Raw genomic sequence first — 115,343 nt, 5'->3', positions numbered from 1 at the left:
TGACCGTTTTCTCGCTAAGCATCAGGGTGGCCGCGATGGTCTTGTTCAATGCGCCGCGCGCGAGGTGCTGCAGGACCACCAGTTCCCGATCCGACAGCTGTTCGATCAGTGCCGCTTCGCTCATGGCGGTGCCACGTTCGCCGCTGGGATGCAACGCAACGGTGGGAAAGTAGGTATTGCCCTGCAGCACTGCCTTGGCGGCGCTGACCAGCTCCTGCAGTTCCTTGCCCTTATACACAAAGCCCGAGGCGCCCGCGTGCAGGCAGCGGGCCGCGAGATGATCCGGGTTCTGGGCGGTCAGCACGACGATCCCGGGCTTGTGGTCGCGTCCGTCCGCGCGCAAGCGGCTGATCACCATCAGGCCGTCCATCTTGGGGATGCCGATATCCAGCACGATCAGGTCCGGGCGATGTTCGCGCGCGGCGCTCAATGCGTCGACACCGGTCGATACTTCGGCGACGACGTCCCAACCGCTCTGTTCCAGTATCGTCCTGACCGCGAAGCGGATCATGGGGTGATCGTCAACGATCACGACGCTTCCTACTCTTTGCACTTGAACCTCATCTTCGATCGCGGTAATCCCCGGGCCGCGCGCTGCCGCGGACGAACGCGGCGGGATCGTCAGGCCGTGCGGCATGCTCCCGTGCCGGCGAGGCGCGTTCCATGCTGCGTTGGGGCATCGCACGCGGCGCGGGCTGCGGCGTGGTGGACTTTCCCCAAGGGAAAGCGCGGCAAAGTATACGGAGGGAGGTGGCGTGGTGGCACGCAGGTCACACGAGCGTCGTTGCAGAAGGGCTACTTATTGCGACTAGTTGCAAAAGCCTGCGCATCGAAGATGAAAACGCCACGGCCGAAGCCGTGGCAAAACAAGCACGTGTGGTCGCCCGGTATTCCCGCGCACATGGCCCGGCAATGTCGGTCGACAGCGCACGGTATCACTGCTTGGCGAATCGGGCAGCGCGGGAATGTTTCCAAAGAAAACGAAAAATCATCGCCGCGTATACGCTTATTGCCCCCGCCATTGCTTGACAACGAAAGTGCGGCGACGGACGCTAGCGCACTCGCGGATGAAGGTACGAGGGCCTCGAGACATGTGGCGCACGCAAGTCAAGAGGGAGTTGCCGGGATACCTGGGGTTGGCGGGCGCGTGCTATAGAACTGCCTTTGCTGAAGGGGAGAATATGGAACTTTATATGACGATGGGCGAGGGATATCGCCTGACGCTCGATGTGGAGGAATCCACCGCGGGCTATGGCTGGTATATCTATCTCGCGCTGTCGAAAGAGCAGGGCAAAGGTACCCTGGTGGCCAGCGACGACGCCTGCGAATCGGCGTCCGAGGCCGCGGCGGCCGGCATGCGCGCGCTCGAGCGATACAAGCTGGAACAACCCATCTCGGTTGTGACACCGCCGGCTGTCGCGGTGTATTGACCGCTGTCCGGCGGGAACGACGTATTCATCTTTGCCGGCCTTCCACCGTCAGATTTTTCTGACGACGCGCTGAATCCGCGCGGCGTTACGAGGCGGCTCGTCCCGGCGCTCCCATGCGCCGTGTGCTGATGCGGTCATGGACGTGAACGCCAAGGGCCAGCAAGGCCAATCCCAATCCCAGCAAAGACACGGCGATCCATCCGCCGCGGTGCCATGCGACGCTGGCCGCGCCCGAGCCGAACGCGCCGCCGAAAAAGATGGAGGTGACATACACCGTGTTGATGCGGCTGCGCGCCTGGGCATCCAGGCCGAGTATCAGCGATTGATTCGATACCTGCGCCAGCGATACGCCCAGGTCCAGCAGTATGACGCCGACGACCAGGCCGGTCATCGAGGGAGCCAGGGCGAACACGACGAAGGAAAGCGCGCATGCGAGGATGCCGGCGCCGACGCCGTTGCGGGCGCCGTAGCGGTCCGCGAGCTTGCCGCCCCACGACGCGGCGCCCACGCCGATGAGGCCGACGATCCCGAACGCGCCGGCCACCGCCGATCCCATCCCGTAGGGCGGCTGGGCCAGCAGCAGCGCGAGTACCGACCAGAAGGCACTGAACAGGCCGAACAGGCACGCCTGCGTCGCGCAGGCCCGCCGCAGCGGCGCATGCGTGAACAACAGCCGCACCATCGAACCCAGCAGTTGCGTGTAGGGCAGGCGCGACTTCGGCGCGACGCGGGGCAGCAGCATGAACATCATGGCCCCCAGCGCCAGCGCGATGCCGGCGGCCACCCAGAACATGGCACGCCATCCCATAAGCTGGCCGACCGCGCCGCTGAGCGTGCGCGCCAGCAGGATGCCGGCCAGCAGGCCGCTGAACACGACGCCGACCGCCTGCCCGCGCGTGGCGTCGGGGGCCAGGTCGGCCGCGAAGGGAATGATCAATTGCGTGATGGTCGCCCCCACGCCCAGCATGATGGACGCGGCGATCAAGGCGCCGAAGGACGGGGCCACCGCGCATGCCGCGGCCGCGGCGATCAGCAGTACGCATTGCGACAGGATCAGGCGGCGGCGCTCCAGGCGGTCTCCCAGCGGCACGAGCAGCACCAGGCCGATGGTGTAGCCCAATTGCGTGCACATGGTGATAAGGCCGATTTCCTCGCCGGCTTGAAAGGTGTCGGCGATGAGGGCCAGCATGGGCTGGCTGTAGTACAGGTTCGCCACCGCGGCGCCCGCGGTGATCGCCAGGGCAAACAGCAATCCGCGCGTCAGCGGCGGTTGTGTGGACGGGAGCGGGGATACGTCGGAAGGGCGTTCTACTGTCATGGGGATAAGCGTAAAACAAAATCCGCCCGGTATCGGGCGGATCGGGAACGGAACGGGATGGCGCGATCAGTCGCGCGTGCCCTCCGTCAGCAGGCGGCGTCGCGCGTCGCCCTGGCGTTCGAGCATCCAGCCCGGATACTCGGCGGGCAGGGCGCTGACCTGGGCCAACGCGGCCAGTTCGTCATCGGCGAGCTCGATGGCCGCGGCACCGATGTTGTCCCGCAGTTGTTCGATGCGCTTGGCGCCAATGATGACCGTGGTGACCGCGGGCTGGTGCAGCAGCCAGGCCAGGGCGATCTGGGCGACCGATACCTTGCGCGCTTCGGCGATGGCGCGCATGGCGTCCACGCAGTCGAAGGCCCGTTCGCGATTCACCGGCGGGAAGTCGAAGGCGGTGCGGCGGTTGCCTTCCTCGCCCTGTTTGTCGCGCGCGAACTTGCCGCTCAGCAGGCCGCCCGCCAGGGGGCTCCATACCATCAGGCCCAGTCCTTCGCTGCGCAGCAAGGGCACGATCTCGCGTTCGAGGTCGCGTCCCGCGATCGTGTAGTAAGCCTGCAGCGATTCGAACCGGGCCAGGCCGTGCCGCTCGGAGATGCCCAGCGCCTTCATGATCTGCCACGCTGCCCAGTTGGAGACGCCGATATACCTGACGTGTCCATGCTGGACCAGCGTATCCAGTGCGCGCAGCGTCTCTTCGATGGGCGTGGCGGGGTCGAAGCCATGGACCTGGTACAGATCCAAATGGTCCAGATTCATGCGCTTGAGCGAGGCCTTCACGCTTTCCATGATGTGAAAGCGCGACAGGCCGCTCGAGTTCACGCCGCCGGTGCCCGTCTGGCCCATCACCTTGGACGCCACCACGATGTTCTCGCGCGGTACGTTCAGGTTGCGGATCGCCTGGCCGGTCAGGATTTCGGAACGGCCGCCGGAATAGACATTCGCGGTATCGATGAAGTTGATGCCCGCGTCCAGGGCGGCGCCGACCAGGCGGTCCACCTCGTCCTGCTCCAGGCTGCCGATCTGCCCCCAAAAAGTGCCGTTCTCGCCGCCGAAGGTCATCGTGCCCAGGCACAGTTCCGACACGAATAATCCTGTACTGCCCAATCTGTTGTAGCGCATGGCATGCTCCTGATTCGTCTACCGCTGCCGCGATGCGGAAGTATGCGCGCGCGGCCGGTTCCAGGTGTGCTCGATCCTGTTCGATTCCTGCCTGATCCTCCAGGGATCCCTATCGGCGGTGGGGTCGCGTCTCTCCTGACAGGAAACTGGCGCTATGCTTGCATTGCATAAAATTCCGCACGGGCGAACCATGGGCTTGAACGAGATACCCGATTCTTTCTTGCATCCCTCTCCCGCCGTGGACGGCGTCGACGCGATACTCGACGCGCCCCGGCGCGAACTGGTGTGGCGGCTGACCCGGCTGACGGGGACGCTGGAAGGCTCGATGGCGACCGCCGTGCCGGGGCTGTACCTGCATCGCGTCACTTGCCCGGGAGGTCCGCATCACGCCTTGCAGTTGCCGATCTTCGGCGTCATCGCGCAGGGTTCCAAGCGGCTCCTGGTAGGCGACCAGGTGTACGAGTACGATCCGTTGCACTACCTGGTGTCGTCCGTCGATCTTCCGGTCGCCGGCAAGGTCGCCGTCGGGAGTTCCAGCGAACCTTACCTTGGCCTGCGCCTGGACCTCGACGTCGAGGCCATAGGCGCGCTGATCCAGGACGTCGAACCGCTGCCCGCCGCGCAGGCCGAAGCGCCGCGCGGCCTGTACGTCAATCCCCTCAGCGACACGCTGCTGGATGGCGTATTGCGGCTGCTGCGCCTGCTCGATACCCCGGTCGATATCCCCGTGCTGGCGCCCATGGTCAAGCGCGAAATCTTCTACCGGCTGCTGATGAACGGGCAGGGGGCGGTACTGCGCCAATTGGTCCAGAAGGACAGTCATACCCAGCGCATCGCGCGTGCCATCCGCCTGCTGCGCGAACATTATGTGCGGCCGCTGCGTGTGGACGACCTGGCACGCCAGGCGCACATGAGCGCCTCTTCTTTCCACCATCACTTCAAGGCCGTCACCGCGATGAGCCCGCTGCAGTTCCAGAAGCAGTTGCGACTGCAGGAGGCACGGCGCCTGATGTTTACCAGCGACACCGACGTCGCCGTGGTGGCGCATCAGGTCGGCTATGAAAGCCCGTCTCAGTTCAGTCGCGAGTACAGCAGGCTGTTCGGCTGCGCGCCCTTGCGCGACAAGCGCCGCTGGATGGGCGACGGCGTGTCGCAGTAGCGGTCCTGGCCCGCGGGCGGTGGCCCCGCACCCATCCACGCTGGCGTTATTTCACCCTTTGCTTTTCCAGCTTGCGGGCGAGCGTGCGCCGGTGCATGCCCAGGCGCCGCGCCGTTTCGGAGATATTGAATCCCGTCGAGGCGAGGGTTTCGTGGATATGCTCCCACTCCAGGGTCTTGATCGAAGTGGGACGGTCGCTCAGCTCCGTTTCGACGTCGCCGCTGTCCCGTCCGAAAGCCTGTTCGATATCGTCGGTGTTCGACGGCTTGGCCAGGTAATGCCGCGCTCCGAGCTTGATGGCCTCCACCGCCGTGGCGATGCTGGCGTACCCGGTCAGCACGACGATGATGGTGTCCGGATTGTGCGCGTGCAGCGCTTGTACGCAGGCCAGGCCGGAGGCCTCGCCCTTGAGCTTCAGGTCCACGACGGCATACCCCGGCTGGTGCTCCGGCAGTATCGCCTGCAGCGATTCCAGCCCTGTCGCGTGCAGCACGCGGTAGCCCCGCCGTTCGAAGGATCGGCCCAGCGTGCGGGCGAAGGTTTCGTCGTCCTCGACGATGAGCAGCAGGCGCTCCTCAGAGGCCGGGGTGGACGTCATCGTCTTCCTCCAGGGTAATGGCGGAGAGCGGCAACCGCAGGGTAACGCGCGCGCCGCCTTCGGGCAGGTTCTCGGCGGATACCGTGCCGCCCAGCGTGCGTGCCACGTTCACCACAAGGAACAGCCCCAGTCCGCCGCCGGCGCGGCCCTTGCTGGATTGGTACGGCTTGCCGAAGTGCGCCAGCATGGGCGCGGCGAAGCCGGGGCCGTCGTCGGTGATTTCCAGTACCAGCGCATCCTCCTCGCGCCGCACGGTCAGCGCGATGCCGCGGCGTGCCGCTTCCAGGGCATTGTCCAGCACATTGCAGATCATCTGCTTGAGCGCCGAATCCGAAACGATGCGCAAGTCCGCGCCGAAGGCATTGTCGTAGCGCAGCTGTTCGTCGAAGCCCCGCGTCGCGCGCCAATCGGCGACAAGATCGTCCAGGAAGGTATGCACGGTGGTTTCGGCCGGCGCTTCGCCGCGCGCTTCGCCGGCCGACAGCAGGATACCGCCGACGATCGATTTGCAGCGCGCGACGGCCGCCTGCATGTCGCCGATCTCCTGCAGCAGCTGGGGGTCGCCCTTGAAGGGCCTCATGTGGCGCCAGTCGCCCAGAATGACGGCCATGGTCGCCAGCGGCGTGCCCAGCTCGTGCGCGGCGCCGGAAGCCAGCAGCCCCATGCGAACGATATGTTCCTCTTCGGCGGCCCGCTGGCGCAGGTCCGCCAGATGGGCGTCGCGCGCCCGCAGGTTGCCGTTGATGCGCGTGATAAAGACCACCAGCAGGGATGCGTTCAGGGCAAAGCAGATCAGCATGCCCTGCACGTACAGGCTGGCAAGGCCGTTGCCGTGGTCCAGCGGCAGTGTCAGCGGCCGCCCGGCGGCGGCCAGCAGCATGAAGCACAGGGTGGTGACGATGACCAGCAACCAGGTGCTCCAGGGCTTGAGCAGCACGGCGCCCAGGGTGACCTGGACCAGGTACAGGAAAACGAAGGGATTGGTGGCGCCGCCGGTCAGGTAGAGCTGGGCCGTCAGCGCGACGAGGTCGACCAGCATCGCCACCATCAGCTCGGTATTGCTGACCTCCGGCGCCAGGCGCAGGCGCAGCATGCCGACGATATTGAAGGCGATCAGCCCGCCCAGTACGAGGGCCATGTAACTTAGCGGCAGCGGTACGCCGAATCCCATCGCCACGACGTAGATCGTGGCGATCTGCCCCAGCACGGCGATCCAGCGCAGCGTGATCAGCTGCTGCATGTTCTTGTGGCCGGTGGTGTCGTACCGTCGCCGTCCGCCGGGGGCCGGCACGGAGGGCTCGAGGTGTCCGGCGGACACGGCCGCCGTCACGGCGCGGTCGGGCTCGGCGTTCATCGGCCGCGCGGCGCCCGGGGCTGCCGCTGCCGTCGTTCGTCGCGGACGACGTAGAACGCCGCGCCGGCCACCATCAGCGCCAGCGCGTACCAGGTGATGGCATAGACCAGGTGGCTGTTGTGGAAGGCGATGACCGTCATTCCGCCCCGGGGCCAGGTATCCGGTGCGGCTGCCGGGGCAGCCGCGGCGTCGACGAAATAGGGCGCCGTGTCGGACAGCCCGCGCGCCGACGCGATCGCCTGCACGTCCCGCGAATACCAGCGATTGGCCGCGGGGTCGTTGTGGCGCAGAAAGCCGCCGCCCGGTTCGGTGATGCGCAGCAGGCCGGTTACCGTGACGGCCTCGCCGGGTTGGGGATGGGCGATGCGGTCGCGCCGGTCGCCCGGCACGAAACCGCGATTGACCAGCACCGTGCTGCCGTCGTCGCGTCGCAGGGGAGTGATCACCCAGTAGCCGCTACCGAGTTCCGTGCTGGCCTGTGTCAGGGTTTCCTTGCCGTATTCGTAGCGACCCGTCAGGGAAACATGACGGTATTCGTCGGTATCGGTGCTGACGGCCGGCCAGCGGCCGCGCTCCGGCGCGGGCATCGCGGGCGCATGGACGCGCTGGTCCACGCGGGCGATCAGATCGAGCTTCCATGCACGCCGGTATACCTGCCAGGTGCCCAGCGCGCAGAAGCCCGCAAAAAGCAACACCGCCACGACCGCCATGCAGAGCAGTGCTGCGGGGCGGCGCCGGACGCCGGTTTCGGCGTCCAGCCGGGCGGTGGATGGGGTCTCGGGCTGCATCGATCGCATCGACTCGCTGCTTTCCGCGGGGCCCCCGTTGGACAAGGCCATGCTTAAGGCATGTTCTTCATGTCGGTCATCGACGGCATCATGTTCACGTTCAGGTGATACATGACCCAGAGCGATCCGGCCAGGGTGATGACGACGATCACCACGGTGAAGATCAGGGCCAGCATGGTCCAGCCGCCTTCGGACCGGGTGTTCATGTGCAGGAAGTAGACCATGTGCACCACGATCTGCACCGCGGCCAGGCCCAGGATGACCATGGCGGTCGTGCTGGACTGATCGAAGACCTTGCCCATGACCACCCAGAACGGAATGGCCGTCAGGATGACCGACAGGATGAAGCCGGTCATGTACCCCTTGAAGGTGCCGTGCGCGGCGCCGTCGTCATGGTCGTCGTGATGATCGTGGCCATGGTTGTGATCGCCATGGGCCAGCGTACCGTTATGCGTGCTCATGGCAGCACTCCCATCAGATAGACAAAGGTGAACACGCCGATCCAGACGACGTCCAGGAAGTGCCAGAACATCGACAGGCACATCAGGCGGCGCTTGTTGGCGGCGGTCAGGCCGAAGCGGCCGACCTGCACCATCAGCGTGATCAGCCAGATGATGCCGCTGGTGACGTGCAGGCCGTGCGTGCCCACCAGGGTGAAGAAGGACGACAGGAAGGCGCTGCGGGTCGGACCGTTGCCTTCGTGGATCAGGTGCGCGAACTCGTACAGTTCCAGGCCGATGAACGCGGCGCCGAACAGGCCGGTGATCAGCAGCCAGAACTGCGTGGCGCCCACGCGGTTGCGGTTCATCTCCAGCATGGCGAAGCCATAGGTGATGGACGACAACAGCAGCATGGAGGTGTTCAACGCCACCAGCGGCAGGTCGAACAGGTCGGCGCCCGACGGCCCGGCCGCATAGCTGCGGCCCAGCACGCCGTAGACCGCGAACAGGCTGGCGAAGATGAGGCAATCGCTCATCAGGTAAACCCAGAAGCCCAGCAGTGTGCCGTTCTTCGGGTGGTGCTCCTCAGTCAGGTAAAAGCTGAGGGCTTCCGGCGACGCCGCGCCGCCGGGTTGCGTGAGGACGGTGGTTTTAGACATGGTTTGCTAGCAGACGGGTACGCTCGGCTTCGACGCGAACGACTTCGTCCGCGGGGATGTAGTAATCGCGCTTGTAGTTGAAGGTGTGGCCGATCGCCACCGCCAGGACGGCGACGAACGATACGATCACCAGCAGCCACATGTGCCAGATCATGCCGAAGCCGAAGACGGTGCTCAGGCCGGCCAGGATGATGCCCGCGGCCGTATTCTTGGGCATGTGGATGGGGATGAACCCTTCCGTCGGCCGCTGGGCGCCGCGCTGCTTCATCTGCCACCACGCGTCGCCCTCATGGATCTGCGGGGTGAAGGCGAAGTTATAGGCGGGCGGGGGCGACGACGTGGACCATTCCAGCGTGCGGCCGTTCCAGGGATCGCCCGTCACATCGCGCAGCTGTTCGCGGCGGCGGATGCTGACGTAGATCTGGATCAGGAAGCTGGCGATGCCGAAGGCGATCAGCAGGGCGCCGAAGGCGGCGATGACGAACCAGATCTGCAGCGACGGATCGTCGAAGTGGTTCATGCGGCGCGTCACGCCCATCAGGCCCAGGACGTACAGCGGCATGAAGGCGACCCAGAAGCCCACCAGCCAGAACCAGAACGAGCACTTGCCCCAGAATTCGTCCAGCTTGAAGCCGAAGGCCTTGGGGAACCAGTAGTTGATGCCGGCGAACATGCCGAACACCACGCCGCCGATGATGACGTTGTGGAAGTGCGCGATCAGGAACAGGCTGTTGTGCAGCACGAAGTCGGCGGGCGGGACGGCCAGCATCACGCCGGTCATGCCGCCGATGACGAAGGTCACCATGAAGCCCACCGTCCACAGCATCGGCACGTCGAAACGGATGCGGCCGCGATACATGGTGAACAGCCAGTTGAAGATCTTCGCCCCGGTCGGGATGGAGATGATCATTGTCGTGATGCCGAAGAACGAGTTGACGCTCGCCCCCGAACCCATGGTGAAGAAGTGGTGCAGCCACACCAGGTACGACAGCACGGTGATCACGACCGTCGCGTACACCATCGAGGCATAGCCGAACAGGCGCTTGCCGCTATACGTGGACACGACTTCGGAGAACACGCCGAACGCCGGCAGGATCAGGATGTACACCTCCGGGTGGCCCCAGATCCAGATCAGGTTCACGTACATCATCGGGTTGCCGCCGAAGTCGTTCGTGAAGAAGTTCGTGCCGACGTAGCGGTCCAGCGTCAGCAGGGCCAGCACCGCGGTCAGGATGGGGAAGGCGGCGACGATCAGGACGTTGGTGCACAGCGCCGTCCAGGTGAAGATGGGCATCTTCATCATGCCCATGCCGGGGGCGCGCATCTTCACGATGGTGACCATCAGGTTGATGCCCGATAGCAGTGTCCCCAGGCCGGCCACCTGCAATCCCCAGATGTAGTAATCCACCCCCACATCCGGACTTTGCAATATGCCCGATAGCGGCGGATACGCCAGCCAGCCCGTGCGCGCGAATTCGCCGACGAACAGCGAAGTCATCGTCAGCACGGCGCCGCCCACGGTCATCCAGAAGCTGAAGTTGTTCAGGAAGGGAAAGGCGACGTCGCGCGCGCCGATCTGCAGCGGCACGACGTAGTTCATCAGACCCGTGACCAGGGGCATCGCCACGAAGAAGATCATGATGACGCCATGCGCCGTGAAGATCTGATCGTAGTGGTGGGGCGGCAGGTATCCGGCCGAATCGCCGAAGGCGATGGCCTGCTGCAGCCGCATCATGATCGCGTCGGAGAAGCCGCGCAGCAGCATGACGATCGCCAGCACGATGTACATGATGCCGATCTTCTTGTGGTCGATGCTGGTGAACCAGTCTCGCCACAGCGGGCCCCAGCAGCGGTAGTACGTCAACGCGCCCAGCAGCGCGAGGCCGCCGATGGCGACGAAGATGAACGTCACCACCAGGATCGGTTCGTGGTAGGGGATGGCCTCTAGCGATAGGCGGCCAAGTAATAGCTTATGCAGGTCTAGGTTCTCAAACATCTCGATTCCCGTGACGGGACGCGCAAGGCGGAAAGAAGGGCGGGCGGCTTAAAGCGGTACGCGGTTGTCCAGCACGCCGGTCCCGGTGGGATTGGCGGGCGTGCAGACCGCGCCGACGTAATTGCGGGCGGGCATCTCGGCCAGGCCGAGGCGCACGCGGGTCGAAGCATTGGTGGCGAGGTTATACGTGCCGGACTTGCCCAGGCCGCCTTGCTCGTCGATGGCCATCATGTCTTTCAGGCACATGCGGTTCGACTCGACACAGCGGTTCAGGATGGCGTCGTACAGGTCCGCGTCCACCTTCGCATAGCGGTGCACGGGCTCTTTCTCGCTGGGTTGCTCCAGCTTCAGGTAGACCGCGCGGGTCAGGTCGCCGCCGCCTTCGCGCGTCTGCTGGACCCAGTTGTCGAAATCGGCGGGGTTCATGCCGTAGAACTTGAAGCGCATGTCCGAAAAACCGGCGCCGCTGTAGTTGGCGGAGAAACCTTCATAGACGCCTGCGTGGTTGATGACCGCATGCAGCTTGGTTTCCATGCCGGCCATGGCATAGACCTGTCCCGCCAGCGCGGGAATGAAGAAGGAGTTCATCATCGTCGACGACGTGATCTTGAACTGGATCGGCCGGTTGACCGGCGCGACCAGCTCGTTCACGGTGGCCAGGCCTTCCTCTGGATAGATGAACAGCCATTTCCAGTCCAGGGCCACCACTTCGACGGTGAGCGGCTTGACGTTGGTCGGCAATTCGTGGCCTTCGGCGATGCGGTCCAGCGGGCGGTATGGGTCCAGCCGATGCGTGGTGACCCAGGTCAGGGCACCCAGCGCGATGATGATGAGCAGGGGGGCCGACCAGACGACCAGTTCGACCACCGTGGAATGGTGCCATTCCGGATCGTATTTGGCGTTGGTGTTCGAGGCGCGGTAACGCCAGGCGAAGACCAGGGTCAGGATGATGACGGGGATGATGATGATCAGCATCAACATGGTGGAGATGATGATCAGATCGCGTTGCTGCATTGCGATATCGCCGGACGGGGACAGAACCACCGCCTTACACCCGCCAAGAAGGGCGGTGAGGACAAGGAGGGGGAACAGGATAAGTCGGCGGGGGAGCTTGGAGGATGACATGCCGGGCGACAAAAGCCTAAACAGGAACTGAGCGGAAGCCTGACGGGTGTGTAAGCACCGCGTAAGATGAAAAGAAAAAATCACGCGAAATGTACAATTTTTGACGCACTGCGGAAAGTGGACATTTTGTCCTACCTATGGCGGCAAGCGGAAAGTCATGCCATGCTAAGGCTTGCCGGGCCTGATAGAGGGCAATTTTCGGTAAGCAGCAGGCCCGCGCGATAGTCGGGAGCGGTCTCCAGAGACAAAGACCGCCGGTGTAGCAACAATCGCGAGGAAATAAGATGTCCATGACTGCAGGATTCCCCCATGCGTCCTCGACTTCGCTCGAGCACGACGCCAGGTTGACTACCGCCGATCATTCCAAGGTCGCGCCCGGAGAAATCGCCATCGGCGTCGTCATCGGCCGAGCATCCGAATATTTCGATTTCTTCGTGTACGGGATTGCCTCGGTACTCGTCTTCCCGCAGGTATTCTTCCCGTTCCTTACGCGGCTCGAAGGCATACTGGCCGCCTTCGTCATATTTTCCTTCGCCTTCATTGCCCGGCCTTTCGGCACGGCCTTGTTCATGGCCATGCAGCGACGCTGGGGCCGGGCGGCCAAGCTGACCGTCGCCTTGTTCCTGCTGGGAACGGCCACCGCCGGCATTGCCTTCCTGCCCAGCTATGCCACCCTGGGCGAACGCGCCATTATATTGCTTGCCGTTTTCCGCTGCCTGCAGGGGCTGGCGACGGGCGGGGCCTGGGATGGGCTGCCGTCGCTGCTGGCCCTGAACGCGCCGGCCGAGCGGCGCGGCTGGTACGCCATGCTGGGCCAGTTGGGCGCGCCCATCGGGTTCCTGCTGGCGGGCGCCCTGTTCCTGTATCTGCATACCAACCTGAACGCGGACGACTTTTCCGACTGGGGCTGGCGCTACCCCTTCTACGTGGCCTTCGCCATCAACGTCGTGGCCCTGTTCGCCCGGCTGCGCCTGGTGGTCACCCACGAATACACCCGGCTCCTGGAGGAAGGGGAACTGGAACCCATCCCGGCCACCACGCTGATGCGGCAGCAGGGTTACAACATTTTCCTGGGGGCCTTCGCGGCGCTGGCCAGCTATGCGCTGTTCCACTTGGTAACCATCTTCCCGCTGTCCTGGCTGGCCTTGCAGTCCACGCAGTCCATCGACGCCATCCTCAGCGTCCAGGTGGTCGGGGCCGTACTCGGCATCCTGGGCACGATGGCCTCCGGCTGGCTGGCGGACCATATCGGCCGCCGCAATACCCTCGGGGCGCTGGCCTGCCTGATCGGCGTATTCAGCCTGTGCACGCCCTGGCTGCTGGATGGCGGGACGGCCGCCCAGGATGCCTTCATCCTGATCGGCTTCTGCCTGCTGGGCCTGTCGTATGGCCAGGCATCCGGCACCGTGACCGCCAATTTCAGCCGGCGTTTCCGCTACACGGGCGCGGCGTTCACGGCCGATTTCGCCTGGCTGTTCGGCGCGGCCTTCGCGCCGGTCGTCGCCTTGAGCCTGTCGGCGCGCTTCGGCCTGGCGGCGGTCAGCGTTTATCTGTTGTCCGGCGTCGCCTGCACGCTGCTGGCGCTGCGGATCAACCGATCGCTGGAATTGCAGACGCGGGATTGAGCACTCGCCGCGCCGGCCTGGCCGGCGCACTCAGCGGCAAGTAAGCCGGGCGGAGGCCCGGCTTTTTTGTGCGAATTTGTAATTTCTGTGCAGGGCCAAATCGCCCTATTTCCCTCGGCAACGGGGGAGATGGCGGCATTTTGGCAACCGTACGACACACTAGGCACAATATGGTGCCAATTCCGTGAATGCGTTACATTAGCGCGGCCCGTAGGGATGAGGTGGGAATAGCACGAATGGTGCATACATCGCCATAAGCCTCGTCTTCCACGTCCCTGCTTCATCCAAAACGGCATCGCCTTGCATGCCGATGGCGAGAGGATTCCATGCATTTTGCGCTTCGACGCAACGCAAACCGCGTAGTAATGCCCTTCATGGCCTTCACCGCCGCGGCGCTTCTCCTGGCGGGTTGCGGCGAACGGCCTCAGTTGAATCCAGGTCCGCCGCAAGTCAGCGTCATTACCGTCCAGCCCGAACGCGCACCCAGCGTGGCCGATCTGCCCGGCCGCGTGGACGCCGTGCGGGACGCGCAGATCCGCGCGCGGGTAACCGGCATCATCCAGAAGATCGTTTTCCAGCAGGGCGGCGACGTCAAGGAAAACCAGTTGCTGTTCAAGATCGATCCGGCGCCGTACCAGGCCGCCTACGATCAGGCGGCAGCCCAGCTGAAGCAGTCGCAGGCCGATCTGTTCAGCGCCAAGGCGCTGGCCGATCGCTACGCGCCCCTGGTAAAGGCCAACGCCGTCAGCAAACAGGAATACGACAACGCGGTCGCCAGCTACCGGCAGGCCGACGCCGCGGTGGCGGCCGCCAAGGCGAATCTGCAGAACGCGGCCATCAACCTGGGCTACACCAAGGTGACTTCCCCGATCACCGGCCGCATCGGCAAGCCGCTGGTGACAGAAGGCGCGCTGGTCGAAGCCACGTCCGCGACGCAGATGGCGCTGGTACAGCAGCTCGATCCGATCTACGTCGATTTCACCCAGTCCACCACCGATCTGGCCGCGCTGCGCAAGGCCTTCGCCTCGGGGCAGTTGCAGAAGGTCGGCGATAACGCGGCCTTGGCCGAGGTCGTGCTGGAGGACGGTTCGACGTATGCGCACAAGGGCAAATTGCTGTTTACCGGCATTACCGTGGATCCCACCACGGGGCAGGTGAACCTGCGCGCGGAGTTTCCCAATCCGGAGACCGTGCTGTTGCCCGGTATGTACGTGCGTGTCCGCTTGACGCAGGGTGTCGACGACAAGGCCTTGCTGGTGCCCCAGCAGGCGCTGCAGCGTACGCCGGACGGCATGCAGAGCCTGATGCTGGTGAAGGACGGCAAGATCGACCAGGTCACCGTGACCACGGGCAACGCCCTGAACGGTCGCTGGGTGGTGACCAGCGGACTCAAGGCCGGCGACGTCGTCGTCGTGGAAGGCTTCCAGAAGGTCCGTCCGGGCGCGCCCGTCAAGGTTTCCCAATGGGCCCCAGGCCAAGGCGGCGCGCCCGGCGCCCCGCAGCAGGCCGCGCCGCAACAGGCCCCGGCGGCCGGGGCGGGCGCCGCCCCGGACAAGCAGCCGGCGCCGGCCCAGCCCGCCGCGCCTCAGCCGCCCGCCGAACAGAAGTCGTAACCGGCCGGGCGCCGAGCCGGGGCGCCGAGTCCCCTGCTTCATAAGTATTGTCTTCGGGGTCAACCCTCATGCCGCAATTTTTTATCGATAGACCGATTTTTGCCTGGGTTGTCGCGCTGTTCATCCTGCTCGCGGGTTTGCTGGCGATCCCGAATATGCCGGTTTCGCAGTACCCCAACGTCGCGCCTCCGGCCATCGAGATCACGGCGACCTATCCCGGTGCATCGGCCAAAGAGGTCGCCGACTCGGTCACCAGCCTCATCGAGGATCAGCTCAACGGCGCCAAGGGATTGCTGTACTACGAATCGGTCAGCGACTCGAACGGACAGTCGACCATCACCGCCACCTTCGCGCCCGGCCGCGATCCGGACCTCGCGCAGGTCGACGTGCAGAACCGCGTCGCCAACGTGACGGCCCAGTTGCCGGCCGCGGTCGCGCAGCAGGGCCTGCAGTTCCAGCAAACCAGTACCGGTTTCCTGATGATCGTGACGGTGTCGTCCACCGATGGCACGATGGACCAGACGGCGCTGGCCGATTACGTCACGCGCAATGTGAAGAACCCTGTGTCGCGCGTGCCCGGCGTGGGCCAGTTCCAGTTGTTCGCCGCGCCGCGTGCCATGCGCATCTGGGTCGATCCGCAGAAGCTGGTGGGCTACAACCTGAGCATGTCGGACGTCAATCGCGTCATCGCGCAGCAGAACGTGCTTATTTCCGGCGGCAATATGGGCGGCCCGCCCAACCCGGCGGACCAGCGCACCACGGCCACCGTGATCGCCAACGGCCAGTTGTCCACCGTCGAAGGCTTCGGCAACCTGGTGCTGCGCGCCAATACCGACGGTTCGCTGGTGCGCATACGCGATGTCGCGCGTGTCGAAATCGGCGCCGACAACTACTTCTTCGGCGCGCGCCTGAACGGCAAACCGACCGCAGCCTTCGCCATCATCCTGTCGCCGGACGCCAATGCGCTTGCCACGGCCAAGGGAGTGCGCGAGCAGATGGCGCAGTTGTCCAAGTACTTCCCCGCCAACATCAAATACGACATCCCCTACGACACCGCGCCGTACGTGCAGACGTCGATCTCCGACGTGGTCAAGACGCTGCTCGAGGCGATGGTGCTGGTGTTCCTGGTGATGTTCCTGTTCCTGCAGAACGTCCGCTACACCATCATCCCGGCCCTGGTCGTGCCGGTGGCCATGATGGGCGCCTTCGCGGTCATGCTGGCGCTGGGATTTTCCATCAACGTGCTGACCATGTTCGCGATGGTGCTGGCGATCGGCATCCTCGTGGACGACGCCATCGTGGTGGTGGAAAACGTCGAGCGGATCATGGCCTCCGAAGGCCTGTCGCCCAAAGAGGCGACGGCGCGCGCGATGCCGCAGATCACCGGGGCCATCACCGGTATTACGCTGGTGCTGGTCAGCGTGTTCCTGCCGCTGGCCTTCATGGGCGGCTCGGTGGGCGTCATCTACCGGCAGTTCGCCGTGGCCATGGCGGTGTCGATCTTCTTCTCGGCTTTCCTGGCGCTGAGCTTCACGCCCGCCTTGTGCGCGACCATCCTGAAGCCGGTGCCGCATGACCGGCACGAGGAAAAGCGCGGCTTTTTCGGCTGGTTCAACCGCCGCTTCGACAGGGGCACGCACGCCTACCAGAACTGGGTATCGCGCATCCTGCACAAGGGCGGCCGGATGATGGTGATCTACCTGGTGCTGGTGCTTCTGCTGGGCTGGCTGTACTGGCGCATGCCGTCATCCTTCCTGCCCGAGGAAGACCAGGGCTACGTGATCAGCAATATCGAGCTGCCGTCCGGTTCCAGCGCCAATCGCGCGGTGGACGTCCTGGAGCAGGTGGAGAAGTACTTCATGGCACAGCCGCAGGTGCAGAACATCATCGCGGTGCAGGGGTTCAGCTTCAACGGCAACGGTTTGAATGCGGCCATCGCCTTCACGACCTTGAAGGATTTCGACGAACGCAAATCGCGAGCGGATTCGGCGCAGGCGGTGTCGTTCCGCGCATTGAACAACCTGTTGATGGGCATCCACGATGCCATGGTGTTCACCGTGATGCCGCCGGCGATTTCTTCGCTGGGCAACGCAACCGGCTTCGATTTCCGGTTGCAGGATCGGTCCGGCGCCGGCTCCGCGGCCCTGGGCGAGGCCACCGGCCAGTTGATGGGGCTGGCCATGAAGAGCCCGGTGCTGTCGCAGGTGCGCATCTCCGGGCTGGGGCCCAGCGCGCAGTTGTCGCTGACCATCGATCGCCAGAAGGCCGCGGCGCTGGGTGTGGATTTCGATGAAGCGGCGACGTTGGTGTCGACCGCGGTCGGCAGCGCGCTGATCAACAAGTTCCCCAACTTCGGCCGCATGCAGAACGTCTGGGTGCAGGCGGACGCGCCCTATCGCATGCAGGTGGAAGACATCCTGAACCTGAACGCGCGCAATGGCAGCGGCGGCATGGTGCCCCTGTCCAGCTTCGTTACGGCGAAGTGGGGCCAGGGGCCTGTGCAGATCGTGCGCTACAACAGCTATGAGTCGATCCGGATTTCGGGCGATGCGGCGCCGGGCCACACCAGCGGCGAAGCCATGCTGGAAATGGAACACCTGATGACGCAGCTGCCGCCGGGCTTCGGCTACGAATGGAACGGCCTGTCCTATCAGGAACAGCAGGCCGGCAGCCAGGCGCCCATCCTGATGGGCCTGTCGCTGCTGGTGGTGTTCCTTGTCTTGGCCGCCCTGTACGAAAGCTGGGCGATTCCCTTGTCGGTGATGCTGGTCGTGCCCCTGGGCATGCTGGGCGCCGTGGGCCTGGTGGGCTTGCTTGGCATGTCCAACGACGTGTACTTCCAGGTCGGCATGGTGACGGTGATCGGCCTGGCGGCAAAGAACGCGATCCTGATCGTCGAGTTCGCCAAGGACCAATACGCGCGCGGCGCCGGTATTTACGAAGCGGCGATCGAAGCCGCCCGACTGCGTTTCCGGCCCATCCTGATGACGTCGCTTGCCTTCATCCTTGGCGTGATTCCGCTGGCCATCGCCACCGGCGCGGGCGCGGCCAGCCAGCGGGCGGTGGGCCTGGGCGTGCTGGGCGGCATGCTGGCGGCCACGCCTTTCGCGGTGATCTTCGTGCCGACTTTCTTCGTCGTGGTGCTGGGGCTGTTCAAGACCAAGCCCAGGCTGCTCGGCGCGGAAAAGCGCGCCTTCGATGAAGAGCAGGCCGCCAAACGGGCAAGGGAAGGCACACCGCCCACCCCCGCCACGGAAGGGGAGGGCGAATGATGCGCACGCCGTCCATGCTGAAGACCAGCGCGCTGGCGGCCCTCGCCGCCGCGATCAGCGGCTGCACGCTGGCGCCGACCTACGAGCGGCCCGCCGCGCCTATTCAGGCGGATTGGCCGGACCAGCCCAAGCTGGTCTACAGCGGCTACGACAAGGCGACCACGGCCGGCACGCAACCGGCCGCCGCGCTGGCGCCCGCCAGCGACATGGCCGCGGCCGATATCGGCTGGCGCGATTTTTTCCGCGATCCGCGCCTGCAGGCCCTGGTCGCGCTGTCCTTGCAGAACAACCGCGACCTGCGCGTGGCGGTGCAGCGCGTCGAGGAAGCCCGCGCGCAATGGGGCGTGCAGCGCGGCGCCCTGTTTCCCAGCATCGGCGCCGGTATCCAGGGCACGCGCCAGCGCCTGCCCGCCGATCTGCGGCCGGGCGGTGCGGATTCTCCGTCCATCAGCAGCCAGTACCAGGCCGGCCTGGGATTGACCACCTTCGAGATCGACGTCTTCGGCCGCCTGCGCAGCCTGTCCGAAGCGGCCTACCAGCAGTACCTGGCCACCGAGCAGGCGCGCCGCAGCGTGCAGATTTCGCTGGTGGGAGAGGTGGCGCAGGCCTATCTGAACCTGCGCGCGGCCGACGTGCAGCTCGAGCTGACGCGCAGGACGCTGGAGTCCCGGCAGGCATCGTATGACCTCGTCAAGCGCCGCTTCGATGGCGGCGTGTCCTCCGAACTGGACCTGAACCAGGCCAAGTCGCTGCTCGATGGCGCGTCGGCCAATCTGGCCGAACTGGCGCGGGCCCAGGCGCAGGCCATCAATGCCCTGGTGCTGCTGGTCGGCGCGCCGCTGCCGCCGGACCTGCCGGCGCCCGCGCCCTTCGACGACGCGCAAGTCCTGGCGACCATTCCCGCCGGCCTGCCGTCCGCCTTGCTGGAGCGGCGTCCCGACATCCTCGCGGCGGAAAACAACCTGCGCTCCGCCAACGCCAATATCGGCGCGGCACGCGCGGCGTTTTTCCCGACGATCTCGCTGACCGGGCTGTTGGGGGCGGCCAGTCCGTCCCTGGACGATCTGTTCAAGGGCGGCCACGGATTCTGGAGTTTCTCGCCTTCCATCACCACGCCCCTGTTCGCCGGCGGCGCCATACGCTCGAATCTCGCGTTGGCCAAGGCGCGCGACAACATCGCGGTGGCGCAATACGAGCAGGCCATCCAACAGGCGTTCCAGGAAGTCTCGGATGGCCTGGCGGGCGAGGCCACCTTCGGCACGCAGGTACAGTCGCTGCGCGCCCTGGAAGCGTCTTCCGCCCGTAGCGTGGAATTGTCGACCATGCGGTACAACGGCGGGGTGGACAGCTACCTGCAGGTGCAGAACGCCCAGATCACCTACTACAACGCGCAGCTGCAATTGGTCCAGGCCGGGCTGGGGGCGCTGCTCAACCGCGTGGCGTTGTACAAGGCGCTGGGCGGCGGCTGGGAAGAGATTACGAAGAAGCCGGACCAGACCGCCGGGGCCCAGGACCCGCGGACCCGGCCCTAGAACGACGCAGGCCGCGGCGCCAAAAGGGGGGCCGCGGATACCCTCGCGGCGTGTAGCAGGGCGCCGACGCCCAGGGCCGCGGACACCACCGTAGCGACGGAGCGGACCTCGGGCGCCCGGGGGTCATGGAACACGGTTTGCTGCGCGGTGGCGACCGTCCGGCGGCCCAGGGGCCGTCCGGTGTTCCCGCGCCGCCCTGTAGGGGCGGCGGCCGTGCCGAGGTGCTCCCCATGCCTGAAACCCCCGTACTGCTGCGCACGCATGCGCGGCCCGACCAACCCGGAACCACCGATGCGGACGTGCCCGCGCAGGAGCTGGCCGCACGGCCGCCGCACCGGGTCGTCATCGTAGGGGGCGGCGCGGGCGGCCTGGAACTGGCGACCGGGCTGGGCCGCCGCTACGGCGGCCAGCACGTCACCCTGATCGACAGTCACATGCTCCATATCTGGAAACCCACCCTGCATGAGGCCGCCGCGGGCACGGTCGACGTCCAGCAGGAAGGGCTGTCCTACCTGATGCTGGCCAGCCTGTCGCACTTCAGTTTCGTGCTGGGGGCCATGCAGGGCGTGGATCGCGCGCGCCGGATCGTGCATGTCGGCGCCGTCCCCGGCCCGGCCGGTCCGCCCCTGCTGCCGGAACGCGAGATTCCCTACGACACCCTGGTCATCGCCGTGGGCAGCACGTCGAACTTCTTCGGCACGCCCGGCGCCCGCGAACATGCGATTACGCTGGACACGCCGGAATCGGCCGAACAATTCCGTCTGACGATGCTGCAGGCCATGGTCAAGGTCGACCAGGCCAAGGTCCGCGATCCCGCGGCGCGGCTGCATATCGCCATTGTGGGCGGCGGCGCCACGGGGGTCGAACTGGCGGCGGAGCTGCGGGAAGCCAGCCGCCTGGTGGCTGCCTACGGCCTGCCGAATTTCGACGCGGGCAAGGATCTGCGCATTCGCATCGTCGAAGGGGCGCCGCGCATCCTGGCCGCTTTGCCCGAGCGCCTGTCGCGCGCCGCGCAGCGGCGGCTGGAGAGTCTGGATATCGCCATCGAAAGCGGCTGCCTGGTATCCGAAGTCACGGACGACGCCCTGCACACGAAGGACGGGCGCACGTTCCCGGCCGATCTTTGCATGTGGGCCGCGGGAATCAAGGGACCGGACGTGCTGGGTACGCTGGACCTGCCGCGCAACCGTGCCGGGCAATTGGAGGTGGATGCTCGCCTGCAGACGGAAGATCCCCATATCCTGGCCTTCGGCGATTGCGCCGCCGCGCCCCGGCCTGACGGCAGGGTCGTACCGGCGCGCGCCCAGGCGGCCCACCAGCAGGCCGGCTATCTGCTGCGCCGGCTTGGCGCCCGCATCGCCGGCAAACCCGAGCCGCGCGGCGATTTTGTCTACAAGGACCGTGGCTCGCTGGTGGCGCTGGGCCGCGAGCGCGGCGTTGGCAGCCTGATGGGGGCGTTGCTGGGCCGGGGGTTTTTCGTCAGCGGCACGTTGGCGCGCTGGATGTACGCCAGCCTGCATCTGCTGCATCACCGTGCCGTGCTCGGGGTTTCACGCACCGTCTCGCTGGCGCTGGCGCGGCTGTTGACCCGGCGCACCCATCCGCGAGTCAAATTGCATTGAGCCAAAAAAAAGAGGCCACTGCAAACGCGGTGGCCTCAAAGCTCGTGTGCGGGTCCACGACGTACCAGCTGCATGAAATACAGCCCGTCGACCCGCCGAAAAAGTAGCATCGCGCTACGGGGCTTCCCAATTGCCACCGTCACCATTTGTAAGCGCCGCGTCGCCCTCCGCACCCGGCTTCGGCGCCCGCATATAACTGCCAGGCCCTTTGTTTGCGATTCAAGGCAAGGCCAGGCGCTGACGGGAATATACATATTAAGTAACGATCAAAGGGCTGAATCGCCCGTCTGGCCTCTGTTCCGGGGCTTGCCCGCAAGCGCTACAAAGACGGTAAGCGGTGCCGATCCTTGAAGCCGCCGCCGCGCGAAAGACCGGCGCGCACACCCTGGGGACAGGGAAATCCGGGCATGAGTCCTGCCGGGCACGCCTGTTGCCTGATCAGCGCTACTGACCATAGGGGGCGCATGATGACCGAGGAACGCAAAACCAGCCGCAAGCCGAGAGGCTTCGCCGCGATGGATCCCGAGTTGCTGCGGGGTATCGCGGCGCAGGGCGGCCGCGCCGCCCACGCCATGGGAAAGGCGCATCGATTCGATTCACAGGAAGCGAAGCAGGCGGCCGCGAAGCGGCATGCCGGCAAATCCGTCAAGCCGGATACTTCCAACACAGACGTGGCCGAGCGCGATCGGGAAACCGAGGGCGCGCATACCACGGCGGAGCACAAGTCCTGACGGGGCTCCAGCCCACGCCCGTGCGCAGTCTTTGCCGGCCGATGCAGCCCTTTTCAGCGCACGCGGCGGAATCCGACATAGCCGGCATCCGCGTCGAACAGGTAATCGAAGACGTTCAGCGCATGCACGCTGGTATTGACGAACGTCGGGCGCTGGTTGCCCTGGACCAGGACGATGCGCGCCGGCGCGGCGGGGTCGCCCGTATCGCCCGCGGCGAAGCCGTAGGCAGGGGATCGCGCGCTGCCGTCCGTGCCCATGCGTATCGTTACCCGCGTACCCGGTGCCAGCGTTTGCCCGGACGCCGGGTCGATGTGGCCGGCTTGCCGGTCCGGCGGCACCGTCAAATACATGACCGATACCCCGGTGTCCACCAGCGCCGTGCCGCAGGCGCTCGTGCCCCGATCCAGCGCGATGCAGGCCGGCAGCGGTGACCAGTCCCCGCCGTCCGCCGCCTTCGCCAGTTTGACGTAGCGATATTCGCCGCGGGTATTGGCCGCGGTCAGCCCCACATGTACGCCTTCGCGGGTGACCACATAGCCGCGTCGCATGGTGCCCGGCTGGCGGCCGTCGCCCATGCCGGGCAGGTTCAGGAAAGGATTTTTGTCCGGTGTGCTTTGCGCCTGATGATCGGCCTCGCGGGCAAAGCCGATGCCTATCATGGCGACATGGCGAGGATGATCCGTGGGCTGGCAGTCTCGCGCATTCTGGAAGCAGTCGATGCGGTCTATCGCCAGTACGGGCAGCGGCCGCGTGGTGATGGATGCGCCGTTGGCGCCGGCGACGGTCGCGGCGGTCACGACCCAGCGGCCGCGCATGATGCGTCCGGAACTGGAGTAACTCAGCGTACCCGGTCCGAGGGTCCGCAGGCTGTCGACGTCGGGTATCGACGAGGCGGCGACGACGATGCCGGTGGACCCGGTATCCATGACGGCATGGACCGCTTCGCCGCCGAAGGACAACGCCAGCGTCGGCGGAACGGATCGCGGTTCGCCAGCTGGCGGGCTGTTCAGGAAGAGCAGGTAGACGCCCCGGTGGTAGCCGTCATAGGCCGGCTGCGCGCCGGCCGGCGGCGCGAAAAGGGCGACAAGGGCAATGGCGGCGGCGAAGAGGCGAAATGGGTGCATCGGGCGATCTTAACCGCGCGCATCGGCCAAGTGGGCGAGGACGAAGCCATAGGCTAGCCCGCCGGAGGGCGATGCCGCGTTCGGGCTAGGGCGGATGCCTATCTATCTTTGGCGGGCACCGGCCGCGACACTGCATGCCATCCCGACCTGTCGACGGGACGGGTCGATCATCCCGGGAGCGCACGATGACTCAAACGACGGCAATGCACACGAATGGCGATTGCGCCGGCAACGATTCTCCCTGGCCCTGGCACAGCGGCCAGGTATCCAGGACGGACCTGGGCAGCCTGTCGATACCGATCCACGCTCCGGTGGTGACCTTCCTGCTGGGCGATCTGATCGGCCGCGCCCTGCGGATATCCTCCGGGCCCGTGTCGGCGGATCGGGAGCCGGGCCGCGTCACCATCCTGACCGACGCGGCGGGCCGCATCACCGATATGTGGGTGGATCCGGACGACGCCGACGAAGGATGACGCCTGCCGCGCCCCGCCGGCTCGCATACCCATTCCTGGATAAATTTGCCCGCCCTGTAACCGGTACGCCGTTTCCACCGAATTAGAGAAACAGGCGCAGCCCTTCATAGGGCGGGCGAATCATTTCAAAACCGGGGCGCGGGATGCGGATCAAACGGGTGTCATTCGGACGGCTATTGGGCGCGGGGTTCGCGATGGTGGTGGTGCTGGGCTGCTCGGCGTCCATTCTGGCCCGTCACTACCTGACAGGTATCGCCGGGGACGTGAATCTGCTGGCAAACGTCCCCGTCGACAACCTGATCTACCTGCAGCAGATCAAGGACGGAATCGGCCAACGGTCCGCGCTCGCGCGCGACGAGATCCTGGATGCCGACCGGGGCAAGCGGGCGGACAGGACGACGCATCAGGCCGATCTGGCGCGCCAGGCCGGGGCAGCGATCGAGCAATTGGGCGAACGCGTGATCGATAGCCAGGGGGCGGATTTCATCAAGCGGCTTCAGGCCGCCCGGCCGGCCTACGACAAGCTGCTGGAAAAGGTCGCCCAGGCGGTGGCGGGAAACGATATCGCGGCGGCCACCCGCATGGTCCTGACCGAATTGCCCGAAGTGCAGGCGGCGTATCTGAATGTCCTGAACGAGATGGCGGCCTACCAGCAGGATCAGGCGCTGTCGGTGGCCGGTGACGCCGCCACAGCGGTCGGGCAGGCACTGAAGATCATGACCGCATTGGCGATTTTTTCCGCTGTCTTCGGCGCCGCGGTCGCGATCGTCATTATCCGGAGTGTCCGGCGCCAGTTGGGTGGCGAACCCGCCTATGCCGCGGAAATCGCCCGCAGGATCGCGGAGGGCGATCTTTCCGGGCATGTGCGCGTCAGGCGGGCCGACGCCTCGAGTCTTCTTGCCAACATGGAGGCAATGCGGCGCAGCCTGGCCGACATCGTGGGCCAGGTCCGGCAAAGTAGCGTGTCCATTTCCGCGGGCGCGGCGCAGATGACGGCGGGCAACGAGGACCTGAGCCGGCGCACGGAAGCGCAGGCCGCGAGCCTGGAGCAGACGGCAGCCTCGATGGAGCAGATGACCGCCACGGTGCGCCAGACGGCCGACACCGTGCGGGAGACTGCTGCCCTGACCATGAAGGCCAGCGAGGCCGCCGCGAAGGGCGGCGATTCGGTCAAGGACGTTGTGAAGACCATGGACGACATCACGGCAAGTGCCACGAAAATCGGCAACATCATCAGCATCATCGACTCGATTGCCTTCCAGACCAACATCCTGGCCCTTAACGCGGCCGTGGAGGCGGCCCGGGCGGGAGAACAGGGCCGGGGCTTCGCCGTCGTCGCCAGCGAGGTGCGCGCACTGGCGCAGCGGTCGGCGCAAGCCGCGCGCGAAATCACCGAGCTGGTTCAGGAAAGCGTGGCGAAGGTCAGGGCTGGCAGCCAGATCGTCGGCTTGGCGGGAGCGCGGATCAACGATGCCGTCGAACAGGTGCGCCATGTGGCGGGCCTGATCTCCGGCATGGGGACCGCAGCCCATGAACAGGAACAGGGCATATCGCAGGTCGGCGTGGCGGTCACGCAGTTGGACGAGACGACGCAGCGCAATGCCGCGCTGGTGGAGGAAGCGGCGGCCGCGGCCAAAAACCTGGATACACAGGCCGCCCGCCTGGTGACGCTGGTCAGTGCTTTCAAGGTCCCGGCCGCGCAGCCGGCTCATTGAGCGCGTGTCCGGCGTCCCGGCTCGGTCCCGCTCCCACCGGTCCGGTCGCCTCGGCGCACTTGCGCAGCTTATCGAAGGCGCGCAGCACCTTCCCGACCGTGGTCGCTTCGCGCCAATACTTGCGGCGCATCCAGTGCATCGGCAACCACCACGGACGCACCACCGTGCCGGGCGCCCATATCGGCCGCCAACGGTTCATGTTCCTGACGCGGTCGACGATGGTGACGGTCGGAACCCCGCACGCCGACGCGAGATGCCCGATGCCGGAATCGGTGCCGATGAACCAGCCGGACTCGTAGATCGCCGCCGCGGTATGGGCCAGATCGGGCGCATCGAGTATGGGCAGGCCGTGCCGCGCCAGCAAGTCGCGCCACGCCGCGCGTTCGGCGGGAGCCAGCACGAACATGGGTTCGAAGCCACGCTCGCGCAGCATGCTTGCCAGGGCCGCGTACTGGGTGGGTTTCCAGCATCGGGTCGGTTCGGTCGACGTCGGGTGGATGATCACCCGTCGCGCGTGAAACCGGGCCCGCAGTGCGTCGGGCGCCCGCAATCCGCTATCGGCGACCCAGTCGTCCAGGCCGAACCGGGTCCGCGCGAAGACACGGAAGCTGGCCATGACGCCATTGGACGGGGCACCGTCGCGCGGATTGTCGCCGAGGCGGGCGTGTTTGGCGTCCGCCAATGCTTGGGCATCGCCCCGTTGCCATGACTTGATGGCGACGAAATGGGCAAAGCGTTCGTCCAGGCCGGCGAGCGGGCCATTGGCCGACATCTGGACGATGACGCCGAAGTCCTCCAGCGCGGCGATCTCGTTCTCGCGCGGCAGCGGCCGGATGTCGAACCCGGGATACCAGTCCGCCAACGCCTGCGCGTAAGTGCCGAAGACAACCACGCGGCGCCCGGCGCGCCGCAGGTTGTTGGCTATGGTCATCAAAAACAGCGAATCGCCCAGGTAGGCGGACAAGATCAATGCGATCGTGCCATCCTTCCCGGCCGGATATCCTTCCCGTTCCATCACACACCTATTCACCGGCCGACATGTGGCTTTTGCCCCGGACCGTCTTGCTGGGTCGCGCCATGCCGCCTGGAAAAAGGGGGCGTCGTCGGCGCGACAGGCTGGCATGCCCGTCGCGTCGTCGGTACGCGCGCGCCGGGGCCGTCGGCTTTATAAACCGGGCCGGCGCATGAGGGAAAGCCTTTTGTGGAAGGCCTGGATTTTCCGTGCTGCCGCGCTATTGCCGGAAGTCGATGACGATGCGTCCCTGGATGTCGCCGTGATGCATGCGCGCGAAGATATCGTTGATGTTTTCCAGCGTGTCGGTGGCGATGGTGGCCTTCACCTTGCCCTCGCCGGCGAAGTCCAGCGCCTCCTGAAGATCCAGCCGCGTGCCGACGATGGAGCCGCGCACGGTGATGCCGTTGAGCACGGTATCGAAGATGGACAAGGGGAAATCGCCCGGTGGCAGGCCGTTCAGCGACACCGTCCCGCCGCGGCCCACCATGCCCAGCGCCTGTTCGAAAGCCTTGGGCGAGACCGCCGTCACCAGTACGCCCTGGGCGCCGCCGATCTGCTTCTTCACGAACGCCACGGGATCTTCCTTGCGCGCGTTCACGCCCTGCGTGGCGCCAAGCTGGCGGGCAAGGTCGAGCTTGGCATCGTCGATGTCGACGGCCAGGACGTTCAAACCCATGGCCTTGGCGTACTGCACGGCCAAGTGGCCGAGGCCGCCAATGCCTGAAATCACCACCCAATCGCCGGGCTTGGTGTCGGTTACCTTCAATCCCTTGTAGACGGTCACGCCCGCGCAGAGGATGGGCGCGATGTCCACGAACGAGACGGTGTCCGGCAGATGGCCGACATAGTTCGGATCGGCGACCACGTATTCGGCGAAGCTGCCGTTCACCGAATAGCCGGTGTTCTGCTGTTCCATGCATAGCGTTTCCCAGCCGCCCAGGCAATGCCTGCAGTGGCCGCAGGCGGTGTACAGCCAGGGAACGCCGACGCGATCGCCTTCCTTCACGTGCTTGACGCCGGCGCCGACGGCGGCGACATGGCCGACGCCTTCATGGCCTGGAATGAAGGGCGGCTTGGGTTTGACCGGCCAATCGCCTTCGGCGGCGTGCAGGTCCGTGTGGCAGACGCCGGTGGCCGCGATCTTGACCAGGATCTGGCCCGGCCCCGGTTTCGGCACGGCGACTTCTTCGATGGCCAGCGGCTTGCCGAACTCGCGGACGACCGCGGCTTTCATGGTGTTGGACATGAGCACTCCTTGGAATCGTTGGCCGTGGCCCCGTTATTCAGTGCGCCGGTGCGTTTGCGTGACGACCGGGCGGTGGGAGAGGGGGCCGGCTGGTGCGCGGCAGGGGTAAGCCGCGATGTCGAAGCACCCAGCTTAGGCCTCGGTCGAAGCGCCCGTTGTGATTTGGATCAAGGCCGCGGCGATGCCTTACTTTCTGGGAGATGCGGTCTCGGCCGAAGGCGTCGACGGCGCCGGGTTCGTATACGACTGGAGCGAGATCAGCGCGCCGAAGCCCACGACACTCATGCCGGCGGACACCCACAGGGCGCCGGCCCCCCAGCGGTCCAGGCAAAGGCCGAACAGCCATGGCGCCAGGGCCTGCGCGATACGCGCGGGCACCATCAGCATGCCTTGCCGAGCGCCGTATCCGTGCGATCCGAACAGCACCAGCGGCAGCGTGCCCTTGGCGATCGTCAGGATGCCGTTGCCGGCACCATGCAGGATCACGAAGACCGAGGCCAGCGGCGCCCCGAACAGAAGCAGCAGCATCGCGCCCACTGGATGGGTCAGCGTGGCGAGGCGCGCCGAGAGCAAGGGATGCACCTTGCGCAGCAGGCCGAACTCCAGGATGCGCGCGCCCACCTGGGCCGGTCCCATCAGCGCGCCGGCGGCCACGGCGGCCGTGAATGTCGCGCCCGCCGCCATCAGCAGACGAGGCAGGTGGGCCGCCAATGCCGTGCTGATAAACCACGTAATGGCAAACACGACGGCCAGGACGATCGACGGCCAGGCCGTGACCGGCGATGCCGGCGTGGGGGCCGGATGTTGTGCCGGCGTATGCGCTGCGGCGGCGGGGGTGGGCAGCAGGGAATTCAGCGGCAAGGCCAGCACCAAATGCAGGCCCGCCCACGCCAGGCAGGCCTCGCGCCAGCCGAACTCGACCTGCAGGAAGCTCGTCAGGGGCCAACCCACCGTGCTGGCGAAACCGGCGAAAAGCGTAATGCCGGAGATGGCCCCGCGCGACTGCTGGCCGTACAGGCGCACCAGCGTGGCAAATGCCGCTTCGTAAAGGCCGCTGCCCATCCCTATGCCCAGCACCGCCCACGCCGCGAACAGCCCCACGGTGGAATGGACATTGCCCAGCCAGCCCAGGCCCAGCGCGAAAAGGACATTGGTGGCCATCAGCACCGGGCGCCCACCCCACCGGTCGATCGCCTGGCCCGAATACGGCCCCAGCAGGGCCGATATCAACAGCGCGAAGGAAAAGGCGGCGAAAACCGTGGGGACGCCGATGCCCAGGTCGCGCGCCATGGGCGCGCTGAGCATGGCCGGCAGGTAATAGGACGAGGCCCAGGCGAGCGTCTGGGTCGTGCCGAGCGCGGACACCACGCTGGTGCGATTCGAGAGGCGCATCGGAATCAAATGGACCGTTGATTTACCCGCTTGGACAGCTGCTCGGCATTTTCCTTTCTTTCGCTGTAGCGATCCACCAGGTAGCCGGAGACATCCCGCGTCAGCAGGGTGAACTTCATCAGTTCTTCCATCACGTCGACCACGCGATCATAGTAGCTCGAAGGTTTCATGCGGCCGGCCTCGTCAAATTCCAGAAACGCCTTCGGTACCGATGACTGGTTCGGGATGGTCAGCATGCGCATCCAGCGGCCCAGCACGCGCAGCTGGTTCACGGCGTTGAAGGACTGCGATCCGCCAGAGACCTCCATGACGGCCAGCGTCTTGCCCTGGGTGGGACGGATGGCGCCCAAAGTCAATGGAATCCAATCGATCTGCGCTTTCATGATGCCGCTCATCGCGCCGTGGCGTTCGGGGGACGTCCACACCATACCCTCGCACCATTGCACCAGGTCGCGCAATTCCCGGACCTTGGGATGCGTGTCGGGCGCATCGTCGGGCAGCGGCAACCCCGAAGGGTCGAAGACCTTTACCTCGCCGCCCAGCGCCTGCAGCAGGCGCGCGGCCTCGCGGGTCAGCAGCCTGCTATAGGATCGCTCCCGGACCGAGCCATACAGCAGCAGGAACCGTGGGGGGTGGCTTGCCCGCTCAGGCGGCGACAGCAGGCGCGCGGTATCCGGCGCGTCGAGCAGCGCCCCGTCGATGTTGGGCAGGGAGATGCCTTCACGCACGATGGCCCTCCGTATCGGCCACTGCCCGGCCGTCCTTCTCCGTGAAAACGGTATCGCTCATGGATAGCTCCGAGGAACGGTCATTGACGTGATCAGGCATGCTCGTACCAGTTCCGCGTCCGGTTGACGATCCGCACGACGAGCAGCATCACGGGGACTTCGATAAGAACGCCCACGACGGTGGCCAACGCCGCCCCGGATTGGAAACCGAACAGGCTGATGGCCGCCGCGACCGCCAGTTCGAAGAAGTTGCTGGCGCCGATCAACGCGGAAGGGCATGCCACGCTGTGCGCTTCTCCAGCCCGGCGATTCAGCCAATACGCCAACGCGGAATTGAAGAAGACCTGGATCAGGATGGGTACCGCCAGCATTGCGATGACCAGCGGCTGTTGCAGAATCGCCTGGCCCTGGAAGGCGAACAGCAGCACCAGCGTCAGCAGCAAAGCCGCGACGGACAAAGGGCCTATCCTGCTCAGCGCGCTATCCAGCGCGGATTGGCCTCGACGCAGCAAGGCCCGGCGCCATGCCTGCGCAATGAGTACCGGGACGATGATGTACAGGCCGACCGACGTCAGCAGCGTGTCCCAGGGCACGGTGATGGACGATAGCCCCAGCAGCAAGCCGACGATGGGGGCGAAGGCGAACACCATGATGGTGTCGTTCAAGGCGACCTGCGACAGCGTGAACAAGGGGTCTCCGCCCGTCAGCCGGCTCCAGACGAAGACCATGGCCGTGCACGGGGCGGCAGCCAGCAGTATCAATCCGGCGATATAGCTATCGAGCTGCCCGGCGGGCAGCCAGGGCGCGAAAACCTGCCGGATGAACAGCCAGCCCAGGAACGCCATCGTGAACGGCTTGACTGCCCAGTTCACGAACAGCGTGATGCCGATACCGCGCCAGTGCCGTCGTACCTGCCCCAGGGCGCTGAAGTCGACCTTCATCAGCATGGGAATAATCATGATCCAGATCAGCAGGCCCACGGGCAGATTGACCCGGGCGATCTCCCAATGGCCGATGGACCGCGACACGGAGGGCGCGAGCTGCCCGAAAGCCACGCCCGCGACGATGCAAAGGAAGACCCAAACCGTCAAATAACGCTCGAACACGCTCATGGGACCCGGGGCGGCCCCGGCGATAGTCTCTGCCGGCATGCGCTTTCCCTTCATGCCTTGCCGATGTCGCGCAGTTCGCGCTGCAAGGACATGGCATCCAGGCGCGCCAACGGCAGGGACAGGAAAAGCTCGATGCGGCGCTTCAATACCACCGCGGTTTCGTTGAACGCCTTGCGCCTGGTCTCCTCGCTGCCTTCCACGGCGGCGGGGTCGGGCACGCCCCAGTGGGCCGACATGGGTTTGCCCGGCCATACCGGGCAGACTTCCCCGGCCGCGTTGTCGCATACCGTGAAAATGAAATCGAAGCGCGGCGCATCGGGTCCCACGAACTCGTCCCAGCTCTTGCTGCGATAGCCTTGCGCGGGCATACCCAGGCGTTCCAGGGTCGCCAACGCCATCGGGTGGACGGAATCCTTGGGATGGCTGCCGGCCGAGTAGGCACGGAATCTTCCCTGGCCCAGCCCGTTGAGCAGGCCTTCGGCCAGGATGGAGCGGGCGGAATTGCCCGTGCAGATGAACAGCGCGTTGTAGACCGTGGACATGATGTTCCTGGACGAATGCGGGTTTTATGGGGCTGGAAGGAAAAGTTCTATCGGGGTGGCAGAAAAAAGGGCGGGCGGCTGTCCGCAGATGCGCGGGCGAACACGCGATCGCTTCATGCGGCGCCCGCTCAGCAGTCCTGGCAAAGCCCCGCGGCGTCGGGAACCATGCAGGCCTCGCCCTGGCAGCAGTTTTCGGTCAGGTAATCCATCAGCCCGGTCATGTGGCCGAACTCCGCGCGATAGATCAGGTTGCGACCTTGTTGTTCCGCGGTTACCAGGCCCGCGTGGGCCAGTTCCTTCAGGTGAAAGGACAGCGCATTGCGCGCCACGCCCAACCGATCGGCCAGGACGCTGGGCGTCATTCCCTGGGGACCGGCGACCACCAACGAGCGAAACACCCGCAAACGCTGCACATGTGCCAGCGCCGCCAGGGCCGAAACGGCTTGGTCTTCTGTCATATCAGTTCAATAATTCAAGAATTATTGAATTCTAGGCCTGAACAGCCAAGCTTTCAACATGCCTTTGAGCAAAGTCCCCGGACGACTTCAGCGCGAGGTCTCAACGGGCATTCCGCCCGCCCGCCAAATCCGCCGCCCGGTTCGCGGAGGCAGCTGCATTATTTGTTAATAATTGTCAATATGTTGCATTATGGGCTACAAAATGTGGCAACCTGCTGTCCGGCTGAGCAAAACCCAGCCACGGTCGCAACCAGGTACATGCGGCGCGATCCCGTCCGTCCCAAGCTACGTGCGACCACGCGCAGCCGTCGCCTTCGTGCGCTCGTGCACAGCCCAGCGGACATCCACAGAACACGCAAATATCGACCTGGCACGGCGGGTCGTCCCCATGCATGCGTCGGCGACATATAGCGTGTCGTACGACCGGCACGGGATACATGTCACAGCAGCGAGGCATCCAATGGCAAACAAGGACACCGCCCCGGAGCTCAATTCCAAGCCGCAATCCCGGCCCCTGCTTTTGTCGACAGCGATCGCGCTGGCGTGGGCGGTCGACTGCTGGGGACCCGCGAACGCGCAATCGGTGGTGGGTTCCGGCAACCTGGATCCGGTCGTATCCAGTGTGCAATCGCCGAACTGGTCTGTCGGCGGTGATCTCGTCGTTGGCGATACGGCACTTGGTACATTGGTCATCGACGCCGGTGGCACGGTCGGCAACGTCAACGACGCGTACTTCGGCAACCATGACCAGGGAATGGTCACGGTCCAGGGCGGCAACGGCGGTGGCCTGGCTTCGGGTTTGACCATCTCCGGCCAGACCCAGATCGGCGTCGAGTCGGGCAGCAATGGCACGCTCAATGTCCTTGGCGGCGGTGTGGCGACCAGCACCAGCAACGTTGCCATCGGCCGCGATAATGGCAGCACTGGCATGGCGCTGGTCTCCGGGCCCGGATCGATCTGGACGAACTCCAGTGGCGCTGCATTTGTGATCGGCGCTGGCGGCAGTGGGACCCTCGACATCGATAATGGCGGCGCAGTGCACAGCGGGCAAGGTTCGATCGGACTGGATGCGGGCGGCGATGGGCACGTCACAGTCACCGGCGCCGGATCGTTATGGGACCCTGTTGGCAACATCTACGTGGGTGCCGCCGGCACCGGCGAGCTGCATGTCCGGGACGGCGCGGCGGTGAGTACTGCCGGCCCTGATGCGCTGCATCCGAGCGCGGCTATCTATATCGGCTACGCTAACGGCGGCGCGGGCACGGTCACCATATCGAGCGGCACTGCCGACACTTCGACGCTGAGCGCTACCGATTTCATCGCGGTTGGCTGGGATGGCGCCGGCACGTTGAACATTCAAAAAGGCGGGTTGGTGGAAGCCGGCAGCAATGTCCGAATCGCTGCCGGGTCCACGGCACAAGGGACGCTCAATCTGACTGGCGACTCTACCGGACGCGGCATCCTCGAAACAGGCGCCGTCATCAAGGGCGACGGCACCGGCCCACTAGTGCTTAACCTGGACGGCGGCATCCTGCGCGCGAACCGCGACCAGCCTGACTTCCTTAAGGGCTTCACGACATTGTCGGTGAACACCGGCGGCGCCTGGTTCGACACGAACGCACACGACATTGGCATCGGCACCGCGTTTTCGGGAACGTCAAGCCTTAACAAGTTGGGAGCCGGTACTTTGACGCTGACGGGCGATAGCTCGGCATTCAGCGGAAGCACCGAGGTCCAGGCCGGAACGCTGCGGGTGGACGGCATATTGGGAGGCCCGGCCAATGTGTGGGCAGGGGCGCGGCTGACCGGTATCGGCCAAGTCGGATCCACCGCCAATCGTGGCACGATCGCACCCGGTCCTCCTGGCGGATTCGGGACCCTGACAATCGCCGGAGATTACGCGGGACAAGGGGGCAACCTTGAAATCAGGACTGCGCTGGGCGACGACGCATCCCCCACCGATCGCCTGGTCATCACCGGCGCCACCTCCGGCATCACGCCAGTCACCGTCATGAACGTGGGAGGCTCGGGCGCGCAAACCCGGCAAGGCATCCAGGTGGTACAGGTGAATGGTATCTCCGCTGGCCAATTCGACTTGGCGAATGGAGACTATGTCATCGCCGGTAAGCCGGCCCTGGTGGCGGGCGCCTACGGCTATGTGCTGCAGAAGGACCAGGGCAATGGCAATTGGTACCTGCGCTCCTCGCTGAAGGCGGTCGACACTTCGGTTTCGGCGGGCGGGGACGCGCCAACGGACGAAGGTGCCGTTGCGCCAAATGGCGGGAGCGGCCCCATGCTGTACCAGCCGGGCGTGCCGGTCTACGAGGCATACGCCAATACGCTGATGTCATTGAGCCAGCTGCCTACCTTGCGGCAGCGCGTGGGCAACCGTCAATATGATCCGGCGGACACCGGTCGCAACGGCGTCTGGGCCCGAGTGGAAGGCACCACCGCACACCTGAAACCGGCGCTCTCCACCACCGGCGAGCACCAGAATATCGACAGTTGGAAAGCGCAGTTCGGCGTCGATCGCATCCTGGCCGGCGAGCAGGGCGATTCGCGCCTGGTCGGAGGCTTCACCGTCCACTACGGCACGGCCGACACCGATGTTTCATCGGTCTATGGCAATGGCAGCATCGATACCAGGGCCTATGGCCTGGGCCCGACCCTGACCTGGTACGGCAAGGATGGTACCTATGTGGACGCCCAGGCGCAGGCAACCTGGTTCGATAGCGATCTGCGTTCCGGCCTTGCCGGCAAGCTGAAGGACGGCAATAACGCGCACAGCTATGGCCTAAGCATCGAAGCCGGCAAGTCCTTTGCCGTTAGGGAGGGCTTCGCCATCATCCCGCAGGCTCAGCTAAGCTACGTGTCCACCGATTTCAACCGCTTCGACGATCAGTTCGGCGCCCGGGTCGACAGCGACAAGGGTGACAGCCTGCTGGGCCGGATCGGCGTGGCCTTGGACTACAAGCGCAGCCTGGACGACGGCGGCGGCAAGCCGCGCCAGGCCAGCGTCTACGGCGTGATCAACATCAAGCACGAATTCCTGGACGGGACGCGGGTGCAGGTCTCCGGCGTGCCCGTCGACAGCCGCCTGGGCCGTACTTGGGGCGGCGTGGGCGTTGGCGGCAATTACAGTTGGGGCGGCCGCTATGCGCTCTATGGAGAGCTCGGCACCGACGCCGATTTCTCTGGCAGTTATGCCGTGACGGCAAGCGCTGGCTTCAGGATGACGTTCTAGCTGACTCGCGAGTCATCCGGGCGCTCGAAACCGAAAGATCAAGTGGGTTTGGGGTTATGCCATCGCGCCGATACCCATCCAGCCATGGATACCGACGTAAACCCCGACCGCGACGATCAGCAGGCTGGACAGATAGGGCGCCCGGCTTGCCACGGTGGAAAACCAGCTATACCGCTTGGTCACGTGCCGGACGCTCCAGGCCGCGGCCACGCCGACCGAAACCAGCGTCAGGGCGAGCCCCACGGAAAAGCACAGCACCAGGGCCGCCCCCAGGGACACCTGTTTGAGCTGCAGGCACAGCAGCAGTACGGTGATGGCGGCCGGACAGGGGATCAGTCCGCCGGTCAGTCCGAAGCCGAGAATCTGCCAGTTGGTGACCCTGCGGTCGGCGAACCTGCGCCGGATATCGTTGGCGTGCGCCAGCGCGTGCGCATCCTGGTACTCGCCCCCCGACACGTCCAGCCCGCGCAGTTCTTCATGAATGTGGTCATGCTGATTGGGGGCGTCCTCGACGAAGGCCACATCGTAGCTGTGGGCATGATGGCCGTGGGCAAGTTCCAGCCTGGCCATGAACTGGTGGGGTTCCGGAATCTCGTCCACCGATTCCAGATAGCCATCGCGCGCCGCGAAGCGGAATCGCTGCTTCGCGCCGTCCGGCCTTTCCGTTTCCACGCTTACGTCCTCGGCCCGCCAGTGTGCGCCCCGCTCCACCGTCAGCCGCCAGCGGGGCGGGGCGCCGGCTTCATGGATACGCAGCGCGACCACGCCGTGTCCGGTATCGATACGCCGGCTTTCGTCGTGGGCATGGCCATGATCGTGGTCGTGATCGTGAGAATGGGCGTGGTGATCATGCCCGTGGTGATCGTGGTCCTGCGAGGCCGCCTGCCGCAATCGCTGTTCCTTCAACGTGCGCATGAACATCCACAGCGCGATCGCAATAATCACTACCGCGGAAGCGACCTGGAAGTAGGGCTCCAGCGCCTCGGCATCGACGCCGCGCCATAGATACATGCCGCCCAGGGCGATGCCCCAGACAATGATGGTGTGCGACACGGTGGCGCTGACGCCGAGCAGGACCGCCTGCCCTATCGTGCCCCGGATGGCAACGATGAAGGCCGCCATCATGGTCTTGGAGTGGCCCGGCTCCAGGCCGTGCAAGGCACCCAGCACGATGGCGCTGGGAATGAAAAGCCAGGCATGGCTGGTGCCCTGCTGGATAAGCTCGGTGAACGACAGCATCTTGGGGGTGTGCCCTACAGGTACTTGGTGATTTCCTTGAACTCGTCCACGGTGCGGCGGCGCGCTTTGTCCACGTCGCCCACCACGTCTTCCAGGCAATGGTCGATGTGGTCCTGGATGAGTATCCGCTTTGCCTGCGTAATGGCCTTCTCGACGGCATGCAGTTGCTGCGCAATATCCAGGCAGGGACGTTGCGCTTCGATCATCTGCACGACACTGCGCAAGTGTCCTTCAGCCCGTTTCAGGCGCTTGGCCACGGTTTCGTGGTGCAGGTGGGGATTGGGTGTATCCATGCTTGCTATGCTATCCCCCTGGAGGGGATATGTACAGCCCGGGTGACACATGCGGCGGTACGGTGGCTCCCGCGTCACGCTTATGTCGGGAACAGACGATACGGAAGGCGCTTCCGGCAACGGCTGCGGGACCGCGCGGTAAAGGCCGGCCGCTTCACGATGAGGGAACGACGTAAAGCGGCGACCTATCCGGAGGGGCGCTCGCCCATATCAAGCGGCCATGCGCGGCGGCCATTGGTGTGTTTCATCCTGGCATGACCGGCACCAGGCATAGAGAGCGTCGTACATCACCATCCCGTGCTCCAGCATCTGGTGGTCGTCCTGGTATAGGTTCGACAGGCCCAGCGAGATGGCGTACAAGCCGCCCGACTGCAAGGTCAGGTCGAGGCGGGATGTATCGGCTCCGCGCACGATGGCCGCCAGTTTTTGCAGGGCGGGGTCCTGCCCCAGCTCATACCTGGCCAGGAAGGCATCGAAGCTGCACTGGTCTCCGACATGCGACAGCTCGGCGCCCGGGATGTCATAGGGAATCGCGTTCCGTTCCTTCGCGGTGCGCAGCACTTCGTTCGCGGGCACGTATAGGAATTCCGGTTGCTGGTCGATAAAGCGGGCAATCAACCATGGGCAAGCGATTCGGTCGATCTTGGGGTGCTCTCGGGTAATCCATTTCATGATCGTCTCCTTGGGTAATGTCCAATTCAGTCCATATATCGATCAAGCCCTCCATGAAAAGTCAGGTGGAATGCAGCAAGGGATAGATCGCCAGCCCGATCGCCGCGGCAACCGCCACGATCGCCGGCTCCGGCAATTTCTTGAACCGCAGCAGCAGCGCCGCCGTGGTCGCGGCCAGCAGCAGTGTTGGAAGATCGACGATCGAACGTTGCGCCAGAACGATCACCGCCCCCGTGATGGCGCCCACCGCGGCGGCCGTGACGCCATCGACAAAGGCCAGGATGGCGGGCACCTTGCCGTATTTTTTGAAGTACGGCGCCGGTAGGATGGTGAACAGATAGCACGGTAGAAACGTGGCGCCGGCGGCCACGACCGCGCCCGGCAGCCCGGCGACCAGATATCCGATGAAGCCCACGGTGATGACCACCGGTCCGGGCGTGATCATGGCAACCGCCACCGCATCCACGAATTGCTTTTCACTCAGCCAGTGGAACTGCGTGACCACGCTGCCATAAAGAAATGGCACGATCGCCAACCCGGAGCCGAAGACAAAGGCCCCGGCCTTGGCGAAGAAAATGCCGATTTGCCATAACAAGGATGCGTCGATCGTGTTCAGCGTGCCGCCCACGGCGGGCAGGGCGGTGGCCGCGACGGAATGAAGGTTTCCCTGCCTTAGCCATTTGGGCGGCGCCCGCCGGAACCACACGACGATGCCCGCGGCCAGGAAAAGCCATGCGATTTCCGTTTCGGTGGCAACCGTCACCGCCGCAAGCACCAGGTAGACGGCCCATAGCAGCTTGTCCCTGCCTACGCTTTTGACGGTGAGCTTGTACGCGCTGATGGCGATAATGCCGATCACCGCGGCGCCGACTCCATAGAAGACCGATCGCATCCAATCCAGTCCCCCGAAGCGGGTGTACGCCCATCCCAGCGCCACCACCATAAGGAAGGAAGGCAACACGAAGGCGATGCCTACCAGGGTGGCGCCCACGATGCGGAAATGCACGTATCCCAGATAGATCGCCAACTGCGCCGCGAGCGGCCCGGGCGCCAGTTGCGCCAGCGCCAGGCCTTCCTTGTAGTCGCCTTCCGCGATCCACTCGCGTCGTTCCACCAGATCGCGGTGCATGTAGCCGGCCAGCGCCACGGGGCCGCCAAAACCCAGTGTTCCCAGCCGCGCGAAATAGGCGACCAGTTGCCAAAGCGTATATCGCGGCGGCGCGGCGGCGGACGGCGCAGGATCGGCCGGTGGGGATGCGTTCATTGAAGTCTCCGTCAAGCCAAGGGACGGGGGCAGGCGCCCATAGTCCCTACGCCATCCGCGAATTCGAGAAATAGGCGTAAAGCGAATCCAGCACCACGCCGATTTCCGCCACGAGGGCGTCGTCGTCGTCCAGGCGCTTGCGGGCCCCCGTCAGCAGGGCTTCGAAACCGGCCGCCTCTGGCACGGTTGCACCTCCCACGTCCAGCGCATGCACCATCGCGCCCAGGCGTTTCAAGCCCCTGTTTTCATCCAGGCCGAAGCTGGCCGTCAGTACTTCGAAGGACACCCGGTCGCCCACGTGGGTAAAGGTCGCGCCATCGAAGTCGAAGCCCAGCGCATCCGCCGGGCAATCGGCGGGGGTGTCCAGCCAGAGGAAGCGCGCACCCGTATCGATAAAGCGCTGGATCAGCCACACGCAGGCGACGCGATCCACCCAAAGATGGCGGCGGGTCGCCCAAACCCGGCCCTGATGGCGCATCGGGTCGCGCCTTGGAATACTGCCGATGGCCGCATGCGGCTCTCCGGGCGACAGAATGGCGTCCACAGCATTGGAAAAGTCGCGCCATTGCGCTTGCGCGCTTGCGGACGCCGCGGTCGGAAAGAAGTCGATCCTGCGAATTGCCTCGTAGGCACGTTCGTGGCGGCGTAGCGAGCGGGCAAGTTCCGCGGCCGGGACCTTGGACAGAGATAGGCGTGCCTCGGCCAATCCGGAAAGCCAGGCCGCATAGTCCTCGGAGCGGTCGAACAGCGCCTGCAAGGCAGTCGTCTCGTCCTGGTCTTGCGCGAGCACCTGCAACACCCATCCCTGCCCGCCGTCCTGCCTGGCCTCGCCGGCCAGTGCCCTGAATTGCCCGGCTTGCTCGGCGTCCGCCGGAAGAAGATATGCGCCATCTCGCAACGGCACGGCGCCCAGCATCTTGACCGCGCGCCATATCCGCATGCGCGCCGTTGCGCCCGCGGTCGGAAGGCTGACGATAAGGAGCAGCCAGTGGGTGGGTAGGGTAGCCATGGGCGCAGCATAGGGTGGCGTAGGGGGTACTGCAATGATGTAGTGATATCTACAGAGCCGGCCCGTTCAAGTCGGCCAGGCAAATTGTTAACAATTATTAAATTCCGCCATTTTTCCGCGGTGATCGGAAATAATCCGGCTTCAAAATGCAACCTACCGCAACCGTTGGCGCAACATATGCCCTGCATCTGGTCGTCGTACGCGAAGTGCATAGCTGTCAGCGTCCATCCAGCCTGCGGGCCTTAGTGGTTTCCTCATCTGTTCGCGCTCGATAGCGCGAACGCGCCGGACAAGCCTCCCGAATTCAAAAAAACACCATTGCTACGCCATCGCCGTAGCTCGGATCTGTTCGTCCTCGTCATTCAAAAGCTGGGGCACGGCCCCGTGGAGAAGCTGCAATGCCGCCCCTGTCAAAGAAGCCCGATGCCCGTCGCGACCAGGCTGTCCATCCCGTTCTTCCAACCTTGCGCTTAAAGGTATCGGTGGCTGCGCTTGCCGCGGCACTATCCGCGACGGCGTGGGCGGGCAACGGCGGCACGGGCGGGACGCGTACAGCCTCGGACTCTCTGGGCGGTGGCGCGGCCGGTGTGAATGGCGCCTCGCCTGATGGCGGGTACGGACCTTTCACCGGCACCACCCGCAAGGGCGGTGGCGGTGGGGCAACCAATCTGACGACAGGTTTTGGCGGCAGCGGCGGAATGAGCGTGAGTTTCACCAATGATCCCACCGTGGTCGCGCCTGCCAGTACAGGAGGCGCAGGCGCCGAAGGCATTTCAATCGTCGACCACTCGATCACGGGCGGTGCAGGGGCCAACGGTGCGGCAGCGAGTGCAACAGTCAATAGCGCTGGCGGCGGCGGTGGGGGTGTTGGCGTTACCAGTGGCGTTGATCTGCTCGTGCAAAGCGGCACGACAGTAACGGGTGGGGCCGGAGGAGCCGCCTTCGGCAGCCTCGTCTCCGATACCGGTGCGGGCGGCGGCGGCGGCGGTGGCGCGGGCGTTTTTTCGTCTGCCAATGTGACCATCCAACAGGGCGCTGCCATCGTTGGCGGCCAGGGGGGAGCGGCCACCGGTTCTATCGGCGGCGGCGGCGGTGGCGGTGTCGCCGTCATCCTCAGCGGCCACGGAACGGTTTCGAACTCGGGCACCCTGACCGGCGGTGTAGCGGGACGCGCCAGAGGTGCTACCGCTGGGGTGTCGGGGCAAGCCGGTTCCGGCGGTGAGGGCGCCTGGATTTCGAATGGCGGCACGCTCATCAACACATCCGGCGGCGTGATCGCCGGCGGTGCGGCCGTACAGTTCACCCAACTCGGCGCCGCTTACCCTAAACCCGTCGGTGGTATCGGGGTCGTGGGAGCAAACGCCACGGTAATCAATGCCGGTGCGATCACAGGCGGACAAAACTGGATTGCCTCGGCCGGGATCGCCAATGCGATTCAGTTCATCGGTGGCGTGAACTCGTTGGAACTGCAAGCGGGCTCGACGATTACCGGTAATGTGGTGGCATTCAGCGCGGCGGACACGCTTAAGCTGGGCGGAACGACCAATTCGAGCTTCGATGTCTCCGCGATAGGCGCGAACGCCCAATATCGGGGTTTCGGAGTTTTCGAGAAGACGGGAACCAGCACGTGGACTTTGACGGGTACGTCCACCGAATCGACGCCATGGACAGTGCAGCAAGGAACGTTGGCACTCGATAGCGCGGTCTCGCTTACCAATTCCACCTTCACCGTCAACAATAGCGGCACGCTGGCACTCAATGGCGGGACCTCGCTTACCAATTCCTCTTTCACCATCAACAACGGTGGCACGGTACAGGTGGGTGGTTCGAACACCAATTCCGCCGTCGCGATCAACTCGGGCGGCAGGCTGATCGGCAACGGCACGGTCGGCGCGACCACCGTGCATGCCGGCGGCATCGTTGCGCCAGGCAACAGCATCGGAACCCTGAACGTCAATGGCGCCTATACGCAGGAAAAGGGCGGCGTCTACCAGGTCGAAGTCGATCCGAACTCTTCCGCATCCGACCGCATTGCTGTCACGGGCACGGCGACGATCCAGGATGGCGCGATCCTGAACGTCACCCGGACGACAGCGGCACCTTATGTGCTTGGAACAAAGTACACCGTGCTGACGGCGACCAACGGCGTAACCGGCAGCTTCGATGTGACCGGCGACACAGCCCTTACCGCGTTCTACGGTCTGGCGCCCACCTCGGATGCCAACAATTCCTATCTGGAAGTCAAGCAAACGAAGTCCATCACGGATATCGCGACGACGGGCAACCAGGCCGCGGTAGCAAGCGGGTTGGATTCGACAGGGCCGAACAGCGCGGCCGCCGCGCCTGTGCTCAATCAGCAAACAAACGACAACGCGCGCATGGCGCTCGATCAATTGTCGGGCGAAGTCCATGCGTCGGTGCAAAGCGCGATGCTGGAGAGCAGCCATTTCACGCGCGATGCGGTCAGCGACAGGCTTACCGACACGTTCACCTGTCCGGCCAACGGCGATAACCGCATGAACGCGCAAGCTGCCGGCACGACCGGCTGCGGCACGTCGCGTCCCACCGGATGGGCGCGTTTCTATGGCAACTGGGGGCATATCGATGGCGATGGCAATGCCAGCCGCTTGAATACGTCCCTGGGTGGCTTCTTCATCGGCGCGGATATGCCGGTCGCCGCCAACTGGCGCGCGGGTGTGCTGGCCGGATATAGCCATGGCAGCTATAACGTAAGCGGCCGTAGCGCCTCTGCGGAGAGCGACGACTACCACCTCGGCCTGTACGGCGGCACCCAGTGGGGGGCCTTGGGCTTCAGGACGGGGGCGACCTATACGTGGCACGACATCAGCGCGGATCGCAGCATGGCGGTACCGGGATTCGCCGACCATATGAGTTCCAACTACAACGCAGGCACGGCCCAGATATTCGGCGAGCTGGGATATCGCTTCGACATGGGGCGCTCGTCTGTGGAACCGTTCCTGAACGTCGCCTACGTGAGCCAGCACGCCGAAGGCTTCGATGAAAGCGGGGGCGCCGACGCGCTGCACGTTGGCAGCCAGGACATGAACACGGGCTTCAGCACCCTGGGGCTGCGCGGCAAGACCACGTTCATGTTCAACGGTACCGAAGTCCTCGCCAAGGGATCGGTGGGCTGGCGCTATGCGGTGGGCGATGTGAAGCCTACGGTGTCGGAATCGTTCGCGGGCGGCTCATCGTTCGATATCTCTGGTGTGCCGATTGCGCGCAACCAGGCGGTAGTCGATTTTGGCCTTGGCGTTCATATCACCCGCAATGCGACCATCAGTCTTTCATACAACGGGCAGTATGCGTCGGGTGTGACGAATCAGGGCGTGATGGGGGCGCTGAATATCGCTTTCTAACCCGAGGAAAGGGCAGGTCAGCGCGCATCGGTAGCGGCGACACGGTTGGCTGCACCAAGTCTGAATGGCTTGGGCTTGGATATCCAGCTCAGCCGCGTTTCGCAAGCCAAACTGTGCGACCGCCGCCCGTGTTCCAATCGTTCGCCACGTGGGCAACGACCTTGAATCCGATCCCGTGGAGTAGCGATCTATACTCATCGGCACTCAGACTCGCGTGATAAAGCGGATCGCCTCGATACTCTCCGACCGCTTCGCCTTGTGCTGGTCCGCTATTGAACATCAGCATGGCTGACGCCCCAGCATGTAGGTCAAACACCGTGAACATGCGCCGCTGGTCGTCGGGCGTGAGGTGAAAGAAGCTATCCCAAGCAAGCACACCATCGAATCGACGGGCGAGTCGGAGCTTGCGCATGTCTTCTGCAAGCCATTCCTGATCGGGCAGGCGTTGGCGACATAGCGAAATGAGAGTGGGTGACGAGTCTATGCCTGTCACACGCAAGCCATGCGAAACCATCTGTCGGGCGACGGGGGAACCGGAGCCACAACCCAAGTCGAGGATGCTCGCACCGTTCGGCAGCGCAGCGATGAAGCGGTCGTGCCATGGTTTGTCGTTCCAGCCAGCCATGCGCCGATCTGCATCCCACGCGCTGGCGTGACGCTCGTAATGGTCGATGATGCGGCTGGCTAGTTCGTGCATACGCGAAATTTACCCTACAGAGGTGCCATCTCGTATTGGCGCGGCGCCGTTATGCAGGCTGTCCAGCAGCACGGTCCGGCCCGTATCGTTGCCATATGCCTTCATTTCCGCTTTGCCCGGGGCAGGCTTGCCATCGACCTCGGTGGAGAAGCCGAGGTCGTTATCCCTGCCGGGAAAAGGCCTGGACTGGTTAGGACAGAGACCGGTCGTCGACAAAAAGCCTGATGGTTGATGCATCGCCCTTTACCCAGGCATAATGCCGCACCACGATGCCGTGGAGCAGCGCTTTGTACTCCTCTGTGCTCAGGCTCGCGTGGTAGAGCGGGTCACGCCGATACTCTCCCACCGCTTCGCCTGCCGCCGGGCCGCTGTTGAACATCAGCACAGCCGACGATGCGGCATGTTGGTCGAATACCGAAAACATCTTCCGTCGGTCATGCCATGGCTTATCGTTCCAGTCGGCCATGCGCCGATCGGCATCTCATGCGCCGGCGTGACGCTCGTAGTGATCGATGATACGGTTCGCTAAGTCGTGCATATTTCGACTTCGGTAACTTAATGCTGGAGGAAGAAGTGATGAATCGGGGATCGGCTGCCTGTGCACTGCCGCTGTTTCTCTTATCCCTTTTCGGTAGCGCGCTGGCGTCCCCGCCGCCGGCCGTAGCCACGGCGGGCAGCGCTCAAGGCTACAAAGCGGAGTCCAATGACGACGGTACCGTGATCAACGGCGTCGCCATCATGCCGGGCGTAGAGCGGCTTTCCTACGTATCACCACGCTATTACGGTATCAGGCCAGACTATGATGCGTGCATCAAGGCCACGCAAGGCCAGGTGCCGGGTCAGGGGGATTGTGCAGACGCTGAATATACCTATCAGGATGCGCGTCTGAATAAAGCTTATAAGGCGCTGACTGCCGCCGTTACCAGCGTGGAAGGCAAGGACGCTCTCCAGGAGATACAGGCGGCGCAGCGTGCGTGGCTTGCCTTCTATGAAAAGGATTGCGCGGTAAGGGCCTATCGATTTGGATCGACGTCGGGGCCGAGTACGTTGTCGACCTGTCGAATGGAAAGAACGGCCATACGTGCCCAGGAACTGGAAGACTGGCGAATCAGCTACACAGCAACGCATCGACATTGAGCGCGTTACGCGGGACTTCCTAAAAAAGAGCCACGGCCTAGGGCCGTGGCTCAACTGCGTTACGTCCGGTGCGGTTACTGCGTTCCCGCACCGGCGTGAACTCAACATATCAAACCCCGACGGCGCATCGGCTCAGATCGGCGGTACGTATGTAACCAGGCGCAGGGGTATATCGAGGCTCCTCTGGCGGGAGCGGGCGAGGCCAGATTTCCCATTACATCGTTGCGGAACATTGCCTCCAGGCACGCTGGCAGGCTCGTGCAATCAGGCGTGGGTTCGCCACCGCAGCACGCAATGACGACCCGGGGTATAGCGAATTTTTGATCTTACTCTTCGTTTCTACGACGGTTACCAGAGGTGAACCCAGGTGATATATTGCGGCCCACTGTGATCTCCTGCCCTTAAAGCAACGTCGAGAAATCATGAAACGCTTTGGAAGCATGTTTCGTATTGCCCCCGCGATTTTTCTTCCTGTAATGCTCTCAGCTTGCATGGGACTATCTCCATGGTCCCCGACCCGGAACAAGCTGGACGCGCAGGTCGGTAAGAACATCAAGGAACTGTTGCCCAAATGGCCCGAGCCCAACGGTGCGACGCCATTCGTGAAACAAGAGGACGCCCAGACAAAGTCGTACACCTACATTTATGGTTATCAGGCCGCGCATTACGAGAACAAGGGTTATCAGGTGATGACCTCGCCGGGCGTCATCCAGAACGGGCGATACGATGAATATCATCCGGAATCGACCGACTGCTGGGTCATCTTTTATACGAATAACGAGGGCACCATCCTTCGCTACAAGATGATCACCAACGGCAAGATCAACTACAACTCCTGCGGTAGATACATCAGCGGCTACGGCTTCTGACAATCACCGCGCCAGGGCGATGAGAATGACCCCGTTCGCAACAGTTTGCAGACTCTTCTGCATCACGCTGGGCGCGTGCCTGTGTTTATGCCAGGCGCCAGCCCACGCCCAGAGCCAGGCCCGTGCGGTCGCGAGTCGGGAAGCTCGCCTCAATCCTTCACCCCGACTCCGCTACAGCGTCAGCGCCGTCGTTCATGCGGCGCCGGGGCCGTTCGAACACGTCGAAGGCCACGTGAATTATCGCGTCGACACGCCTGCCTGCGTGCCATTGACACCGGTGACCGGCGCAACGGTGGTTCCTGAAAAACGAGTGCCGGTGTCCTTCGTCGCTGCGGGCGAAAACACGTATAAGGCTGACGTCGTGATTGACCGTTTCCTTGACGAGGACTATTTCGGACAAGGGATATGCCACTGGTCGATCGTGGGCATCACGGTAGAACTTCATCATTCCAAGGTGATGTTCAGCCCGGCGCTTTACAACGACGACTTGCTTGCTGGAAAGAAGGTCACGCGATTCTTTTCATTAAGATCCTACGGCCATGCCGAAAACGAGCGCATCGATATCGGCGCGATGGACGCCAATGCATTCGGCAATCCCTACGCGACCTTTTCGATCAGCATGCAGGCTGAGCGTGCTGCTTCCAATGCATCTCCTTCCATGGGGGCGGCAGGCTTTCAGGGGGATTGGGTATACCAGCAGACATGTGGTTGGCGGCATGCGGCCGGCGTCAGCCTGAAGGTCCGCGATGGGAAGGCAACTGGCAACTGGAGCGACGGCTCCGGCCGCGGTATCGGCGAGCAAGGATCCTTGCAGGGCGATATTCGCGACGGCAAGCTGTATGCGCATTTCTGCACGGACAGTCCCGAACAGATGGCCTCGGACGTCGGATGCACGAACTTCGATACGACACAGGCAGATTATTTTGTGCTGCGGGGCGACCAATTGGATTGGTATCAGCCGTGGGGAAAGAAAAATGTGAAGTACCTGACGCTGCACCGGAAAATCGCAGGCAAGCGAACGCCAACCGACAATCGCTGCGAAGGCGAGCAGTAAGACAGCGAGCGTGGGTGTAATCGGGCGTTATCGATCCGCCGGGTCCAGCGCCTGGGCCCAGTTCTTTCGCATCGCCGCCAGACGTGCGACGTAGACGGACTCCAGGCACGCCGCGTCTTTACAGCGGTCCCGTACCGTGGTGCGCCAGCGGGCGGCGTGAACCACGCCCGGCGGCAACAGCGTGGCAAGCGCGATCGCCGCGCTCGTGCCAGGGTGCGCGCTCAGGCGATGAATGCGCCACGTGAGCCGTCGCCGTATCCGTTCAAACTCGTTGGTGGACATCATTGCACTCGGACGGCGTCGCTGCAGGCACTATAGACGACCACGCATGCGGACTTTCCGCCACATGCTTTCACCGCCATGTCGCCAGCCTTTTTTTCATCGGCGGAACGGGCGACGGAAACCGGGCCTCCACCCGGGCGTTGTGCCACGGCGGCGCATTGGTTGTAGTACGACACGAGGATCTCACACGCCCGTCCTCCGTTTCGACGGCATTGATCGAGCGCTTCGCGTGTCGCCGCCTGCTTATCCGGGAGGCCAATCACCGTACCAGACTGGGCGGTGTTAGGGTCCATCGCAATGGCTCCCCAACTGTCTCGCCACACGGGCGGCGGGGTTGGCGACGGAGCGGAGGCGCCGCCACCTTGGTTATAGGGAGAATTAGGGGCCGAGGGAGGAATACAACCAGGATTTCCCGCGCCAGGAATACCTGGGGCGCACTGCGCATGAGCCATCAAGGGAGCGGCGAGCAACAGCCAAAGCCCGAAGGCGATGAACGGGATTTTCTTTCGCTTGGTCATGATGAAGTCATTGCACTCGGACGGCATCGCTGCAGGCGCTGTAGACGACGGCGCAACGCGCCTTGCCCCCACATCTCTCCACGGATCGTAGTTCGGCCCGGCTTTTGTCCGGCCCGGTAAAGGTCACAACATCCCCGCCGCCTTTTTGCTGGGCGAGGGCGACGCACTGGTTGTGGTACGTGGTCTTGATCTCGCATTGGCTACCGCCTGCGCTCTTGCATCGGGCCAGCGCGACCGAGATAGCGGAATCCTTGCTCATTTCCGTATCCGACATGCCCGCCCGGCCGACGCCCATGTCTATGGCGATGGCTCCCCAGGTTTCGCGCCAGACAGGCGGTGGTGGCGACGGGGCATCCATGCCCTGGTTGTAGGGCGAGTTCTGCATCGTGGGCGGGATACATCCCGGATTGCCGGCACCCGGGATGCCGGGCGCGCACTGCGCATGAACCGTAAAGGGAGCGGCAAGCAAAATCCAAAACCCGAAGGCGATAAATTTCATCAGGCGGTTCCTGGAAACGAAGGGCAGGGCCCTCCCGGGCGCTGTCCCATGGGTGGGCAGTTCTGGCCCGGTAGGCCGACGCACATTATGCGTTGCGACCGCCTCGAAAATTACCGCGTCGGCTTGTTTGGTCTCCTTTCGGGCCAGCATAGGATCTTGCGTCTTGCGCTTCTGGGCATGACGATAGTCCCAGCGCCAATATTTACCTGTGGCGTTGACCAGCAGATAGAGACCGCCGGCATCGGTGAGTTTATTTGGCTTTTCTTTGGGCTTTGCTTGGCGGCAAGCGGTGTCGCTCAAGGGCATGACGGTATCTCTATTGACGGTATTTGAGGCGTGCCGTCAAAACTACCGTCAAAAGGATGAGGATGGCAAGAGACGTTCGGGCGCGTTGCTGGCCAAAACAAAGCCCGCTGTCTCAGCGACTAGCGGGCCTTTGGTACTTCGATGGATTCATCGAAATAAATATGTGGCGGAGAGGGTGGGATTCGAACCCACGGTACGGGGAAACCGTACGCCTGATTTCGAGTCAGGTACATTCGACCACTCTGCCACCTCTCCTGGGTGCTTTCGTCGCGGCGGCTCCCTGATCCTGCCAATCCTTGCCACCGCGATACTTGCGCACCAGGGGAATGATTGGCGCGATGACGGGGTGGTCAACAGACGCCGCGAGGCTGCCCGTCAATAAACATCCGGCGAGCAGCAAAGCCAGCTATTCTACCAGCAATTTGAAACTTTGTGCGGGCTGCGTCAACGCGGCGGGCCGCTTTCGTCACGAGCGGGAAGTCGGGTTCCGCCACCCCAGCGCACGGTCGAGTCGCCGGCGCCGCCCCGCCCAAACGGCATAGGAAAAAGTCGCTCTTCCCCGCGAGCCCCGTCCAACGGTTCCCCGGGTACCCGCTCGCCAACGGCTTCCGCCCCTTCTTCACTAAGAGAAGACTCCCGGGCCTCGTAATTTTTTGTCAGAATGTGTGTTCTGTCCGGCCAGGGTGCTCATGGAACTCGTCGTCGTCCTTCTGCTAGCCGCGGTGATTTGCGTGCCGCTGACCCAGGTACTGGGCCTGGGTACCATCCCCGGCTATCTGTTGGCCGGCATTCTGATCGGCCCGTCCGCCCTGAAGCTAGTTACCGATGTGCCCGCCATCATCGATATTTCCCAGTGGGGCGTGGTGATGATGCTGTTCGTCATCGGCCTGGAGCTGGAACCCTCCCGTCTGTGGGGCATGCGGCGCGAGGTGTTCGGCATCGGTATTTTCCAGATGGTCGCGTGCGGTGGCGTGCTGGCCTTGCTGATGGGGTTGTTGCTGCGCCATCTGATCGATATGTCATGGACCGGGGCAATCGTCTGCGGTGTGGCCGTGGCCTTGTCCTCGACCGCGGTGGCCATGCGGCTGCTGGACGAACGCCAACTGACCCGCACCCCCATGGGCCGCACGGCGCTGGGTGTGCTGCTGCTGCAGGATATGGCGGCGATTCCCCTGCTGATCGCATTGGGCATTATTGGCGGCGGCGGTACGCGGGCGCCGTCGTTCGTGTCGTCGCTGATCGCGGTGGCCGTCGTGCTGGTCGGCTACAGGTTAAGGGTCATCAGTTGGGCGGAGCGCGCCCAATTGCAGGAGCTGTTCACGGCGGCGACTTTGCTGGTGGTGATCGGTACGGCCCAGTTGTTCGATCATGCCGGCCTATCGGCCGGCCTGGGCGGGTTCCTGGTCGGGGTGTTGCTGGCCAAGTCGAAGTACCGCGAATCGATGGAAACGTCGATCGAGCCGTTCAAGGGATTGCTGCTGGGCCTGTTTTTCCTTGGCATCGGCATGTCCATCAATCTGGACGTCGTGCGTGAGCATTGGCGTTTTATCGTTTTCAGCGTAATGGCCCTGCTATTGGTAAAAGGGGTGATCCTGTACGGCATCGCGCGTATGTCCGGGTTGCCTGCCTATCACCGGCTGCCGTTCGCCATCTCGCTGGCGCAAGGCGGGGAGTTCGGTTTCGCGCTGTTCAACGAAGCCTGGGACAACGGTTTGCTCAGTGCGCCCCATCGAGATCTGATCTCCGTGGTGGTGGCCATTTCCATGGCGGTGGTCCCCGTTCTTCTCAAGATGGTCGAGCGCATGCAGCCCGGCCGCGTGGAAGGCTACACTTCCGGGGCGCCCTGAGCGGGGCGCCGCTACGAAGGGCTGCCGTCCGCCACCCGCGACTCGTCGCCCGATCCCATCCCAACCCGCAAGGAGCACCGTCATGCTGAAAGGAAAAGTCGCCGTCGTTACCGGATCCACCAGCGGTATCGGCCTGGGTATCGCGACCGCGCTGGCCGCACAGGGTGCCGACATCGTGCTGAACGGGTTTGGCGATGCGGCCGAGATCGAGAAGACCCGCGCGGGCCTGGCCCTGGCGCACGGCATCCAGGCGACTTACGACGGGGCGGATCTGTCCAAGGGGTCGGCGGTGCGGCAACTGGTGGAAAATGCCGTCGCGGCGCACGGACGCATCGATATCCTGGTGAATAACGCCGGCATCCAGCACACCGACCTGATAGAGAATTTCCCGCCGGAGAAATGGGACGCCATCATCGCGCTCAATCTGTCGGCCGTGTTCCACGGTACCGCGGCGGCGCTGCCGCACATGAAGAAGCAGAAGTGGGGGCGCATTATCAATATTGCTTCGGCGCACGGTCTGGTCGGATCGGCCAGCAAGTCGGCCTATGTGGCGGCCAAGCATGGCGTGGTGGGCTTGACCAAGGTGACCGCGCTGGAGACCGCCGGGCTGGGCATTACGGCCAACGCGATTTGTCCCGGCTGGGTGCGTACCGCGCTGGTGGAAAAGCAGATCAGCGCCATTGCCGCCAAGGAGGGCGTGGACCAGGAAACCGCGGCCCGCGAACTGCTTACCGAAAAGCAGCCGTCGCTGCAATTCGTGACGCCCGAACAATTGGGCGGCACCGCCGTCTATCTGTGCTCGCCGGCCGCCGAACAGGTGACTGGCACGTCGATTTCCGTCGACGGTGGCTGGACGTCGCGCTGATCATCTGAACAAGGAAAACTCCGAACATGCTGTTCCTGCTGTCTCCCGCCAAGAAGCTCGACTACGACACGCCGCTGGGCGTCGATCTGCATACGCAGCCGCTCTTTGTCGATCACGCGGCCGCGCTGATCAAGGTGCTGAAGAAGAAAAGCGCCGAGGACATCGCCCAGCTTATGGACTTGAGTCCGGCGTTGGCGGACCTGAATGCTCGCCGCTACGCGGCATGGAAGCCGACGTTCACCCAGCAGAACGCGCGCCCGGCAATCCTGGCTTTCAATGGCGATGTGTACGAGGGCCTGCAGGCCCCCAGCCTGAGCGTGCCGCAATTGCAGTGGGCGCAGGACCATATCGCCATTCTTAGCGGCCTGTACGGGGTGCTGCGTCCGCTGGACCTGATGCAGCCCTATCGCCTGGAGATGGGGACCCGCCTGGAAACGCCGCGCGGCAAGAACCTGTACGAGTTCTGGGGCACCGATATCGCCGAATACCTGAACGAACGCCTGGAGGGCGACAAGAAGCCTGTCGTCGTCAACCTGGCATCCGAGGAGTATTTCAAGTCGGTGGACCTGAAGGCGTTGAAGGCTCGGGTGGTGCAATGCGTCTTCCAGGAAAAGAAGAACGGCGCTTACAAGATCATCAGCTTCAACGCCAAGCGCGCGCGCGGCCTGATGGCACGCTATGCCATCCAGCACAAGATCGCCACGCCCGAACGCCTGCGGGCGTTCGACAGCGAGGACTACGCGTACGACGAGTCGGTATCGACGCCCGACAAGCTGGTGTTCCGTAGAGGGTAGAGGGCCTCCCTCGACGCGCTGCGCGCTTTCAACCTTCTAGTGCGGTGCTTTCCTGGCGGATCATCTGGGCGGCCCGCACCATCAGTTTCAGGGGATAGGCCAGGGAAGCGAGTTCGCCCTGCGTGTCGATCTGCTCGGGCAGGGGCGGCACCGGTGGGTTGGCCGGGTCGATCATGGCCGTGACGGCCTCCAGGGTGTCCTTGATCGACTTCGGCGGCTCCTGGCTCAGCGTGGCCAGCGTGGGCACCGCGGCCGTGGTTTGCGACGCCAGGACGTGGTTCTGGATAAGCAGGTTGTTCAGTTCGGGCACGTACTGCTGCCGCGACTGCGGCTCGCTCATCATGCGATAGAACGCCTCGGCGAAGTTGCTGAAGGCGATATGCACGTTCTTGCGGGCCAGTCGCCAGTTCAAATCCGCGTCGATCTCGGCCTGGGTGGCGGGCGGTTCGGGCACGGGGCCTTGCGCCTGGTCCGGGGTCTCGCGGCGCGCCTGCTTTTCCCGCATGACGCTGGCGTATTGCAGCCCGGCACGCAGATATTCGCGGTTGGCCTTGATTGCCGCGCGCGCCAGCGGCGGCAGGTAGCGCGCCTCCCACCACGGGAAGGCGTAGCTGCAGGCCAGCGAGAGCGCGCAGCCGATCAGGGTGTCCAGCGCGCGCTCGCCGATCACGTTCATGGATACGGTGCCGGGCGATACGAAATGGAAGACCAGCACCACGAAGATGGTGTTGAAGATCGCGCTGGCCATGTAGTTCAGCTGCACCAGGCTGTTGCCCATGATGCACGCGGCCAGCAGGGCGGCGAACAGGATCTCCGGGCTGCTGGTCAGGTTCAGCAGGATCAGCGCCATGACGCAGCCGATCAGCGTGCCTGTCAGTCGCCAGCTATTGCGCTGCCGTGTCAGCGCGAAGCCCGGCTTCATGATGATGACGATGGTCAGCATGATCCAGTAGTTATGCGCCGAGAAGGTCTCCGATACCCATAGCTCGCTGACGGTCATGGCCAGGGCGGCGGCCAGGGCCACGCGCAGCGCGTAGCGGAAATTCGGTGAATCCATGCGCAGGTTGCTGGTGATCATCCCCAGCCTGAATTCCTGCCGCGTCATGAAGCGGGTCAGCGACTTGTCGATGCGCAGGGCGCTCGTGGGCTTGGCGTCGGGGCGGTTCAGGGTGTGATCGGCCAGGCGCTCGACGATCCGCGCCGCATTGCGCAGGCGCCGCTGGATCTGGATCAGCAGGGCCAGGATTTCCGGCTCCCGTTCGCCCAGGCCCTGTTGCTTGAGCTGGTCGAGTTCATATTCGATGGCGCGCAGTTCGGCCTTGATGCTGATGCTGCGCTTGACCGGGCCGCCATGGGAAACGCCCAGCGCGATGCGGTCCAGGTTCAGCGACATCTTCAGCAGCGCATCGCGCATGAACACCAGCACGTCATTGCCCGTCAGCGCGCGGCGCAGGGCGGCATAATCCGTGTGCGTGGCAAAGAGGGTGTCCACCAGTTGCAGCATGTCGACGAACATATTCCAGATCATCACGCGGCGGGAATCGCCCCAGCCCTTGCCGCGCGGCAGCGCGCGCAGCACCACGTCGCGGGCCGCCTGGTGCTTTTCCGTCATGACCGACTGGCGCTGGATCAGCGCCCGGTAGGAATCTTCCAGGTCCTCGCTTTCGTCATAGAAGGAGGCGCGCGCCGCGACGTAGTCCGCGGTGGCGAACAGGGCCACCGACATCGCCTGCTGTTCCTCGCGCAGCCAGAACAGGCGGCTGAAGCCCACGCTGAAGGCCAGGTAGAACAGCGCCCCGCCCAGGGTGACGGCGGCGTGCAGCAGCACCTGGTCCGCCGGCAGGGGCGAGTGCATGGTCAGCGCCATCACCAGCAGGCCGGCGAAGCCGATCAGCCCGCCGCGTTTGCCGAACACGGTGAACAGGGAATAGAAAAAGCTCTGCGCGATGACGACCAGCCATAGCGCCAACCGGTCGTTGGAGGCGAAGCCGGTGATGCACACCGTCAGCGTGGCCAGGACGGCGCCGCCCAGCATCTCGTTGGTGCGGTGCTGCTGGGGGCCGCCCGGCTGGTCGATGATGGCCACGCACTGGGCGCCGAAGGTGGCGACCAGGCCAAGCGTGTATTGCCCGAACAGCACGCCAAGGATGAGCACGGGCAGCAACATGCCCACGCCCTGGCGAACTCCCCCGAAAAAGTAATGGCTGTAGATGAAGCGGCGGAGATTCGCGATGCGCAAGTCCATGGGTGACGGCTTGGTACGAATGGGGACGGGACAGTCGCCAAGTATAGAGAGTCCCCGGTTATTTGCCGTCATGGCGCCGGTCGGGGGCGAAAACGGGGCCTCCGCCCCCGGGGGCGCCCATAGGGAAAGGCCGCCGGGGCCGGGCTGCGAACGGCGTTGGCGTTGAACCTGCCCGGTTCCGTAACTGCGTCCGATTTGCTAGATAACCCGCAAACACGGTAAATTCACCGGTTGCCGCGGTCCGTCATCCAGGACCGGCGGTGATGGTTTGCCAGTTTCCCGGTCTACCGACCGGTTTCGAAGCGCCAGCAGTACCCTGCCATTGGCCGTGCCACAAGCGCGTAGTCAGAGGCTTCCATTTCGATCTCCGGCGCCCATGTGGGCGCATGCACTGCGTGCTGGATGGACGCGTGCCGGATCGGCAAGGCATCCGGGTGGAGCGATTCCGTGAATCGCGAAGCGCCGGGCTGTGTTGCCGGGGCCGGTATCGGGTCCCGCAGCCTGATACTTCAAAGGTATGCAGGCGCCGCACTCCCGAACGCAAGGCCGGAACCCTGAAAGGAACGACAACATGGAACTCAATGGCGCCGACATCGTCGTGCGCTGCCTGGCCGATGAGGGCGTGGAACACGTCTTTGGCTATCCTGGCGGCGCGGTGCTTTACATCTACGACGCAATCTTCAAGCAAGATAAATTCCAGCATATCCTGGTGCGCCACGAGCAGGCCGCCGTGCATGCCGCGGATGCCTATTCGCGCTCGTCCAACAAGGTGGGCGTATGCATCGTCACCAGCGGCCCGGGCGTCACCAATGCCGTGACCGGCATCGCCACCGCGTATATGGACTCCATCCCGCTGGTCATCATCAGCGGCCAGGTGCCCACCGCGGCCATCGGCGAGGACGCTTTCCAGGAGTGCGACACCGTCGGTATCACCCGTCCCTGCGTCAAGCACAACTTCCTGGTGCGCGATGTCAAGGACCTGGCCGACACCATGCGGCGCGCCTTCTACATCGCGCGCACCGGCCGTCCCGGCCCCGTGCTGGTGGACATCCCCAAGGACATTACGCTGGCCCCGTGCAAGTACGTGCCGCCCAAGGGCGAGATCACGATGCGCTCGTACGCGCCGGTCAACAAGGGACACCAGGGCCAGATCAAGAAAGCCGTGCAGATGCTGCTGGCGGCCGAACGTCCCATGATCTACACCGGCGGCGGCGTCATCCTGTCGGACGCCGCGGCCGAGCTGCGCGCGGTGGTGGATCTGCTGGGCGCGCCCTGCACCAACACCTTGATGGGCCTGGGCTCGCTGCCCGCCGATCACCCGGCTTTCCTGGGCATGCCCGGCATGCACGGCACCTACGAAGCCAACATGGCCATGCAGCACTGCGACGTGCTGCTGGCCATCGGGGCACGCTTCGATGACCGCGTCATCGGCAATCCCAAGCATTTCGCGCAGAATCCGCGCAAGATCGTCCACGTGGATATCGATCCTTCGTCGATTTCCAAGCGCGTGCGCGTGGACGTGCCCATCGTCGGCAACGTCAAGGACGTGCTGATCGAAATGCTGGCGCAGCTGCGCGTGGCGGACGTCAAGCCGCCTTCGCTGGAAAAGTGGTGGCAGCAGGTGCAGGAATGGCGTGGCAAGGAATGCCTGAAGTACGCCGGTTCCACCAGCGTCATCAAGCCGCAGTTCGTCGTCGAAAAGCTGTGGGAAGTAACCGGCGGCAAGGCTTTCGTGACCTCCGACGTGGGCCAGCACCAGATGTGGGCCGCGCAGTACTACCGCTTCGGCCAGCCGCGCCGCTGGATCAATTCCGGCGGCCTGGGCACCATGGGCGTGGGCCTGCCGTACGCGATGGGCGTGCAGATGGCCAACCCGGGCGAGGACGTGGCCGTCATTACCGGCGAAGCGTCGATCCAGATGAACATCCAGGAACTGTCGACCTGCCACCAGTACCATCTGACGCCCAAGATCATCTGCCTGAACAATCGCTTCCTGGGCATGGTGCGGCAATGGCAGCAGATCGATTACGGCTCGCGCTATTCCGAGTCGTACATGGATTCGCTGCCGGATTTCGTCAAGGTCGCCGAAGCCTACGGCCATGTCGGCCTGCGCATCGAAAGCCCCTCCGATGTCGAACCCGCGTTGCGTGAAGCCTTCAAGAAGCACAAGGACCGCCTGGTGTTCCTGGACTTCATTACGGACCGTACCGAAAACGTGTGGCCGATGGTCAAGGCCGGTCGTGGCTTGACCGAAATGCTGCTGGGTTCAGAGGATCTGTAAGGGGGCATCATGAAACACGTGATTTCGGTTTTGCTGGAAAACGAACCCGGCGCGCTGTCGCGGGTGGTCGGCCTGTTTTCCGCGCGCGGCTACAACATTGAAACGCTGACCGTGGCCCCCACCGAGGACGCCACGCTGTCGCGCATGACCATCGTCACCGCCGGATCCGACGAGGTCATCGAACAGATCACCAAGCACCTGAACCGCCTCGTCGATGTGGTCAAGGTGGTGGACCTGACCGAAGGCGCGCACATCGAGCGCGAGCTGATGCTGGTGAAGGTGCGCGCGGTCGGCAAGGAGCGAGAGGAAATGAAGCGCATGGCGGACATCTTCCGCGGGCGCATCATCGACGTGACCGATAAGTCCTACACCATCGAACTGACCGGTGTTCAGGAGAAGATCTCGGCCTTTATCGAGGCGCTGGATCGCAGCGCGATTCTCGAAACCGTTCGTACCGGGGTTTCGGGCATCGGCCGCGGGGAACGCGTGCTCAAGCTTTGACCGGCTCCGGCCGATCGATCATTGATTGTTTATCTGTTTACTGAAGAAAGAATACTGGAGCTCGTCAAATGAAAGTTTTCTACGATAAAGACTGCGATCTTTCCCTGATCAAGGGCCGCACGGTCGCCATCATCGGTTACGGCTCGCAGGGCCATGCGCACGCGCTGAACCTGCATGAGTCCGGCGTCAAGGTCGTGGTCGGCCTGCGCAAGGGCGGCGCCTCGTGGAACAAGGCCGCCAACGCCGGCCTGAAGGTCCAGGAAGTGGCCGAAGCCGTCAAGGGCGCCGACGTCGTCATGATGCTGTTGCCCGACGAGAACATCGCTAAGGTCTACCGCGACGAAGTGCACGCCAATATCAAGGCCGGCGCCGCGCTGGCTTTCGCCCATGGCTTCAATGTGCACTATGGCCAGGTCGTGCCGCGCGAAGACATCGACGTCATCATGGTGGCCCCCAAGGCGCCCGGCCACACCGTGCGTTCCACCTACACCCAGGGCGGCGGCGTGCCCCACCTGGTGGCCGTGTACCAGGACAAGTCCGGCGCCGCGCGCGACGTCGCGCTGTCCTATGCCAGCGCCAACGGTGGCGGCCGCGCGGGCATCATCGAAACCAACTTCCGCGAAGAAACCGAAACCGATCTGTTCGGCGAGCAGGCCGTGCTGTGCGGCGGTACCGTGGAACTGATCAAGGCCGGTTTCGATACCCTGGTGGAAGCCGGATATGCGCCCGAAATGGCGTACTTCGAGTGCCTGCACGAACTGAAGCTGATCGTCGACCTGATTTATGAAGGCGGTATCGCCAACATGAATTACTCGATCTCGAACAACGCCGAGTTCGGCGAATACGAGACCGGGCCCAAGATCGTCACGGCGCAGACCCGCGAAGCCATGCGCCAGGCGCTGGCCGACATCCAGAACGGCGAATACGCCAAGCGCTTCATCCTGGAAAACGCCGCCGGCGCCCCGACGCTGACGTCGCGTCGCCGCATCAACGCGGAATCGCAGATCGAACAGGTCGGCAGCAAGCTGCGGGCGATGATGCCCTGGATCGCCGCCAACAAGCTGGTGGACAAGTCCAAGAACTAAACCCGCGCCCGGCCCCGGCCGGGTACGCGGCTTGCGCGAGCGGCATGCCCCTGCATGCCGCTTTTGCTTTTCGCGGCCCGGCCGAATTTGTCGCATACTCGCAGCGACGGGCGGACCCGCCCGGGCACTAACGGGGTCATATCGGTTAACCTTCGCCTACGATGAATAAACCCCCTTATCCCCATCCCATCATCGCCCGAGAGGGCTGGCCGTTCCTTGCCGGTGCGGTCATCGTGGCGATACTGGTCACGCTTTGGTCGCCGATGGCGTCGATCGTCTTCTGGATCATCGCGCTGTTCGTGCTGCAGTTTTTTCGCGATCCGCCCAGGATGGCGCCGGATTCGCCCGCCGCGGTGCTTTCGCCGGCCGATGGCCGCGTGGTCGCCGTCGAAACGGTGCGCGATCCCTATGCCGACCGGGACGCGCTGAAGATCAGCGTGTTCATGAATGTCTTCAACGTCCACTCCAACCGCGCGCCGGTCGACGGCCAGGTCATGGACGTCCAGTACTTCCCCGGCAAGTTCTTCAACGCGGCGCTGGACAAGGCCTCGCTGGAAAACGAGCGCAACGCCATGGTGCTGCGCACCCCCGGCGGCCACGTCGTCACGGCCGTGCAGGTGGCGGGCCTGGTGGCCAAGCGCATTCTTTGCTATGCCAGGAAGAACGACACACTGACGCGCGGCCAACGCTACGGATTCATTCGTTTCGGGTCTCGCGTGGATGTCTACCTTCCGCCCGCCGCCCGGCCCCGGGTCGCGCTGGGAGACAAAGTCAGTGCGACCAGCTCCGTGCTGGCGGACCTGCCTGCAACCGACGATGCGAGCCATGCCTAAACTGTCGATGCGCGATCCCGAGAACCGCCACCGCAGCATTTACCTGCTGCCCAATGCGTTCACCACGGCGGCGCTGTTCGCCGGTTTCTATGCCGTGGTGCAGGCTATGAACAACCAGTTCGAGGCCGCCGCGATCGCGATCTTCACGGCCATGGTGCTGGACGGCATGGACGGGCGGGTGGCCCGCCTGACCAACACCCAATCGGCGTTCGGCGAGCAATACGATTCCCTGTCGGACATGACTTCCTTCGGCGTCGCGCCGGCCCTGGTCATGTACGAATGGATGCTCAACGAACTCGGCCGCTGGGGCTGGCTGGCCGCCTTCGTATACGTGGCCGGCGCGGCTTTGCGCCTGGCGCGCTTCAACACCAATATCGGGGTGGTCGACAAGCGCTTCTTCCAGGGCCTGCCCAGCCCGTCGGCCGCCGCCCTGGTGGCCGGCTACGTCTGGCTGGCGGTGGACAACAAGCTGCCCATTCATGACGCCTTCATGGCCTGGACGGCGTTCTGCGTCACCATGTACGCCGGCATCGCCATGGTCACCAACGCACCTTTCTACAGCGGGAAAAGCTTCGCCCTGGGGCGCAGCGTACCTTTCTGGGTGATCCTGCTGGTGGTGGCCGCGTTCGTTTTCGTTTCCAGCGATCCGCCGGTGGTCCTGTTCGGCCTTTTCGTGGTCTACGGCATATCGGGCTGGTTCATCCTGGCCTGGCGCTGGAACAGGGCGCGCCGCTTGCAGCGCAGCCGCGGCCGCGCCGGCGGGTTGGAGCCGTAGCAACACACGGGGCGCCAGGGCCCGTTCAGCGGGCGAAGTCCCAATCCTGGTCGTACATCGGGTCCGGGCCGGGGTGGTGCCGTGTGACGCGGTCGCCCTTGCGGCCCATGTACACGTACATCAAGGAATTCCAGGAATCGTTCTCCCGGTAGCGGTACGACCAGACCACCTGGCGGACGCTGGGCAGCCCGACTTCATCGACGATGGCAGGCGGGCCGAATTCGCACAATACGCGGTTGGCCGGCCAGTCTCCGCTGGACAGCAGGGCGAAGTGCTGGTCCGTCAAAAGGCGTTCCACCCGGTCGATCCGGCCATCCGGACCCACGTTGCCGCCCCAGGCATACTGGCCCAGCGGCTGCTGGGTCCAGATAACCCGTTGGCCGCCGTCGGGCAGGGGGCAGGTGAAGTTGGGCCGGCCGTACTGCGCGACGACCTGGCTTAACGGGGTGTCGGGCGGCGTGCGCGCCGCCATGTCGGCACAGCCGGCCAGCGTGGCCAGCAGCGCGGACACGAACACGGCCGCGCAACGGCGATGGAATAGGGGGCGGGTCTGCTCAGCCATGGCTCCTCCAGAGGGTGCGGCCAGGCTTGGTGCCGGCCCGCGGCCTGCCTCAGGCCGGATGCCGGGGCAGCCTGGCGGGGCCCTGACAATTTTCACCGATAAGTTATAATCCGTCGGTTTTTGCTGTCGAACAACGGCTATTTCCGTTTTTCAACTGTTTTTCCAACCCACGCCATGGCACCTCGGCCCTGGCGCATGTCCGAAGAGGTCAATAAATGTCCGTAGCTGACATCAAGAAGTCCGATATCGTCGCGCAATTCCAGCGCGCTCAAGGCGATACCGGCTCCCCCGAAGTCCAAGTGGCGCTGCTCACCGCTCGCATCAACGAGCTCACCGGTCACTTCAAGGAACACATCAAGGATCACCATTCGCGCCGCGGTTTGCTGCGCATGGTCAGCCGCCGCCGCAAACTGCTCGACTACCTCAAGGGTCGCAACCCCGATGCTTATCGCGCTCTGATCGAAAAACTCGGTCTGCGCAAGTGATCGACGGGGTCGGTTCCCCATGACGCAACCGTGGCCGGTGCGACCTTGTCGCAGCGGCCACGGTTTTTCATTTGCAAGGAATAATCGTCATGTTCAATAAAGTGACAAAAACGTTCCAGTACGGCCAGCATACGGTCGTGCTGGAGACCGGAGAGATTGCCCGCCAGGCATCCGGTGCCGTCGTGGTGTCCATCGAGGACACGGTAGTGCTGGCCACCGTCGTGGCCGCCAAGAAGGCCAAGCCGGGACAGGATTTCTTCCCGCTGACGGTCGACTACATCGAAAAGACCTACGCTGCCGGCCGTATCCCGGGCGGCTTTTTCAAGCGCGAAGGCAAGCCTTCGGAAAAAGAAACGCTGACGTCGCGCCTGATCGATCGTCCGCTGCGTCCGCTGTTCCCGGAAGGCTTCTACAACGAAGTGCAGGTCGTCCTGCACACGCTGTCGGTCAATCCTGAAATCGATCCCGACATCGCCGCGATGATCGGCGCCTCGGCCGCGCTGGCGATTTCCGGCATTCCGTTCAACGGCCCGATCGGCGCCGCGCGGGTCGGCTATGTCGACGGCCAGTACGTGCTCAATCCCACCGCTTCGCAACTGAAGCAGTCCAAGCTGGACCTGGTCGTGGCGGGCACCGAAACCGCCGTGCTGATGGTCGAATCCGAAGCCGACCAGTTGTCGGAAGAAGTGATGCTGGGCTCCGTGGTGTTCGGCCACGAACAGATGCAGGCCGTCATCAACGCCATTCACGAGCTGGTGCGCGATGCCGGCAAGCCGGAATGGGACTGGAAGCCGGAAGCCAAGAACGAAACCCTGATCGCCGCGGTGACGGCCGCCGCCCAGGATGGCCTGAACGCCGCTTACCAGATCCGCGAAAAGCAGCTGCGTACCACCAAGCTGCGCGAAGTCTATGCCGACGTGCAGGCCCGGCTGGCCGCGCGTGCCGCTGAAACGGGCGAGGGCATTCCAGATTCGGTCACCGTGGACAACATTCTGTTCGACCTGGAATCGCGCATCGTGCGCGGCCAGATCCTGAATGGCGAACCGCGTATCGACGGGCGCGACACGCGCACCGTGCGTCCCATCAGTGTCCGCCTGGGCGTGTTGCCGCGCGCCCACGGCAGCGCGCTGTTCACCCGCGGCGAAACCCAGGCGCTGGTTGTTGCCACGCTGGGCACGAAGCAGGACGAGCAGATCATCGACGCGCTCATGGGCGAATACCGCGACCGCTTCATGCTGCACTACAACATGCCGCCTTTCGCCACCGGCGAAACCGGCCGCATCGGCGTGCCCAAACGCCGCGAAATCGGCCATGGCCGCCTGGCCAAGCGCGCGCTGCGCTCGCTGCTTCCTGCGCCGGAAGAATTTCAGTACACGATCCGCCTGGTATCGGAAATCACCGAATCCAACGGTTCGTCGTCCATGGCGTCCGTGTGCGGCGGTTCGCTGGCCATGATGGATGCCGGTGTACCGGTCAAGGATCACGTCGCTGGCGTGGCCATGGGCCTGATCCTGGAAAACGGCAAGTTCGCCGTGCTGACGGACATCCTGGGCGACGAAGATCACCTGGGCGATATGGACTTCAAGGTGGCCGGCACCAAGCAGGGCGTGACCGCCCTGCAGATGGACATCAAGATCCAGGGCATCACCAAGGAAATCATGCAGGTCGCGCTGGCGCAAGCCCGCGAAGGCCGCCTGCATATCCTGGACAAGATGCAAGAGGCTCTCGGCGCCTCGCGCGGCGAACTCTCCGCCTTCGCGCCGCGCATGCTGACGATCAAGATCAATCCGGAAAAAATCCGCGACGTCATCGGCAAGGGTGGTGCCACCATCCGCGCCCTGACCGAGGAAACCGGCACGCAGATCGATATCTCGGATGACGGCACCATCGTCATCGCCAGCGTGGACGAAGCCCAGGCCAAGGAAGCCCAGCGCCGCATCGTGGAACTGACCGCCGACGTCGAAGTCGGCCAGGTCTACGAAGGCACCGTGCTGCGCCTGCTGGATTTCGGCGCCATCGTCCAGGTGCTGCCGGGCCGCGACGGCCTGCTCCACATCTCGGAAATCGCCAACTACCGCATCGCCAACATCAACGATGTGTTGAAGGTCGGCCAGAACGTCCGCGTCAAGGTCATCGAGGCCGACGACAAGGGCCGCCTGCGCCTGTCCATCAAGGCGATCGGCGGCATCGAGCAGCAGCAGCAGCCCCAGCAGGGCGAGCCCGCGCCTGCTTCGGCTCCGCAATCCGAGCCGCAGCAGTAAGCGGTCGGGTCAGCGCCAGGCCGTCGTTGGCGGCTTGGGGCCGGACTACCGGCATCGTCAAGGAAACGGCACCGCGAGGTGCCGTTTTCCGTTTGGGACGGGCCGTGCGCCGGCCCGCCGGACGGGCCCGGTTGCCCGCTTTTTCGCGCGGGTGCGGTAAAGTGCAGGCGCGGCGTACGCCCATCGGGGCGGCGCGACGCATCAGGCAGCATCGGGAATACAGGCACATATGGCATGAAGCGACGCGGGCGCATGGCCTTGGCGGCAATCGGAGCGAGCATGACGCTTGCGGCTTGCATGTCCCCGCAAGCGCCATCCGTCGACGGGCGCAGGCCGGACGCGGAATCCATGTCCGCGGACCAAGTCATGCAGACGGATTTCAACCGTACCGTCACCCTGGAAATGCGCGACAACCTGAACAGCCTGTATGCGCTCGCCGACAAGCTGTACCGCCGCAATCCCCGCGAGTGGCGCAAGGCGGGCGTGGCCAACCAGGCCGCCGCGGTGGCGCGATTGCGCACGATGATAGACAACCGCACCCCGCCCCCTTCGCTGGCCGGGCTGCGCGACATCCAGATCCTGGCGGTGTCGCTGGACCCGGGTTTCCAGGGCGACCGCGTGGCCGTTTTCATCTATGGCCTGGCCGACACCATCATCGCGGCGCACAATGGCAAGACGCGCTTCTATGTCTCCGATGTACTGGACAGCCAGCGCGTCTACAATGCCGCTCGTAACGTCGAGGCTGCCGCGTGGCTGCTGGCCAGCCGCCGCGACAGCGCCGGCCAGCCGCTGCTGCTGGCCAACGAAATCAGCCCCAGCGTGACCAATTTGAGCTTCGAGCGCGAGTTCGGCGCGATCATCGGCAGACTGGACCTGATCGCCAACCTGCTCGGCGAAAACGGCCGCCGGGTCGGCATCAATTACGCGCAAGGGCTGATGTTTTTCAATTTCTTGCCGGTGCGCTGACGCACACGGCCCGTGAGCCGGTCCATCGGATTTACCAGGAGCCCTCCGTGATCGATCTATCCGCAATCGAATCCGCGCATCGCCGGTTACAGGGCCAGGTACTGAACACGCCGTTCTCGCACTCGCGCACGCTGTCCGACATACTGGGCGCGGAAGTCTGGCTGAAGTTCGAGAATCTGCAGTTCACCGCCTCTTTCAAGGAACGCGGCGCCCTGAACCGCATGCTGAATTTAGATGCGCGCGAGCGCGCCAGCGGCGTGATCGCGGTGTCGGCCGGCAACCACGCCCAGGGCGTGGCCTATCATGCCCAGCGCATGGGTATTCCCGCGGTCATTGTCATGCCGCGCTTCACGCCCACGGTCAAGGTGGCCAATACCCGCCGCTTCGGCGCGCAGGTCGTCCTGGCCGGAGACACCTTCGACGACGCAAAGACCCATGGCTACCTGCTGGCGCAGGAGCGCGGCCTGGTCATGATCCATCCCTACGACGACGCCGATGTCATCGCCGGGCAGGGGACGATCGCGCTGGAAATGCTGCAGGTCAAGCCGGACCTCGATACCCTGGTCGTCGCCATTGGCGGAGGTGGGCTGATATCGGGTATCGCGGTGGCTGCCAAGGCGATCAAGCCGGACATCGAGATCGTCGGCGTGCAGACCGAGCGCTTTCCGTCGATGTATGAAGCCACCCAGGGCGTCACCCTGCCGCATGGGCAATACACCATCGCGGAGGGCATTGCCGTGCGCTCGCCCGGCGAACTCACGCGCGAGATCGTGGGGCGCCTGGTCGACCGCATCGAACTCGTCAGCGAAGCCGATATCGAACATGCCATCGTGGTACTGCTCGAAATCGAGAAAACCGTGGTCGAGGGCGCGGGCGCCGCAGGCCTGGCGGCCATGCTGCGCGACCGGGAGCAGGAAAGTACGCGGTTCCAGGGCAAGCGGGTGGGGCTGGTACTGACGGGAGGCAATATCGACCCGCTGATGCTGGGCGAGCTTATCGAGCGCGGCATGGTGCGCGCCGGCCGGCTGGCGCGTATCCGCGTGGATCTGCGCGACCTGCCCGGCGCGCTGGCGCAGGCCACCGCCATCATTGCCGATGCGCATGCCAACATCACGGAAGTCCATCACCAGAGGGCCTTCACGGCGCTACCGGTACGCAATGTGGAAGTCGATTTCGTGCTGCAGACGCGTGGGCCCGAACACATCGCCGAAGTCATCGAGCGCCTGAATGCGGCCGGTTTCGCGGCCAGCAATCACGATCATTGACGCCGCTCCAGGCCATGTGCCTGGGTGCCACGATCTTGGGGCTTCCGGCCTTCGCGCCGCTGTCTCGGTCTGGCTTCATGCCTGCGCGCCGCGGCGTCAGCGTCCCGCGACGAACGCCGCTTCCGGGTGTTCAGCCTGCGTGCGTCGTCGAAGCGGTGGGTCCGGGCGTGCCGCGCGTTGCCTCGGCCTCGTCCTGCGCCACCAGTGCGCGAAGCCGATAAAGCCGTTCGCGATGCAGGGTGGTCGTGAGCGGCTGCGCCTCGCGCCCCAGGGCGGCCGCGTCGGTGGCCACGCTATGTAGTGCCATGCGTATCGCCGTGCGAGATTGCCCCCACCACTGCGACAGCAGCCTGTCGGGATTGAAGGCGTCCACGCCAAGGCGCCGCATTTCCGATCGGTTGAAGTCCTTCAGGTTCCAGGTCATCACCAGGACCGTTGGCGGCTGCTGCAGGCCGCAACGCGCGCGCTTCGCCAGCCCGGCGGCGATCACGTGGTGATCCTTGGGGTCGCTATAGCGCAGGCCCGTTTCATACGGGAGGACGTCGCCGGCGTCGGCGTCCGGAAACTGCTGCTGCATGGCTTCCCATAATGCGGCGACGTCGTCGACGGTGACTTTCCATAGTCTTGCCGCGTTGCGTATCCATTCTTCGCCGATGCGGGCGCTCCATACCGGTGCGAACACCCCTTCGGCCGCCAGGCGCAGCAGCAGCGGGCGCAGGATGGATGACATCAGGACGCAGGCATCCAGGACGACCAGGGGAGGGGAGGGAGGCACTTGAACGGTAGAGGGCATGGACATACCGCCAGGCGGCGGCTTCGCGCGATGGAGAGCGGCGGGGCGACGACCGCTATCGTAGCGCCAAACCGCCGGCGTCGAAGCGAAGGCTCTTCCTTGTGCAGTCAATGCGTCCGATATCGGCTGGCGCCAGCCATCGGATTCGTCCGTGCCGGAACCCGCGGCTCGATGCGGGAAACCCATCGCCGCATTGCCACCGACAATTATGGAGAAATGACCATGTATGGAACTGCCATAACGAATCATCCTGCCGGCATCGTCCCTTCCAGCACGATCGCGGGCGGCGTCGCCATCGAGGGCAGCGCGGTCAGGCCGTTGGTCGCCACCTCGCCCGCCATCGATACCTTGTTTGCCTACCAGGCGGCACGCGCCGAATCCGTCGTCCAGGCGCGTCCGGGCCGCGACGCTTCGAACGTGAAGTTCACCATCGAGAAAGTCGACGGTCCGGTGGACGAGTTGCTCCAGGACGACCGGGTCCGCCAGGCGCTCGACCAGGTGGTCAACGCCGCCAAGGACATGAATGTCCGGGAAATCGAGATCAAGAGCTTCTTTCCTTTCTTCAAGGAATTCGCCAAACCGCGCGCGGAAGCCGTGAAAAACTTCCTGGTATTCCGGGGCATCGACAAAGACGTCATCGTCCTTACCCCCAGGGGCGTCGGCTATGGCAGTAAACATGCCGCCCTCGCCAGGTCGCGGTCCGTCGTCATCGAAATCGCCGGTACACCCAAGCAGGACGCCAACCCCGCGATGCAAGCGCAGTCGGCGGAACGTCCAGCCCGCTATCTGCTGGCCTGAGACCCGGCAAGGAAAGGGGACGCGCTCGATCAGGCGCCCCGGCCGGCGGTCCGCCAGGTCTTTCGTCGCCAGCCGGCACGAAAACCATCGGGACGGCCGGCCGTTTCTTTTCCGGGCGTGTCGGTTCGTGACGCGGTGACACTGGGACCCCGCGCAGGCGCGGTTACGCGCCCGGATGTCCCCCAAGCTATGGTTCAATGTGGGTGCACGGGCGTGGCGCGGTTCCGGCCACGCCCTTTCTTTGGCTCCGTTTTCCCTAGGTACCATGCACCGACGATCACTGCTCAAAGCCTCTACGGCCTTGGCGGCCTGCACGGGCTTGCCAGCCTCTTTCCTGCTTGCCTCGCCCGCTTTCGCGGACATTGCCGACGGCGAAGCCAAACCCTTCAGCTTCGAACGCCTGCAGGATCGCGCCAAGGCGCTGGCCACGCGCCCGTATGTGGACACGCGCGAGGTTCTGCCCCCCACGCTGGCGAACATGACGCCGCAGCAGTTCAATGCCATCCAGTACGATGCCGCGCATTCCCTATGGGGACGCAAGGGCAAGCTGGACGTGCAGTTCTTTCATGTCGGCATGGGGTTTCGCACGCCGGTCCGCATGCATAGCATCGACCCGAAGACCCGCATCGCCAAAGAGGTGCATTTCCGGCCGGAGCTGTTCAATTACGACAGCAGCGGCGTGGACGTGGGGCAGCTCAAGGGCGACCTGGGATTTTCCGGCCTGAAGGTGTTCAAGCAACCGAATATCGACAAGTACGACATCGTGTCCTTCCTGGGCGCCAGCTATTTCCGCGCCGTGGACAACACCGGGCAGTATGGGTTGTCGGCGCGAGGCGTGGCGGTGAATACCTACATCGGAACGACCGAGGAATTTCCCGACTTCGTCGAGTTCTGGTTCGAGACTCCGGCGCGGGACAGCACGCGCTTCGTGCTGTATGCGCTGATGGATTCGCCCAGTATCACCGGGGCTTATCGCTTCGACATCAATTGCCTGTCTGACCGCGTCATCATGGACATCGACGCGCATGTCAACGCCCGCAAGGACATCAAGCAACTGGGCATCGCCCCCATGACCAGCATGTTCAGCTGCGGCACCAACGAACGCCGCATGTGCGACACGATACATCCGAAGATCCACGATTCGGATCGGCTGTCCATGTGGCGCGGCAACGGGGAATGGATTTGCCGGCCGCTGAACAACCCCGAACGCATCCAGTTCAATGTGTACCTGGACAACAATCCGCGCGGCTTCGGCCTGCTGCAAACGGACCACGATTTCAGGTCGTACCAGGACACCGTGGACTGGTATAGCCGCCGTCCCAGCCTATGGGTGGAGCCCACCACGGCGTGGGGAGAGGGGGCCATCAACCTGATGGAGCTGCCCACCACCGGCGAGACCCTGGACAACATCGTCGCGTTCTGGAACCCGAAGGAACCGGTCAAGGCGGGGCAATCCCTGCATTACGGCTACAAGCTGCACTGGGCGGCGCTGGCACCCGTGCAGCCTACGCTGGCGCGCGTGCTGGCAACGCGCACCGGCATGGGCGGCTTCACCGAAGGGTGGGCTCCGGGTGAACACTATCCCACTGTGTGGGCGCGCCGGTTTGCCATCGATTTCGTCGGCGGGCCGCTGCACGGCATGGACAAGAACGAACGTATCGAATCCGTGATCACGGTCTCGCACGGCCGCACCCAGGACTTCCAGATCTTCGCGCTGCATCCCGAGGTGGAGGGCTTTCGAGCGATGTTCGATTGGTATCCCACCAGCGACAGTACCGACCCCGTGGAAATGCGCGGCTTCATCCGGCGCATCAGCGACAAGCAGGTACTTAGCGAGACCTGGCTGTATCAGTATTTCCCGCCGCCGCCGGATAAGCGCCGGTATACCTGACCGCCCAGGGGCCGTGGACACGGTCGACCGAGTCGGGGGCGGAATCGCCCGATGAAGGGACGCCCGGCAGGCAACTGCCGGGCGTTTTGCCGTCTGGCGCCGAAGACGCGGCGCCGCATTCCGGTAAAGGCAATCGCCAGGGTCTTGAAGCCGCTGCCCCGGCCCAGGGGGAATCTCCAGGGACGGTCACGCCTCTGCCCGCGCCGCCTGCGCGGCATCCGCTTAAGCGGTCTGTCATGCGGGATAACGCATCATTGTCGATGCGGCAACGATGGTATACCGTAGCATACTAATAAACATGGCCGGGTCCCAGAGACATCGGCCGATTCCAAGGTGATCGGAGACAACGATATGAAGCTGCCTTGCCGCATGGTCCTCTACGCCCTTATGACCCTGGCCCCATACTCTGTCGCGCACGCGGATACGGCGTCCGGCGGGTCCTATCCCAACCGGCCGATACGCATGATCTCGCCCTATGAGCCGGGAGGCGGGGTGGACATCATGGCGCGCATGGTGGCGCGGAACCTGACCCAGGAACTCGGCGTGTCCGTCGTGGTGGAAAACCGTCCTGGCGCGGGCGGCGTGGTGGGCACCCAGTCGCTGACCGCCGCCGCGCCGGATGGCTATACCTTGATCCTCGATTCGCCATCCCCGCTGGTCGTCGCTCCCTACCTGGTAAAGAAACTGAACTACGACCCGCAGAAGGATCTGGAGCCCGTCAGCCTGATCGCCGACGTCCCGGCCGTCCTGCTGGTCAAGAACGACTCGCCCATACACACAGTGAAAGACCTGTTGGATCTGGCGCGCAAGGAGCCTGGCAAGTTGACCTTCTCGTCCTCCGGCCTGGGCGGCACGGCGCACCTGTCGGCGCAGTTGCTGAAGGTGCTTTCCGGCGCCGATATGCTGCACGTCCCGTACAAGGGGACGGCGCCGGCCATCCAGGCCGTGATGACAGGCGAGGTGACCATGACCTTCGCCGATATGACGGCCGGGCTGGCGTTCGTGAAAAACCATCAGCTGCGCGCGGTGGCGGTGACGACGCCGCGGCGCAACCCCGCGCTGCCCGATGTGCCGACCGTCGCGGAAACCGTGCCGGGGTACGCGTCCAGCGTTTGGTACGGCGTGCTGGCGCCCAAGGGTACGCCCAAGCCGGTCATCGACAAGCTGCAACGGGAAATCGTCAAGTTCGTGCACGCGCCGGCCGTGAACAAAATGCTGGTCGACGAAGGCGCGGAACCCAAGGGATCGACGCCGGAGGAGTTCAGGGAATTCATTCGCAGCGAAAGCCAGCGCTGGGGAGACGTCATACGCAAGTCCGGCATTCAACCGCAGTAGCTGTACGTCGGCATGGGCGAAATTCGTGGTGCCGGCCGGTGTTCCTGGAGAAATCATGCTTTTGATCAATAACGAAGTCGTCGAGAAAGTGCTGACCATGCGCGAGTGCATCGAGGCACAGGAACGCGCCTTCGCCGGCCTGCTGACCGGCGCGGCGATCGGCCGTCCGCGCATCGACATGTATGTGCCCTGCGACCGCGACGACGGCTACTACCGCTGGGGAACGGTGGACGGCACCAGCGACGGTATCCTTGCCGTGCGCCTGAAGTCCGACATCCTGGTCTGGCCGCGCAACGAGGGCGCGGGCGGCAGCGAGCAGAAATTCTGCATCGAACCCGGCACCTACTGCGGGCTGGTGTTCCTGTTCAGTACCGGCAACGGCCAGCCGCTGGCACTGCTCAACGACGGTCACCTGCAGCATATGCGCGTGGGGGGTGCCGCCGGTATCGGGACCCGGCTGCTGTCGCGCGAGAACTCCCGCGAATTGGGCATCATCGGCTCGGGCGGCATGGCCCGCACCTTCCTGGAGGCCATCCTTGCCGTGCGCGCGATCGCGCGTGTGCGCGTCTTCAGCCGCAACCGCGAAAACCGCGAGCGTTTCGCCCGGGAATGCGCCGAACGTTTCGGCGTGGAAATCGTGCCGGTCGATACGCCGCGCGATGCCGTGCGGGGTGCCGACATCGTCGCCACCTGCACGGACAGCATGGCGCCGGTGCTGCAGGCCGATTGGCTGGAACCGGGCATGCACGTGGTGGTGCTGACGCCGCGCGAGATCGATGCCTCCATCGTGCAGCGCTTCGACGTCGCGGTCCAGCAGGGCAGGGAAGAACTGCCGATGCCCGAAACCGAACGCTTTCGCAAGGGAATATCCGGCAGCCCGGGCGCCTACGTGGCCGGAACGGAAGAAGAACAGCAGCGGCTGCCCAAGCCGAAGAAAGCCCGGCTGCCGACCCAGGATTGGCCCGTGTACACCGACGTGATATCCGGCAAGGCACCGGGCCGCACGCGGGATGACCAGATCACCTTCTACTACACGGTGGGCAACTGGGGCGTGCAGTTTTCATCGGTAGGCGGGGTGGTGTACAGGAAGGCCAAGGCGCAGGGCCTTGGCCACGAATTGCCGCTGGAGTGGTTTATCCAGGATATCCGGAACTAGAGGCGGCGCGCGATCGCTCGAACAGCCAGCGTCGCTGCGGAGCCATGCAAGCCCCTTCAGTACCGGTATCCCAGTGTCAGCAATACCGTACGGTCGTCCCCCAGCGCGACCGCGTTGCGCAGCCCGCCGGCGAAGTACTGCTTGTCGAACAGGTTCCTGACGGTCAGCGCGGCGCGCCAGTGGTCCGCGTTATAGGCGATGCCGGCATCGGCCACCGTATAACCCGGGATTTCGTAGCCGTAGGCGTGGCGGCTGCTTTCGCCGCGCACGCCGCCATTCAGTTCCCACCCCAGCAGGGCGCCATGCAGGCGGTAGCGGGCGGTCATGGTAAAGCTGTGGCGCGGTACGTTGTCCAGTGGATCGCCCTGCGTCGACGGTGACTGGCCGCCGTCATCGGTGATCACGGCCGCCGTGTAGGCATAGCCGCCCAACAGGCTCAAGCCGTTGCCCAGGTCCGACACGATGCCGAATTCGGCGCCGCGGGAGCGTTGTTCGCCCACGGCGATGCTGAAGCCATCGTTGACGGGGTCGGCCTGCAGCACGTTGCGCCGGCGCAGGTCGAAAACGGCGAAGGTCAGGTTCGTATCGCCGTCGTCCAGGTCCACCTTGACGCCGGCTTCCCATTGGCGACCGGTTTCCGGATCGAAGGCATTGCCGTCGACGTCCGTACCGCTGTTCGGAAAGAACGAGGTGGCATAGCTAACGTAGGGCCGTACGCCGGGCCACAGCTCGTACATGATCGCCGCCGAACCTGTCGTGGCATTCGACGGATTGTCGGTGCGGGTGCCGTCCAGCGTATTGGTGGCATAACTGGATGCGTCATCGCGGCGCAGGCCCGCCAGCACCCGCCAGCGTTCGCCCAGTTGTACCTGGTCGCGCACATAGAAGCCCAGCGACCGTATCGTGCTGTCGCTGGCGGTGCGCGGGGTGGCGGGGCAGACAATGGGGCTGCCGTATGTCGGGTTGTAGACATCCAGCGTGCCGACCCTGCAATTGAAATTCTGCACGGTTTCGCGGGTGCGCAGGTAATCGGTGCCGAATGTGACTTCATGCTTGCCGAAGGCGGTGGCGAACGTCCTCTGGGCATTGGTGTCCAGGGTGATCGTGTCGCCGCTCCAGCTTTGATCCGTGGCGGTGCGGCTCAGCGTGCGGTTATCCCGCGCCAGCGTGCCGTTGGTCACGACCTGGCCGGTTACCGAATACTCCTGCCACCGAAGGTTCTGATTCACGGTCCAGCCGTTGTCGAAGCGGTGGGTCAGCGCGTATCCCACGCGGGTTTCGAAGGCACGGTATGGGTCCTGGCCCGGCTCGCCGATGAAGCGGTCGCGCGGGATGCTGCCGTTGGGGTTGGGCAGCACGGACCCGGCCAGCGGCAGGCCCTGCTGGCGCACGTAGCGGCGTTCCTGGTAGCTGGTCAGTATCGTGAAGTCGGTGCGCGACCCGAGGTCCAGCGACAGGGACGGCGCGATCCATCGGTTCTTGAACCACACGTAATCGGTTGCATCGTGCGAGTTCTCCGTCAGGGCATTCAGGCGGAACGCGGCTTTACCGTTGTCCGAAAGCGGCGTACCCATGTCGATCGCGCCCTGGTACATGTCGTGGCTGCCGACGGTCACGTCCGCATTGGCGAAGGCCTCCGGTTGCGGCCGCTTGCTGACCATATTGACCAGGCCGCCCGGCAGGACCAGTCCGTAAAGCAGGGAGGCCGGCCCTTTCAGCACCTCGACCTGCTCCAGGCCGTACAACTGTTCGGCCACGCGACTGGTGGCCGATGTGCGCAATCCGTCCAGGAACAGCGAATCGGAGGCGACCTGGCCACGAATGATCAGGTCGTCCCAGCCTCGACGGCCGAATTGGTTGGCCACCACGCCCGGTACATTGTGCAAGGCATCCGCCAGCGTTTGCGCCTGCTCGCTGTCCAGCACCGACCGCGGCACCACCGTGATCGACATCGGGGTTTCCGACAGCGGCACGGAAGACTTGTTGACCTGGGGCGGCGTGACGGGATTGAACGGGGCGTCGGCCTCGCCGTCGCTCACGACATGCACGGTCGGCAGTTGGGCCGTTCCGGCATGCGCGGCAGGCGCCGCCTGGGCAGGGTTCGATGGGGATGGAGTAGCGGGTACGTTTTGGGCCAGTGTGTTTGCCGGCGCGAGCGCGACCAGGCCGACGAGGAAAAGCCGGGAGGGGGAGGATGCCATGGGGCCAGGATGCGAGCCGATTAGATACAAAAATGATAACGATTCGCATTAATAGTAACGTCAGTGTGCAAAAGGTGCAAGGGACGGATGGCATCCGCGGCCCAGCCTTAGTCCGGGAGAACCCACACGATTCCCTTGGGGGCCAGCCCGACGTTTCGGCCGGCCCAATGAAAAAAGGCGGCATTCGCCGCCTTTTTGCCGGTAGGGACCCTTACTTCTTCATCGCGTCGCCTTTGCCCATGGCGTCGTGCTTGCCCATGGCATCGCCCTTGCCCATGGCGTCATGCTTGCCCATGGCGTCGCCCTTGCCCATGGCGTCATGCTTGCCCATGGCATCGCTTTTGCCCATGGCGTCGCCCTTGCTCATGGCGTCGCCCTTGCCCATGGCGTCGCCTTTGCTCATGGCATCGCTCTTGCCCATCGCGTCGTGTTTCATCGCATCGGCGGCGAAGGCGGAGCCGGCGGCAAAGGCCATGCAAACCGACAGGACGGCAGCGGAAATCTTCTTCATAACGGTACTCCTTCAGGTGGATCGATAGGGTCGAGAATGCGCGGAAAAACCCGCGCGGTTGAGAAAATCAGCTGCCACCGAACCAGTTGTAGCCCTGGTCTTCCCAGTAGCCGCCCGGGTACGAGTTGGTGACGAAGATCGCCTGGATATGCTTGGGGTTCTTGTAGCCAAGCTTGGTCGGCACGCGCAGCTTCATCGGAAAGCCGTACTCGCGGGGCAGCGTCTTGCCGTCGTAAGTCAGCGCCAGGATGGTCTGCGGGTGCAGCGCGGTAGGCATATCGATACTGGTGTAGTAATCGTCGGCGCACTTGAATCCGACGTACTTCGCCGTCGTGTCCGCGCCGACGCGATGCAGGAAGTCGGAAAACTTCACGCCGCCCCAGCGGCCGATGGCGCTCCAGCCTTCCACGCAGATATGCCGCGTGATCTGGTCCGACTGCGCCATCTGGCGCAGCTCCTCCAGTTTCCAGGACCGCTTGTCGGCCACCATGCCGGTCACTTCCAGCCGGTAGGTTTCTTCGGCGACGGTAGGCGCCTGGTCCACGTCGTAGAAGGCATTGAAGGGGAACGGCCGGGTGATCATGGATTCCGGATACGTCTGCGCCATCGATGCGGGCCGGAATATCGCGTCCTGCACGCGGTCGTTCCATCGCGATACAGCCGTCAAGGCCTTGCCGACACTTTCGTTGTCGTCCAGCGAGCAGCCCGTAAGCATGGCCAGTCCGCCCAGTGACAGTGTCCGCGTCAGGAACGCACGCCGTGCCGGCTCGTCTACCCGCCGCGCCAGGATGCCGCGCGCTTCCTTCAGTGCGAGTTCGCCGTCGATCGCCTTGTTGTTGCCACGTTTGAATATCATGGGGATCTTCCTAGCGTCCGATGATCATGGTGCGCAGCGTGCGCGGCACCAGGGCCACCATGACGACGTGCACGATGACGAAGGCCAGCAGCAGCGCCATCGCGCTGAAGTGCACCACGCGACCGGTGTCGTACCCGCCCATCAGCGCAACCAGGACGCTGAACTGCACCGGCTTCCAGATGGACAGCCCGGACAGCACGAGCACCGCCAGGTCGGCGATGACGAACAGATACGCCGCCTTCTGGACATGGTTGTATTGGCGGAGGTCCGCGTGCGAGAGCTTGCCCCGCAGCGCGGCGACGGCGTCATGCACGATGCCGCGCGGGGTAAGCGGGAAAAAGCGCCGTGCCAGGCGGCCGCTGGCCAGGTTCACCGCCAGGTAGACCAGTCCGTTGCCCACCAGCAGCCACATGGCGGCGAAGTGCCATTGCAAGGCGCCGCCCAGCCAGCCGCCCAGCGTCAAGCCATTGGGAAACCGGAAATCGAACAGCGGCGAGGCGTTATAGACGCGCCATCCGCTCATTACCATCGCAAGGACCGCCAGCACGTTGATCCAATGGGTCAGGCGCAGCCAGCCCGGCTGCACGCTTCGTCTGTCCGTCCGTGGCGGATCCGCGGGATTCGCTGGGTTTGACATGGCTTCTCCTGACATGCCGGGTTGATTTGCGCCATTGTGCGATGGGCTCGATATCCAAGTCCTCACGGTCTCTTAAATTAAATGTGATAACCGGGCGGGCCGGAATTGCCGACAATGGCATCGGTATTTCCTTTCCATTCCATTGCTTCCGGGACGCTGGCATGAAACGCCTCACCCTTACACAGAGGCTGTCGCTGGTCTTCGCCGTGTCGTTGCTGGCTTGCAGTGCCGTATCCGCCTGGTTGCAGATCGGCACCAGCGCGCGTCACGAGCAGGAAGTCGTGCAACGTGTTTCCTTCGGCCTGGCCGGGCATATTGCCGGGACGGCCCAGCTCATGGACAGCAACGGCTGGCGTCCCCAGGCGGCGCGCACGCTTTTCGATCAGCTCATGGCGGTCAATCCGTCGGTGGAGCTCTATCTGCTGGACAACAGCGGGCGTATCGTCGGCGATGCCGCGCCGGCCGGGCATTTGAAGCGCGGACGTGTCGACCTGGCGCCCGTCGCCCACTATCTTGCGGGCGAACGGCTGCCCATCCTGGGCGACGACCCGCGCAGCCTTTACGGCAGGAAAGTCTTCAGCGCGGCGCGCGTACAGGTCGACGGCGCGAACGCGGGATATGTGTATGTCGTTCTCCAGGGGGAGAATCACGACGCGGTGGCCGATGCGCGGGCGGGCGACCGCATGCTGAGGCTCTCGCTCTGGATCCTGGGCTTCATCGCATTGCTGGCGCTCGCCATGGGGCTGATCGCCTTCCGCTCGATCACGCGCCCCCTGCGGGCGCTGACCGACGTCGTCCGCGGCTTCGACGCCAATGGCGAGCATGCCGCTGCATTGGGCGAGCCGGGGGCCGGGCGGACTCCCGTCGACGAGATCGCCGTATTGCGAGATGCGTTCGGCCAGCTCGGTCGACGCATCGTCGAACAGTGGGGCGAGTTGTCGCGGCAGGACCAGCAGCGGCGCGACCTGATCGCGAACCTCTCGCATGACCTGCGCACCCCGCTGACATCGCTGCACGGTTATCTGGAGACGCTGCGCCTGAAGGACGCAGTCCTGGACGCGCCGCAACGCAGGCGCTATCTGGATATCGCCCTGGACCAGAGCCGCAAGGTGGGCCACCTGGCGCAGGAACTTTTCGGTCTGGCGCGCCTGGAGTCTGGCCTGGTCCATCCCGATCTGGCGGTGTTTGCATTGCCGGACCTGGTGCAGGACGTCGTGCAGAAGTGCGAGCTGGCGGCGCACGCGCGCCGCCAGCGCATCGATGTGGATATCGCCCAGTCCTTGCCCCTGATCCGCGCGGATCTGGGCATGATCGAACGGGTGCTGACCAATTTGCTGGACAATGCCATGCGGCATACGCCGGAAGGCACGCATGTCCGGCTCAAGTTGAGCGTTGCCGGCGGCAGGGTCGCCGTGGAGGTGGCCGACGATGGGCCGGGAATTCCGGCGGCCCTGCGCGACAATCTGTTCGTCCATGCCTGCGCCCTGCGTCGGCCCGGCGGGGAAAGCGGCGGACTGGGCCTGATCGTCGTGCAGCGGCTGCTGCAGCTGCAAGGCGGTACCATCCAACTGATCGGTAGCGTGCGCGGGACGACGTTCCGCTTCCACATTCCCATCGCCTGAATGCCCCGCATCATCCGGGGGAATTCGTGTCGGCCATGACTCCACGGCGCCGGCCCGGGTGAACCCAAGGGCAGCCCTGCCTTTTCGCCACTTCACCTATGAGGCTTGAAATGAAACCTGTAAAAGCAGTGGTCTTCGATCTTTATGGCACGCTTTATGACGTGCATTCGGTCGCCCGCCAATGCAGCGGGTTCTACCCCGGCCGCGGACTTGAAATCAGTGCGATGTGGCGGCAGAAGCAGCTGGAATACACCTGGCTGCGCACCCTGATGGGACAGTATCTGTCCTTCGAGGCGGCCACGGAAGATGCGCTGGTCTTCACCTGCCGGCAACTGAAGCTGGCGCTGGACGACAAGACCCGGGCGACGCTGTGCGATGCGTATCTGCACCTGCAGCCCCACCCGGAAGTTCCGGCGGCCCTGTCCGCGCTGCAGCGGTGCGGCTTGCCCCTGGCCATTCTTTCCAATGGCTCGGTGCATTCGATCGACAGCGTGGTGGGTAACTCCGGGCTGCGGCATCATTTCGCGGAACTGATCAGCGTGGACAGTGTGCGGCTTTTCAAGCCGCACACGAAGGTCTACGAGTTGGCGGAGACCCGTTTGGGGCTGCACCGCTCGGACATTCTTTTCGTGTCCTCCAATGCCTGGGACGCCGCCGGCGCACGCCACTTCGGCTTCCCGGTCTGCTGGATCAACCGCGCCGGCAACAGTTTCGATGAACTGGGCGTGCAACCTGACATGACCGCTACCTCTATGGATGCCTTGCCCGGCCTGGTCGACCGGCAAGCCGGCGCAGCCTGATCGCGGGATCAGCCCCCCGGCGCAAGTTGAAAAGCCATTTGCCTCCGGTTAAAAGCGAGATTCATCCCAGCTTTGACGGAGATCGAGATGGCGACAACAGGCGCTGCCGGGGCGACCAAGAGCGCACGGGGAAGCAAGCTTCCCATGGGCCTGATCGCGGGGATCGGGGCCATGGTGGTCGTGTTGCTGTTGCCATTGACGCCCGACCTGCCCGCGGCGGGGCACCGTATGCTGGCCATCCTGGTATTCGCGGTGGTGGTGTGGGTAACGGAAGCCGTCTCGTACGAAGCCAGTGCGATCATGATCACGACGTTGATGGCGTTCCTGCTGGGAACGGCGCCCGTCGTCGGCAATCCCGCATCGGTATACGGCACCTCGGCGGCCATCGGCATGGCATTGACCGGTTTTGCCAATTCGGCGCTGGCGCTCGTGGCGGGCGCGCTTTTCATCGCCGCAGCCATGACCTACACCGGGCTCGACCGCCGGATCGCGTTGGTGACGCTATCGAAGATAGGAACCAGCACGCGGCGCATCCTGATCGGCTGCATCGCGGTGACCATCGTCCTTAGCCTGGTGGTACCCAGCGCTACCGCTCGCAGCGCGGCGGTGGTGCCCATCATGATGGGCGTGATAGCGGCATTCGGCGTCGATAAGCGGTCGAATATCGCCGCCGGCATCATGATTATCGTGGCGCAGGCTACCAGCATCTGGAACGTCGGTATCCAGACCGCGGCGGCGCAGAACCTGTTGACGATAGGTTTCATGGAGAAAATGCTGCACGCCCGCGTGACCTGGTCGGACTGGCTGGTCGCGGGTGCGCCGTGGGCCGTCGTGATGTCCGCCGTGCTGGTCTTCCTTGTGCTGAAAATGCTGCCCCCTGAAAGCGACAATATCGCCGGCGGAAAGGAGGCCGTCGAAGAATCGCTGCGCGAGCTCGGTCCCATGACGGGCGCCCAGAAGCGCCTGATGGCGGTTTCCGTGCTGCTGCTATTGTGCTGGGCCACGGAAGGCAAGCTCCATCGCTTCGACACGACCTCCACCACCTATTTCGGCCTGGTGCTGTTGCTGCTGCCGCGCATCGGCGTGATGACATGGAAGGACGTTCAGTCGCGGATCCCGTGGGGAACGGTCATCGTGTTCGGGGTGGGCATCAGCCTGGGGACCGCGCTGCTGACGACCCATGCCGGTCAATGGTTGGGCGCGAAAGTGGTGGAAAACACGGGCCTTGCCCAGCTGGGGCCGCTGGGCATTTTCTCGATACTGGCCGCCTTCCTGATCGTGATTCACCTGGGCTTCGCCAGCGCAACGGCGCTGACCTCGGCCATGCTGCCGATACTGATCTCGGTGCTGGCGACGCTGCCCGGCGATTTCAACCCCTTGGGCATGACGATGCTGCTGGGCTTCGTGGTCAGCTATGGATTTATCCTGCCGATCAACGCCCCGCAGAATATGGTCTGCCTGGGAACCGAAACATTCACGGCCAGGCAATTCGCCAAGGTGGGAATCGCCGTGACCGTGATCGGTTATGTGCTGATGCTTGGATTCGGACTGACGTACTGGCGCTGGCTGGGCTGGATGTGATGGCTGGGCGAACCGCCGCCCGGCATCAGAACGTGTAGCGCCCCTGCAGCTGGAAAGCCTGCGCCGAGACATTGCCGGTATCGAAAAGGCGATCGTAACTCGCCGTGATATCGACCGCCTTGCCGAGCGGCAGCGTCAGGCCCACGCCAGCCGTCAGCATGCCGCGCGACGGTGCCACGCCGGGCAGCGTGAAGCGCGTGCCGTCGCTGGCCGCGGCCGCGACGGTGCGGCTGGCATCCAGGGTTTCATAGGCATAGCCCACCCGCGCCTCGACCAGCGCGGGCCGCGCCGCCCCCGTGGTGAAGGGCAGGCCCACGGCCAGCTGCGCGTACGGCTGCAGGCTGTTGATGTCCTGCGAGCCGACGTGCAGGTTCTGGCTGGTCGAACCGTTTTCGCCGAAGCTGTCGGCATGGAAGTACTGGTAGCGCAGGCCCACGCGCGGCGTGATCGTGAAGCGGCCCGTCGCCAGCGGCAGGCTGGCCTGCAGCCCGGCGGTGATCTCCTGGCCGTCCGTATCGCCCTTGGCGCTGCCCAGTCCCGCGAAGGAGCGCCGCGATTGCAGGAAGTCGTAGGCCGCGCCCACCGTGGCAGCCACGTCGACCGGCCCCAGCCGGCGGCTGCCATAGCCGGCCACGCGCACCGTGTCGATCTTGCCGCTGGCATCGTCCTCGGAGACATCGGTGTGGCTATAGCCGCCGGCGATACCCAGCGTCCAGTCGCCCACCTGGTGATCCAGCCCGGTCAGGAAACCGTAGTGGCTGTCCTTGTAGCTGGGCGCGTCGTCGTTGCCGCGCACATGCGCCGTATCCGAGACGATCTGCGCCCAGGCCTGGCGGCCGGGGCGTGCGCAGTCGGCCGCCGACGCGGCGTCCGCGCAGGCTTGTCCCAGGCGCGAGAGCAGCGTTTCGTTCACTCGCTGGCCTTCGCGGATGGCGGCCGAGCCCATGGCCCCGAAGATGGTGGCGTTGGTGGGCTTGACGACCACCGTGCCGCCGCCCGTGCCGCCACCGTTATCCGTACCGCCGTTATCGGTGCCCGCCGGCGACAGCGTCAGCGTGCTGCCATCGGCCAGCCTCTGCACGCTTTGCGCGAGTTCGGCCGGCGCGTTGCTGGTCACGCTGGAGAACTGGCCGCTCACGCTGGACGCATCGATGATGCGGTAGGACGCGGCGCTATAGGTGCCCGGCCCGTACAGCACGTTCAAGGTCCCGCCCAGCGTCGCCGTTCCGCCGACCTTCAGCTGCGAGGCCGCGGTGGGGCTGACATCGACGAACAAGGTGCCCGAGGGCGACTGCGTATAGTTGCCCGCGATGGTCAGCGTGCCGATGGATCCGCCCGGCCGCACCACACCGTTGTTGGTGACGCTGCCGCCGATCGTGCCGTGTCCGCGCAGGGTCCCGGCCGATCCCACGGCAACGTCGCCCAGGATGCTGGCGCCGGCGTGGTCGGCATCGCCGATCTCCAGCGTACCGGCATCGACCGTCGTGCCGCCGGAGTAGGTATTCGCGCCGTTCAGGATCAGCAGGCCGTTGCCCGTCTTGGCCAGCCCGCCGTTGCCCTGGAGCACCGAATCGATGGTGGCGTTGACGTTGTCGTCCACTTCGATGGCCGAGGCGGCGGCGGTCAGGTTGATCGGACTGCCCGTGACCCGGTAGCCGTCGGTGGAAAACTGCATGCCGCTGACCTTGATCGCGCCCAGGCTGTTGTCCACCGTGACGGTGCCGGCGGTGCCGCCGAATACCGGGCGCACATCGGCGGTATCGAGCTTGCCATTGCTGGTGCCATCGGTACTGGTCCAGTTCGTGCCGGTCGCCGTCCAGGTGCCGGAGCCGCCGGCGATGGTGCCGTCCGCGGCGGTGTTGGCGCCGTCCCAGTAATGATGCTGGGCATCGGGCGCCAGCGTGGCGACCAGGTTGCCGCCGACCGTGCTCAGCTGCGCGAGCAGGCCGTTGTTCACCGAGACGAATGCCGTGTTGCCGCTATAGGCGGCGCTGCCCGCCGCGCGCACGACGGAGTAGGTCTGTCCCGCGGCCAGGCTGCTTCCGCTCAGGCTGATGGCCGAGTTGCTGACCGACGCGCTGCCACTGACGTCCAGATACCCGTACGTCGTGGCGTTGGCCGCGTTGATCGCCAGGCCGCCGCCGGTCTGGGTGTAGTCGCCGTGCACGGTGATGGGATTGTTGATCTGCAGGGTCGCGCCGTTGTTGATCACGGCATAGCCGGCATTCACCCCGATGTCGTCGTTCAACAGCAGATTGCCGCTGGTGAACACCAGGTTGGCTCCCGTGAGCTTGATGAAGCCTTTGTCGGTTTCGGCCAGGCCGCCGCTCAGGCCGGTCAGTGTGCCGATGGCCGTGCCGCTGCCGCCCGCGATCATCAGGTCCTGCGTGCTGGCGGACGTGATGTCGCCGGCGATAAGACCGCTGTTGGCGATCGTGCCGATCGCACTGCTGGCGTCGATCTGTATGGCGTTGTACAGGCCAGTGATGGTGCCGCTGTTCGTGACCGAACCGATGCTGCCGCCCGTCCGCACCAGCAGGCCTGTATAGGGCGATGGCGTGCTGACACCCAGATCGGTCACAGCGGAAGCGATCGTCCCCGTGTTGTCGATGGCCTGTATGGTGGTGGCGGCTTCGGCCACCACGCCCGCGAAAGCGCCCCGGATCGTGCCGCCGTTGTCGATGAGTCCGATAGAGCCGCCATTGGCATCGATACCGTAGGCAGCATCGCCGGCAGTGCTGGTGCCGGCGATAAGGCCGTGATTGCTGATCGTGCCGATGGTGCCGTTGTTCAGGATGCCCGCCGTGACACCGGTGATGCTCCCGCTCGCCGCGTTGATCACCGTGCCGATGGTGCTCCCGGCGGCGCCGCCTATGCCGGCGCCCCCCGTGGAGGTCGCCAGGATCGAACCGTTGTTGACGATGGTGCCGATGCCGGTGAGCGTTCCGACGGTGGCCACGGCCGCGATGGCGGCCTGCGTGCTGCTCGACGCCGTGATGGTCCCGTTGTTGGCCACTGTGCCGATGCCCGATATGGCGAAGCGACCGTCGGCTTCGACTCCATACCCATCCGAGCCGATGATGATGCCGGTGCTCGCGTTCGTGAGGCTGGTGACCGTGCCAACGTTCCGAAGCGCGGTCGGACTGATTATCGTGCCTTCGTTGATAATGGCCGGCACCAACGTTCCGGCGCCGATCCCGACGCCTTCCGAGCTACCTCCGCGGATGATCCCCTGATTGAGCAACGTGCCGACCGAACCGGAGGCATTGAGCGCGTACGGGAGGGGATTTGCGGTCCCATCGACGACGCCGGTGCTGGTGATGATGAAATCGCCGGCGCTCCAGGTCACGCAGCCGGAGTTCGTCGTTACCGGCCCCGTGGTCACGCACTGGGCAAGCGCTCCACCGGCCCCCGCGAGGAACAATCCCGCGCCGAATGCGGCCCGGGAGACGGTCAGATACTTGGAGTGGCGGCGCTGGCGCCGGAAATTGCGGATTTTCATCGATTCAACACCAGGGCTACGAAGGTGCGAATGTGATCGCCGCCTTGTCCGTTTATTGCAATTTGAATCGAGAGTAACAAAACATAATTATCATGTCTTGATTTTGGTACGCGATTTGTCAAATTACAACGGCGCCCCGCATGGCAAAGCCCTATGGACCGTGCCGCATGCTCATCCGTTTGTGGAGCGGGAGCCACTCGCGACGATTTATCGACGGGTCTTTCGCACCAGGCGCTCGGCCTGGGAAAGCAGTGCCCCGTAATCGTATGGCTTGTCGACGACCAGATCGAACAAGTGAGGGCTTTGGCGAGCCAACAGGCCCTGGCCGCCGGTACAAAGAATGATCGGCAAGTCCCGCGTGTTTCCGTCGGCGCGTAGGGCCTGGGCCAGTTCGAGCCCCGTCATCACGGGCATCATGAAGTCCGTGATGACCAGATCCGGTCGCTGCGCTTGCATGAGCTCCAGTGCCGCGCGCCCATGCGGCGCCGTAAGGGCGACGTGGCCCGCGTCCCGCAGCATGACGGCCAGCATCTCCGCGAGCAGGATCTCGTCATCCACGACCAGGATCAATGCCATGAGGAGCGGTCTCCTTGCGGTTTTCCCTTCATCGTCAATATGCGCCGGGGTTTTCCGCCTCATCGCCCGTGTCGCGGTCCTCTCCCCACCTGGGGCCTATCAGCAAGCCGCTGTCCGTGATGGCGAGAATGTGCGTGTGGCTGTCGAATGCGCTGTCGCGCATCTTCTCGATGGCGATCGTGCCCTCAGGGCCATGGTCCGTCTCGATCCGGCGCATCATGACGATGTTGTCGAACATGCCGGAGAGCTGTTCCATGGGCGCTTTTGCACTTTGGTCGAGGATCTCGCGCGATTCCCACGTCACCAGAGTCGTCACACCGGTAGCGCGCAGGCGGTTGGTAAGCGCCGTGAAAAATTCGACCAGCCTGGAGCGATGCGTGGCCGCTCGTTCGAAACCTCCGACGCCATCGATGAACAGCCGCGTCACGCGATGGCGCGTGACCAGCGCGAGCAATTCATGGCCCAGGCGATCGAGCAGGTTTTCCGCCAGGGGCGTCCACGCCAGATGCACGTGGTCCGGCGACAAGCCGATGCCCAAGGTGGAGGCTTTGCGTTGCAGCAGCGCCAGCTTCTCGAAGAAACCGAAATGCAGGGCGGGCTCTTCGGCGCAGCCCGCGCTAAGGAAGTGCAGTCCCAGGGTGGTCTTGCCCGCGCCTGTCGGTCCGGCCACCAGCGTGATGGACCCACGCGGGAGGCCGCCGCACATCAGGCCATCCAGGCCGTGGTTGCCGCTGGTGACGCGTTGCCCCAGCATCGCGGGCGCGGGTGGGATCAGCGGCCATGCGACGGCCTCGATCCGCGGATAGAGGGTCACGCCGGATCGCGTGATTTCATACTGATGCAGGCCGCCGATGGCGGGGCTGCCGCGCGATTTGCGGACTTGCAGCTGGCGGACCGTGCGTACCCCGAAGATTTCGTCGCCGAGGTCGATCACTCCGTCGACCATGGTGTGTTCCGGGCTGCTGTCGTCCAGCCGCGTGCTGGTCAGGAACAGAACCGTACATCCGACGAAACCGGCCTGCCCCTGGACCTCGGCCACGAAAGTCTTGACGTCCAGATCCGTCGCGGCGCGATCGCGGGCGTTGAGCAGGCCGTCGAAGATCAGCAAGGTGGCCTGGTGGCGCCTGGTTTCCTGCCGCAGCAGCTGCACTACCGCGCCCAGGCCTTCCTCGCGCAAGGACTGGAAGACGCTGACATAGGTGACTTTTTGGCCCAGGTACTCCGCATTGAAAAAGTCCAGCGTGGACATCGCCTGGAATAGCCGTTCGTGGGTTTCAGCCAGTAGCGTCACGTAGAGGACTTTGCCGCCGTTGGCGGCATGCGAAAACGCGATCTGGTTGCACAGGATGGTTTTCCCCGCCCCCGGGCGGCCCTGGATGATATAGGAAGCGCCTTCGACGAATCCGCCGTGCAGTATGCGGTCCAGCCCGTCTATGCCACTCGCCGTGCGTGCGAGATGCCGTGCCACTGTTTCCTCCCTTCTTGCCGCCGCGCTCGTGGCGGTCCGTGTTTCAGACGCACGTCGCCAGCGCCGTGCCCAGCCCCGGCGGGCGTTCAGCTTGAGGCCGGCCTTTCGCACTTGTCGTGCCCGGGGCTTGGGGATTGTCGGCACGCGGGTTCTACAACCTTGGGCCTAATCCTTTCTGGCGGGCGTACCGATGAGCCTGGGGGACTCTTGCCGCGGTGCAGCATCGAAATTCACGCATCGCCACGTTGTAAACGTTTTCGAAAACGTTTACATTGCCACATCGTCATTCGTCCAGGCAGCGAGGTCATGCCCGACATCCGCGACGTCGCCCAGCACGCAGGCTGTTCCATCGCGACCGTATCGCGCGCCCTGAACGCGCCGGAACAGGTGCGGCCAGAGATGCGGGCGCGCGTGGAAGCCGCGATCGCGGCCCTGAAATTCCGCCCTAATTCCTTGGGCCGCCAGTTACGTGGCGAAAGAACCGGCTTGATTGGCGTCATGTTGCCGACCCTCTCCAACCCGGTATTCGCCGATTGCGTCGAAGGCATCGAAGCCGCGCTGGCCGGCACCGACAGCCGCGTGCTGCTCGTCACCACCCAATACGACCCGGACCGCGAACGCAACGCGATCGAGACACTCTTGCGCCAACGTGTGGACGGGCTCCTGCTGACCCTGGCCGATGCCGGCCGCAACTCCCTGCTTGCGGACTTCGCCGCCGAAGGCGTTCCGTATCAATTGCTCTACAACGACACGCCGAACCAGCCTTGCGTTTCGGTGGACAACCGCCGCGCCGCCGCGGATGGCGTGGCCATGCTGATTGAACAGGGACATCGCGATATCGCGATGGTCACCGGCGCCCTGCATGCGTCCGATCGCGCGAAACGGCGCTATGAAGGCTACCGCGATGCCATGCAGGCCGCCGGCCTGATGCCGTGGCCGGCGGTGGAGGTGGACTTCAACGTCGGCGCGCATGCTGAATCCATGCGGGAAGCCCTGACGCGCGGCACCGATGCGCGCTGGCATCCCACGGCGCTGTTCTGCAGCAACGACCTGCTGGCGCTGGGCGTCATGCGCGCGCTGCGCCAGACCGGCATGCGGATCCCGGACGACATGTCCATCCTGGGTTTCGATGGCTTGGTCTTCGGCGAACTGACCGCGCCGACCTTGGCGACTGTGCGGCAACCCAGCGCTGAGATCGGGCGCCGTGCCGCGCAAAGGCTGCTCGCGCATATCGGTGGCCGGGACGCCGCCGGCGACGCCTTGATCCTAGAACACGAGGTGCGGCTGGGCGGAACCGTCCGTCCATGCGAAGCACCGCTTCGATAGCGTTCACCAAAGGAGAGACAAGATGAGCTTCAAGACAAGAATCAGGCAGGCGTTGTCCGCGGGAGCGGGCGTCCTGGCCTTGCTGGCCACGCTGGCCGCCACGCCCGCGCAGGCGGATCCGACGGTGATCTGCTACAACTGTCCGCCCGAATGGGCGGACTGGGCAGGCCAGGTCAAGGCCATTGAAAGCGATCTGGGCATCCGCGTGCCCCTGGATAACAAGAATTCCGGGCAGGCGGTGGCGCAAATGATCGCCGAACGCAACTCGCCGGTGGCCGATGTCGTTTACCTGGGCATTACGTCGGCCATCGAGGCGGCTAAGAAAGGCTTGCTCGCGCCGTACAAGCCGGCGCACTGGGACCAGATCCCCACCGACTTGAAGGACCCCGACGGCCTGTGGTTCTCCATTCATTCGGGCACCATCGGATTTTTCGTCAATCGCGATGCGCTGGAGGGCAAGCCGGTGCCCAAGTCGTGGGCGGACCTGCTCAAGCCCGAATATCGCGGCATGGTGGGCTACCTGGATCCCAGCAGCGCCTTCGTCGGCTATGCGTCGGCCGTGGCGGTCAACCAGGCCCTGGGCGGCACGATCGATAATTTCGGCCCGGCCCTGGAGTACTTCAAGAAGCTGAAGCAGAACGACCCCATCGTGCCCAAGCAGACCTCGTATGCGCGCGTGCTGTCCGGCGAAATCCCCATCCTGCTGGACTTCGATTTCAACGCCTACCGCGCCATTTACAAGGACCACGCCAACGTCCAGTTCGTCATTCCGGCCGAAGGGACGGTGGCGTTGCCGTACGTGATGGCGCTGGTCAAGGGCGCCCCGCACGCGGCCGACGCGAAGAAAGTGCTGGACTACACGCTATCCGACAAAGGACAGGCGCATTGGGCACAGGCCTACCTGCGGCCGGTGCGGCAGGGGGCGATGGACCCGGAACTGGCCAAGAAATTTCTGCCAGCGAGCGACTACGAGCGGGTGCGACCCGTGAACCTGGAGCAGCTTGCCGCCAGGCAGGCCTCCTTCGGCCAGGACTACCTGAAGAACGTTCGCTGATCGCGCCGCCGCCGGCCAAGAGACAACCATGCAAGACTTGACCCTGCCGCGCGGTTGGCGCGTGGCCATGCTGCTGCCCGCCCTGGTGGTGTTCCTGGCGTTCTGGCTGATGCCGATCGCCGTGCTGGTGCGCATTTCCGGCAACGGCGACGCGATCCAGGCGTACCGGGCCGTCCTGACCAATCCTCGGTACCTGGACAGCCTGTGGCAGACGGTGCTGCTGTCGCTGCTGGTGACCCTGGCAACGCTCGTGCTTTCGGTGCTGGCCGGCCTGTTCCTGACGCGGCATGAATTCCGCGGCAAGTCCATGCTGATCTCGATGCTGACCTTGCCGCTGGCCTTTCCCGGCGTGGTGGTGGGTTTCATGGTCATCATGCTGGCGGGTCGCCAGGGCCTGATCGGCGACCTGACGCTCAGGCTGTTCGGCTTCAAGGCCGTGTTCGCCTATTCCCTGGCGGGACTGTTCCTTGGCTACCTGTATTTCTCGATCCCGCGCGTGATCCTGGCCGTGATGGCGGCGGCCGAATCGCTGGATGCCTCTCTGTACGAAGCAGCCGCGTCGCTGGGCGCACGTTCGTGGGCGCTGATGCGCGACATTACGCTGCCCGCGCTGGCGCCCGCGCTCATCGCGTCGGGGGCGATGTGCTTTGCCACGTCGGTGGGCGCCTTCGGCACGGCCTTCACGCTGGCCACCGACATCGATGTGCTGCCGATGACCATCTATACCGAGTTCACCCTGAACGCGAACGTTGCTACCGCCGCCGCGCTGTCAGTGGTGCTCGGCGTAGTCACCTGGGGCGTGCTGATGCTGGCGCGTAATTTCTCCGGCCCTTCCGTGGGCGCCGCGGGCTAGGGGCGGCGGCCCCGTGAAGGAGCAATCGATGAAGCGTGTTCTTTTCATCCTGCAGCTGGCGCTGACGCTGCTGATGTGCGCATTCCTGCTGGTTCCGGTCGGCATGTCCATCATGGCCGGGCTGACGCAGAACTACTTTCGCGGCATTTCCTCCGGGTTGACGCTGAAGTGGGTGATCCAGGTCTGGCACGATTACCAGGGCGCCATTCTCAATTCCCTGTACGTCGCCCTGGCCACGTTGGCCATCGTCGCCGTGCTGGGCGTGCCGGCCGGATACATCCTGGCCCGCTGGCGCAGCCGCTACGCCCGCTGGATCGAGGAACTCCTGACGCTGCCCATCGCGCTGCCCGGCCTGGCCAGCGCGCTGGCGCTGATCAGCGTCTATGGCGGCGTGCGTGCCTTCCGCGAGAGCTTGGCGTTTATCGTGGCCGGCCATGTCGTCTTCACCTTGCCGTTCATGGTGCGCGCCGTATCTGCCGCCTGCGCGGACGGGCGCATCAAGGTGCTGGAGGAGGGCGCGGCCAGCCTGGGCGCGCGCTTCCTGCGACGCTTCTTTACCGTGGTGCTGCCGAACATCCGGTCGGAAATCGTGGCGGGGGCGTTGATTGTCGTGACCCTCTCGCTGGGCGAGTTCAATCTGACCTGGATGCTGCATACCCCGGAAACCAAGACCCTGCCGGTAGGGCTTGCCGATGCCTATGCATCGCTGCGCCTGGAGGTCGGCAGCGCCTATACCGCCGTGTTCTTCCTGATCATCGTGCCGCTGCTGGTGCTGCTGCAGGTCACCGGACGCGGTAGGCCGCGCACCGCCAAGCGCTAGGGCCGTCTCCCTGAATTTCCATCCATGAAACTCACATCCATACCCATCCGCCTGGAGCGGTGCAGCAAGACCTTCAACGGAAACATCGTCCTGCAGCCGCTGGATCTGCAGATCGGCGCGGGCGAAACCCTGGTGCTGCTGGGGCCGTCGGGGTGCGGCAAGACGACGACGCTGCGCTTGATCGCCGGACTGGAACGTCCCGATGCCGGCGGCCGCGTGCTGTTCGGCGACGACGACGTCACGCGGCTCGCCATCGAGGACCGGCGCGTCGGCATGGTCTTCCAGAACTATGCGCTGTTTCCCAACTTCACCGTGCGCGGCAACGTCGCCTATGGCTTGAAATTGCGGCGGCTGCCTGCCGCGCAGATAAAGCGCCGCGTCGACGAATTGCTGGACATGGTCCAGCTGACGGCCCTGGCCGACCGGCCGATCGCCCAGCTGTCCGGCGGACAGAAACAGCGCGTGGCGCTGGCCCGTGCCCTGGCCCCGGAGCCGCGAGTGCTGCTGCTGGACGAGCCGCTTACCGCGCTGGACGCCAAACTGCGCGAGACGGTACGCGCCGACATGGATAAGCTGCTGCGCGACCTGGGCGTCACGACGGTCTATGTCACGCATGACCAAGACGAAGCCATGGCCCTGGGCGACCGCATCGTGGTGATGAGCGCCGGCCGCATCGAACAGATCGGCACGCCGCGCGACATCTATTACCACCCGTGCAGCCGGCACGTGGCGAACTTCGTCGGTACGCTGAACAGGCTTAGCGGAGACTGGCGCGATGGCGCCTTTCACATGGACGGCGGCGCGCTGGACTATCCGGGCGGCGATACGGCGACACGCGAACTGTTCTTCCGGCCGGAAGACGCCATCGTGGGCGCGGCCGACGGCGCGGCGCTGGCCGGCACCGTCGATGCGGTGCAGTTCCTGGGCGACCGCACGCGGCTGTCGCTGGCAGGTATATCCGGCGCCGGTCCGGTCCTGGTGGAAGTCTCCAGCCGGACTTCGTATGAACGCGGCCAGCGCGTCGGCCTGACGCTGGCCTCCCAGGCGGTATTTCCCCTGAACGGATGAATCATGCTGTTCGCACAAATCACTGATCTACATATCAAGCGGCCTGGACGGCTGGCCTACAAGAAAGTGGATACAGCGGCATATCTGGCGCGCTGCGTGGACAAGCTCAACCGCCTGCAGCCTCGGCCCGACGCCCTCGTGCTGACCGGCGACCTGGTCGACTTCGGCGCGCGCGAGGAATACGAACACTTGCGCGCGCTGCTGGCGCCGCTGCGGATTCCCTACTACCTGGTCATGGGCAACCATGATGGACGCGACGCGTTGCGCGAGGCCTTTCCCGATCACGCATACCTTCGGCAGCATCCGGATTTCGTGCAATACGAGGTGGCGCTCGGTCCGCTGCGCCTGCTGGCTCTGGACACGCAGGACCCGCCCAAGGGCGGCGGGCGCCTGTGCGGCGAGCGCCTGCAGTGGCTGGCGGATAAGCTCGCGGCGGACCGCGCCACGCCCACCATCGTGGCCCTGCATCATCCGCCATTCCAGTGCGGCATACGCCATATGGACATCCAGTCGCTGGACCTGGGCGACGCCGCGGCGCTGGCCGGGATCATCGCGCAGGCGCCGAACGTCGAACGGCTGATCTGCGGCCACGTGCATCGTGCGGTGCAGGCGCGCTTCGCGGGCACGATCGCCAGCATCTGCCCGTCGCCTGCCCACCAGGTTGCGCTGGACCTGGATCCCCAAGGCCCGTCGGCCTTCGTCATGGAGCCTCCGGCGTTCCAGCTGCACCGCCATGCCCCCGAAACGGGCCTGGTGACCCATCTGGCCTACGTGGACGACTTCGGCGGCGCATCGCCGTTTTACGATGCGAGCGGCAACTTGATCGATTGACGCCCGGCCGTATCGGCCGACGCGCGTGAGGACGGCACGCGCGTGGGCGCGATTCCGGTCGCAAGAGCTGAAACAAAACGCCATTTCCGCGCGCTACCTTTTACAATTCCCGCGCGCCGGCCTACGTCGTTCAGCCTAATCCATCCCGGTGGTACGCCAGTTCTGGCGTGCGGGCGCACACGCCGCTTCCCACTTGTTCGTCCCGCTATGAAAACGAAAAACACTCAAGGAAGTCGCATCCTCCGGCATGGTCGCGGTCTCGATCAGCCCTTGCCCACGCTGAAGCTCGCGCTGGCCGCCGCCCTCGTGTCCGCGGCCGCGCCCATGGTGGCATACGCGGCGCCGGGCGATATCACCAGCGGCGGCGGCCAGGGCGGTAAAGGCGGCGATTCGAGCTCCGGCAACGGCGGTGGGGGCGGCGCGGGCGGCCTGGCAGGCGGTGGCGGCGGTGGCGGCGGTGGACAAGGGGTCATGCTGCCCTCCACGTCGGTGGACGGAGGGGGCGGCGGCAGCGGCGCGCCGCTGGGCGGCGCCGCCGGACCCGGCGCCAACGGTGGCAATTTCAGCTCCGCGGGTGGTTTCGGGGGCCAAGTTCTGGGCGGGGATGCCAGCTCCGGCGGTGGCGGTGGCGGCGGCGCTGGCGGCATTGCCGGACCGGGCGGCGCTGGGGGCAATAGCTTGTCGCCGTCCGGCAACGTCAGCGGCAGCCTTGACACGGTGCTGTCCGGCGCGGTGGGCGGCACGAATGGAGATGCCGGCAGCGCGGGCATCTCCGATGCGGGCGGCGGCGGCGGCGGCGGCGGCCAGGGCGGCCTGGTCCTGACCGGTGCGAATGCAGTGCTCTCCACCGGCGGAACCTCCGTCGCGGGCGGCACAGGCGGCGCCGGAAATACGGCGATCGGCGGTCCCGGCGGCGGCGGCGGTGGCGGCGCCGGTGTGGTGCTTGTGTCCGGCGGGACCATCCAACACGACGGCTCCGTGATCGTCGGCGGCACCGGCGGCGCGGCCGGCCTGGGTCCGGACTCGGGCGGCGGCGGAGGCGGTGCGGGCGTGTTCCTGGTCGATGGCGGCACGCTGTTCAACAATGCCGGCACCGTACAGGGCGGCCTGGGAGGCGACGCCACGAGCGGGGCGGGCGGCCTGGGTGGTGCCGCCGTGCTCGCCAACCGCGGGGCAGTGAACAATGCCGCTTCCCTCCGCGGTGGCGGCGGAGCCACCGGGGCCGCGGCCGGGACGGGCGGCGATGCCATCGTCGCCAATGGAACGGCGATCGCCAATGATGCGGCGGGCCAGATCATCGGTGGCAGGGGAGGCGACGCATTCGGACCCAGCGGGCAGCCTGGCAACGGCGGGGCCGGCGTGCGTTTCATCAACACCGGCGGATCCCTGCGGAACTCCGGAATTATCTTCGGCGGCGCCGCGGGCAGTCCGGCCGGCGTCACCCTGGGCGCCGGCGGGGCCGGCGTGATCGTCCAGGGCGGCGTCACGGTAGCCAATAGCGGCACGATCGTGGGCGCCATGGACAGCTTCAACGGGAACCGCGCCAATGCCGTGGAACTGAGCGGTGGGGCCAATCGCCTGACGTTGCAGGCGGGATCCACCATCCTGGGCAACGTCGTCAGCACCAGCGGGGCCACGCTGGGCGGCGATGTCCTGGCGCTGGGCGGCGACACGACAGACGCCAGCACCACATTCAATGTCGGCCAGATCGGCGCGGTGGGCGCCGCGGTCCAGTATCAGGGCTTCAATGCCTACGAGAAAACGGGTGCCAGCACGTGGACGCTGACCGGCTCGACCGCCGGCGTCACGCCGTGGACCCTGAGCGGCGGCACGCTAGTAATCGGCGCGGACGCCGCGCTGGGCGATGTTTCCGGTGCCTTGACGTTCAATGGCGGCACGCTGCGCAATACCGCTGCCATCGATACGGCGCGTTCCATCGCGGTGGGCGCTGGCGGCGGCACCCTGGATACGCCACAGCCGCTGGCGCTGCAAGGCGCGCTTTCCGGTAACGGCGCGCTTGCCAAAACCGGCGCCGGCACCTTGACGCTGAACGGCGCCAGTACGTATACGGGCGCCTTCGCGCTGCAGGCCGGCAAGCTGGTGGTGGGCGACGCCACCCACGCGGGCGCCATCCTGCCAGGCATCGTGACCGTAGGCAATGGCGCCACGCTGGGCGGGCAGGGCACGGTCGGCGGCGCGGTGATCGGCGCCGGCGGCATCGTGGCGCCCGGCAACTCCATCGGCACGCTGCATGTCACCGGGGACTTCGCCATGGTCCCCGGTGCGGTCTACCAGGTGGAGGCGGATTCCACGTCGTCGGCCAGCGACCGCATCGTGGTGGGCGGCACGGCGACGCTGGCGGGTTCGGTGGTGCACGTGGGGCCGGACGGTAATTTCAGTCTGGCGCGCGACTACACCATCGTGACGGCGGCGGGAGGCCTGCATGGGGCTTTCAATAGCGTGGCCAGCAATTACGCCTTCCTCGACCCCAAACTGAGCTATGGCGCGAACGATGTCACCTTGCGGATGCAGTTGAAGCAGGTGCCGGGTAACGGCGGCTCGGACAATGGCGGCGGCGATGGCGGTAGCGGGAGCAACGGCGGCGATGGCGATGGCGGCGGCGATGGCGGCACCCGGCCCATCCGTTTTGCCGACGCCGCGGAGACGGGCAACCAGCGCGCCACCGCCAACGCCGTGCAAAGCCTGCCGCAGGACAATGCCGTGTATTCGCGGGTGCTCAACCTGCCCGTCGGCGCGCCGCCGGCGGCATTCAACGCCTTGTCGGGCGAGGTCCACGCCAGCACCATCGGCGTGCTCCAGGGCGTAAGCGACACGGTGGCCACGTTGCCGATGGCGCGCTTGCGCGCGAACCTGTACGCGGGCCAGACGGCCGGCGAGCCGACCGCCCAAGCGGGACCTGGGGCCGCGGACGCGGCGGTCCTGCCGCGGTCGGCCGCGCAGCCTGTCTGGGCCCAGCTTTTCGGCAGCTGGCGCACGCTGGACGGCAATGGCGACGCGGGGCGCGTGCGGCAATCGGATGGCGGCCTGTTCGTGGGCGGCGATCGGGCGTTGGGCGCGGGCTGGCGCCTCGGCGGGGCGCTGGGCTACACCGGCAGCCACGCCTCGCTGCACGATCGCGCTTCCACCGCGGACGTGGACAGCTACAGCGCCACGCTCTATGGCGGCAAGGCCTTCCAGGCCGGGCCGGGCCACATCGAATGGACCGCGGGCGTGGCCTATACCTGGCACGATATCGACACGCGCCGCGATACGTCCGCCGCGGGACTGGCCGATACGCTGAAGGCCAGCTATCACGCCGGCACCGCGCAAGCGTTCACGGAACTGGGCTACCGCTTGCCCGTGGGCGATCGCATGGCAGTGCAGCCTTTTGCCGGCGTTAACTACAGCGACCTGCGCGTGCGCGGGTTTTCGGAATCCGGCGGCGTGGCCGCTCTGGATGGCGACAGCCAGCGCAGCGCGGTCACCACCACCACGTTGGGCCTGCGCGGCGAGCTTCGTTTCGAGTCAGCGGGAATGCCGGGCCGCGTGCATGCCATGGCCGGTTGGCGCCATGCCTTCGGCGACCTGGATCCCGACACCACCATGGCCTTCGGCGACAGCGTGCCGTTCACGGTGGCCGGCGCCCCCATCGCGCAGGATGCCGCGGTGATGGAGCTGGGCATCGACATGCGGCTGACGAAATCGACGACCGTGGGCGTGGCCTACAACGGCCAGCTCGGCGGCGGCAACCGGCAGAATGCAGGCAGCGTGAATCTCGCATGGCGGTTCTAGCGCGGCCGCGCTCGCGTGCTGTCCGTGTGCGAGCCCGTCCCGATACGATCCCGCCGATTCAGTAAATGATATTCGGCGCCAGTCTTTCCCCGGTCAGAAAGCGTCTATGCGATAGATGCCGGAGGTCGGGGGCCGTATTGCCGCTGTTGATCAGTTGCGCGAGCATATGCCCCGCCCCCATGGCGCTGCTGAATCCGTGGCCGCTAAAGCCAGTGCATAGATACACGTTACGGATTCCGTCCACTTCCGACACGACCGGAATGCCATCGGGCGTGTTATCGATCGCGCCGCCCCAGGCGATATCGAGCCGCTCCGGGCCCAATCCGGGGAAGACCTTTTCCGATGCCTCGTAGGCCGAGCGCACCAGCGACATATCCGGCGCAGGGTCGAGGATGCGATTGCGTTCGAACGGAGAGCGATTCAGGTACAGATAATTGAACTCGCTCCAGAGCTGGCGGAAGAATTCGCGGCCGAACTGAAGCTTTATGCTCTTGCGGCGGCTCGTATAGAGCCCCATGAATCGCCTGCCGTATCGCAGGCTGTTGGGGACGATGGGAACGGAACCGCGTCCGCTCTTTGCCAGGGTGTACCCGCCATCCTGGCGCTCGCGCAACGAGAACTCGGGCGCTTTCAGCGGGCCGCTGAAATCCAGCTGCATATCGTCGCGGGTTTTGGACGCGGACGAGTAGACGTTCAATGTCGGCAGCACAATCTTGTGCTTGACACAGAACAGGGAGGACCAGGCACCGCCCGCGATGACCACCGCGCCAGCCCGGACGAGACCGCGCTCGGTTTTGACGCCTGCGACCTTGCCGCCCTCGAAGTAAAGTTCATTGACGGCACAGTGCTGTTGCACCGAAACACCCATACTTGCGGCATGGCGCGCGATAAGCGGTATTGCGCATGACGGATCGGCATAACCGTCATGAAAAGTGCGCACCCCGCCTATCCAGGGGCTGCCGTTCGCCGCATAGACCTTGTTGGCCTGTTCGCGGGTGAGCATTTCGGCGGCAACGCCGGAGCGTTTCGCGAACTGGAACCAGTCTTCCCAGCCGGCGAGCTCCGATTCGCTTTGCGTGACGAACGTAATGCCGGTCTCGCGAAAGCCGACATCCGCGCCGATCTCCGCGGATATCTCCGACCACCGCTTTACGCTGAGCTTGGCCATACTGAGCTCGCGCGTATCGCGACCCAAAGTACGGCACCAACCCCAATTCCGGCTGCTCTGCTCGGCGGCGATTCGTCCCTTCTCGAAAACGCCTACGGTTCGCCCCAGCTTCGCCAGTTCATAAGCGGTGATGACGCCCGCGGCGCCTCCGCCGATAATCGCAACATCCACGTGCTTGGGAAAGGGGACATCGAGGTCGATCTTGAGTAACGGCTGCTTCATGATGCTGAAAGTTGGATGGTTACGCGGTCGCCGGCTGCAGTTGCGGATACTCGGTCTTGAGCTCGTCGAAGATCGCGAAAATCACCGCGGCCCCCGCGGGGACATCGCCTTCCTTTTCCTTCGCTTCGAGCGCATCGAAGATCTTGATCTTCAGGAAGTGGCGCCAGTTGGCCGGCACGCTGGAGAGCAAGGATGTCAGTGCTTCGTAGCGTTCCTCGGTCCAGGACCGTTCGAATTCATCCCGGCCCGGGCCGTAGTCGAAGTGTCCGGCCGCCGGCGCCTGCGCCGTGCGCAACCTGGCACGCAGGCTCTCGGTAGCCTGGACATCGACGGCCCCATCCGACATCACGACAAAGTAGTCGTCCCTTGCCGATTCCACCGACACGTATCCGCAGCGAACGTCATGGGCGACGCTCTCCGGGTCGCGCTCGATGGCGGGACCATAACCGCCGCCGCCGCAGCCTTCCAGGCGGATGACGTCGCCGGGCTGGCAATGAATCAGGTCGTTCACGCCAAGGTTCTCTTCACGCGCCGACCCGGGATTGCGCAGGAATCGGGATACCGAACCGGCTTTGCCTCCAAGTACGCCCCAGGATGCGAAGCGGGACTTGTCGCGGTTGCGCGCGGTCACGATGGAGTTGGGCGCGAAGACCTTGAACTCCATCACAGTGCCCAGGCCGCCACGGAACTTGCCGACGCCGGCGCTGCCCGGAACCAGCCCGTAACGGGTAATGCGTATCGGCACTTCCGCTTCGTTGATCTCGACGGGCGTGTTCCGCAGGAACGCCACGATGGCGCCGGAGGCTTCCGACCCATCGCCGTTGAGCGCGCCGCCCGCCCCGCCGCCGACCGGGCCGATCGCGGCAATGACGTTTTGCCCGCTGCTGGAAGCGGTGCGGACGTTCATGATGCTCATGCCGCCCGCCGGCGAGGCAGGCATGCGCTCGGGCAGTGCCTGCGAGAACGCGCCGATGGTCGCGTATTGCACCAGCTTGCACGTCAGGCTGCGCATGCCGACGGCCGCCGGGGGCAAGGGATTGACCACCGTGCCTTCGGGCAGCACGCAGCGCGCGACCCGGATCATGCCAGCGTTCAGCATGATGCCCGGATTAAGGGTATAGAGCACATAGTTCAGGCCGACGAGGGCCAGGACGTGTCTTTCCTTCCCGCCTGTCGGCATGTTCAGCGAGGAGTTCAGTTGCGGGTCGCTGCCTGTGAAATCGAATTCCAGTTCGGAGCCGCGCACGCGCAGGTTCAGGGCGACCCTCAAGGGCTTGCCGTTGACGGAGTCCTCGTCGGCGAATTCCGAGAATCGATAGTCGCCGTCCGGGATCTCCGACACCAGCACGCGGGCCTGCTCTTCCGAGTAGTCCAGCAGCGCCTGGATGCCTTCCTTGAACGCGGCGATGCCGAAGCGCTCGATGATCTCCAGAATGCGCCGTTCGCCGGTCATGAGCATGGATATCTGGGCATTCAGGTCGCCCCGGTTCTGCTCCGGCGAGCGGACGTTCACCTCCATGAGCTTCATCAGCTCTTCATTCAGCACGCCGCCCCGCACGATCTTGCTTGGGATGAAGCGGATCCCTTCCTGGTGGATCTCCGTCAATGTGCGTGAGAGGGATGCCGGGACCGCGCCTCCCATATCGGTGTTGTGTACGTGGCCGCCCACATAGCAGACGATCTCGCCCTCGTAGAACACGGGCTTCCACATCATGACGTCCGGCGTGTGCGTCGCGACGTAGCCGCTATAGGCATCGTTGGTCATGCCCACGTCGCCGGGTTCGTACGGGCCCGCCATGTCGATGACGGAACTGAAATCCAGGCCCGGATACCAGGTCGCTCCGAGTGTCTTGGGAGAAGCGAACGTCAAGCCCTGCGGGGTCATCAGGGTGCAGGAAAAATCCTCTGTTTCCTTGATGAACGCGGAGTGTGCGGTCCGGACCAGGGTGTACGCCATGCTTTCCGCCGCCGCCACACAATAGTTGGCGAAAATCTGCAGCGTGGATTTGTCGAAACTCATTTCTCAGTGCTCCTCGCTACCGCCAGCCTGTATTTCCAGATTGCCATAGGCATCCACGTCTACGATATAGCCGGGCAGCACAGTGGTCGTGCAATCGTCCTGCGCAATGACGGCAGGGCCCGCGACGCGATGTCCCCCAAGCAAATCCGTCCTGCGATACAGCGGGACATCCCTGTTTTCGCCGTCCATCCATACCTGCATGTGCTTGAGCGGTTCGGGAACGCCTTCGCCGCGCGCGACCTCGCGCAGGCTGGGCTTGGGCGTGCGCGACGTGATGACCAGCCGCAGCGCGACGATCTGCAGCATGGCGTTCGCATCGCTATGGCCGTACAGGCGCCTATGTTCGGCGTGGAAGGCTTCGGCGATGTTCTTCATGTCGCCGTTTCGTATCCACTCGGGGTCCAGCGGCGTATCGATCTCGAACGATTGGCCGCGATAGCGCATGTCCGCCGAAACGGCGATGGCCGCCTTGCCGGTGTCGCCGCCTTCGGATGCCAGCCAGTCCAGCGCCTGCCTTTCCAGCAGGGCTCGCTCTCGCTCCAATGCCTGCAAGGTCCGCGGCGTCACGTCGTAATACGTGGTCTTGACGAAATCGTTCTTCAGGTCGGCGATCAGGCCCCCCAGCGCCGACAGCACGCCGGGCGTGGTGGGAACGAGCATCTTGCCCACATTCAAGGCGCGCGCCAGATAGCAGGCCATCATCGGGCCCGCGCCGCCGAATGGCATCAATGTGAATTCGCGGGGATCGATACCGAAGCGCGAAACGATGCGGCTTACGCCGGCGTACATGCTGGAAACCGACACGTTGACGATCGCTTCCGCCGTCTCGCCCAGGCTCTTGCCGAGCTTCTGCGCCAAGGGCGCGATGGCATCGCGCGCGGCTTGCACATCGACCTTGACCGCGTTGTAGCCGAGTTCGGCCCCGCCGATGATGCCGAGGACAGCAAAGGCATCGGTGATGGTCGGTTGGGTGCCGCCGCGTCCGTAGCACACGGGCCCAGGATTCGAGCCGGCGCTGTCCGGGCCGACTTTCAGCACGCCGAAGCGGTCCACCCAGGCAATGGAGCCGCCGCCGTCGCCGACCGAAGACACCGAGACGGACGGGATATGGATCTGGAAGTCGCCGATGTACTCGCCTGTGGCGTACTGGGGTTCCCCATCGATGATCAAGGCCATGTCCGCGGTCGTGCCGCCTATGTCCAGGCTCATGCAGCGCTTGACACCGCATTGCTGGGAAACGTAGGCGGCCCCGATCACGCCGGACGCGGTGCCGGACAGGATCATCTGCACGCAGTTGCTCTTACCATACTCGGCGCTCATGACGCCGCCATTGGATTTCGTGACCTTGAGATCGACCCCCACGCCGGCTTGCGCAAGCGCGCTTTGCAGGCGGGTCAGGTAGTTGGCCACACGAGGTTGCACATAGCCGCCTATGACCGCCGTCAGCGTGCGCTCGTACTCGCGGATGATGGGCCAGACTTCGTGCGAGCAGGAGACGAACATCCCCGGCAGTGCGGCCGCGATAAGTTCCTTGACCTGCTTTTCGTGGGCGGGATTGCGATAGGAGTGCAGCAGAGAGACCACGATCCCCTCGCAACCCGCGGCTTGGGCAGCCTGTGCCGCGGCGAGCACGCTTTCCTTGTCGACGGGGGTTTCTTCGGAACCGTCCGCCGCGAGACGCTCGATGACGCCGAAGACACGGTCCCGCGTGATCAACGGAGCGGGGCGCTTCGAGGTCAGATGGTACATGTCCGGGATCTTCAATCGCGCGATGTCCAGGACGTCTTCGAAGTTTCGGGTCGTGATCAGGCCGAGCTTGAGACCGCGCCGCTGTACCACCGCGTTGACGCCTACGGTCGTGCCGTGCGTGAAGTAGGCGACGTCTTTCGGATCTATGCCGTAGCGCTCTCCCAGCTTGGCCATGCCGGCCAGTACTTCGCTGCCGGGCTCATCCGGACGCGAGAAGACTTTCAACGTGCGGATCGTACGCGTTTCGTCGTCCAGGACGGCGAAATCGGCGAAAGAGCCACCGATATCGACCCCGATTCTCAATCCCATTTTCTGTAGTGCCTCATTAGATTCCCCACGGTAGCGGGCAGTGTAAGTAGCGCCACCATGCAGCGACAAATTCGAATACATCAGGAGGCCATACATTTTCGGTATGTGGGCGCGCCGCGGATTCCGGACGGCACCCAGCTGCCGCTATCGGGGTCGAGGGACATTCCGACCGCGGCTTTTCCGCATATATCAGAAATGTATGCCCCTCTCAGGTATTCGAATTTGAGGTGGCTGCGACACGGTCCTATGCTTATTTCCCGGGACTTGCGTCGAATCCGGCATCTCGCTCGTCATTCGCCTTCCCGACATTCGGCATAAGTCCAAGAGACGAAAGGGGAACACCATGAAGACCACCAGAAGGGATTTTTTCTCGGTATGCGGCTCGGTTGGCGCGCTTGCGGGCCTGCCGTCGTTCGCATGGGCGCAGGAAACTCCCAAGAAGGGCGGAAACGTACGGTTTGCCGTCCAGAATGGCTCCGTATCCGATACCCTGGATCCGGCCAAGGGCGCGCATTCCGGTGACTGGACCAAGCAGTTCTGCGTGTTCAATGCCCTGACCGAATTCAATGATTCATTGATTCCGGACCTGGCGCTCGCCGAACGCCTGGAAAGCACCGACGGTATGAATTGGCACGTCACGATCAGGAAAGGCGTCCAGTTTCACGATGGCGCGGAGCTGTCCGCCGATGACGTGGTGTATTCGTTGATGCGGCACAAGGATCCGGCCCTGGCGTCAAGAGCCTTTTCTATCGCCAAGGAGTTCGCCGACGTCAAGGCGAACGGCAAGTACGAGGTCGCGATCACGCTCGTGCGTCCCAACTTCGATTTTCCCTCGGTACTGGGGGCCAGCTACTTTCTTATCGTCAAGAACGGCGCCACCGATTTCGCGAAGCCGGTCGGGACGGGTCCCTTCATCGTGGACAATTTCACGCCGGGGCGGGGGTTTTCCGGCAAGCGCAACCCGAACTATTGGAAGCCGGGGCTGCCTCATCTGGATACGGTCGAAATCGTCAGCGTCCCGGACAATGCCGCCCGCGTCAATGCGGTGCTGGCGGGCGACGTCGATATCTGCTCCCTGGTGACTCACGGCTATGCCGACCAGGTCAAGCGCAGCAACAGCGCGGATCTGGTCGTGAACAAGCTGGGCCTGTACACCGATCTGATCCTGCGGCAGGACAACCCGATCGCCGGCAACGCGGACTTTGTCGCGGCGGTTCGCTACATGCAGGATCGCAAGCGCATGGTCGACTATGTCATGCGCGGCTATGGCCTGATCGGCAACGATCACCCTGTGGCGCCCTGGGACCCGTACTATCTGGAAGGCTTGCCGCAGCGTGCGTTCGATCTGGACAAAGCCAAGTTCCATATGAAAAAAAGCGGCCTGGCCGGCCAGTCGCTGGAGGTCATCTGCCAGCCCGGCATCGCGGCTTCCGTCGAGGGCGCACAGTTCCTGCAAGGCTACGGCGCGGCGGTGGGCTTCAACTTCAAGGTGAAGCAGGTGCCTACGGATGGATATTGGTCGACATACTGGACCAAGTTTCCCATCACCTATGGGTCGATCAACAACCGTCCGAATGTCGGGATGATATTCGAGCTGTTCTACACGTCGACTTCGACACTCAACGAAGCGAAATGGATCAATCCAAAGATGGATCAGCTGCTGGATGCCGCCCGGGCACAGGGCGATTTCCAGAAGCGCAAGGCAATCTATGGGGATATGCAGGTACTTGCGCACGAAAGCTCGGGCACGGTCATCCCGGTTTTCGACATGATCCTGGACGGTGTGTCGAAGAAGGTACGAGGCTATAAGCCCAACCCCTCGGGGATGAGCATGGGATATCGTTTCGCGGAAGCCGTCTGGCGGGCCTAAGCGGGCAAGCGGAAGCCGCCGTGGCTCCGGCCGTCTCGCACGGAGCGCAAATCGCAAGGGCCGCAATCGCATGTCGATTGCGGCCCTTTTCCAATGGCGCCGACAGGCGCGTCAGCGTATGGCTTATAGCGCCAGCCGCCGTTCATTGATACGTTCGCAGGATGCCTCGAGCCAGCCGGGACGCAGTTCCGGCACGGAGTCGAGCAACAAAGAGGTATAAGGATGGCGCTCCGGGCCGTTCAGCGCGGCCCGCTCGCAGCTGTCCACCTTGCGGCCCTTGAACAGGACCGTGATGTCGTCGCATACGGTGCCGACAGTCGATATGTCGTGGCTGATGAACAGGTATGTCATGCCCAAGGCGCGCCGCAGTTCCACAAGCAGGTCCAGGATGGCCGTGGCCACGACCGTATCCAGGGCGGACGTCACCTCATCGCAGATGATGATGTCCGGTTCGGCGGCTAGGGCCCGCGCCAGGTTGATGCGCTGCTTCTGGCCGCCGGAAAGCTCGCCGGGACGGCTGCCCGCCATGCTGGCCGGCAGTTTCACCATATCCAGCAGCTCGGAGACGCGGCGGGGGATATCTTTTTTGGCGCATCGCTTGAACAGCAGCAGCGGACGCGAGAGGATGGTCGCGACGTCATGGGCGGGATTGAGTACCTTGTCCGCGTTCTGGAAAACCAGTTGGATGCGGCGGTGCAGCTCCGCGCTGCGTTCGGTGACATTGCCTGCAAGGGGCAGACCGTCGAAATGCACCGAACCGCGTGCGGGGGCCAGCAGTCCGGCCATGACGTAGGCAAGGGTCGATTTCCCGGATCCCGATTCGCCGATGACGCCCATGGTGGATCCACGGCGAACCGTCATGTTCACATCATGCAGGATGGGCACCGCCGGCAGGCCCTCGCGGTCTTTCCTGCCGTAACCGGCAGTCAAACCCTTGACCTCCAGCAGCACGGGCTGTTCGGCGGCATTGCTGGCGTCGGTGTCGTCCAGTCGCGCAACTGGAGCGGCCACGGCCATCAGGCTGCGGGTGTATGCATGCGCGGGTGTATTGACGATCTGGGCGAGGTCGCCCATTTCCTGGATTTCGCCATTGCGCAGGACGATGGCGCGATCGGCGACCTGCGCCACCACGGCAAGGTCGTGCGATACATAGACCGCGCTGATGTTGTGGTCTTTGATTGCTTTCTTGAACGCCAACAGGACTTCGATCTGTGTCGTGACGTCCAAAGCGGTGGTGGGCTCGTCGAAGATGACCAACTCGGGATCCGACATGAGCGCCATCGCAGCCATCAGGCGCTGCAGCTGTCCGCCGGATACCTGATGTGGATACCGATTGCCTATCGTTTCGGGAGAAGGCAGCGCAAGCGACCTGAACAGGTCCACCGCCTTGCGGCGGGCGGCATCGGGCCCCATGAGGCCATGCACACGGACGCTTTCCGTCACCTGGTCCATGATGTTGAGCGACGGGTTGAACGATGCGGCGGCGCTTTGTGCGACATACGCGACCTTGTTGCCACGCAGGCGGCGCAACGTATTGCCCGGCGCGCTTGGGATATCGGTCCCGCCGAAGACGATACTGCCCCCGGCGATGCGGCACCCCGTTCGCGTATAGCCGAGCAGCGCCAACGCGATGGTGGTTTTCCCGGAGCCGGACTCGCCGATCAGGGCCAGCACTTCTCCCTTGGCGATGTCGAAGCTGACGTCCTTGACGATGGGGGTGTCCCCAGCGGGCGTGCGGGCGACGACCCGCAGATCGGTGACCGAGACGATACCTTGCGTCATGCCTGATGCTCCGTGCCGCGGCGTTTGCGTGCGGCCAGGCTGTCGATGAACAGGTTGGCCCCTATGGTCAACGTGGCGATGGCCACGGCCGGCATCAGGATGGCCAATGCGCCGGTCGACAGGCCGGAGAGGTTTTCGCGTACCAGCGAGCCCCAGTCCGCATACGGAGGCTGGACGCCCAGCCCGAGGAAGCTGAGCGCGCTCAGCATCAGCACATTGAAAACGAAGCGCAATCCGAAATCCGCCAGCATCGGATGAATCATATTGGGAAGAATATCGCGGCAGGCGATGTACAGATGGCTTTCGCCGTTCAACCGGGAGACCGTGACATACTCCATCGCGTTCAACCCGACGGCCTGGGAGCGGGCGATCCGATAGGCGCCGGGCATGTACGTCACCGCCGCGGTCAGAACCAGGACAGGCAGCGACGATCCATAGATGGCGATCATCAGCAGCGCCAGGATCTTGCTGGGGAGTACGAGCAGGGTGTCCATCAGCCGGCTCGTGACTTCTTCCAGCCATCTTCCAACCACGGTGCACAGCAGCGCCAGCAGCGTTCCCATGGTGCTGGCCAATATCGTGGCGGCCAGCGCCAGGCCGATGGAGTAACGTGCGCCGTACAGAATGCGGCTCAGCATGTCGCGCCCCAGATAGTCGGTGCCCAGGGGAAACGCCATGCTTGGCGAGCCGAAAATCTCGCCGCCGGAAAAATCGTTGATGCTGTAGGGGGCGATCCAGGGCCCTATGACGGCCATGAGGAGCCAGAACAGGGTGATGCACAGGCCCAGCCGTCCCGAGCCGGATAGGGAAAGAAAGAAGCGCCAGGCGCGCGTAGCGAAGTTCTTGCTTGCTTTCATATCAGCGCAGTTTCGGGTTGAGTACGATCGTGACGATGTCGGCTATCAGCAGAAGAAGCAGATAGCAGGCGCTGAAGAAGATCACGCAGAACTGGACGACCGGCAGGTCGCGGTTGCTGACGGCGTCGACCAGGGTGCTGGCCAGGCCGGGGTAGGAAAAGATGGTCTCTACGATGACCACCCCGCCAAGCAGGTAAGACAGGCTCAATGCCATGGCGTTGACGATGGGGCCGATCGCATTGGGCAGGGCGTGCCGTAGAACCGCCCGGGTCGTGCTCAGTCCTTTCAGCACGGTCATTTCGATATAGGGCGCGTCGAGCTGATTGATGAGCGCGGCCCGCGTCATGCGCGCCATCTGGGCGATGACGACGCAGCACAGCACGAGGACGGGCAGGCTGTAGGCACGCATGAATGCGATCAGGCCGCTGCCTTCGGGGCCGAAGGACAGGGCGGATACCCAATGCAGCTTGACCGCGAAAAGCAGTACGGCCAGCGTGGCCACGAGGAACTCCGGGACGGCCACGATCGACATCGTCGAAAGACCGATGAAGCGGTCCAGCCGCGAACCGCGGTACATCGCCGCCAGTATGCCCAGGACCAGCGCAATGGGTACGGACACCGCCGTGGCGGCGGCAGCGAGGGACAGCGTATTGGGAATCCGCGCGATGACGATATCCCGCACGGCCACGCCGCTTGCATAGGAAATGCCGAAATCGCCCGTCGCCAGGCCGGTCAGCCACTTGACGTAGCGCCACAGCGCCGGCTGGTCCAGCCCGAGCTTGTGGCGCAGGGCGGCCACGGTTTCCGGAGTGGCGGCTTGCCCAAGGGACATTTGCGCGGCGTCGCCGGGGAGCAGGCTGGCCATGAAGAAGACCAGCGCCGAGACGAGAAAGAGCGTGAGCAGCCCAACGAAGATACGTTGACGCAGAAGACGCGGGATCGGGCCATTCATATGACGTATATCCTTCCAGGGTTGTCGCCCCAAGGCGGCGGCGAACCGGCGGCGCCGTGCACGCCTAGTACAGCACATCCTTGACGCGGTAATAGGCGCCCACGAAAGGAAGGAACCAGGCTCGGACGGCGTAACCCGGCAATGCTTGCCACTGGTCGCGAACCCAAGGGTTGGTCCTTGGTTTTCCGAGCAGGGTATCGGCCATCAGGTCGCCCATGTAGACGGACATCTGCGTGCCATGCCCGCTGTATGCCATGGCGTAGTACAGGCCCTCATGTTTGCCCGCCGACGGCAGACGGTCCGCCGTGGCTTCCACCAGACCGCCCCAGCAGTAGTCGATTTCCACGTCCCTCAGGGCCGGAAACATGCGTCCCAGGCTGGCTCGGAGTATGCGGCCGCTCTTCGCGTCGGAAGCCGGGTTGCTTCGCGCGAAGCGTGCGCGGCCGCCCCACACCAGCCGATGATCGGCGGTAGGACGGAAGTAATTGCCGAAGTTCAGGCTCGTCACATAATTGCGACGGTTCGGCAGCGTCCGGTCCAGAAGGTCGGGAATGGGCTCGGTGACGATGACGAAGCTGCCCACCGGCACGATGCGCCGCTGCCACCAGCCGAAAGGCCCGTGATTGGAACAACCGGTGGCCAGAAGTACCTTGCCCGCTTCGATCTGTCCGCGGCTGGTCGTGACGCGGAACCTGTCGCCGCCCAGTGGCCGCAGATCGGTCACCGGCGTCCGTTCGTATATGCGCGCGCCCCGGCGGGCCGCGGCGGTGGCCAGGCCCGTGCCGAACTTGCCCATATGCATTTGCGCGGCCCGCGGGTCCAGCAAGCCGCCGTGAAAAGCGTCCGACTGCAGTTCCCGCTGGACATCGGAGGCAGACAGCAGTTCGACCGGCAGATCGAGGTACTTGCGCAGCGCCTCGTGATTGCGCACGAGACCGGGCACGTGCCTGGCCTTGCTCGCCAGTTTGATTTTTCCTCGGCGCACGAAGTCGCAGGCGATCTGCTCTTCGGCCACGGTCCGTTCGACGAAATCGACGGCGTCGTCGTACGCACGGTAGTAACGGGTCGCGGCTTCGACGCCATGCGCGCCGATCAGGTCCGACAGGCCCTGGGCCGTACCCGGACTGCAGTGGCCGCCGTTGCGCCCCGATGCTTCTCCCTGGATGCGCCCGGACTCCAGCAGGACGACGTCGGCGCCGCTACGGGCCAGTGTCCGGGCCGCCGACAGCCCGGTAAATCCGCCGCCCACGACCACGACGTCGGCGCGTGACGGCAGGTCGCCGGTCGCGCCGGCCGTGAACGCCGGGGCCGTTGAGAGCCAATACGGTTCGAGCCTCATGATCAAAGCCCCACGACCGCGGCGAGTCCGCCGATATCGCGGATTTCGGTATAGCCGTAGTACGGGGTGGAGGGCTCGTGTCCGCGAGCGACGAAGACCTTGTTTTTGATTCCCATGTCGTGGGCCGTCATCAGGTCGTAGCGCAGGCTGGAGGAGACGTGGAGAATGTCCTCCGGGCCGCAGCCGAGCTGGTCCAGCATGAATTCAAAGGCCTTCATCCGGGGTTTGTAGGCCTGGGCCTGCTCGGCGGTATACACGGCGTGGAACGGCACGCCGATTTTCTCGATGTTGTGGGGAATCTGGGCGTTCATCGCATTGGTGAGCGCCACCAGCGGGAACGCCCGCGCGACTTTCGCCAGGCCGGCGCTGGTGTCCGGATGCGGGCCCCAGGTCGGAACCTGGTCATAGATGAATTTGCCGTCGCCGTCCCGGTACTCGACCTCGCAACGCTTGCACGTGCGGCGGATGGCGTTGTCGACGACATCCAGATACGGCTTCCAGGCGCCCAGCACTTCGTCCAGCCGATACGCCGAAAAAACGTCGGTGAACTGCTTCATGCGTCCGGCCGGGACGCGGTCGGCGAAGCGCTGCTGGGCGGCGTTCGCCATCTCGAAGTAGATTAGCGTGCCGTAGCAATCGAACGTGATGTACTTCGGTTTGAACATGCTCATGAAGTTGCCCCGGAGTGGTCGGCGAATCGCCGGTGCGGCCGAAGCGGCTGACCCGGATCGTCTCGGCCGCGAGCCGTCGAATGCCGTGCAGGGCAGTGTCCCGGTCAGGACTATCGCGATGACGGCAGGCAAAGTTTAAGAATGGGTCTCCGAGAAAACAAATGCGGATATACTCGCAGGGCATACATTTTTGATATAGGGTGCAGCGATGCTCAATTTTCGCCAGATACAGGCCTTCAGGGCCGTAATGCTTTCAGGATCGATGACCCTGGCCGCGAAAGAGCTGCACACCTCCCAGCCGCACGTCAGCCGCGTGATCGGCGAACTGGAGCGCCGCATTGGATTGAAGCTGTTCGAACGGCACTCCGGAAAATTGATCCCCACGCTGGAGGGTCAGGTGTTCTTCCGCGACGTGGAAAATACCTTCGCCGGCATGCGCAGCCTGGAGGACGCCGCCGCGGCCATACGGCGGCGGGGCGCCGGCCGGCTGCGCCTTGCCTCGGTGCCGTCCATGGCCATCGCCGTGGTGCCCGAGGCGATCCATGTGTTTGCACAGCAATACCCGGATGTGGACGTCACGCTGCAGGTAACCGATTCGCTTACCGTATGCCAGTGGGTCGCCAGCGGTTACGCCGACGTGGGGGTGGCCTCGGAGATATTCAACGCCACCGGCGTCGAGTCGGAGCTGCTGCAGCGCAACGTCGGCGTCCTGATTGTGCCGCTTAACCATCGGCTGGCCCAGCGCAAGAAGACGATCACGCCCCGCGATCTGGTCGGCGAGAAATTCCTGTCGCTGAAGTCCAGCGATATCGCGCGCAAGCAGATCGACGATGCCTGCCTGATCGACGGTGAAGAGCGGCGCATACTGGCCTACGAGTCCCACTTCGCCGCGGCGATATGTCATATGGTCTCTTGCGGCATGGGCGTAAGCATCGCCAATCCCCTGGTAACCAGGGCCTATGCGGACCGGGTGGCCATCAGGCCGTTCTTGCCGCGGATCGAATTCTCCACCCATCTGGTGTATCCCCTGAACAGCCCGGTCAACATGTTGGCGAAGTCGTTCGCGGCCGGTTTGCGCAGTTGCTGCGAGTAAGGGCATATCAAAGCTGTATAGGGTTCGTATCAAGCGGTATTTGACCGGATATCGAGCTTTTCCATAGAGTTTCGTAGTCTCCCGCCAAGAGGCCGAGGCCTCTCTTATCGTGTACTTTCAGGAAGTGCGATGCCATTCTCCTTTCAGAATGCTGTGCTGTTGCGAAACGCAAACTACATTAACGGCCGCTGGGCGGCTTCTCGAAGTGGAAACACGTTCGCGGTGACCGATCCCGCCACGGGCGAAGCGTTCGCACACGTGCCCGACAGCGTCGCCGAGGACGCCAGAGAAGCGCTGGAGGCGGCGCACGCCGCTTTCCAGGGTTGGCGCCGCGTGCCGGCCAAGCAGCGCGCGCAGATCATCAAGCGCTGGAATGACCTGATCGTGGAGAACACCGAGGATCTCGGTCGTCTCATCTCCAGCGAACAGGGCAAGCCCTTGGCCGAAGGCAAAGGCGAAGTTGCCTACGCGGCCAGCTATGTCGAATGGTTCGCCGAGGAAGCCACCCGTGCCGGTGGCGATATCATCCCGGCCTCGGTACCGGGACGCCGTATGTTCGCGGTCCGCGAGCCCGTTGGCGTCGTCGCGGCGGTGACGCCGTGGAATTTCCCCGCGGCGATGATCGCGCGCAAGATCGCGCCGGCGCTGGCGGCGGGTTGTACGGTCGTATGCAAACCAGCCGAGGACACGCCGCTGACGTCGCTGGCGCTGGTAAAGCTGGCCGAGCAGGCCGGCGTGCCGCCGGGCGTATTGAACATCGTGACGGCATCGCGGGAAAATGCGGGCGCTGTCGTCGACGTCTGGCTGGATGACGCCCGCGTACGCAAGATCACCTTCACCGGCTCGACGCCGGTAGGCAAGCACCTGGCGCGCCGCTCCGCCGATACCTTGAAGAAGCTCTCCCTGGAATTGGGCGGTAACGCGCCTTTCATCGTGTTCGACGACGCCGACGTCGATGCCGCGGTGGATGGACTGATGGCGGCGAAGTTCCGCAATGGCGGCCAGACCTGCGTCAGTCCCAATCGCATCTATGTGCAAGCTGGCGTCCACGACGAATTCGTCGAGAAACTGACTGCCCGGGTCGCGGCCCTCGTTGTCGGGCCGGCCACGGATCCCGCCTCCCAGATCGGCCCGATGATCAACGCGCGGGCGGTCGATAAGATCGAGCGGCATGTGAACGACGCGGTGAGCCGCGGGGCGAAGGTGAAAACCGGCGGGGCGCGGGTGAATCGGGATGGTCAAGCGGGCGCGCACTATTACGCCCCGACGGTGTTGACGGAAGTGGTCGGCGACATGGAGTGTTCGTGCGAAGAAACCTTCGGGCCGGTCGCGCCGATTACGCGCTTCCGTGACGAGGCCGAGGTCGTCGCGGCCGCCAACGGCACCCCTTTCGGTTTGGCGTCGTACTTCTACTCGCGCGATGTCCGGCGCATCTGGCGGCTGGCGGATCAGCTGGAGTCGGGCCTGGTCGGCATCAACGAGGGCGCCGTGGCCGCCGAGGCGGCGCCATTCGGCGGCGTGAAGGATTCCGGTTACGGCCGTGAGGGTTCTCAGCACGGATTGGAGGAATACATGCACCTCAAGTATCTGTGCCAGGGGCAGCTCGACTGAAGGTCGGCATTGTCGAGGCATCCGCTCCAGCCGCGGCCTGTGGGCTGTCGATGAAGAACCAAGGACTATCACTATGATTACAACCAATGCAGGTTGGGGTGCCAGACGCGAGGCGCATGTGCCTCATGGCGTCGTCACGGCCCATCCGGTTTTTGCCGCGAGAGCCAGCGGTTCCCTCCTTTGGGACGTCGAAGGGAATCGCTATATCGATTTCGTCGGCGGAATCGGTGTGCAGAACGTCGGCCACAATCACCCCAGGGTGGTGGCGGCGGTGCGCGCCCAGCTGGAACGCGTGACTCACGCGGCATTCCAGGTTGCCGGCTATGGCGGCTATGTCGACGTGGCGGCCAGGCTGAATGCGCTGGTCGGCGGCGGCGAGCCCTATAAGACCTTGTTGGTGACCACGGGCGCCGAGGCGGTGGAAAACGCGGTAAAGATCGCGCGTGCCTATCGGAATGTGCCGGGCATCGTCGCCTTCCGCGGCGGCTTTCATGGCCGCACCTTGCTGGGCTCTACCTTGACCGGCATGAGCGCGCCGTACAAGCAAAACTTCGGGCCGCTGGCCGGCGATGTCTATCACACGCCTTATCCCGATCCCTATCGCGGGTTCTCCAGCGACGATGCGATCAGGGCGCTGGAAGAGCTGTTCGCGACGCAGATTGCGCCCGATCGCGTCGCGGCCATCATCCTCGAGCCCGTCCAGGGCGACGGCGGCTTTCTGCCGGCTGGCAAAGCGTTCTTGCAGGCGCTGCAGGCATTGACCAGAAAGCACGGCATCGTGCTGATACTGGACGAAATCCAGGCGGGCTTCGGTCGCACCGGCGAAATGTTCGGCTTCCAGACCGCGGGCATTCAACCGGACCTCGTGACTGTCGCGAAGAGCCTGGCGGGCGGCCTGCCGCTTGCCGGCGTGGTCGGCAGGACAGCCATCATGGATGCGCCGGCGCCGGGCGGCCTGGGCGGCACCTATGCGGGCAATCCGCTGGCGTGCGCGGCGGCACTGGCGGTGCTGGACGTTTTCGAAGAAGAAAACCTGCTTGAAAAAGGCCGGGCGCTGGGCGTTACCCTGCGCGCGGGATTGGACGAACTGGCGTCGCAGTATGCGGAGGTCGGCACGGTGCGAGGCGTCGGTCCGATGCTGGCGCTGGAGTTCGTCGCCGGCGGCGATCCCTTCAAGCCGGACGCCGGGTTTGCGCAAGCCGTTATCGATGAATGCCGGGCCGGCGGGCTGCTGGTCATCAAATGCGGGGTGTACCGCGACACCGTGCGCCTGCTGCCGCCTTTGAATACGCCGCTGAATGTGGCGGAGGAGGCGCTTGAAATCTTGCGCGGTGCGATCGGGCGCGCACGCGGAAGCAAGGCATAAAGCAAATGCCGGGGGGCGGCGGATGCCTCCTCCCGGCATTGTTGTCCAGCATCGGACGCCTCGGCGGCACAGGGCGCCCGGGCATGGACGTGGACCCATGCCTCAGGCCGCGCGGCCTGGGCTCACGTGGTCAGGTCGGCTTCCTTCACAAAACCCTGCCAGCGCGCGATCTGGTCTTTCATGAAGGTGTTGACCTGCTCCACCGACATGTTCGGCATCAGCGGTGTGCCTTGCTCTTCGAATTTCTTGACGAGCGCGGGCATGGCGTAGCCCGCCGCCATGGCATCATGCAGGCGCTTCACGATATCGGCCGATACACCGGCGGGTGCCCACAGTCCGTTCCAGGTCGTTGTGTCGAACTCCTGGCCCAGTAGCTCGGTGGCGGTGGGGATATCCGGCGCGACCGCCAGTCTGTCCTTTGCGATCGTCGCCAGCCCACGCAGGCGTCCGGACCGGATATGCGGTCCGACCACTGTCCAGGCATCCACGGCGAACGTAAGCCTGCCCGCCATGATCTCCGTCATAACGCCCTGCGAGCCCTGTTTGAACGGGACGTGCAGGACGTCGGGCGCGCCCATCCGGTTGGCCAGCAGCTTGCACGTGATGTGGCTGTGCGCGCCGATCCCATTCGATCCATAGCTGTATTTTTGCGGGTTCGCCTTGACGCGCGTCGCCAGATCCTTGAAGTCCTTGATGTCGCTGTCACCGCTTACCACCAGTACGGTGGGCACGGCGATGCTCACGGCGATAGGCGTGAAGTCGCGGGTAGGGCTGTAGGAAAGATCGGGGTACACGAAGGGCGCGATCGCCCAGGTCGTTGCGGTGCTATACAGCAGGTTATAGCCATCGGCGGGGGAACGAGCCACCACGCCGGCACCGATCGTGCCGCCGGCGCCGGCGCGGTTCTCGACGAAGACCGATTCCGCGGAAAGCTGTTTGCCGATCACTTCGGCGTACGTGCGCGCCGCGATATCCGTGCTGCTGCCCGCGCCGAAAGGTACGACCAGCTTGATGGGGCGTGCCGGATAGGACTCAGCCGCGCTCGCCCGCTGGGCCGCGAGAAGGCCGCCGGCGGCCAGCGGCGTGGCTGCCATGGAGCCAAGGAATTTTCGACGCGAGTAATGCATGGTACAGATGCTCCGCTGTGTGATGATGCGTTCTGAGAGGCTTGCGTGCCCGAACGTATGCGCTGTCGGCATCGGCGATTCCCCTTGATCCGGGCACAGGCAGCAGACTAAAAGCAGGCCCCGCGAGGGTCAAATAGGTGTTTGTCGCAGGGGCATACATTTCTGATATATGCCGCCTGCCGCGGCCATGCGGTGGTGGCGCGGGCCGACCGCGGCGCGTGGCGCTACATCATCTCTGGGCGCCGAATGGCCGAACCGTCGCTGAAGCGATCGAGCCGGTAGGGATGCGGGTCGACGAATGGCGCCGTATCGGTGGCAAGCTCGCTGGCCAGGCGGCCCGCGCCCGGGCCTATGCCGAAGCCGTGTCCGCTGAATCCGGACGCGATTACCAGTCCGGGCAACTGGGCTACCTTCGAGATGATGGGCACCAGGTCCGGCGCGGTATCGATCATGGCTCCCCAGGCCGCCGCCACCTTGACGCCGCGCAAGGCGGGAAACTCCCTGGCGATATTGCTCAGTGCCGTGTTCACGATGTCGCGGTCGGGCGCCGGGTCCAGGACGCGGATCGCTTCGAAGGGGGAGGGGCCGTCATTGCGCCATGTGCCGGCGGCTTCCGGGCCGTTCCAGAAGCTGCTGTTGATTCGGTACTTCAATTTCTTGGCCAGTTTCGCCCGGTACATCTGGTAGAACTTGGTGGCGTGCCTGAGCCCCAGCGGCGTGATGTTCAGCGTGCCGTGCCCGGGCAGCGCCACGGTATAGCCGCCGTCCACGCGCCGCCTGAGCGCGAAGCCGGGGCCGCTGACATTGCCCGCGGTAAGGATATCGGGCGCCGCGTGAGTGCGGAAAGCCGTGCCGCCGATGTTGGCGACAGGCAGATCGATCTTGTGGTGACGGCAGAAGCGGGAATTCCAGGCTCCCCCGGCCGCCACGACGCGGGACGCCTTGATCAGCCCGCGCTCGGTCCAAACGCCCTGCACGCGGCCGCCGGCGATGTCCAGCCCGCGAACCGCGCATTGCTGATGCACCAGTGCACCCGCCGCCTTGGCGCCCTCGACGATCGCGGGCGCCGCCATGCTGGGTTCGGCGCGGCCGTCGGTCGGCGACCATATGGCGCCTTTCCATTCCGAAACGGTGCCCGGCATGCGGGCGCGCGCCTGCGCCGCGGTCAGCAGCTCATTGTGGAAACCCTGCTCGCGCGCGGCCTTGCTCCAGTTTTCCCATTTGTCCAGCTCGGCCTGTTCGCGCGCGCAGTACAGGATGCCGGTGCGCCTGAAACCCAGGTCGCGGCCGGTTTCCTCGGCCAGCTCGCCCCATCGTTTCAGGCTGTACATCGCAAGCGCCAGTTCATGCGGATCGCGATTCTGTTGCCGCACCCAGCCCCAGTTGCGGCTGGATTGCTCGCCGGCAACGACGCCTTTTTCGATCAAGGCCACCGAGACACCCTTGCGGGCGAGTTCATAGGCGGTGCACGACCCGATGATGCCGGCACCGATGACGACAACGTCGACCTGCTCGGGAAACAAGGGACTGTCTTTGACGCTATCGACCTGTATCGGCATGGCATGTAGCCCGTTCTAAGTGGTTTGGGTGCGGCAGCGGGGCGGCTGCGTCAACGCGCGGGCATGTCTGCGCCGATGTTCAGCAGTACGGTCTTGTGCCGCAGGTTCTGTTCGACTGCCTGCCGGCCAAGATCCTTGCCGATGCCGGAGCTTTTATAGCCCCCCGTGGGCAGGATGAAGTCCAAGGTGCGGGAGTAGCGGTTGATCCACACCGTGCCCGCCTGTATGGCGCGCATCGCCCGCATGGCGCGTCCCAGGTCGCGCGTGTAGACGCCGGCGGCCAAACCGTATTCCGGATGGTCGGCCAACGCCAGGCCTTCTTCCTCGGTGTCGAAGGCCTGTATCGTCAATACGGGACCGAAGATCTCCTCCCGCACGGCGGCGGTGGCGGCGTCGACGTTGGTCAGCAGGGTAGGCTGATAGTAGGCGCCGCCATACCCGTCGATGCGCTGCCCGCCGATGATGCACTCGGCGCCCTGGGCGAGGCTGTCCCGCAGGATCCGGTCGATGCGGCGTGCCTGCGTCTCCGAGATGATAGGCGCGTAGTTGGTGGATGCCTTCCAGGTGTGGCCGGCGGCAGCGCCCGCGAGTTTCTGCCGCAGCAGGCGCACCAGCGGCTCTTCGGCCGATCGTTCGACGATCAGGCGCGATCCCGCCACGCACGCTTGCCCCGCATTGGCCAACATGGAACCGGCGATGCAGTCGGCTGCGCGCTCCAGGTCCGCGTCGGCGAAAACCAGTTGCGGGCTCTTGCCGCCCAATT

95 protein-coding genes and 1 tRNA gene (2 of these 96 cut by a window edge) are annotated in these 115,343 nt (G+C 64.6%); 46 read left to right on the top strand and 50 right to left on the bottom strand.

From position 1 onward, the window contains the following. Positions 1-532: the 5' portion of a response regulator transcription factor gene (locus CAL28_RS22025; RefSeq protein ID WP_254926199.1), read on the bottom strand. The gene continues 89 nt to the left of window position 1, outside the view; only the first 532 of its 621 coding nucleotides appear in the window; its start codon is at positions 530-532; its stop codon lies beyond the left edge, outside the window. Between the two features lie 131 nt (positions 533-663). Between CAL28_RS22025 and CAL28_RS29580 the strand changes: the two genes are divergently transcribed. Beyond that, positions 664-1,029, top strand: a complete 366-nt coding sequence (locus CAL28_RS29580) for a hypothetical protein (protein ID WP_141218229.1) — start codon at positions 664-666, stop codon at positions 1,027-1,029. 152 nt (positions 1,030-1,181) lie between these two features. Further along, a complete protein-coding gene (locus CAL28_RS22020) occupies positions 1,182-1,430 on the top strand; it encodes a hypothetical protein (RefSeq protein ID WP_094843318.1) in 249 nt (82 codons plus the stop codon). 85 nt (positions 1,431-1,515) lie between these two features. Here the strand turns inward: CAL28_RS22020 and CAL28_RS22015 are convergent, their stop codons facing one another. Both CAL28_RS22015 and CAL28_RS22010 read right to left on the bottom strand, forming a co-directional pair. Further along, positions 1,516-2,748, bottom strand: coding sequence for an MFS transporter (locus tag CAL28_RS22015; RefSeq protein ID WP_094843317.1), 1,233 nt, complete (start codon positions 2,746-2,748; stop codon positions 1,516-1,518). A gap of 66 nt (positions 2,749-2,814) precedes the next feature. Beyond that, the gene (locus CAL28_RS22010; protein ID WP_094843316.1) at positions 2,815-3,867 is read right to left on the bottom strand and encodes an aldo/keto reductase; all 1,053 of its coding nucleotides are present in this window, start codon (positions 3,865-3,867) and stop codon (positions 2,815-2,817) included. 190 nt (positions 3,868-4,057) lie between these two features. On the opposite strand from CAL28_RS22010, the gene CAL28_RS22005 reads away from it, so the two are divergent. Then, positions 4,058-5,026, top strand: coding sequence for an AraC family transcriptional regulator (locus CAL28_RS22005; protein WP_094844785.1), 969 nt, complete (start codon positions 4,058-4,060; stop codon positions 5,024-5,026). Positions 5,027-5,072: 46 nt separating this feature from the next. Here the strand turns inward: CAL28_RS22005 and CAL28_RS22000 are convergent, their stop codons facing one another. From CAL28_RS22000 to cyoA, 7 genes are read right to left on the bottom strand one after another with little or no spacing between them, the layout of a single operon-like run. Continuing rightward, positions 5,073-5,624, bottom strand: a complete 552-nt coding sequence (locus tag CAL28_RS22000; protein WP_094843315.1) for a response regulator transcription factor — start codon at positions 5,622-5,624, stop codon at positions 5,073-5,075. After that, positions 5,602-6,978, bottom strand: a complete 1,377-nt coding sequence (locus CAL28_RS21995) for an ATP-binding protein (RefSeq protein WP_094843314.1) — start codon at positions 6,976-6,978, stop codon at positions 5,602-5,604. The genes CAL28_RS22000 and CAL28_RS21995 overlap by 23 nt, the downstream gene beginning before the upstream one ends. Further along, on the bottom strand, positions 6,975-7,766 hold the full coding sequence (locus CAL28_RS21990; protein WP_094844784.1) for an SURF1 family protein: 792 nt from the start codon (positions 7,764-7,766) through the stop codon (positions 6,975-6,977). The genes CAL28_RS21995 and CAL28_RS21990 overlap by 4 nt, the downstream gene beginning before the upstream one ends. A gap of 53 nt (positions 7,767-7,819) precedes the next feature. Further along, entirely contained in the window at positions 7,820-8,227 is a 408-nt protein-coding gene (cyoD, locus tag CAL28_RS21985; RefSeq protein ID WP_094843313.1) for a cytochrome o ubiquinol oxidase subunit IV, read from the bottom strand. Further along, positions 8,224-8,865 carry a cytochrome o ubiquinol oxidase subunit III gene (cyoC, locus tag CAL28_RS21980; protein ID WP_094843312.1) on the bottom strand — a complete coding sequence of 214 codons (642 nt, stop codon included), beginning with the start codon at positions 8,863-8,865 and terminating at the stop codon, positions 8,224-8,226. The genes cyoD and cyoC overlap by 4 nt, the downstream gene beginning before the upstream one ends. Then, entirely contained in the window at positions 8,858-10,861 is a 2,004-nt protein-coding gene (gene cyoB / locus CAL28_RS21975; protein WP_094843311.1) for a cytochrome o ubiquinol oxidase subunit I, read from the bottom strand. Before cyoB ends, cyoC begins: the two co-directional genes overlap by 8 nt. Positions 10,862-10,909: 48 nt before the next feature. Next, positions 10,910-11,986 carry a ubiquinol oxidase subunit II gene (cyoA, locus tag CAL28_RS21970; protein WP_094843310.1) on the bottom strand — a complete coding sequence of 359 codons (1,077 nt, stop codon included), beginning with the start codon at positions 11,984-11,986 and terminating at the stop codon, positions 10,910-10,912. A gap of 284 nt (positions 11,987-12,270) precedes the next feature. On the opposite strand from cyoA, the gene CAL28_RS21965 reads away from it, so the two are divergent. The 6 genes from CAL28_RS21965 (at position 12,271) to CAL28_RS21940 (ending at position 22,381) form a co-directional block, all read left to right on the top strand. Further along, positions 12,271-13,611 (top strand): MFS transporter, encoded by a 1,341-nt coding sequence (locus CAL28_RS21965; RefSeq protein ID WP_094843309.1) that lies wholly within the window; start codon positions 12,271-12,273, stop codon positions 13,609-13,611. A 374-nt stretch (positions 13,612-13,985) separates the two neighbouring features. Next, the gene (locus tag CAL28_RS21960; RefSeq protein ID WP_254926197.1) at positions 13,986-15,224 is read left to right on the top strand and encodes an efflux RND transporter periplasmic adaptor subunit; all 1,239 of its coding nucleotides are present in this window, start codon (positions 13,986-13,988) and stop codon (positions 15,222-15,224) included. A 68-nt stretch (positions 15,225-15,292) separates the two neighbouring features. Further along, entirely contained in the window at positions 15,293-18,496 is a 3,204-nt protein-coding gene (locus CAL28_RS21955) for an efflux RND transporter permease subunit (RefSeq protein ID WP_094843307.1), read from the top strand. Further along, entirely contained in the window at positions 18,496-20,028 is a 1,533-nt protein-coding gene (locus CAL28_RS21950) for an efflux transporter outer membrane subunit (RefSeq protein WP_440588444.1), read from the top strand. The genes CAL28_RS21955 and CAL28_RS21950 overlap by 1 nt, the downstream gene beginning before the upstream one ends. 299 nt (positions 20,029-20,327) lie before the next feature. Next, positions 20,328-21,650 carry an NAD(P)/FAD-dependent oxidoreductase gene (locus tag CAL28_RS21945; RefSeq protein WP_440588443.1) on the top strand — a complete coding sequence of 441 codons (1,323 nt, stop codon included), beginning with the start codon at positions 20,328-20,330 and terminating at the stop codon, positions 21,648-21,650. 464 nt (positions 21,651-22,114) lie between these two features. Continuing rightward, positions 22,115-22,381, top strand: coding sequence for a KGG domain-containing protein (locus tag CAL28_RS21940; RefSeq protein WP_094843304.1), 267 nt, complete (start codon positions 22,115-22,117; stop codon positions 22,379-22,381). Positions 22,382-22,434: 53 nt separating this feature from the next. Here CAL28_RS21940 and CAL28_RS29925 read toward each other — a convergent pair whose 3' ends face one another. Further along, positions 22,435-23,505 carry a hypothetical protein gene (locus CAL28_RS29925; RefSeq protein WP_217906595.1) on the bottom strand — a complete coding sequence of 357 codons (1,071 nt, stop codon included), beginning with the start codon at positions 23,503-23,505 and terminating at the stop codon, positions 22,435-22,437. A gap of 185 nt (positions 23,506-23,690) precedes the next feature. On the opposite strand from CAL28_RS29925, the gene CAL28_RS21930 reads away from it, so the two are divergent. Continuing rightward, positions 23,691-23,978 carry a hypothetical protein gene (locus CAL28_RS21930; protein ID WP_141218228.1) on the top strand — a complete coding sequence of 96 codons (288 nt, stop codon included), beginning with the start codon at positions 23,691-23,693 and terminating at the stop codon, positions 23,976-23,978. Positions 23,979-24,121: 143 nt separating this feature from the next. Then, positions 24,122-25,693, top strand: coding sequence for a methyl-accepting chemotaxis protein (locus CAL28_RS21925; RefSeq protein ID WP_094843302.1), 1,572 nt, complete (start codon positions 24,122-24,124; stop codon positions 25,691-25,693). Here CAL28_RS21925 and CAL28_RS21920 read toward each other — a convergent pair. The 7 genes from CAL28_RS21920 to CAL28_RS21890 form a co-directional block, all read right to left on the bottom strand. Then, positions 25,662-26,708, bottom strand: coding sequence for a glycosyltransferase family 9 protein (locus CAL28_RS21920; RefSeq protein WP_094843301.1), 1,047 nt, complete (start codon positions 26,706-26,708; stop codon positions 25,662-25,664). The two genes, CAL28_RS21925 and CAL28_RS21920, sit on opposite strands and share 32 nt — an antisense overlap. 217 nt (positions 26,709-26,925) lie before the next feature. After that, a complete protein-coding gene (gene adhP, locus CAL28_RS21915; protein ID WP_094843300.1) occupies positions 26,926-27,954 on the bottom strand; it encodes an alcohol dehydrogenase AdhP in 1,029 nt (342 codons plus the stop codon). 186 nt (positions 27,955-28,140) lie between these two features. Then, positions 28,141-29,346, bottom strand: coding sequence for an MFS transporter (locus CAL28_RS21910; RefSeq protein WP_094843299.1), 1,206 nt, complete (start codon positions 29,344-29,346; stop codon positions 28,141-28,143). A 5-nt stretch (positions 29,347-29,351) separates the two neighbouring features. Further along, a complete protein-coding gene (gene arsH, locus CAL28_RS21905; protein ID WP_094843298.1) occupies positions 29,352-30,089 on the bottom strand; it encodes an arsenical resistance protein ArsH in 738 nt (245 codons plus the stop codon). A 77-nt stretch (positions 30,090-30,166) separates the two neighbouring features. Beyond that, entirely contained in the window at positions 30,167-31,225 is a 1,059-nt protein-coding gene (gene arsB / locus CAL28_RS21900; protein WP_094844782.1) for an ACR3 family arsenite efflux transporter, read from the bottom strand. Between the two features lie 11 nt (positions 31,226-31,236). Continuing rightward, on the bottom strand, positions 31,237-31,728 hold the full coding sequence (locus CAL28_RS21895) for an arsenate reductase ArsC (RefSeq protein WP_094843297.1): 492 nt from the start codon (positions 31,726-31,728) through the stop codon (positions 31,237-31,239). 128 nt (positions 31,729-31,856) lie between these two features. Continuing rightward, positions 31,857-32,186 carry an ArsR/SmtB family transcription factor gene (locus CAL28_RS21890; RefSeq protein ID WP_094843296.1) on the bottom strand — a complete coding sequence of 110 codons (330 nt, stop codon included), beginning with the start codon at positions 32,184-32,186 and terminating at the stop codon, positions 31,857-31,859. A 460-nt stretch (positions 32,187-32,646) separates the two neighbouring features. Between CAL28_RS21890 and CAL28_RS21885 the strand changes: the two genes are divergently transcribed. Beyond that, a complete protein-coding gene (locus CAL28_RS21885) occupies positions 32,647-35,430 on the top strand; it encodes an autotransporter family protein (protein ID WP_094843295.1) in 2,784 nt (927 codons plus the stop codon). A 54-nt stretch (positions 35,431-35,484) separates the two neighbouring features. Here the strand turns inward: CAL28_RS21885 and CAL28_RS21880 are convergent, their stop codons facing one another. The 5 genes from CAL28_RS21880 to CAL28_RS21860 all read right to left on the bottom strand — a co-directional run bounded on the left by CAL28_RS21880 (position 35,485) and on the right by CAL28_RS21860 (position 39,907). Next, a complete protein-coding gene (locus CAL28_RS21880; protein WP_094843294.1) occupies positions 35,485-36,669 on the bottom strand; it encodes a nickel/cobalt efflux transporter in 1,185 nt (394 codons plus the stop codon). Positions 36,670-36,683: 14 nt separating this feature from the next. Continuing rightward, entirely contained in the window at positions 36,684-36,962 is a 279-nt protein-coding gene (locus CAL28_RS21875) for a metal-sensing transcriptional repressor (protein WP_094843293.1), read from the bottom strand. Positions 36,963-37,172: 210 nt separating this feature from the next. Beyond that, complete coding sequence (locus CAL28_RS21870; protein WP_094843292.1) at positions 37,173-37,634, bottom strand: chromate resistance protein ChrB domain-containing protein; 462 nt, start codon at positions 37,632-37,634, stop codon at positions 37,173-37,175. Between the two features lie 61 nt (positions 37,635-37,695). Then, positions 37,696-38,898 (bottom strand): chromate transporter, encoded by a 1,203-nt coding sequence (locus CAL28_RS21865; RefSeq protein ID WP_094843291.1) that lies wholly within the window; start codon positions 38,896-38,898, stop codon positions 37,696-37,698. 46 nt (positions 38,899-38,944) lie between these two features. Beyond that, positions 38,945-39,907, bottom strand: a complete 963-nt coding sequence (locus CAL28_RS21860) for a chromate resistance protein ChrB domain-containing protein (RefSeq protein WP_094843290.1) — start codon at positions 39,905-39,907, stop codon at positions 38,945-38,947. Positions 39,908-40,305: 398 nt separating this feature from the next. Here CAL28_RS21860 and CAL28_RS21855 point away from each other — a divergent pair, with 398 nt between their 5' ends. After that, positions 40,306-43,287, top strand: a complete 2,982-nt coding sequence (locus CAL28_RS21855) for an autotransporter outer membrane beta-barrel domain-containing protein (protein ID WP_094843289.1) — start codon at positions 40,306-40,308, stop codon at positions 43,285-43,287. Positions 43,288-43,375: 88 nt separating this feature from the next. Here the strand turns inward: CAL28_RS21855 and CAL28_RS21850 are convergent, their stop codons facing one another. Continuing rightward, the gene (locus CAL28_RS21850) at positions 43,376-43,984 is read right to left on the bottom strand and encodes a class I SAM-dependent DNA methyltransferase (RefSeq protein ID WP_094843288.1); all 609 of its coding nucleotides are present in this window, start codon (positions 43,982-43,984) and stop codon (positions 43,376-43,378) included. 190 nt (positions 43,985-44,174) lie between these two features. Beyond that, on the bottom strand, positions 44,175-44,450 hold the full coding sequence (locus CAL28_RS21845) for a hypothetical protein (RefSeq protein ID WP_094843287.1): 276 nt from the start codon (positions 44,448-44,450) through the stop codon (positions 44,175-44,177). Positions 44,451-44,542: 92 nt separating this feature from the next. Between CAL28_RS21845 and CAL28_RS21840 the strand changes: the two genes are divergently transcribed. From CAL28_RS21840 to CAL28_RS21830, 3 genes are all read left to right on the top strand, one after another. After that, entirely contained in the window at positions 44,543-45,121 is a 579-nt protein-coding gene (locus CAL28_RS21840) for a lysozyme inhibitor LprI family protein (protein WP_094843286.1), read from the top strand. Positions 45,122-45,543: 422 nt separating this feature from the next. Beyond that, positions 45,544-45,990 (top strand): hypothetical protein, encoded by a 447-nt coding sequence (locus CAL28_RS21835; RefSeq protein ID WP_254926196.1) that lies wholly within the window; start codon positions 45,544-45,546, stop codon positions 45,988-45,990. A gap of 25 nt (positions 45,991-46,015) precedes the next feature. Beyond that, positions 46,016-47,044, top strand: a complete 1,029-nt coding sequence (locus tag CAL28_RS21830) for a hypothetical protein (protein ID WP_141218227.1) — start codon at positions 46,016-46,018, stop codon at positions 47,042-47,044. Positions 47,045-47,071: 27 nt separating this feature from the next. Here CAL28_RS21830 and CAL28_RS21825 read toward each other — a convergent pair whose 3' ends face one another. From CAL28_RS21825 to CAL28_RS21810, 4 genes are all read right to left on the bottom strand, one after another. Further along, positions 47,072-47,329: a hypothetical protein gene (locus CAL28_RS21825; protein ID WP_141218226.1), complete on the bottom strand. Its 258-nt coding sequence runs from the start codon at positions 47,327-47,329 to the stop codon at positions 47,072-47,074. Then, positions 47,326-47,778 (bottom strand): DUF4189 domain-containing protein, encoded by a 453-nt coding sequence (locus CAL28_RS30230; RefSeq protein WP_369597695.1) that lies wholly within the window; start codon positions 47,776-47,778, stop codon positions 47,326-47,328. The genes CAL28_RS21825 and CAL28_RS30230 overlap by 4 nt, the downstream gene beginning before the upstream one ends. A gap of 73 nt (positions 47,779-47,851) precedes the next feature. After that, positions 47,852-48,649 carry a DUF4189 domain-containing protein gene (locus tag CAL28_RS30225; protein WP_094843281.1) on the bottom strand — a complete coding sequence of 266 codons (798 nt, stop codon included), beginning with the start codon at positions 48,647-48,649 and terminating at the stop codon, positions 47,852-47,854. A 164-nt stretch (positions 48,650-48,813) separates the two neighbouring features. Then, positions 48,814-48,904: transfer RNA gene (locus CAL28_RS21810), tRNA-Ser, on the bottom strand. Positions 48,905-49,338: 434 nt separating this feature from the next. Here CAL28_RS21810 and CAL28_RS21805 point away from each other — a divergent pair. The 3 genes from CAL28_RS21805 to yaaA all read left to right on the top strand — a co-directional run bounded on the left by CAL28_RS21805 (position 49,339) and on the right by yaaA (position 52,155). Continuing rightward, positions 49,339-50,496, top strand: coding sequence for a cation:proton antiporter domain-containing protein (locus tag CAL28_RS21805; protein WP_094843280.1), 1,158 nt, complete (start codon positions 49,339-49,341; stop codon positions 50,494-50,496). An 82-nt stretch (positions 50,497-50,578) separates the two neighbouring features. Further along, the gene (locus CAL28_RS21800) at positions 50,579-51,361 is read left to right on the top strand and encodes a 3-hydroxybutyrate dehydrogenase (protein ID WP_094843279.1); all 783 of its coding nucleotides are present in this window, start codon (positions 50,579-50,581) and stop codon (positions 51,359-51,361) included. A gap of 26 nt (positions 51,362-51,387) precedes the next feature. Next, positions 51,388-52,155 (top strand): peroxide stress protein YaaA, encoded by a 768-nt coding sequence (yaaA, locus tag CAL28_RS21795; RefSeq protein ID WP_094843278.1) that lies wholly within the window; start codon positions 51,388-51,390, stop codon positions 52,153-52,155. Positions 52,156-52,183: 28 nt separating this feature from the next. Here the strand turns inward: yaaA and CAL28_RS21790 are convergent, their stop codons facing one another. After that, positions 52,184-54,400 carry an FUSC family protein gene (locus CAL28_RS21790; protein ID WP_094843277.1) on the bottom strand — a complete coding sequence of 739 codons (2,217 nt, stop codon included), beginning with the start codon at positions 54,398-54,400 and terminating at the stop codon, positions 52,184-52,186. A 517-nt stretch (positions 54,401-54,917) separates the two neighbouring features. Between CAL28_RS21790 and CAL28_RS21785 the strand changes: the two genes are divergently transcribed. The 5 genes from CAL28_RS21785 (at position 54,918) to pssA (ending at position 59,875) form a co-directional block, all read left to right on the top strand. After that, positions 54,918-56,681, top strand: a complete 1,764-nt coding sequence (locus CAL28_RS21785) for an acetolactate synthase 3 catalytic subunit (protein WP_094843276.1) — start codon at positions 54,918-54,920, stop codon at positions 56,679-56,681. A gap of 9 nt (positions 56,682-56,690) precedes the next feature. Next, the gene (gene ilvN / locus CAL28_RS21780; RefSeq protein ID WP_066655404.1) at positions 56,691-57,182 is read left to right on the top strand and encodes an acetolactate synthase small subunit; all 492 of its coding nucleotides are present in this window, start codon (positions 56,691-56,693) and stop codon (positions 57,180-57,182) included. A 68-nt stretch (positions 57,183-57,250) separates the two neighbouring features. Then, a complete protein-coding gene (gene ilvC, locus CAL28_RS21775) occupies positions 57,251-58,267 on the top strand; it encodes a ketol-acid reductoisomerase (protein ID WP_066639314.1) in 1,017 nt (338 codons plus the stop codon). Between the two features lie 161 nt (positions 58,268-58,428). Beyond that, positions 58,429-59,100 carry a phosphatidylserine decarboxylase gene (locus CAL28_RS21770; RefSeq protein WP_094843275.1) on the top strand — a complete coding sequence of 224 codons (672 nt, stop codon included), beginning with the start codon at positions 58,429-58,431 and terminating at the stop codon, positions 59,098-59,100. Further along, on the top strand, positions 59,093-59,875 hold the full coding sequence (gene pssA / locus CAL28_RS21765; protein WP_094843274.1) for a CDP-diacylglycerol--serine O-phosphatidyltransferase: 783 nt from the start codon (positions 59,093-59,095) through the stop codon (positions 59,873-59,875). The genes CAL28_RS21770 and pssA overlap by 8 nt, the downstream gene beginning before the upstream one ends. A gap of 25 nt (positions 59,876-59,900) precedes the next feature. On the opposite strand, the gene CAL28_RS21760 is transcribed toward pssA, so the two are convergent. Beyond that, the gene (locus CAL28_RS21760) at positions 59,901-60,437 is read right to left on the bottom strand and encodes a hypothetical protein (protein ID WP_094843273.1); all 537 of its coding nucleotides are present in this window, start codon (positions 60,435-60,437) and stop codon (positions 59,901-59,903) included. Between the two features lie 215 nt (positions 60,438-60,652). Here CAL28_RS21760 and rpsO point away from each other — a divergent pair, with 215 nt between their 5' ends. The 4 genes from rpsO to CAL28_RS21740 all read left to right on the top strand — a co-directional run bounded on the left by rpsO (position 60,653) and on the right by CAL28_RS21740 (position 65,414). Beyond that, on the top strand, positions 60,653-60,922 hold the full coding sequence (gene rpsO, locus CAL28_RS21755) for a 30S ribosomal protein S15 (protein WP_066639299.1): 270 nt from the start codon (positions 60,653-60,655) through the stop codon (positions 60,920-60,922). Positions 60,923-61,011: 89 nt separating this feature from the next. Further along, positions 61,012-63,183 (top strand): polyribonucleotide nucleotidyltransferase, encoded by a 2,172-nt coding sequence (gene pnp / locus CAL28_RS21750; protein WP_094843272.1) that lies wholly within the window; start codon positions 61,012-61,014, stop codon positions 63,181-63,183. 234 nt (positions 63,184-63,417) lie between these two features. Then, positions 63,418-64,149 (top strand): hypothetical protein, encoded by a 732-nt coding sequence (locus tag CAL28_RS21745; RefSeq protein ID WP_094843271.1) that lies wholly within the window; start codon positions 63,418-63,420, stop codon positions 64,147-64,149. Positions 64,150-64,196: 47 nt separating this feature from the next. Next, positions 64,197-65,414 (top strand): threonine ammonia-lyase, encoded by a 1,218-nt coding sequence (locus CAL28_RS21740; RefSeq protein ID WP_094843270.1) that lies wholly within the window; start codon positions 64,197-64,199, stop codon positions 65,412-65,414. A 130-nt stretch (positions 65,415-65,544) separates the two neighbouring features. Here CAL28_RS21740 and CAL28_RS21735 read toward each other — a convergent pair whose 3' ends face one another. Further along, positions 65,545-66,207, bottom strand: a complete 663-nt coding sequence (locus CAL28_RS21735) for a PIN domain-containing protein (protein WP_094844781.1) — start codon at positions 66,205-66,207, stop codon at positions 65,545-65,547. 222 nt (positions 66,208-66,429) lie between these two features. Here CAL28_RS21735 and CAL28_RS21730 point away from each other — a divergent pair, with 222 nt between their 5' ends. The 4 genes from CAL28_RS21730 (at position 66,430) to CAL28_RS21715 (ending at position 71,387) form a co-directional block, all read left to right on the top strand. Next, positions 66,430-67,005 carry a hypothetical protein gene (locus tag CAL28_RS21730; RefSeq protein ID WP_141218225.1) on the top strand — a complete coding sequence of 192 codons (576 nt, stop codon included), beginning with the start codon at positions 66,430-66,432 and terminating at the stop codon, positions 67,003-67,005. Positions 67,006-67,270: 265 nt separating this feature from the next. Then, positions 67,271-68,896 (top strand): glucan biosynthesis protein, encoded by a 1,626-nt coding sequence (locus CAL28_RS21725; protein ID WP_094843268.1) that lies wholly within the window; start codon positions 67,271-67,273, stop codon positions 68,894-68,896. A gap of 351 nt (positions 68,897-69,247) precedes the next feature. Beyond that, the gene (locus CAL28_RS21720) at positions 69,248-70,231 is read left to right on the top strand and encodes a Bug family tripartite tricarboxylate transporter substrate binding protein (RefSeq protein ID WP_094843267.1); all 984 of its coding nucleotides are present in this window, start codon (positions 69,248-69,250) and stop codon (positions 70,229-70,231) included. Between the two features lie 55 nt (positions 70,232-70,286). Beyond that, positions 70,287-71,387, top strand: coding sequence for an ornithine cyclodeaminase family protein (locus CAL28_RS21715; protein WP_094843266.1), 1,101 nt, complete (start codon positions 70,287-70,289; stop codon positions 71,385-71,387). A gap of 56 nt (positions 71,388-71,443) precedes the next feature. On the opposite strand, the gene CAL28_RS21710 is transcribed toward CAL28_RS21715, so the two are convergent. The 4 genes from CAL28_RS21710 to CAL28_RS21695 all read right to left on the bottom strand — a co-directional run bounded on the left by CAL28_RS21710 (position 71,444) and on the right by CAL28_RS21695 (position 75,592). Then, a complete protein-coding gene (locus CAL28_RS21710) occupies positions 71,444-73,588 on the bottom strand; it encodes a TonB-dependent siderophore receptor (RefSeq protein WP_094843265.1) in 2,145 nt (714 codons plus the stop codon). Positions 73,589-73,799: 211 nt separating this feature from the next. After that, positions 73,800-74,099 (bottom strand): hypothetical protein, encoded by a 300-nt coding sequence (locus CAL28_RS21705; protein ID WP_094843264.1) that lies wholly within the window; start codon positions 74,097-74,099, stop codon positions 73,800-73,802. Positions 74,100-74,166: 67 nt separating this feature from the next. Then, entirely contained in the window at positions 74,167-74,955 is a 789-nt protein-coding gene (locus tag CAL28_RS21700) for a molybdopterin-dependent oxidoreductase (protein ID WP_094843263.1), read from the bottom strand. A 10-nt stretch (positions 74,956-74,965) separates the two neighbouring features. After that, positions 74,966-75,592 (bottom strand): cytochrome b/b6 domain-containing protein, encoded by a 627-nt coding sequence (locus CAL28_RS21695; RefSeq protein WP_094843262.1) that lies wholly within the window; start codon positions 75,590-75,592, stop codon positions 74,966-74,968. Positions 75,593-75,753: 161 nt separating this feature from the next. On the opposite strand from CAL28_RS21695, the gene CAL28_RS21690 reads away from it, so the two are divergent. The 3 genes from CAL28_RS21690 to CAL28_RS21680 all read left to right on the top strand — a co-directional run bounded on the left by CAL28_RS21690 (position 75,754) and on the right by CAL28_RS21680 (position 79,595). Beyond that, complete coding sequence (locus CAL28_RS21690; RefSeq protein ID WP_094843261.1) at positions 75,754-77,214, top strand: sensor histidine kinase; 1,461 nt, start codon at positions 75,754-75,756, stop codon at positions 77,212-77,214. A 110-nt stretch (positions 77,215-77,324) separates the two neighbouring features. Beyond that, complete coding sequence (locus CAL28_RS21685; protein ID WP_094843260.1) at positions 77,325-78,014, top strand: haloacid dehalogenase type II; 690 nt, start codon at positions 77,325-77,327, stop codon at positions 78,012-78,014. Positions 78,015-78,101: 87 nt separating this feature from the next. Next, entirely contained in the window at positions 78,102-79,595 is a 1,494-nt protein-coding gene (locus tag CAL28_RS21680; RefSeq protein WP_094843259.1) for a DASS family sodium-coupled anion symporter, read from the top strand. A 25-nt stretch (positions 79,596-79,620) separates the two neighbouring features. Here CAL28_RS21680 and CAL28_RS21675 read toward each other — a convergent pair whose 3' ends face one another. From CAL28_RS21675 to CAL28_RS21665, 3 genes are all read right to left on the bottom strand, one after another. Then, positions 79,621-83,097, bottom strand: coding sequence for an autotransporter domain-containing protein (locus CAL28_RS21675; RefSeq protein ID WP_094843258.1), 3,477 nt, complete (start codon positions 83,095-83,097; stop codon positions 79,621-79,623). Between the two features lie 207 nt (positions 83,098-83,304). Then, positions 83,305-83,673: a response regulator gene (locus tag CAL28_RS21670; protein WP_094843257.1), complete on the bottom strand. Its 369-nt coding sequence runs from the start codon at positions 83,671-83,673 to the stop codon at positions 83,305-83,307. A gap of 34 nt (positions 83,674-83,707) precedes the next feature. Then, the gene (locus tag CAL28_RS21665; RefSeq protein ID WP_094843256.1) at positions 83,708-85,141 is read right to left on the bottom strand and encodes an ATPase domain-containing protein; all 1,434 of its coding nucleotides are present in this window, start codon (positions 85,139-85,141) and stop codon (positions 83,708-83,710) included. 306 nt (positions 85,142-85,447) lie between these two features. Between CAL28_RS21665 and CAL28_RS21660 the strand changes: the two genes are divergently transcribed. The 7 genes from CAL28_RS21660 (at position 85,448) to CAL28_RS21630 (ending at position 94,885) form a co-directional block, all read left to right on the top strand. Then, the gene (locus CAL28_RS21660; protein ID WP_094843255.1) at positions 85,448-86,467 is read left to right on the top strand and encodes a LacI family DNA-binding transcriptional regulator; all 1,020 of its coding nucleotides are present in this window, start codon (positions 85,448-85,450) and stop codon (positions 86,465-86,467) included. Between the two features lie 22 nt (positions 86,468-86,489). Then, entirely contained in the window at positions 86,490-87,521 is a 1,032-nt protein-coding gene (locus tag CAL28_RS21655; protein WP_094843254.1) for an ABC transporter substrate-binding protein, read from the top strand. 28 nt (positions 87,522-87,549) lie between these two features. Beyond that, entirely contained in the window at positions 87,550-88,374 is an 825-nt protein-coding gene (locus CAL28_RS21650) for an ABC transporter permease (RefSeq protein WP_094843253.1), read from the top strand. Positions 88,375-88,402: 28 nt separating this feature from the next. After that, positions 88,403-89,194 carry an ABC transporter permease gene (locus CAL28_RS21645; RefSeq protein ID WP_094843252.1) on the top strand — a complete coding sequence of 264 codons (792 nt, stop codon included), beginning with the start codon at positions 88,403-88,405 and terminating at the stop codon, positions 89,192-89,194. A gap of 24 nt (positions 89,195-89,218) precedes the next feature. Then, positions 89,219-90,262 (top strand): ABC transporter ATP-binding protein, encoded by a 1,044-nt coding sequence (locus CAL28_RS21640; protein ID WP_094843251.1) that lies wholly within the window; start codon positions 89,219-89,221, stop codon positions 90,260-90,262. 3 nt (positions 90,263-90,265) lie between these two features. Continuing rightward, positions 90,266-91,093 (top strand): phosphodiesterase, encoded by an 828-nt coding sequence (locus tag CAL28_RS21635; RefSeq protein WP_094843250.1) that lies wholly within the window; start codon positions 90,266-90,268, stop codon positions 91,091-91,093. 270 nt (positions 91,094-91,363) lie between these two features. Further along, positions 91,364-94,885: an autotransporter family protein gene (locus tag CAL28_RS21630; protein WP_094843249.1), complete on the top strand. Its 3,522-nt coding sequence runs from the start codon at positions 91,364-91,366 to the stop codon at positions 94,883-94,885. Positions 94,886-94,943: 58 nt separating this feature from the next. On the opposite strand, the gene CAL28_RS21625 is transcribed toward CAL28_RS21630, so the two are convergent. The 3 genes from CAL28_RS21625 to CAL28_RS21615 are packed head-to-tail and all read right to left on the bottom strand — an operon-like array spanning position 94,944 to position 100,353. Then, positions 94,944-96,275, bottom strand: a complete 1,332-nt coding sequence (locus tag CAL28_RS21625) for an NAD(P)/FAD-dependent oxidoreductase (protein WP_094843248.1) — start codon at positions 96,273-96,275, stop codon at positions 94,944-94,946. A gap of 19 nt (positions 96,276-96,294) precedes the next feature. Continuing rightward, positions 96,295-98,295 carry a hydantoinase B/oxoprolinase family protein gene (locus tag CAL28_RS21620; RefSeq protein WP_094843247.1) on the bottom strand — a complete coding sequence of 667 codons (2,001 nt, stop codon included), beginning with the start codon at positions 98,293-98,295 and terminating at the stop codon, positions 96,295-96,297. Between the two features lie 3 nt (positions 98,296-98,298). After that, entirely contained in the window at positions 98,299-100,353 is a 2,055-nt protein-coding gene (locus tag CAL28_RS21615) for a hydantoinase/oxoprolinase family protein (RefSeq protein WP_094843246.1), read from the bottom strand. A gap of 343 nt (positions 100,354-100,696) precedes the next feature. Between CAL28_RS21615 and CAL28_RS21610 the strand changes: the two genes are divergently transcribed. After that, positions 100,697-102,223, top strand: coding sequence for an ABC transporter substrate-binding protein (locus CAL28_RS21610; RefSeq protein WP_094843245.1), 1,527 nt, complete (start codon positions 100,697-100,699; stop codon positions 102,221-102,223). Between the two features lie 123 nt (positions 102,224-102,346). Here CAL28_RS21610 and CAL28_RS21605 read toward each other — a convergent pair whose 3' ends face one another. The 5 genes from CAL28_RS21605 to CAL28_RS21585 form a co-directional block, all read right to left on the bottom strand. Beyond that, complete coding sequence (locus tag CAL28_RS21605) at positions 102,347-104,005, bottom strand: ABC transporter ATP-binding protein (protein ID WP_094843244.1); 1,659 nt, start codon at positions 104,003-104,005, stop codon at positions 102,347-102,349. Continuing rightward, positions 104,002-104,862: an ABC transporter permease gene (locus CAL28_RS21600; RefSeq protein ID WP_094843243.1), complete on the bottom strand. Its 861-nt coding sequence runs from the start codon at positions 104,860-104,862 to the stop codon at positions 104,002-104,004. The genes CAL28_RS21605 and CAL28_RS21600 overlap by 4 nt, the downstream gene beginning before the upstream one ends. A gap of 1 nt (position 104,863) precedes the next feature. Then, positions 104,864-105,814 carry an ABC transporter permease gene (locus CAL28_RS21595; RefSeq protein WP_094843242.1) on the bottom strand — a complete coding sequence of 317 codons (951 nt, stop codon included), beginning with the start codon at positions 105,812-105,814 and terminating at the stop codon, positions 104,864-104,866. 64 nt (positions 105,815-105,878) lie between these two features. After that, on the bottom strand, positions 105,879-107,153 hold the full coding sequence (locus tag CAL28_RS21590; RefSeq protein WP_094843241.1) for an NAD(P)/FAD-dependent oxidoreductase: 1,275 nt from the start codon (positions 107,151-107,153) through the stop codon (positions 105,879-105,881). 2 nt (positions 107,154-107,155) lie between these two features. After that, the gene (locus CAL28_RS21585; RefSeq protein WP_094843240.1) at positions 107,156-107,824 is read right to left on the bottom strand and encodes a haloacid dehalogenase type II; all 669 of its coding nucleotides are present in this window, start codon (positions 107,822-107,824) and stop codon (positions 107,156-107,158) included. Between the two features lie 208 nt (positions 107,825-108,032). Between CAL28_RS21585 and CAL28_RS21580 the strand changes: the two genes are divergently transcribed. From CAL28_RS21580 to CAL28_RS21570, 3 genes are all read left to right on the top strand, one after another. Continuing rightward, positions 108,033-108,917 carry a LysR substrate-binding domain-containing protein gene (locus CAL28_RS21580; RefSeq protein ID WP_094843239.1) on the top strand — a complete coding sequence of 295 codons (885 nt, stop codon included), beginning with the start codon at positions 108,033-108,035 and terminating at the stop codon, positions 108,915-108,917. 129 nt (positions 108,918-109,046) lie between these two features. Continuing rightward, a complete protein-coding gene (locus CAL28_RS21575) occupies positions 109,047-110,528 on the top strand; it encodes an NAD-dependent succinate-semialdehyde dehydrogenase (protein ID WP_094843238.1) in 1,482 nt (493 codons plus the stop codon). 73 nt (positions 110,529-110,601) lie between these two features. Continuing rightward, positions 110,602-111,894, top strand: a complete 1,293-nt coding sequence (locus tag CAL28_RS21570) for an aspartate aminotransferase family protein (RefSeq protein ID WP_094843237.1) — start codon at positions 110,602-110,604, stop codon at positions 111,892-111,894. Between the two features lie 122 nt (positions 111,895-112,016). Here the strand turns inward: CAL28_RS21570 and CAL28_RS21565 are convergent, their stop codons facing one another. The 3 genes from CAL28_RS21565 to CAL28_RS21555 all read right to left on the bottom strand — a co-directional run. Then, positions 112,017-112,988 carry a Bug family tripartite tricarboxylate transporter substrate binding protein gene (locus CAL28_RS21565; RefSeq protein ID WP_094843236.1) on the bottom strand — a complete coding sequence of 324 codons (972 nt, stop codon included), beginning with the start codon at positions 112,986-112,988 and terminating at the stop codon, positions 112,017-112,019. A 257-nt stretch (positions 112,989-113,245) separates the two neighbouring features. Beyond that, positions 113,246-114,580, bottom strand: coding sequence for an NAD(P)/FAD-dependent oxidoreductase (locus CAL28_RS21560; protein WP_094843235.1), 1,335 nt, complete (start codon positions 114,578-114,580; stop codon positions 113,246-113,248). 50 nt (positions 114,581-114,630) lie between these two features. Further along, positions 114,631-115,343, bottom strand: partial view of an aldehyde dehydrogenase family protein gene (locus CAL28_RS21555; protein WP_094843234.1) — the end only. Its footprint extends 784 nt past the window's final position; the window shows 713 of its 1,497 coding nt (coding positions 785-1,497); the start codon falls outside the window, past its right edge; its stop codon occupies positions 114,631-114,633.

Source organism: Bordetella genomosp. 11, from assembly GCF_002261215.1.
GTDB lineage: Bacteria > Pseudomonadota > Gammaproteobacteria > Burkholderiales > Burkholderiaceae_B > Bordetella_C.
This window is presented reverse-complemented; position numbering and strand designations above follow the sequence as displayed.

What these genes read in the sequence shown, in the direction of transcription:
- CAL28_RS29580 (WP_141218229.1), top strand. Translation starts at nt 664, where the DNA reads ATGCTGCGTTGGGGCATCGCACGCGGCGCGGGCTGCGGCGTGGTGGAC.
- CAL28_RS22020 (WP_094843318.1), top strand. Translation starts at nt 1,182, where the DNA reads ATGGAACTTTATATGACGATGGGCGAGGGATATCGCCTGACGCTCGAT.
- CAL28_RS22015 (WP_094843317.1), bottom strand. Translation starts at nt 2,748, where the DNA reads ATGACAGTAGAACGCCCTTCCGACGTATCCCCGCTCCCGTCCACACAA.
- CAL28_RS22010 (WP_094843316.1), bottom strand. Translation starts at nt 3,867, where the DNA reads ATGCGCTACAACAGATTGGGCAGTACAGGATTATTCGTGTCGGAACTG.
- CAL28_RS22005 (WP_094844785.1), top strand. Translation starts at nt 4,058, where the DNA reads ATGGGCTTGAACGAGATACCCGATTCTTTCTTGCATCCCTCTCCCGCC.
- CAL28_RS22000 (WP_094843315.1), bottom strand. Translation starts at nt 5,624, where the DNA reads ATGACGTCCACCCCGGCCTCTGAGGAGCGCCTGCTGCTCATCGTCGAG.
- CAL28_RS21995 (WP_094843314.1), bottom strand. Translation starts at nt 6,978, where the DNA reads ATGAACGCCGAGCCCGACCGCGCCGTGACGGCGGCCGTGTCCGCCGGA.
- CAL28_RS21990 (WP_094844784.1), bottom strand. Translation starts at nt 7,766, where the DNA reads ATGCAGCCCGAGACCCCATCCACCGCCCGGCTGGACGCCGAAACCGGC.
- cyoD (WP_094843313.1), bottom strand. Translation starts at nt 8,227, where the DNA reads ATGAGCACGCATAACGGTACGCTGGCCCATGGCGATCACAACCATGGC.
- cyoC (WP_094843312.1), bottom strand. Translation starts at nt 8,865, where the DNA reads ATGTCTAAAACCACCGTCCTCACGCAACCCGGCGGCGCGGCGTCGCCG.
- cyoB (WP_094843311.1), bottom strand. Translation starts at nt 10,861, where the DNA reads ATGTTTGAGAACCTAGACCTGCATAAGCTATTACTTGGCCGCCTATCG.
- cyoA (WP_094843310.1), bottom strand. Translation starts at nt 11,986, where the DNA reads ATGTCATCCTCCAAGCTCCCCCGCCGACTTATCCTGTTCCCCCTCCTT.
- CAL28_RS21965 (WP_094843309.1), top strand. Translation starts at nt 12,271, where the DNA reads ATGTCCATGACTGCAGGATTCCCCCATGCGTCCTCGACTTCGCTCGAG.
- CAL28_RS21960 (WP_254926197.1), top strand. Translation starts at nt 13,986, where the DNA reads ATGGCCTTCACCGCCGCGGCGCTTCTCCTGGCGGGTTGCGGCGAACGG.
- CAL28_RS21955 (WP_094843307.1), top strand. Translation starts at nt 15,293, where the DNA reads ATGCCGCAATTTTTTATCGATAGACCGATTTTTGCCTGGGTTGTCGCG.
- CAL28_RS21950 (WP_440588444.1), top strand. Translation starts at nt 18,496, where the DNA reads ATGCGCACGCCGTCCATGCTGAAGACCAGCGCGCTGGCGGCCCTCGCC.
- CAL28_RS21940 (WP_094843304.1), top strand. Translation starts at nt 22,115, where the DNA reads ATGATGACCGAGGAACGCAAAACCAGCCGCAAGCCGAGAGGCTTCGCC.
- CAL28_RS29925 (WP_217906595.1), bottom strand. Translation starts at nt 23,505, where the DNA reads ATGCACCCATTTCGCCTCTTCGCCGCCGCCATTGCCCTTGTCGCCCTT.
- CAL28_RS21930 (WP_141218228.1), top strand. Translation starts at nt 23,691, where the DNA reads ATGACTCAAACGACGGCAATGCACACGAATGGCGATTGCGCCGGCAAC.
- CAL28_RS21925 (WP_094843302.1), top strand. Translation starts at nt 24,122, where the DNA reads ATGCGGATCAAACGGGTGTCATTCGGACGGCTATTGGGCGCGGGGTTC.
- CAL28_RS21920 (WP_094843301.1), bottom strand. Translation starts at nt 26,708, where the DNA reads ATGGAACGGGAAGGATATCCGGCCGGGAAGGATGGCACGATCGCATTG.
- adhP (WP_094843300.1), bottom strand. Translation starts at nt 27,954, where the DNA reads ATGTCCAACACCATGAAAGCCGCGGTCGTCCGCGAGTTCGGCAAGCCG.
- CAL28_RS21910 (WP_094843299.1), bottom strand. Translation starts at nt 29,346, where the DNA reads ATGCGCCTCTCGAATCGCACCAGCGTGGTGTCCGCGCTCGGCACGACC.
- arsB (WP_094844782.1), bottom strand. Translation starts at nt 31,225, where the DNA reads ATGCCGGCAGAGACTATCGCCGGGGCCGCCCCGGGTCCCATGAGCGTG.
- CAL28_RS21895 (WP_094843297.1), bottom strand. Translation starts at nt 31,728, where the DNA reads ATGTCCACGGTCTACAACGCGCTGTTCATCTGCACGGGCAATTCCGCC.
- CAL28_RS21890 (WP_094843296.1), bottom strand. Translation starts at nt 32,186, where the DNA reads ATGACAGAAGACCAAGCCGTTTCGGCCCTGGCGGCGCTGGCACATGTG.
- CAL28_RS21885 (WP_094843295.1), top strand. Translation starts at nt 32,647, where the DNA reads ATGGCAAACAAGGACACCGCCCCGGAGCTCAATTCCAAGCCGCAATCC.
- CAL28_RS21880 (WP_094843294.1), bottom strand. Translation starts at nt 36,669, where the DNA reads ATGCTGTCGTTCACCGAGCTTATCCAGCAGGGCACCAGCCATGCCTGG.
- CAL28_RS21875 (WP_094843293.1), bottom strand. Translation starts at nt 36,962, where the DNA reads ATGGATACACCCAATCCCCACCTGCACCACGAAACCGTGGCCAAGCGC.
- CAL28_RS21870 (WP_094843292.1), bottom strand. Translation starts at nt 37,634, where the DNA reads ATGAAATGGATTACCCGAGAGCACCCCAAGATCGACCGAATCGCTTGC.
- CAL28_RS21865 (WP_094843291.1), bottom strand. Translation starts at nt 38,898, where the DNA reads ATGAACGCATCCCCACCGGCCGATCCTGCGCCGTCCGCCGCCGCGCCG.
- CAL28_RS21860 (WP_094843290.1), bottom strand. Translation starts at nt 39,907, where the DNA reads ATGGCTACCCTACCCACCCACTGGCTGCTCCTTATCGTCAGCCTTCCG.
- CAL28_RS21855 (WP_094843289.1), top strand. Translation starts at nt 40,306, where the DNA reads ATGCCGCCCCTGTCAAAGAAGCCCGATGCCCGTCGCGACCAGGCTGTC.
- CAL28_RS21850 (WP_094843288.1), bottom strand. Translation starts at nt 43,984, where the DNA reads ATGCACGAACTAGCCAGCCGCATCATCGACCATTACGAGCGTCACGCC.
- CAL28_RS21845 (WP_094843287.1), bottom strand. Translation starts at nt 44,450, where the DNA reads ATGGCCGACTGGAACGATAAGCCATGGCATGACCGACGGAAGATGTTT.
- CAL28_RS21840 (WP_094843286.1), top strand. Translation starts at nt 44,543, where the DNA reads ATGCTGGAGGAAGAAGTGATGAATCGGGGATCGGCTGCCTGTGCACTG.
- CAL28_RS21835 (WP_254926196.1), top strand. Translation starts at nt 45,544, where the DNA reads ATGAAACGCTTTGGAAGCATGTTTCGTATTGCCCCCGCGATTTTTCTT.
- CAL28_RS21830 (WP_141218227.1), top strand. Translation starts at nt 46,016, where the DNA reads ATGACCCCGTTCGCAACAGTTTGCAGACTCTTCTGCATCACGCTGGGC.
- CAL28_RS21825 (WP_141218226.1), bottom strand. Translation starts at nt 47,329, where the DNA reads ATGATGTCCACCAACGAGTTTGAACGGATACGGCGACGGCTCACGTGG.
- CAL28_RS30230 (WP_369597695.1), bottom strand. Translation starts at nt 47,778, where the DNA reads ATGGCTCATGCGCAGTGCGCCCCAGGTATTCCTGGCGCGGGAAATCCT.
- CAL28_RS30225 (WP_094843281.1), bottom strand. Translation starts at nt 48,649, where the DNA reads ATGCCCTTGAGCGACACCGCTTGCCGCCAAGCAAAGCCCAAAGAAAAG.
- CAL28_RS21805 (WP_094843280.1), top strand. Translation starts at nt 49,339, where the DNA reads ATGGAACTCGTCGTCGTCCTTCTGCTAGCCGCGGTGATTTGCGTGCCG.
- CAL28_RS21800 (WP_094843279.1), top strand. Translation starts at nt 50,579, where the DNA reads ATGCTGAAAGGAAAAGTCGCCGTCGTTACCGGATCCACCAGCGGTATC.
- yaaA (WP_094843278.1), top strand. Translation starts at nt 51,388, where the DNA reads ATGCTGTTCCTGCTGTCTCCCGCCAAGAAGCTCGACTACGACACGCCG.
- CAL28_RS21790 (WP_094843277.1), bottom strand. Translation starts at nt 54,400, where the DNA reads ATGGACTTGCGCATCGCGAATCTCCGCCGCTTCATCTACAGCCATTAC.
- CAL28_RS21785 (WP_094843276.1), top strand. Translation starts at nt 54,918, where the DNA reads ATGCAGGCGCCGCACTCCCGAACGCAAGGCCGGAACCCTGAAAGGAAC.
- ilvN (WP_066655404.1), top strand. Translation starts at nt 56,691, where the DNA reads ATGAAACACGTGATTTCGGTTTTGCTGGAAAACGAACCCGGCGCGCTG.
- ilvC (WP_066639314.1), top strand. Translation starts at nt 57,251, where the DNA reads ATGAAAGTTTTCTACGATAAAGACTGCGATCTTTCCCTGATCAAGGGC.
- CAL28_RS21770 (WP_094843275.1), top strand. Translation starts at nt 58,429, where the DNA reads ATGAATAAACCCCCTTATCCCCATCCCATCATCGCCCGAGAGGGCTGG.
- pssA (WP_094843274.1), top strand. Translation starts at nt 59,093, where the DNA reads ATGCCTAAACTGTCGATGCGCGATCCCGAGAACCGCCACCGCAGCATT.
- CAL28_RS21760 (WP_094843273.1), bottom strand. Translation starts at nt 60,437, where the DNA reads ATGGCTGAGCAGACCCGCCCCCTATTCCATCGCCGTTGCGCGGCCGTG.
- rpsO (WP_066639299.1), top strand. Translation starts at nt 60,653, where the DNA reads ATGTCCGTAGCTGACATCAAGAAGTCCGATATCGTCGCGCAATTCCAG.
- pnp (WP_094843272.1), top strand. Translation starts at nt 61,012, where the DNA reads ATGTTCAATAAAGTGACAAAAACGTTCCAGTACGGCCAGCATACGGTC.
- CAL28_RS21745 (WP_094843271.1), top strand. Translation starts at nt 63,418, where the DNA reads ATGAAGCGACGCGGGCGCATGGCCTTGGCGGCAATCGGAGCGAGCATG.
- CAL28_RS21735 (WP_094844781.1), bottom strand. Translation starts at nt 66,207, where the DNA reads ATGCCCTCTACCGTTCAAGTGCCTCCCTCCCCTCCCCTGGTCGTCCTG.
- CAL28_RS21730 (WP_141218225.1), top strand. Translation starts at nt 66,430, where the DNA reads ATGTATGGAACTGCCATAACGAATCATCCTGCCGGCATCGTCCCTTCC.
- CAL28_RS21725 (WP_094843268.1), top strand. Translation starts at nt 67,271, where the DNA reads ATGCACCGACGATCACTGCTCAAAGCCTCTACGGCCTTGGCGGCCTGC.
- CAL28_RS21720 (WP_094843267.1), top strand. Translation starts at nt 69,248, where the DNA reads ATGAAGCTGCCTTGCCGCATGGTCCTCTACGCCCTTATGACCCTGGCC.
- CAL28_RS21715 (WP_094843266.1), top strand. Translation starts at nt 70,287, where the DNA reads ATGCTTTTGATCAATAACGAAGTCGTCGAGAAAGTGCTGACCATGCGC.
- CAL28_RS21710 (WP_094843265.1), bottom strand. Translation starts at nt 73,588, where the DNA reads ATGGCATCCTCCCCCTCCCGGCTTTTCCTCGTCGGCCTGGTCGCGCTC.
- CAL28_RS21705 (WP_094843264.1), bottom strand. Translation starts at nt 74,099, where the DNA reads ATGAAGAAGATTTCCGCTGCCGTCCTGTCGGTTTGCATGGCCTTTGCC.
- CAL28_RS21700 (WP_094843263.1), bottom strand. Translation starts at nt 74,955, where the DNA reads ATGATATTCAAACGTGGCAACAACAAGGCGATCGACGGCGAACTCGCA.
- CAL28_RS21695 (WP_094843262.1), bottom strand. Translation starts at nt 75,592, where the DNA reads ATGTCAAACCCAGCGAATCCCGCGGATCCGCCACGGACGGACAGACGA.
- CAL28_RS21690 (WP_094843261.1), top strand. Translation starts at nt 75,754, where the DNA reads ATGAAACGCCTCACCCTTACACAGAGGCTGTCGCTGGTCTTCGCCGTG.
- CAL28_RS21685 (WP_094843260.1), top strand. Translation starts at nt 77,325, where the DNA reads ATGAAACCTGTAAAAGCAGTGGTCTTCGATCTTTATGGCACGCTTTAT.
- CAL28_RS21680 (WP_094843259.1), top strand. Translation starts at nt 78,102, where the DNA reads ATGGCGACAACAGGCGCTGCCGGGGCGACCAAGAGCGCACGGGGAAGC.
- CAL28_RS21675 (WP_094843258.1), bottom strand. Translation starts at nt 83,097, where the DNA reads ATGAAAATCCGCAATTTCCGGCGCCAGCGCCGCCACTCCAAGTATCTG.
- CAL28_RS21670 (WP_094843257.1), bottom strand. Translation starts at nt 83,673, where the DNA reads ATGGCATTGATCCTGGTCGTGGATGACGAGATCCTGCTCGCGGAGATG.
- CAL28_RS21660 (WP_094843255.1), top strand. Translation starts at nt 85,448, where the DNA reads ATGCCCGACATCCGCGACGTCGCCCAGCACGCAGGCTGTTCCATCGCG.
- CAL28_RS21655 (WP_094843254.1), top strand. Translation starts at nt 86,490, where the DNA reads ATGAGCTTCAAGACAAGAATCAGGCAGGCGTTGTCCGCGGGAGCGGGC.
- CAL28_RS21650 (WP_094843253.1), top strand. Translation starts at nt 87,550, where the DNA reads ATGCAAGACTTGACCCTGCCGCGCGGTTGGCGCGTGGCCATGCTGCTG.
- CAL28_RS21645 (WP_094843252.1), top strand. Translation starts at nt 88,403, where the DNA reads ATGAAGCGTGTTCTTTTCATCCTGCAGCTGGCGCTGACGCTGCTGATG.
- CAL28_RS21640 (WP_094843251.1), top strand. Translation starts at nt 89,219, where the DNA reads ATGAAACTCACATCCATACCCATCCGCCTGGAGCGGTGCAGCAAGACC.
- CAL28_RS21635 (WP_094843250.1), top strand. Translation starts at nt 90,266, where the DNA reads ATGCTGTTCGCACAAATCACTGATCTACATATCAAGCGGCCTGGACGG.
- CAL28_RS21625 (WP_094843248.1), bottom strand. Translation starts at nt 96,275, where the DNA reads ATGAAGCAGCCGTTACTCAAGATCGACCTCGATGTCCCCTTTCCCAAG.
- CAL28_RS21620 (WP_094843247.1), bottom strand. Translation starts at nt 98,295, where the DNA reads ATGAGTTTCGACAAATCCACGCTGCAGATTTTCGCCAACTATTGTGTG.
- CAL28_RS21615 (WP_094843246.1), bottom strand. Translation starts at nt 100,353, where the DNA reads ATGGGATTGAGAATCGGGGTCGATATCGGTGGCTCTTTCGCCGATTTC.
- CAL28_RS21610 (WP_094843245.1), top strand. Translation starts at nt 100,697, where the DNA reads ATGAAGACCACCAGAAGGGATTTTTTCTCGGTATGCGGCTCGGTTGGC.
- CAL28_RS21605 (WP_094843244.1), bottom strand. Translation starts at nt 104,005, where the DNA reads ATGACGCAAGGTATCGTCTCGGTCACCGATCTGCGGGTCGTCGCCCGC.
- CAL28_RS21600 (WP_094843243.1), bottom strand. Translation starts at nt 104,862, where the DNA reads ATGAAAGCAAGCAAGAACTTCGCTACGCGCGCCTGGCGCTTCTTTCTT.
- CAL28_RS21595 (WP_094843242.1), bottom strand. Translation starts at nt 105,814, where the DNA reads ATGAATGGCCCGATCCCGCGTCTTCTGCGTCAACGTATCTTCGTTGGG.
- CAL28_RS21590 (WP_094843241.1), bottom strand. Translation starts at nt 107,153, where the DNA reads ATGAGGCTCGAACCGTATTGGCTCTCAACGGCCCCGGCGTTCACGGCC.
- CAL28_RS21585 (WP_094843240.1), bottom strand. Translation starts at nt 107,824, where the DNA reads ATGAGCATGTTCAAACCGAAGTACATCACGTTCGATTGCTACGGCACG.
- CAL28_RS21580 (WP_094843239.1), top strand. Translation starts at nt 108,033, where the DNA reads ATGCTCAATTTTCGCCAGATACAGGCCTTCAGGGCCGTAATGCTTTCA.
- CAL28_RS21575 (WP_094843238.1), top strand. Translation starts at nt 109,047, where the DNA reads ATGCCATTCTCCTTTCAGAATGCTGTGCTGTTGCGAAACGCAAACTAC.
- CAL28_RS21570 (WP_094843237.1), top strand. Translation starts at nt 110,602, where the DNA reads ATGATTACAACCAATGCAGGTTGGGGTGCCAGACGCGAGGCGCATGTG.
- CAL28_RS21565 (WP_094843236.1), bottom strand. Translation starts at nt 112,988, where the DNA reads ATGGCAGCCACGCCGCTGGCCGCCGGCGGCCTTCTCGCGGCCCAGCGG.
- CAL28_RS21560 (WP_094843235.1), bottom strand. Translation starts at nt 114,580, where the DNA reads ATGCCGATACAGGTCGATAGCGTCAAAGACAGTCCCTTGTTTCCCGAG.